The 115,343-nt window shown below is 34.6% G+C and carries 90 protein-coding genes (2 of these 90 cut by a window edge); 47 read left to right on the top strand and 43 right to left on the bottom strand.

Annotated elements, in window-relative coordinates:
• From J7E44_RS05710 to J7E44_RS05700, 3 genes are all read right to left on the bottom strand, one after another.
• A protein-coding gene (locus tag J7E44_RS05710; RefSeq protein WP_214826438.1) for a TerB family tellurite resistance protein crosses the window boundary here: on the bottom strand, nucleotides 1-3 show its start. Its footprint begins 348 nt before the window's first position; the window shows 3 of its 351 coding nt (coding positions 1-3); it begins with the start codon at nucleotides 1-3; the stop codon falls past the left edge of the window.
• 78 nt (nucleotides 4-81) lie between these two features.
• Nucleotides 82-1,191 (bottom strand): BT_3928 family protein, encoded by a 1,110-nt coding sequence (locus J7E44_RS05705; protein WP_214826436.1) that lies wholly within the window; start codon nucleotides 1,189-1,191, stop codon nucleotides 82-84.
• Between the two features lies 1 nt (nucleotide 1,192).
• Nucleotides 1,193-1,759: a DUF1599 domain-containing protein gene (locus J7E44_RS05700; protein ID WP_214826434.1), complete on the bottom strand. Its 567-nt coding sequence runs from the start codon at nucleotides 1,757-1,759 to the stop codon at nucleotides 1,193-1,195.
• Nucleotides 1,760-1,940: 181 nt separating this feature from the next.
• Between J7E44_RS05700 and folP the strand changes: the two genes are divergently transcribed.
• Nucleotides 1,941-2,774, top strand: a complete 834-nt coding sequence (gene folP / locus J7E44_RS05695) for a dihydropteroate synthase (protein ID WP_214826432.1) — start codon at nucleotides 1,941-1,943, stop codon at nucleotides 2,772-2,774.
• Nucleotides 2,775-3,153: 379 nt separating this feature from the next.
• On the opposite strand, the gene J7E44_RS05690 is transcribed toward folP, so the two are convergent.
• The 5 genes from J7E44_RS05690 to alaS form a co-directional block, all read right to left on the bottom strand.
• Nucleotides 3,154-4,623 (bottom strand): M28 family peptidase, encoded by a 1,470-nt coding sequence (locus tag J7E44_RS05690; RefSeq protein WP_214826431.1) that lies wholly within the window; start codon nucleotides 4,621-4,623, stop codon nucleotides 3,154-3,156.
• A gap of 11 nt (nucleotides 4,624-4,634) precedes the next feature.
• A complete protein-coding gene (locus J7E44_RS05685; RefSeq protein ID WP_214826429.1) occupies nucleotides 4,635-4,871 on the bottom strand; it encodes a hypothetical protein in 237 nt (78 codons plus the stop codon).
• Nucleotides 4,872-4,881: 10 nt separating this feature from the next.
• A complete protein-coding gene (locus J7E44_RS05680) occupies nucleotides 4,882-7,296 on the bottom strand; it encodes a hypothetical protein (protein ID WP_214826427.1) in 2,415 nt (804 codons plus the stop codon).
• A gap of 205 nt (nucleotides 7,297-7,501) precedes the next feature.
• A complete protein-coding gene (locus J7E44_RS05675; protein ID WP_214826425.1) occupies nucleotides 7,502-9,955 on the bottom strand; it encodes a DUF5686 family protein in 2,454 nt (817 codons plus the stop codon).
• Nucleotides 9,956-10,086: 131 nt separating this feature from the next.
• On the bottom strand, nucleotides 10,087-12,690 hold the full coding sequence (alaS, locus tag J7E44_RS05670) for an alanine--tRNA ligase (RefSeq protein WP_214826423.1): 2,604 nt from the start codon (nucleotides 12,688-12,690) through the stop codon (nucleotides 10,087-10,089).
• 225 nt (nucleotides 12,691-12,915) lie between these two features.
• On the opposite strand from alaS, the gene J7E44_RS05665 reads away from it, so the two are divergent.
• From J7E44_RS05665 to msrB, 4 genes are all read left to right on the top strand, one after another.
• Nucleotides 12,916-13,470 carry a sigma-70 family RNA polymerase sigma factor gene (locus J7E44_RS05665; RefSeq protein WP_214826422.1) on the top strand — a complete coding sequence of 185 codons (555 nt, stop codon included), beginning with the start codon at nucleotides 12,916-12,918 and terminating at the stop codon, nucleotides 13,468-13,470.
• An 11-nt stretch (nucleotides 13,471-13,481) separates the two neighbouring features.
• Nucleotides 13,482-13,754, top strand: coding sequence for a hypothetical protein (locus tag J7E44_RS05660; RefSeq protein WP_214826421.1), 273 nt, complete (start codon nucleotides 13,482-13,484; stop codon nucleotides 13,752-13,754).
• A gap of 80 nt (nucleotides 13,755-13,834) precedes the next feature.
• Nucleotides 13,835-14,284 carry a DUF417 family protein gene (locus tag J7E44_RS05655; RefSeq protein WP_214826420.1) on the top strand — a complete coding sequence of 150 codons (450 nt, stop codon included), beginning with the start codon at nucleotides 13,835-13,837 and terminating at the stop codon, nucleotides 14,282-14,284.
• Between the two features lie 17 nt (nucleotides 14,285-14,301).
• Nucleotides 14,302-15,387 (top strand): peptide-methionine (R)-S-oxide reductase MsrB, encoded by a 1,086-nt coding sequence (msrB, locus tag J7E44_RS05650; protein ID WP_214826419.1) that lies wholly within the window; start codon nucleotides 14,302-14,304, stop codon nucleotides 15,385-15,387.
• 137 nt (nucleotides 15,388-15,524) lie between these two features.
• On the opposite strand, the gene J7E44_RS05645 is transcribed toward msrB, so the two are convergent.
• The 5 genes from J7E44_RS05645 to J7E44_RS05625 form a co-directional block, all read right to left on the bottom strand.
• Nucleotides 15,525-16,208 (bottom strand): hypothetical protein, encoded by a 684-nt coding sequence (locus J7E44_RS05645; protein WP_214826418.1) that lies wholly within the window; start codon nucleotides 16,206-16,208, stop codon nucleotides 15,525-15,527.
• A complete protein-coding gene (locus J7E44_RS05640; RefSeq protein ID WP_502757488.1) occupies nucleotides 16,205-16,891 on the bottom strand; it encodes a hypothetical protein in 687 nt (228 codons plus the stop codon). Before J7E44_RS05640 ends, J7E44_RS05645 begins: the two co-directional genes overlap by 4 nt.
• Nucleotides 16,892-16,939: 48 nt before the next feature.
• Entirely contained in the window at nucleotides 16,940-17,584 is a 645-nt protein-coding gene (locus tag J7E44_RS05635; protein WP_214826416.1) for a murein L,D-transpeptidase catalytic domain-containing protein, read from the bottom strand.
• Nucleotides 17,585-17,674: 90 nt separating this feature from the next.
• Nucleotides 17,675-18,520 (bottom strand): ABC transporter permease, encoded by an 846-nt coding sequence (locus J7E44_RS05630; RefSeq protein ID WP_214826414.1) that lies wholly within the window; start codon nucleotides 18,518-18,520, stop codon nucleotides 17,675-17,677.
• Nucleotides 18,513-19,424 carry an ABC transporter ATP-binding protein gene (locus tag J7E44_RS05625; protein WP_214826413.1) on the bottom strand — a complete coding sequence of 304 codons (912 nt, stop codon included), beginning with the start codon at nucleotides 19,422-19,424 and terminating at the stop codon, nucleotides 18,513-18,515. The genes J7E44_RS05630 and J7E44_RS05625 overlap by 8 nt, the downstream gene beginning before the upstream one ends.
• 117 nt (nucleotides 19,425-19,541) lie before the next feature.
• Between J7E44_RS05625 and J7E44_RS05620 the strand changes: the two genes are divergently transcribed.
• The 4 genes from J7E44_RS05620 to J7E44_RS05605 all read left to right on the top strand — a co-directional run bounded on the left by J7E44_RS05620 (nucleotide 19,542) and on the right by J7E44_RS05605 (nucleotide 24,087).
• Nucleotides 19,542-20,906 carry an ATP-binding protein gene (locus J7E44_RS05620; protein WP_214826412.1) on the top strand — a complete coding sequence of 455 codons (1,365 nt, stop codon included), beginning with the start codon at nucleotides 19,542-19,544 and terminating at the stop codon, nucleotides 20,904-20,906.
• A 69-nt stretch (nucleotides 20,907-20,975) separates the two neighbouring features.
• The gene (locus tag J7E44_RS05615) at nucleotides 20,976-22,091 is read left to right on the top strand and encodes an NAD(P)/FAD-dependent oxidoreductase (RefSeq protein WP_214826411.1); all 1,116 of its coding nucleotides are present in this window, start codon (nucleotides 20,976-20,978) and stop codon (nucleotides 22,089-22,091) included.
• Between the two features lie 100 nt (nucleotides 22,092-22,191).
• Nucleotides 22,192-23,304 carry a peptide chain release factor 2 gene (gene prfB / locus J7E44_RS05610; protein ID WP_214826410.1) on the top strand — a complete coding sequence of 371 codons (1,113 nt, stop codon included), beginning with the start codon at nucleotides 22,192-22,194 and terminating at the stop codon, nucleotides 23,302-23,304.
• A gap of 87 nt (nucleotides 23,305-23,391) precedes the next feature.
• The gene (locus J7E44_RS05605) at nucleotides 23,392-24,087 is read left to right on the top strand and encodes a DedA family protein (protein WP_214826409.1); all 696 of its coding nucleotides are present in this window, start codon (nucleotides 23,392-23,394) and stop codon (nucleotides 24,085-24,087) included.
• Nucleotides 24,088-24,128: 41 nt separating this feature from the next.
• Here J7E44_RS05605 and J7E44_RS05600 read toward each other — a convergent pair whose 3' ends face one another.
• From J7E44_RS05600 to J7E44_RS05585, 4 genes are read right to left on the bottom strand one after another with little or no spacing between them, the layout of a single operon-like run.
• A complete protein-coding gene (locus tag J7E44_RS05600; protein WP_214826408.1) occupies nucleotides 24,129-24,998 on the bottom strand; it encodes an alpha/beta hydrolase in 870 nt (289 codons plus the stop codon).
• Between the two features lie 56 nt (nucleotides 24,999-25,054).
• Complete coding sequence (locus tag J7E44_RS05595; RefSeq protein ID WP_214826407.1) at nucleotides 25,055-25,483, bottom strand: SRPBCC domain-containing protein; 429 nt, start codon at nucleotides 25,481-25,483, stop codon at nucleotides 25,055-25,057.
• Between the two features lie 59 nt (nucleotides 25,484-25,542).
• On the bottom strand, nucleotides 25,543-26,136 hold the full coding sequence (locus tag J7E44_RS05590) for a Crp/Fnr family transcriptional regulator (RefSeq protein ID WP_251040500.1): 594 nt from the start codon (nucleotides 26,134-26,136) through the stop codon (nucleotides 25,543-25,545).
• Nucleotides 26,133-26,630, bottom strand: coding sequence for a tetratricopeptide repeat protein (locus J7E44_RS05585; protein ID WP_214826406.1), 498 nt, complete (start codon nucleotides 26,628-26,630; stop codon nucleotides 26,133-26,135). Before J7E44_RS05585 ends, J7E44_RS05590 begins: the two co-directional genes overlap by 4 nt.
• A 218-nt stretch (nucleotides 26,631-26,848) precedes the next feature.
• Between J7E44_RS05585 and J7E44_RS05580 the strand changes: the two genes are divergently transcribed.
• On the top strand, nucleotides 26,849-27,730 hold the full coding sequence (locus tag J7E44_RS05580) for a DUF808 domain-containing protein (protein ID WP_214826405.1): 882 nt from the start codon (nucleotides 26,849-26,851) through the stop codon (nucleotides 27,728-27,730).
• 91 nt (nucleotides 27,731-27,821) lie between these two features.
• Nucleotides 27,822-28,730 carry an acyltransferase family protein gene (locus J7E44_RS05575; RefSeq protein ID WP_214826404.1) on the top strand — a complete coding sequence of 303 codons (909 nt, stop codon included), beginning with the start codon at nucleotides 27,822-27,824 and terminating at the stop codon, nucleotides 28,728-28,730.
• Between the two features lie 791 nt (nucleotides 28,731-29,521).
• On the opposite strand, the gene dnaJ is transcribed toward J7E44_RS05575, so the two are convergent.
• The 5 genes from dnaJ to proS form a co-directional block, all read right to left on the bottom strand.
• Nucleotides 29,522-30,640, bottom strand: coding sequence for a molecular chaperone DnaJ (dnaJ, locus tag J7E44_RS05570; RefSeq protein WP_214826403.1), 1,119 nt, complete (start codon nucleotides 30,638-30,640; stop codon nucleotides 29,522-29,524).
• 96 nt (nucleotides 30,641-30,736) lie between these two features.
• Nucleotides 30,737-31,273: a nucleotide exchange factor GrpE gene (locus J7E44_RS05565; protein WP_214826401.1), complete on the bottom strand. Its 537-nt coding sequence runs from the start codon at nucleotides 31,271-31,273 to the stop codon at nucleotides 30,737-30,739.
• 75 nt (nucleotides 31,274-31,348) lie between these two features.
• A complete protein-coding gene (locus J7E44_RS05560) occupies nucleotides 31,349-32,683 on the bottom strand; it encodes an Nramp family divalent metal transporter (RefSeq protein WP_214826399.1) in 1,335 nt (444 codons plus the stop codon).
• Nucleotides 32,684-32,793: 110 nt separating this feature from the next.
• Nucleotides 32,794-34,092 carry an OmpA family protein gene (locus tag J7E44_RS05555; RefSeq protein WP_214826397.1) on the bottom strand — a complete coding sequence of 433 codons (1,299 nt, stop codon included), beginning with the start codon at nucleotides 34,090-34,092 and terminating at the stop codon, nucleotides 32,794-32,796.
• A gap of 117 nt (nucleotides 34,093-34,209) precedes the next feature.
• A complete protein-coding gene (proS, locus tag J7E44_RS05550; RefSeq protein WP_214826394.1) occupies nucleotides 34,210-35,685 on the bottom strand; it encodes a proline--tRNA ligase in 1,476 nt (491 codons plus the stop codon).
• Between the two features lie 177 nt (nucleotides 35,686-35,862).
• Between proS and J7E44_RS05545 the strand changes: the two genes are divergently transcribed.
• Nucleotides 35,863-36,927, top strand: a complete 1,065-nt coding sequence (locus tag J7E44_RS05545; protein WP_251040499.1) for a prolyl-tRNA synthetase — start codon at nucleotides 35,863-35,865, stop codon at nucleotides 36,925-36,927.
• 29 nt (nucleotides 36,928-36,956) lie between these two features.
• The gene (locus J7E44_RS05540) at nucleotides 36,957-38,381 is read left to right on the top strand and encodes an OmpP1/FadL family transporter (RefSeq protein ID WP_214826392.1); all 1,425 of its coding nucleotides are present in this window, start codon (nucleotides 36,957-36,959) and stop codon (nucleotides 38,379-38,381) included.
• An 81-nt stretch (nucleotides 38,382-38,462) separates the two neighbouring features.
• Here J7E44_RS05540 and J7E44_RS05535 read toward each other — a convergent pair whose 3' ends face one another.
• Entirely contained in the window at nucleotides 38,463-39,173 is a 711-nt protein-coding gene (locus J7E44_RS05535) for a ZIP family metal transporter (RefSeq protein ID WP_214826648.1), read from the bottom strand.
• Nucleotides 39,173-39,901, bottom strand: a complete 729-nt coding sequence (locus J7E44_RS05530; protein WP_214826391.1) for an SAM-dependent methyltransferase — start codon at nucleotides 39,899-39,901, stop codon at nucleotides 39,173-39,175. The genes J7E44_RS05535 and J7E44_RS05530 overlap by 1 nt, the downstream gene beginning before the upstream one ends.
• Nucleotides 39,902-40,157: 256 nt before the next feature.
• Between J7E44_RS05530 and J7E44_RS05525 the strand changes: the two genes are divergently transcribed.
• Nucleotides 40,158-41,327: a THUMP domain-containing class I SAM-dependent RNA methyltransferase gene (locus tag J7E44_RS05525; protein ID WP_214826390.1), complete on the top strand. Its 1,170-nt coding sequence runs from the start codon at nucleotides 40,158-40,160 to the stop codon at nucleotides 41,325-41,327.
• A gap of 33 nt (nucleotides 41,328-41,360) precedes the next feature.
• Here J7E44_RS05525 and J7E44_RS05520 read toward each other — a convergent pair whose 3' ends face one another.
• The 3 genes from J7E44_RS05520 to J7E44_RS05510 form a co-directional block, all read right to left on the bottom strand.
• A complete protein-coding gene (locus tag J7E44_RS05520) occupies nucleotides 41,361-42,134 on the bottom strand; it encodes a nuclear transport factor 2 family protein (RefSeq protein WP_214826389.1) in 774 nt (257 codons plus the stop codon).
• Between the two features lie 88 nt (nucleotides 42,135-42,222).
• Nucleotides 42,223-43,062, bottom strand: a complete 840-nt coding sequence (locus J7E44_RS05515) for a helix-turn-helix domain-containing protein (RefSeq protein WP_214826387.1) — start codon at nucleotides 43,060-43,062, stop codon at nucleotides 42,223-42,225.
• 42 nt (nucleotides 43,063-43,104) lie between these two features.
• Nucleotides 43,105-44,115, bottom strand: a complete 1,011-nt coding sequence (locus J7E44_RS05510; protein ID WP_214826385.1) for an SDR family NAD(P)-dependent oxidoreductase — start codon at nucleotides 44,113-44,115, stop codon at nucleotides 43,105-43,107.
• Nucleotides 44,116-44,358: 243 nt separating this feature from the next.
• On the opposite strand from J7E44_RS05510, the gene J7E44_RS05505 reads away from it, so the two are divergent.
• On the top strand, nucleotides 44,359-45,363 hold the full coding sequence (locus J7E44_RS05505; RefSeq protein ID WP_214826383.1) for a glycosyltransferase family 2 protein: 1,005 nt from the start codon (nucleotides 44,359-44,361) through the stop codon (nucleotides 45,361-45,363).
• A gap of 35 nt (nucleotides 45,364-45,398) precedes the next feature.
• On the opposite strand, the gene J7E44_RS05500 is transcribed toward J7E44_RS05505, so the two are convergent.
• Nucleotides 45,399-46,628, bottom strand: coding sequence for an aminotransferase class I/II-fold pyridoxal phosphate-dependent enzyme (locus tag J7E44_RS05500; RefSeq protein ID WP_214826382.1), 1,230 nt, complete (start codon nucleotides 46,626-46,628; stop codon nucleotides 45,399-45,401).
• A gap of 145 nt (nucleotides 46,629-46,773) precedes the next feature.
• On the opposite strand from J7E44_RS05500, the gene J7E44_RS05495 reads away from it, so the two are divergent.
• Entirely contained in the window at nucleotides 46,774-47,232 is a 459-nt protein-coding gene (locus J7E44_RS05495) for an Lrp/AsnC family transcriptional regulator (RefSeq protein ID WP_214826381.1), read from the top strand.
• Here J7E44_RS05495 and J7E44_RS05490 read toward each other — a convergent pair.
• The 3 genes from J7E44_RS05490 to J7E44_RS05480 form a co-directional block, all read right to left on the bottom strand.
• On the bottom strand, nucleotides 47,229-48,251 hold the full coding sequence (locus tag J7E44_RS05490; RefSeq protein WP_214826380.1) for a bestrophin family protein: 1,023 nt from the start codon (nucleotides 48,249-48,251) through the stop codon (nucleotides 47,229-47,231). The genes J7E44_RS05495 and J7E44_RS05490 overlap by 4 nt on opposite strands.
• Nucleotides 48,252-48,479: 228 nt before the next feature.
• On the bottom strand, nucleotides 48,480-50,552 hold the full coding sequence (locus tag J7E44_RS05485) for an alpha-ketoacid dehydrogenase subunit alpha/beta (RefSeq protein WP_214826379.1): 2,073 nt from the start codon (nucleotides 50,550-50,552) through the stop codon (nucleotides 48,480-48,482).
• Nucleotides 50,553-50,627: 75 nt separating this feature from the next.
• Nucleotides 50,628-52,748, bottom strand: a complete 2,121-nt coding sequence (locus tag J7E44_RS05480) for a S8 family peptidase (RefSeq protein WP_214826378.1) — start codon at nucleotides 52,746-52,748, stop codon at nucleotides 50,628-50,630.
• A 337-nt stretch (nucleotides 52,749-53,085) separates the two neighbouring features.
• Between J7E44_RS05480 and dnaE the strand changes: the two genes are divergently transcribed.
• The 4 genes from dnaE (at nucleotide 53,086) to J7E44_RS05460 (ending at nucleotide 64,521) form a co-directional block, all read left to right on the top strand.
• Nucleotides 53,086-57,753, top strand: a complete 4,668-nt coding sequence (gene dnaE / locus J7E44_RS05475; RefSeq protein WP_214826377.1) for a DNA polymerase III subunit alpha — start codon at nucleotides 53,086-53,088, stop codon at nucleotides 57,751-57,753.
• Nucleotides 57,754-58,098: 345 nt separating this feature from the next.
• Complete coding sequence (locus J7E44_RS05470; protein WP_214826375.1) at nucleotides 58,099-60,345, top strand: T9SS type A sorting domain-containing protein; 2,247 nt, start codon at nucleotides 58,099-58,101, stop codon at nucleotides 60,343-60,345.
• A gap of 114 nt (nucleotides 60,346-60,459) precedes the next feature.
• A complete protein-coding gene (locus J7E44_RS05465) occupies nucleotides 60,460-62,424 on the top strand; it encodes a T9SS type A sorting domain-containing protein (protein ID WP_214826374.1) in 1,965 nt (654 codons plus the stop codon).
• A 114-nt stretch (nucleotides 62,425-62,538) separates the two neighbouring features.
• Entirely contained in the window at nucleotides 62,539-64,521 is a 1,983-nt protein-coding gene (locus J7E44_RS05460; RefSeq protein WP_214826373.1) for a T9SS type A sorting domain-containing protein, read from the top strand.
• 62 nt (nucleotides 64,522-64,583) lie between these two features.
• On the opposite strand, the gene J7E44_RS05455 is transcribed toward J7E44_RS05460, so the two are convergent.
• Both J7E44_RS05455 and J7E44_RS05450 read right to left on the bottom strand, forming a co-directional pair.
• Nucleotides 64,584-64,742, bottom strand: a complete 159-nt coding sequence (locus J7E44_RS05455; RefSeq protein WP_214826372.1) for a hypothetical protein — start codon at nucleotides 64,740-64,742, stop codon at nucleotides 64,584-64,586.
• A gap of 43 nt (nucleotides 64,743-64,785) precedes the next feature.
• Complete coding sequence (locus J7E44_RS05450) at nucleotides 64,786-65,613, bottom strand: ion transporter (protein WP_214826371.1); 828 nt, start codon at nucleotides 65,611-65,613, stop codon at nucleotides 64,786-64,788.
• A 61-nt stretch (nucleotides 65,614-65,674) separates the two neighbouring features.
• On the opposite strand from J7E44_RS05450, the gene J7E44_RS05445 reads away from it, so the two are divergent.
• Together J7E44_RS05445 and J7E44_RS05440 are read left to right on the top strand one after the other, a co-directional pair.
• Nucleotides 65,675-66,772, top strand: a complete 1,098-nt coding sequence (locus tag J7E44_RS05445; RefSeq protein ID WP_214826370.1) for a Nif3-like dinuclear metal center hexameric protein — start codon at nucleotides 65,675-65,677, stop codon at nucleotides 66,770-66,772.
• 2 nt (nucleotides 66,773-66,774) lie between these two features.
• Nucleotides 66,775-67,551 (top strand): zinc ribbon domain-containing protein, encoded by a 777-nt coding sequence (locus tag J7E44_RS05440; protein WP_214826367.1) that lies wholly within the window; start codon nucleotides 66,775-66,777, stop codon nucleotides 67,549-67,551.
• A gap of 333 nt (nucleotides 67,552-67,884) precedes the next feature.
• Here J7E44_RS05440 and J7E44_RS05435 read toward each other — a convergent pair whose 3' ends face one another.
• Nucleotides 67,885-69,663, bottom strand: coding sequence for an AMP-dependent synthetase/ligase (locus tag J7E44_RS05435; protein WP_214826364.1), 1,779 nt, complete (start codon nucleotides 69,661-69,663; stop codon nucleotides 67,885-67,887).
• A gap of 145 nt (nucleotides 69,664-69,808) precedes the next feature.
• Here J7E44_RS05435 and J7E44_RS05430 point away from each other — a divergent pair, with 145 nt between their 5' ends.
• On the top strand, nucleotides 69,809-70,948 hold the full coding sequence (locus tag J7E44_RS05430; protein WP_214826363.1) for an acyl-CoA dehydrogenase: 1,140 nt from the start codon (nucleotides 69,809-69,811) through the stop codon (nucleotides 70,946-70,948).
• 24 nt (nucleotides 70,949-70,972) lie between these two features.
• Entirely contained in the window at nucleotides 70,973-71,338 is a 366-nt protein-coding gene (locus tag J7E44_RS05425) for a hypothetical protein (protein WP_214826361.1), read from the top strand.
• 109 nt (nucleotides 71,339-71,447) lie between these two features.
• Here the strand turns inward: J7E44_RS05425 and J7E44_RS05420 are convergent, their stop codons facing one another.
• Both J7E44_RS05420 and J7E44_RS05415 read right to left on the bottom strand, forming a co-directional pair.
• Nucleotides 71,448-72,476 (bottom strand): cupin domain-containing protein, encoded by a 1,029-nt coding sequence (locus J7E44_RS05420; protein ID WP_214826359.1) that lies wholly within the window; start codon nucleotides 72,474-72,476, stop codon nucleotides 71,448-71,450.
• A gap of 126 nt (nucleotides 72,477-72,602) precedes the next feature.
• A complete protein-coding gene (locus J7E44_RS05415; RefSeq protein WP_214826358.1) occupies nucleotides 72,603-73,535 on the bottom strand; it encodes a DUF4349 domain-containing protein in 933 nt (310 codons plus the stop codon).
• 405 nt (nucleotides 73,536-73,940) lie between these two features.
• Between J7E44_RS05415 and J7E44_RS05410 the strand changes: the two genes are divergently transcribed.
• Together J7E44_RS05410 and J7E44_RS05405 are read left to right on the top strand one after the other, a co-directional pair.
• Nucleotides 73,941-74,414 (top strand): hypothetical protein, encoded by a 474-nt coding sequence (locus J7E44_RS05410; protein WP_214826357.1) that lies wholly within the window; start codon nucleotides 73,941-73,943, stop codon nucleotides 74,412-74,414.
• 6 nt (nucleotides 74,415-74,420) lie between these two features.
• Nucleotides 74,421-76,688 (top strand): zinc-dependent metalloprotease, encoded by a 2,268-nt coding sequence (locus J7E44_RS05405; RefSeq protein ID WP_214826356.1) that lies wholly within the window; start codon nucleotides 74,421-74,423, stop codon nucleotides 76,686-76,688.
• A 78-nt stretch (nucleotides 76,689-76,766) separates the two neighbouring features.
• On the opposite strand, the gene J7E44_RS05400 is transcribed toward J7E44_RS05405, so the two are convergent.
• A complete protein-coding gene (locus J7E44_RS05400) occupies nucleotides 76,767-78,359 on the bottom strand; it encodes a peptide chain release factor 3 (RefSeq protein WP_214826355.1) in 1,593 nt (530 codons plus the stop codon).
• Between the two features lie 288 nt (nucleotides 78,360-78,647).
• Here J7E44_RS05400 and J7E44_RS05395 point away from each other — a divergent pair, with 288 nt between their 5' ends.
• The 8 genes from J7E44_RS05395 to J7E44_RS05360 all read left to right on the top strand — a co-directional run bounded on the left by J7E44_RS05395 (nucleotide 78,648) and on the right by J7E44_RS05360 (nucleotide 91,299).
• Entirely contained in the window at nucleotides 78,648-79,478 is an 831-nt protein-coding gene (locus tag J7E44_RS05395; protein WP_214826354.1) for a CPBP family intramembrane glutamic endopeptidase, read from the top strand.
• A gap of 9 nt (nucleotides 79,479-79,487) precedes the next feature.
• Nucleotides 79,488-80,081 carry an RdgB/HAM1 family non-canonical purine NTP pyrophosphatase gene (gene rdgB / locus J7E44_RS05390; protein ID WP_214826351.1) on the top strand — a complete coding sequence of 198 codons (594 nt, stop codon included), beginning with the start codon at nucleotides 79,488-79,490 and terminating at the stop codon, nucleotides 80,079-80,081.
• Nucleotides 80,082-80,146: 65 nt separating this feature from the next.
• The gene (locus J7E44_RS05385) at nucleotides 80,147-81,061 is read left to right on the top strand and encodes a ribonuclease Z (protein ID WP_214826349.1); all 915 of its coding nucleotides are present in this window, start codon (nucleotides 80,147-80,149) and stop codon (nucleotides 81,059-81,061) included.
• Nucleotides 81,062-81,069: 8 nt separating this feature from the next.
• Complete coding sequence (locus J7E44_RS05380; RefSeq protein ID WP_214826347.1) at nucleotides 81,070-81,837, top strand: TIGR02757 family protein; 768 nt, start codon at nucleotides 81,070-81,072, stop codon at nucleotides 81,835-81,837.
• A gap of 11 nt (nucleotides 81,838-81,848) precedes the next feature.
• Nucleotides 81,849-82,400, top strand: coding sequence for a DUF1003 domain-containing protein (locus J7E44_RS05375; RefSeq protein ID WP_214826345.1), 552 nt, complete (start codon nucleotides 81,849-81,851; stop codon nucleotides 82,398-82,400).
• Between the two features lie 243 nt (nucleotides 82,401-82,643).
• Nucleotides 82,644-85,028 (top strand): choice-of-anchor L domain-containing protein, encoded by a 2,385-nt coding sequence (locus tag J7E44_RS05370; protein WP_214826343.1) that lies wholly within the window; start codon nucleotides 82,644-82,646, stop codon nucleotides 85,026-85,028.
• Nucleotides 85,029-85,208: 180 nt separating this feature from the next.
• Nucleotides 85,209-88,814 (top strand): choice-of-anchor L domain-containing protein, encoded by a 3,606-nt coding sequence (locus J7E44_RS05365; RefSeq protein ID WP_214826341.1) that lies wholly within the window; start codon nucleotides 85,209-85,211, stop codon nucleotides 88,812-88,814.
• A gap of 127 nt (nucleotides 88,815-88,941) precedes the next feature.
• Entirely contained in the window at nucleotides 88,942-91,299 is a 2,358-nt protein-coding gene (locus J7E44_RS05360; RefSeq protein WP_214826339.1) for a choice-of-anchor L domain-containing protein, read from the top strand.
• Between the two features lie 76 nt (nucleotides 91,300-91,375).
• Here J7E44_RS05360 and rsmA read toward each other — a convergent pair whose 3' ends face one another.
• Nucleotides 91,376-92,146, bottom strand: coding sequence for a 16S rRNA (adenine(1518)-N(6)/adenine(1519)-N(6))-dimethyltransferase RsmA (gene rsmA, locus J7E44_RS05355; protein ID WP_214826337.1), 771 nt, complete (start codon nucleotides 92,144-92,146; stop codon nucleotides 91,376-91,378).
• 91 nt (nucleotides 92,147-92,237) lie between these two features.
• Between rsmA and J7E44_RS05350 the strand changes: the two genes are divergently transcribed.
• The 6 genes from J7E44_RS05350 to rluF all read left to right on the top strand — a co-directional run bounded on the left by J7E44_RS05350 (nucleotide 92,238) and on the right by rluF (nucleotide 96,391).
• A complete protein-coding gene (locus tag J7E44_RS05350; RefSeq protein WP_214826335.1) occupies nucleotides 92,238-93,137 on the top strand; it encodes a cell division protein FtsX in 900 nt (299 codons plus the stop codon).
• A 4-nt stretch (nucleotides 93,138-93,141) separates the two neighbouring features.
• Nucleotides 93,142-93,438, top strand: coding sequence for a DUF3098 domain-containing protein (locus tag J7E44_RS05345; RefSeq protein ID WP_214826333.1), 297 nt, complete (start codon nucleotides 93,142-93,144; stop codon nucleotides 93,436-93,438).
• 80 nt (nucleotides 93,439-93,518) lie between these two features.
• Complete coding sequence (locus J7E44_RS05340) at nucleotides 93,519-94,337, top strand: undecaprenyl-diphosphate phosphatase (protein ID WP_214826331.1); 819 nt, start codon at nucleotides 93,519-93,521, stop codon at nucleotides 94,335-94,337.
• Between the two features lie 43 nt (nucleotides 94,338-94,380).
• Complete coding sequence (gene truB, locus J7E44_RS05335) at nucleotides 94,381-95,079, top strand: tRNA pseudouridine(55) synthase TruB (protein WP_214826329.1); 699 nt, start codon at nucleotides 94,381-94,383, stop codon at nucleotides 95,077-95,079.
• Nucleotides 95,076-95,669 (top strand): hypothetical protein, encoded by a 594-nt coding sequence (locus J7E44_RS05330; RefSeq protein WP_214826327.1) that lies wholly within the window; start codon nucleotides 95,076-95,078, stop codon nucleotides 95,667-95,669. Before truB ends, J7E44_RS05330 begins: the two co-directional genes overlap by 4 nt.
• A complete protein-coding gene (rluF, locus tag J7E44_RS05325) occupies nucleotides 95,669-96,391 on the top strand; it encodes a 23S rRNA pseudouridine(2604) synthase RluF (RefSeq protein ID WP_214826325.1) in 723 nt (240 codons plus the stop codon). Before J7E44_RS05330 ends, rluF begins: the two co-directional genes overlap by 1 nt.
• 79 nt (nucleotides 96,392-96,470) lie before the next feature.
• Here the strand turns inward: rluF and J7E44_RS05320 are convergent, their stop codons facing one another.
• From J7E44_RS05320 to J7E44_RS05310, 3 genes are all read right to left on the bottom strand, one after another.
• On the bottom strand, nucleotides 96,471-97,760 hold the full coding sequence (locus J7E44_RS05320; protein ID WP_251040497.1) for a ComEA family DNA-binding protein: 1,290 nt from the start codon (nucleotides 97,758-97,760) through the stop codon (nucleotides 96,471-96,473).
• A 225-nt stretch (nucleotides 97,761-97,985) separates the two neighbouring features.
• Nucleotides 97,986-98,399, bottom strand: coding sequence for a copper resistance protein NlpE N-terminal domain-containing protein (locus J7E44_RS05315; RefSeq protein WP_214826323.1), 414 nt, complete (start codon nucleotides 98,397-98,399; stop codon nucleotides 97,986-97,988).
• 209 nt (nucleotides 98,400-98,608) lie between these two features.
• Nucleotides 98,609-98,953 (bottom strand): MerR family transcriptional regulator, encoded by a 345-nt coding sequence (locus J7E44_RS05310; RefSeq protein ID WP_214826320.1) that lies wholly within the window; start codon nucleotides 98,951-98,953, stop codon nucleotides 98,609-98,611.
• Nucleotides 98,954-99,343: 390 nt separating this feature from the next.
• Here J7E44_RS05310 and J7E44_RS05305 point away from each other — a divergent pair, with 390 nt between their 5' ends.
• Both J7E44_RS05305 and J7E44_RS05300 read left to right on the top strand, forming a co-directional pair.
• Nucleotides 99,344-102,016: a reprolysin-like metallopeptidase gene (locus tag J7E44_RS05305; protein ID WP_214826318.1), complete on the top strand. Its 2,673-nt coding sequence runs from the start codon at nucleotides 99,344-99,346 to the stop codon at nucleotides 102,014-102,016.
• A 144-nt stretch (nucleotides 102,017-102,160) separates the two neighbouring features.
• A complete protein-coding gene (locus J7E44_RS05300) occupies nucleotides 102,161-103,042 on the top strand; it encodes an AraC family transcriptional regulator (RefSeq protein ID WP_214826316.1) in 882 nt (293 codons plus the stop codon).
• A 9-nt stretch (nucleotides 103,043-103,051) separates the two neighbouring features.
• Here J7E44_RS05300 and ccoG read toward each other — a convergent pair whose 3' ends face one another.
• Nucleotides 103,052-104,494, bottom strand: a complete 1,443-nt coding sequence (ccoG, locus tag J7E44_RS05295; protein ID WP_214826314.1) for a cytochrome c oxidase accessory protein CcoG — start codon at nucleotides 104,492-104,494, stop codon at nucleotides 103,052-103,054.
• A gap of 297 nt (nucleotides 104,495-104,791) precedes the next feature.
• Here ccoG and J7E44_RS05290 point away from each other — a divergent pair, with 297 nt between their 5' ends.
• Nucleotides 104,792-105,685, top strand: a complete 894-nt coding sequence (locus J7E44_RS05290; RefSeq protein ID WP_214826312.1) for an SMP-30/gluconolactonase/LRE family protein — start codon at nucleotides 104,792-104,794, stop codon at nucleotides 105,683-105,685.
• Between the two features lie 80 nt (nucleotides 105,686-105,765).
• Here the strand turns inward: J7E44_RS05290 and J7E44_RS05285 are convergent, their stop codons facing one another.
• Nucleotides 105,766-107,073: a DEAD/DEAH box helicase gene (locus tag J7E44_RS05285; protein WP_214826310.1), complete on the bottom strand. Its 1,308-nt coding sequence runs from the start codon at nucleotides 107,071-107,073 to the stop codon at nucleotides 105,766-105,768.
• A gap of 717 nt (nucleotides 107,074-107,790) precedes the next feature.
• Between J7E44_RS05285 and rpsA the strand changes: the two genes are divergently transcribed.
• From rpsA to J7E44_RS05265, 4 genes are all read left to right on the top strand, one after another.
• A complete protein-coding gene (gene rpsA / locus J7E44_RS05280) occupies nucleotides 107,791-109,587 on the top strand; it encodes a 30S ribosomal protein S1 (protein ID WP_214826308.1) in 1,797 nt (598 codons plus the stop codon).
• Nucleotides 109,588-109,832: 245 nt separating this feature from the next.
• Nucleotides 109,833-112,478 carry a T9SS-dependent M36 family metallopeptidase gene (locus tag J7E44_RS05275; protein ID WP_251040496.1) on the top strand — a complete coding sequence of 882 codons (2,646 nt, stop codon included), beginning with the start codon at nucleotides 109,833-109,835 and terminating at the stop codon, nucleotides 112,476-112,478.
• A gap of 108 nt (nucleotides 112,479-112,586) precedes the next feature.
• Nucleotides 112,587-115,196, top strand: a complete 2,610-nt coding sequence (locus tag J7E44_RS05270; RefSeq protein WP_214826304.1) for a T9SS-dependent M36 family metallopeptidase — start codon at nucleotides 112,587-112,589, stop codon at nucleotides 115,194-115,196.
• Between the two features lie 126 nt (nucleotides 115,197-115,322).
• Nucleotides 115,323-115,343: the 5' portion of an EamA family transporter gene (locus J7E44_RS05265; RefSeq protein WP_214826303.1), read on the top strand. Its footprint extends 963 nt past the window's final position; 21 of the gene's 984 nt are visible here — the first part of the coding sequence; the start codon lies at nucleotides 115,323-115,325; the stop codon falls past the right edge of the window.

Raw genomic sequence — 115,343 nt, 5'->3', positions numbered from 1 at the left:
CATTTGTTGAGTTAAAGTTTAGTGTTTAAAGTTGAATGTTGGTGATGAACACTTCATGTATTTCATTATTCATCGTATTATTTATTTAATATAATCTTTTGCAGGCTGTTTGTCTACAATTTTTCCGTTTTCTAATATCACTACGAATGGATTACTTCTGGCAATCGTTTTGATGGCTGTTCCATCCATCATTACATTCTTAATCGTTTTGAATGTACTGGGCTCTGTTGAAACACCATAGATTAATGCGCCTTTTTGAGCGTTCACTTTGGCTTCAATTTTTTGAAGTAATTCCGAAGAAACTTCTTTCGGGTGATAAGAGAATACTAAAATTGCTTTAGGAGCTTTAATAATTTCATCCGTAACCTCAAGTCCTGTCGGGTCTTCAATTTTAAATTTAACAATTTCAGATTTATAACCTTCTTTTACAAGAATAGATTCGTTCTTTCCCTCCTCAATTTTCCACGGTGACCCTTCAGCCCAATATTTTGTTTCTTTAATGTAATCATCCTGATTTACCTTTAAAACTTCTCCCGTCTTTTGGTTTTTAAGAGAGTAGAATGTTTTGTATTCAGAAGGGTTTTTATTGATTTTTTCTTTTTCACTCTTGAGATCTGTACCTATTTTATAATCCCGGAAATCGATCGTAGGCTCATGCATAAGTCCTTGTGCCATAATATAGATCATAACAAGAGCGAAAGCGCCTAAAATATAGTATTTATATTTTGCAGGAGATTTTTTTACAGTATTGCTATATTCATCTTTTTTAACGAACTCTTTTCTGTATAAAACAAACAGAATAATAAGTCCTACCAGAAGTACAACATCCTTAACAAAGCTCTGCCAAGGAGTAAATTTTATAGCATCCCCAAAACATCCGCAATCTGTTACTACATTAAAGTAGGCTGAATAGAATGTAAGGAACCCAAAGAATATACAAAGTACAATTAATGCTGATAAAGTGAACTTGAGTTTTAATTTTATTAAAAGCATAAATCCAAGGAAAAGCTCCAGGACGACCACAATGATAGAAAAGAGTAAAGCAAACTTTTCCAGAAAAGGCATATTGAAAACAGAGGGTGAAAAGTATTCTTCCATTTTAAAGGAAAAACCTACCAGATCCACTGCTTTTACAAAACCTGAAAGGATGAAAATAACAGCAATAATAAAACGAAGTACACCTTTGATCATTTTAAATAGTTTTAGGTTCGAAATTGTTTTCTTTTTCAGAGAATTTTATAAGGCAGAAAACAGCATAATTCAACATGTCAAAATAGTTGGCATCCAAGCCTTCAGAAACAATCGTTTTTCCTTGATTGTCTTCAATCTGTTTAGTTCTTAAAACCTTTTGATAAATCAGATCCGTAATTGAAGAAATTCTCATATCTCTCCATGCTTCACCATAGTCATGGTTTTTTCTTTCCATTAATGCCTGAGCCTCAGATGAATATTTATCATAAAGACTTAGAATTTCTTCATTGTTTTCGTTGAAATCATTAGAAAGACCTTTTTCAAGCTGAATAAGTCCGATAATGGAGTAGTTCACGATCGCGATAAATTCATCTTCTTCACTTTCCTCTATCATTTTTTTATCAGTCATCTGCAGGGTACGGATCCTATTGACTTTAATATAAATCTGATCCGTAATTGAACTTGGTCTTAAGACCCTCCATGCTGCACCGTAATCCTGTAGTTTTTTACTGAAAAGATCGCGACACTGACTGATAATTTTCCCGAACTGTACTGAAGTTTTTAACATAAATTCTCTTAATAGCCCAAATATACAAAATTAGGTATTAGGTTGCAGGAATTAGGTTTTAGTTTTTACTTTTGTACAACATAAAATAGTGTGTGATTATTAATGTTTAAAATATGAAATTTTAACAAAATACAATTGATAATCAGACATCATATCAACTATAACGTATCAATTATCATTTATGAACAATCACTCCATCAACTGTAACGGTAAACTTATAGATTTAACGAGCCCTAAGATTATGGGGATTTTAAATCTTACTCCAGATTCTTTTTCTGATGGCGGGAAATTTAATAATGAAAAATCGGCTTTAGAACATGCTGAGAAATTGCTAAAAGATGGTGCAGAATTAATTGATATAGGTCCTCAGTCGACTCGTCCAAATGCAGAGTTTCTTAGTAGTGATGAGGAGATTAAAAGATTAGGAAACCTGATTTCTAAGATCAAAAAAGAATTTCCGGAAGCATTGATCTCACTGGACACATTTTATTCTGAAACCGTAAAATTTGGCTTTAATGAAGGAATTGATTTGATCAACGATATTTCAGGAGGTCAGTTTGATGGGAGGATGTTCGACACCGTGGCAGAAACTCAACTTCCTTATCTATTAATGCACGTAAATCCTTCTTATGAAACAATGCATGACAAAAAGAAATTTGAGGATATTACATTGGAAGTCAATAGATATTTTAGTGAAAAGACAAATGAACTTTTACAAAAAGGGGTAAAAGATATTCTTTTGGATCCAGGTTTTGGTTTTGGGAAAACGGTAGCAGATCAAATGAAAATGCTTGATGAAGTAGAATTTCTTGGATTTGGAAAATTCCCTCTGTTAATTGGTATTTCAAGAAAGTCTTTTATTTATAAACCACTTGGAAAATCTCCTTTGGATATCAATGAAGAAACACAAAAACTACATTTAAAAGTTTTAAGACAGGGAGCCAAAATCCTCAGGGTACATGATGTTGCGGAGGCAAAGAAAACACTGGAGGTGTTCTTGCATGGAAATTACTGATAAAAGATTTGGTTAATCGCAAAGGTGCAAAAGTTTTTTTAAAAGCGCCAGAATTTTAGTGTCGTCATTGCGAGGAGTGAAGCGACGAAGCAATCTCTCACAAATTGAAGCCGTTATTGTAAGGGATTGCTTCGCCTTTAGCTCGCAATGACGAAATCTGAATGATCTATAGTTAAAAATAAAACCACAAAAGTCATAAAAGTTTTTAAACACTTGAGTTATTTTAAGTACCAGAATGATGCATAAGAAGTATACATAATTTTTTTTTAAAATCTTTGATTTTTATGATTGCTTGAATTTTAAAAGGTGTTATAAAAAAAACTTTGCGTTGAAAAAAATCCAGCGCAAAGTTTTCAAGCTCTATTTTCAAGCCAGTATTTTATCTTTCCAGTGTAAAATTTGGGATAAGCTTAGGGCGTTCAGTTTCATTGGCAACTTTCCAAGAAGTTCGGTACATCCATTCCGTCATTTTATATAGTTTTTTGTAATTAATATTTTCCGATTCGTCCTGTGGTGTGTGATACTGATCATGTAAAACACTCGTAAAGAATATAGCCGGAATTCCAACTTTAGCATACGGAAGATGATCACTCCTAAAATAGAAATATTCCGCATGGCTGGGAGAGTCCCAGTCTTTAAGATATCTGAATTTTGTGCTTTCATTATTGGCATCTTCAGCCATTTTTACCAATTCTTCAGAGTTTTTGTGTGGAGCATTTCCGCCTAATAAAGCAGCTTCTTCAAGGCTGTTTCTTCCGATCATATCACCATTTAATACAGCAACAATCTGCTCTTTTGGAACAACAGGATGCGATGCATGCCATCTCGATCCCAGCAAACCTCTTTCTTCGGCACCATGGAAAACAAAAAGAATACTTCTCTTACCAGGTTGTTTTTTATAAGCCCTTGCCATAGCTAATATAGCGACACACGTGCTGGCATTATCATCGGCGCCATTGTAAATGGTGTCGTTTTTTACAGGATGCCTGATTCCATCATGATCCTGATGTCCACTCATTAAAACATATTCATTTTTCAATTTAGGATCTGTTCCTTCAATTTTCCCGATTACATTAACAGAAGGGTATTTATAAGTTTCAGTGATCAGGTTTATGGAGATCTTAGGGTTGTTTTTCACCCAGTTTGCATTTTCTCTTTTGATCCATAAAACAGGAATATTATTAGTGATGGTTTCTCTCAACCCCTCAACTCCGTAGGAACCTCTCGTCATTTGAGGAAGAATTTCTACCCAACTTTTTTCCGAAGTATCATCAGTGATGAAGATAATGGCTTTAGCACCAAGGCTCAGTGCTGTGTTGTAATATTTTGTTCTTACAAATCCGGGATACCTTCTTACAAAAAGGGTCATTTCCTTTTCAATATTTTTATCAGATGCATTTACAGCAAGAACTTTACCCTTAAGATCGAGTTTTGATAAATCTTCAGGTTCTGTATTTCCGGCATATACAATATCAGTATCCAAATTAGCATTTACGGGTTCAGCAACGAGGAAATCTTTCCATAATTTTAAAGTCGTGTTACCTATTTTTACAGTACTTTGAGGAATGACCTGATGTCTGTACATATCAAAATACTGGAAAAAAGTTCCATTGTCACCCGCAGGAGCCATTCCTGCCTCTTTAGCTTTGTCAGCAAGCCACATCGAAACTTTAAGCTCATTTAAAGTTCCTGCCTCACGTCCCCAAAATTGGTCAGCAGCCATTTCGTACATATCTTTTTTAATATCCGACTCTTTAATAGCTGATACCAAAGGTTTTTTGTAATTCTGGCCGTTTGTGAAACTGATGATAAATAAACCCAACAGTGAAAGAAGATAGTTCTTATTCATAACTTTTAATGTTAATTCAGATTGGATAATTTCTCAGAAAACTGCTTCGAAAATTCTTTTCTGTCCTCTTCCAGTTTCTCTTTTTCTGCAGGTAGAATATAGTTAAATAAGACCTTTTCTTCACGGTCGATAAAAATGATTTCTTTTTCTTCTCCATCGATCATTTGTAAGAATATCTCCCACATAGAAACGTCTTTTAATCGTAATAACTCAAAAAAATCGTCTGCTTTTATTTCTATTTTTTTCATGTCTTAATTATTAAAATTCCAATAGCTTTAATTTAAACTGTACCGCAAAATTTTGCTTAAAATTGGAAGTTGTATAATATCCAACTCTATAAAATACTCCTAAATTAAAATAACTCGAAAGGAAGTTATTCCATTCCAAACCTACTTCCTGATACAAATGGTCCAGCTTTTTGAATCTGAAATCATGATATTCAGGATGTTTCATATCTCCGATAGTTCCTCTTAATACAAAGTCGAAACTGGAAACATTTTGTCCGATACTTTTTAAATAAAACGGAAGTTTATGGGTAAAGTAATAGGCAATAAATTTATCGTTGTAATATTTTCCACCTTCCAATGTGGCAAAGCCCAGATATGAAGTAAGGTTAAAATTGATATCTCTGCTCGGAGAGGCAAGACCATTCATGGTGAAATTTTTCCAGATCGGAGCTTCTCCCAAAACCAATCCACCATATAACCTTACGCCAGTTGTTCCTAAAACAGTTTTAAAGTTGTGAACAAAAAGCGCATCAAAACGGGTGTAATTGAAGTCACCACCTAAAACTTTATAACTCTGTTCATAATTAAAATAAAGTTCAGGATATTTCTGATCGATAATAGATTTGCCTTGAGGCGTCATAATATTCGTGGAATTCGGAGAAAACTTTAAGGTAAATAAAGTATTGAAATTTTCAAACGAGGAACCGCTATTTCTGAATTGATAATCGAACATGGCCTGCTCAAAATTTCTTCTCGCGGCAAAAACCAGGGTAAGACCATTGGTGACGTCATTTAAGTAAGATAGGGAAGCTCCTCTAAAATGATAATACCTGTCATTATTAAGGTTGTTCCCGTAATTCATCATTCTCATTTTGAAATTCCAGAGCCTTCTGTAGAATTCGCCAGAGGCTGTTACATCATTGTAGTATTCAATTCTGAAAAATGAGTTTTTTTCCAATGTGGTCTTCATATCAAGACCAATTCCGTATTTCCATTTATCATCCTTGAATCCATAGGCAAAATAATAATCCGGAGAAAAATAAGGATTAAAAGTTTCGTTCAATTTAGCTTTTAAGCCCAGTCTGAAACCTTCATACAAGTTATAATTTACAATTTCGTCCACCGCAAAATCAACAATACCAACTCTAATTTGCCCATTGATAAGTCCTGTTAGTATTTTCGCTTTGTTATCGATATTATAAATTTTCCCCAGGCTGTCTATCGTCGTATAAGTATTTCTTTCCCGTTCTGTTAAAGAATCTGTCCTGTATTGATCCAATGATGTTCCGTCAGAATTTTTTACAGAGAAAGTATAACCTTTAAAATCTTTGGAATTTTCCTCAATAGGAGAGTTGAAGTCGAAATATTTTGAAGTCAGAAAAGCATACGTTCCAAAACTATTTTTAGATTTTTTGAGGGAATCATTATCATCATTTTCTTTACCTTCATCTTTCATCGCCATTTTACTCATTCGAAGTTTTACCTTTTCATGAGCTAAAAACCACTTGTTATTATAGAAGACCCATGTACTCGTAATAATCCCATCGTTTTTATTTTTACTGATATTTTCAATTTTCTTAATACCATATGTTTCGGTATCTACATAAATTGCTCCGTTATACTTTCGCTTTTTATCCGATTTTTTATAATTCACTTCACGAAAACGGATCACAAAATTCTTTCTGCCATCCAATTCGATCGTATCAGTAAGAAAATACCTGTATAAACCTCTGTTTTCCTGTTTGATCTGATTCGGAATGCGGTCCCTGTTACTTTGTTGTAGGGCGATCATTTCATAAATAGGTTGCTTAAGCCCTGAGATCCTGTTATCCAGAATATTGATCTTCTCCCCATATTTTTTTGAATACATAAATTCCTGAGCCCTTTCCCAAAGGAACAGTTTGCTTTTTGAGAATATCTTTCTTGCAGAAATGTTGTTCAATGAATCTTTCTCCCTTTTCTTTTTAAAAAAATTGGTGTCATTAAAAAATTCATTAAACTGAGAAATGCTGTCTTCATCAATATCCAAAGAGACCTTCTCGTAGGATTTGTAAGCATAGGAACTTAGACTTTTCGGAGAATTGTCTTTGAAATATTTATTGACCTTATTAAGGATTTCCAATGCTCTCGGATCACTCTTGTCTTGTAGAATAACGGTTTCAATAGCCGTAGTTTTTGAAGAAGTTTTAAGAAGTGAAACCTGCATACGATCTTCTACCAAAGCAATCTCATTCTGGTAGTGATTTGCCTGAATTTCGACACTCTTGCATTTAGTTTTAAATTCAAAGGTACCCTTTGAGTCTGTTTCTCCCAGAAGCTTATTGTCACAAAATACTTTTGCATTGGAAATAGGGAGTTTGTCTACTTCGTCTATGACCTGGATTTTTGATTGTGAGTAACCAAAAATAAACGTCCAGAAAAATATAATAAATAGAACCCTTTTCATGAAATAAATGTAATCCAAAATTAATGATATTTCTTGTTCCGAAAAAGTTTTGTTATAGTTATTAATATAATTTTCATCTTGATTTACAGGACTGTTTTAGTAGAAATGCAACTAAATAATATTATACAGGTTATAGCAAAATAAAAACTCCCAAAATTTTTGGGAGTTTTTATTATTATCTATAAAATATTGCTATTTAAATATTTTAAAGGATACTTAATTTTATCTTTATGCCAAAGTTGTCTTTAAATTGAGATGTTTGATAATGTCCTAATCTGTAGGATAGTCCTACACCGAAACTTGTGCCCAAAAATCTGTTCCAGATAAATCCAACTTCCTGATAATAATGATCGAGTACCTGAAAATCAAACTGATGGTCACCTCTGTTTTTAAAGTTTCCTATAGCAGATTGATATTCAATTTCTATGTTGGAATACTTTGTACCTAAAGTTTTGAATCGGAATGGCAGATATTGGGAAATTTTAAATGCAACAAATTTATCCGCAAAGAAAGTCCCTGAAGGCATTGTTGTAAATCCTAAATTAGATGGAGTATTAATATTTGAATACCACTTGTCAGAATTTTGATCTTTTTGCCCGGCTATTTCAAAATTCTTCCAGATAGGAGCAGTTCCCGAGGATATTCCCCCGAAAAGTTTAATGTTGGTATATCCTAATTTAGATCTGAACTGGTGAATAATCAACGCGTCTAACCGGTGATAATCCAGATCTCCACCTAAAGCATCAAATCCTTTTTCATAATTTACAAAAAACTGAGGGTAACTTTTTTCATAGGTGTATTTTCCACTGGGAGTCATGATGTTTTTGTCGTTGGGAGCATATTTTAAAGATAATGTTGTACTTACATTGTCAAAGCTATTACCCAGATTTTTATACTGATAGTCGAAAAGAGCCTGTTGTTTTTCTTTATTTACAGCAATTTTCATGCTTAATGAATTTGAAATATCATAAAGAAATGAAGCTCCCCATTTTTGGCTTTTATAAAAAGTTTCGTTATGAAGATCTAAATTGATATCTGAAACTTTCATCATCATATCCCACATATTGTTGCTAAATCTACCCGCTGCAAAGACATCATCTACATAATCAATACGGAAAACAGATGTCCTTTTGTGGGATAATTTCACATCCAGGCCTAATCCATATTTCCAGTGGTGATCTTTAAAACCATATCCGACATATCCATCAGGAGAAAATGTTTTGTTGAATTTTTCGTTGAGTTTTAGACCTGCTCCCAAACGTAAACCCTGGTACTTGTCATAACTCAAAAATTTAGTAAGATCAAAATCAATCATTTTGTAACGCAGATTTCCTCTCATTAACTGTGTTAAAAAACCTAGTTTCTTTTCAAAATCATGCTTTTGAACAAAACTATCGATTTTAGCATAGGTAGCACTTTCTCTTGTAGTAAGACTGTCGGTTCTGTATTTCTGAAGCAAACTTCCATCGGAACTTTTCATTTCAAGAGAGTAGCCTTTGAAGTCGGATGCTTTCTGCGCTTCGTTGATTTCAAAATCAAAAAATCGGTTTTTTACATACAGATAGCTGCCAAATCTCTTTTTGTTATATTTTACCTTTTCTCCTTCTTTTAAACTGTCTTTTTTAGACGTATTAAAGCTTTGGCTGCTCATTTTTAATTTAATGTCTTCATAATCTAAAAACCATTTGTTATTAATCGGTTTCCAGACAGAAACGATGTTTCCTTCGTTCTGTTTTTTATTAACACTTTCAAACTTTTTTAATGCAAAACTTTCCGCATCTACATATATTTTTCCGTTGAATTTTCTTGGATTCTGTTTTTTCTTATCAGTAATTTCTTTGAATTTGATGACATAGGTTTTTCTTCCATCAAGCTGTAAAGTGTCAGAAAGATAAAAATTAAACAATTCCCTGTTTTCCGGTCTCAGTTGTCTCGGGGTTCTGTCTAAGTTCGAAATATTAATTGCCAATGCTTCATAAATTGGATTTTTAAACCCTGACATTCTGTTGTCTATAATATTGGTTTTTTCGCCAAACTTCTTAGAATATTTGTATTCTGTAGCTTTTTCCCAAAGGAACATCTGACTTTCCTGGGATGCATTAAGGAAATCTTCGTTAATCAGCGAATCTTTCTTCTGACCTTCTTTCTGTTTAAAATTCTTATGATCTACCTTGGAAAGAGAATCTTTTCTTATCGCTAAGAAATTTTTAAAGGTTTCGACGGAGTCTCTATCGACATCAATAGAAGATTTACTATATGATTTAAAACTGTAAGAATCTAAAGACTTCGGAGTATTATCTTTAGCTCTCTTATTAACTTCATCCAGTATTTTTAGTGCTCTCGGATCACTTTTATCATTAATAACAACCCTGTCGATATTGTCCATTTTTTCAGACAAAGGCTGAAGTGATATCTCCATCGTTTTTTTTACGTCAACCGTAGCATCTTCAAAATTGCTGGCTAGAATTTCTACTTTTTTACATTTTGTTTTAAAAGATAATAAGCCTTCATGATTGGTTTTTCCAAGGAGATTATCATCACAATAGACCGCCGCATTTTGAATAGGCTTATTATTGGTTTTACCAAATACCTTCAATTGTGTCTGACCGAAAATTAATACCGTAAAAAATAAAAATAATAGAGATGAAAATTTTGCCATTAGCTTTTTATAGATAAGACAACGCGATTGAAAAAAAGTTACAAAATGATGTAAGAAAATAATATTCGGTCAAAAATAAAGCAGCTGTTAAAAAACAGCTGCTTTATTATATTTTGATTTTAATTGTAAAATTAAATATTCAAAGCTTTTTGATAAGCATTTTCTAAACCATCAAGATTTTTCCCACCAGCCGTAGCAAAACCAGGGTTTCCGCCACCTCCGCCTTGGATCTCTTTAGCTAATTCTTTTACGATAGCTCCAGCCTGATAATGAGCAGCCAGGTCATCAGAAACACCTACAGTGATCATCGGTTTATCATCAGCATTGGAAAGAACGATCGTTACAGAAGTTGGGATCTCTTTTTTCAGCTGGAAAACAATATCTTTTACTGAACCCGCATCTAACGAAGTTTTCTTAACCAATAATTGCTTATCTCCTTTCTGTTCATAAGCACTTTTCCAATCACCAATCTCCCCTTTAGCTTTCTCTTTCTTCAATGATTCAACTTCAGATTTCAGAGACGTATTTTCTTCGATTAACTTTTCGATAGATCTTACAACATCTTTCGATTTTAATAATTGAGAAAGTTCTGTAATCTGTTGCTCCAGATTTTTAAAATATTCAGCAGATTTATCTCCAGATATCGCTTCAATTCTCCTGATCCCTGCAGCTGCAGAATTTTCAGAAGTAATCTTGAAATGACCAATTTCACTCGTATTCTTAACGTGAGTTCCACCACATAGTTCCTTTGAACTTCCAAACTGGATCATTCTCACGCTGTCACCATACTTTTCACCAAATAAAGCCATCGCTCCTTTGTCAATCGCTTCCTGGATAGGAATATTTCTAAACTCCTGTAAAGCAATGCTGTCTTTGATCTTTTGATTTACTTTTTCTTCTATTACAGCCAATTCTTCTTCTGTCATCTTGTTGAAATGAGAGAAGTCAAAACGCAAATAATCGGGTCCTACATAAGAGCCTTTTTGTTCTACGTGAGTTCCCAAAACTTCTCTGAGAGCTTCATGCAAAAGGTGAGTAACAGAATGGTTTGCCTGAGAATTTTTTCTCTCTGTAGCATTTACCTTAGCATAAAAAACCGCTCCGGCATCTTTTGGAAGACCGTTGATCAGTGAAATGATCAATCCATTTTCCTTTTTCGTTTCTAATACTTCAAAACTTTCTGTAGCGTTTTCTAAAACACCTTTATCGCCGATTTGTCCACCTCCTTCAGGATAAAAAGGCGAGTTGCTTAAAACAACCTGATAGAATTCGCCATCCTTGTTTTCAACTTTTCGGTATCTTGTTATATAAGTTTCAGCTTCAAGCTCGTCGTATCCAACAAAAGTTTCAGGCTTTTCTTCCAAAACTACCCAATCGTAAACCTTAGAAGCAGAGTCTTTTTTAGAACGTTGCTTTTGTTTTGCCATTTCAGCTTTAAATCCTTCCTCATCAATAGTCAGCCCTTTTTCTTCAGCGATAATTCTTGTTAAATCGTCAGGAAAACCATAAGTGTCGTACAATTCAAAAACCTCAACGGAAGGTAATACCTTTGAATTGTCAGCGATAGTTTGCTGAATCAATCTTTCAACTCTTACCAGACCACTTTCAATGGTTTTTAAGAATGATTCTTCCTCACTTTTAATTACTTCGGTAACCAGATTTCCTTGTTTCTCCAATTCAGGGAAATAAGGTCCCATCTGATCTTTAAGTACCGAAACCAATTCGAAAAGGAAAGGTTCTTTCATTCCTAAAAATCGATAAGAATAAGAAATCGCTCTTCTTAAAATTCTTCTGATCACATATCCAGCACCTCCGTTTGAAGGTAATTGTCCGTCTGCAATAGCAAAAGAAACGGCTCTGATGTGATCTACCACCACACGGATAGCAATATCTTTTTCGTCTTCTAAAATTCCCGTATACTTCTTGCCTGAAAGTTCTTCAACTTTAGCAATAAGCGGAGTGAAAACGTCTGTATCATAGTTGGAAGATTTCCCCTGTAATGCCATACAAAGACGCTCAAATCCCATTCCCGTATCAACATGCTGTTGTGGGAGTTTTTCTAAGCTTTTATCCGCTTTCCTGTTGAATTCCATGAAAACCAGATTCCAGACCTCAACAACCTGCGGGTGGTCATTATTTACTAATTCCAGTCCTGAAACTCTCGCTTTTTCTTCAGGTGTTCTAAGGTCAACATGGATTTCTGAACATGGTCCGCATGGTCCACTTTCACCCATTTCCCAGAAATTATCTTTTTTATTTCCATTGATAATTCTATCTTCAGAAATGTGAGATTTCCAGAAGTCATAAGCATCCTGATCTCTTTCAAGATTTTCAGAAGCATCACCTTCAAAAATAGTTACATATAAATTTTCTTTAGGAATTCCATAAACTCCAGTCAACAATTCCCAGGCAAAAGCAATAGCATCTTTTTTAAAATAATCACCAAAAGACCAGTTTCCTAACATTTCAAACATGGTATGGTGGTAGGTATCTCTACCTACATCATCCAGATCATTGTGTTTCCCTGAAACCCTCAAACATTTTTGAGTATCGGCAATTCTAGGGGCTGTAGGTACTTTATAACCCAGGAAAAAATCCTTGAATTGAGTCATTCCCGAATTAGAGAACATGAGTGTAGGGTCGTCTTTCAACACAATAGGTGCTGAAGGAACGATAAGGTGGTCTTTACTTTTAAAATAATCTAAAAATTTTTGACGTATCTCTTGTGATGTCATAAGTATATGTATTGCTTTGCTTTTTTATGATAAGATGCAAATTTAAGATTTTTGAGTGATTTTCTACCAAATATTTGATAGTGTAGTTTGGGTGTATTAAAAAATAGTTGTGCTTCCGATTTTGTGTCGATCAAAAAGACACGAAGAATCTTTATCCTAATAAAACTTTGTGTCTTTACATTTAACTTATTATCTTCGTTAGTATCTGGAAAGATAAAGATTACTATGACAAAAAATGAAGCGCTGAAAAACTGGGTTGAAAAATACTCAGAATCTCTTTTGAAAAGAGCAATGTATCTGCTTTCAGACAAAGATGATGCGAAGGATGTAGTTCAGGAAGTTTTTCTTTCGGCGTTGTCATCCTATGATTCATTTGAAGGAAAAAGCCAGCCACTTACATGGCTGAATGCGATTCTTCAAAGAAAAGTTGCTGATTTTTATCGCAAGAAATATAAGTCAGAACCTGAAATTAAGCTTGATCATTTTTTCGATGATACCGGTTCGTGGAAAAATAGTGATGTACTGAACGATTGGAATGTTTCAAACAGGGAATCCGAACTTTTGGATGATCAGGACTTTAATAAAACTTTGGAAAATTGTATTGAAGAACTGCCCTCCAGATGGAAGATTCCATTAAAAATGTATTATCTTCAAGAAAAAAAAGCACCGGATGTGAGTCAGGAATTAGATATTTCTACGACTAACTTATGGAAGATTTTACAAAGAAGTAGAATGCAGCTGCGAGAATGTCTGGATTTTAATTGGTTTGCAAAATCATAAAGTATTTAAAAATGTTGAAAAAATTTATTCATTTGATATTCCTTCCATGCAGCACGGCCACATTGCTTATGGAAAAGAGAAACGCCGGATCCATTTCCCAGAAAGAGGATCGGAAGCTTTCTATGCATCTTAGAATTTGTAAATGGTGCAGGGCTTATCAAAAAAAGCTGGAGATCCTTGATGAGATTATGAAAAAAACTTTTGTACAAAAGGAAAATGATAAAATAAATGATTCTGATATTCAAGGATTTAAGAATGATGTGATTAAAAAGATAAATTTTTAATAAAAATTCTGTCAGGATTTTGAAGCTGTTCCGACTATACTTTTGAAAATAATAAAGTATATATTCAAAATCTTAAAAATATGAACGGAACATCACAAGTACTGACCAAGGAACAACCGACGTATAAACTTGGTTATTACATTTCACTTTTCGGAGCAGCGCTTATCCTACTATGGATAGGAATTTTCAAATTCACTCCTACCGAAGCGCAGGGAATAAAAAGCTTAGTCGAAAACCATTTCCTCACCTTTTTCGTATATAAAATAGCAAGTGTACAAACGGTGTCAAATGCTATCGGAGCGATAGAAATTATCATTGCATTATTACTGATATTTAGTGCGAAATTTGTATTTCTAAGACGATATGCAGGAATAGGTATGATCATTACTTTTCTGGTTACCTTAAGTTATTTATTTACAACACCGGGAATATGGAAAGTAGTGGATGGAATACCAATAACGGATTTTTTCATTCTGAAAGACCTAATGTTTTTGGGATTTGGATTGATGATATTTCAAAAAAATAAATAGTGAATAAAAAGATAAAAATGAAAAGTATATTAATATTACTCGGAATTATTCTGGGTATTGCAGTATTTGCAAGAAGTTGTGGAGATTCAAAGAAATCCACAGAAGTAAAAAAAGAAAATGAGACCATTATGGATAGTAAAAATGTAAAAGAAGTTTATTTTGCAGGTGGATGTTTCTGGGGAACAGAGCATTTTTTTCAACAAATTCGTGGAGTTGTAGGAACGGAAGTTGGTTATGCCAACGGAAACAAAACAAATCCTACCTATGAAGAAGTAGTAAGTCATTCTACAGGTTTTGCAGAAACGGTAAAAGTGAAGTATGATCCTGAGCAAGTGGATTTAAAACTATTAATTGACCTATATTTCAAAACCATCGATCCTACAAGTTTAAACCAACAAGGAAACGATAGGGGAGACCAATACAGAACGGGGATTTATTCTACTGATAAGGCTACAGAAGCCATTATAAAAGAAGAGGTGCAAAAGCTAGCTAAGAGTTATAATAAACCCGTTGTAGTAGAAACAATTCCATTGAAAAATTTCTATAAGGCAGAGGATTATCATCAGGATTATTTGGATAAAAACCCAGGGGGATATTGCCATATAGAGCCAGGACTTTTTGAAATGGCTAAAAACGCGAATCCACTTCCAAAAGCTAAATATCAAAAACAGGATAAAAAGGTTTTAAAAGAAAAACTTACTGCTGAACAATACAGCGTAACGCAAGAAAATGCTACTGAAAGACCTTTTCAAAATGAATACGATAAAGAGTTTCGTGAAGGGATTTATGTAGATATTACAACAGGGGAACCGTTGTTTATCTCAACAGATAAATTTGAATCTGGTTGTGGATGGCCAAGTTTTTCCAAACCAATTACTAAAAATGTAATTGATGAGAAAATAGACAAATCTGTAGGAATGACCAGAGTTGAAGTTAGAAGTAAAACAGGGGATGCTCACCTCGGACATGTTTTCACAGATGGGCCTGCAGACAAAGGAGGATTACGTTACTGTATCAACAGTGCTTCATTAAAATTCATTCCCAAAGATGAAATGCAGAAAAAAGGATATGGTGAATATCTTCCTTTACTGGATAAAAAATAATTGACAAAAGGTTGCTGAAAAGCAGCCTTTTTTATTTTTGTGTCATTCGGAACAGAGCATAGTGAGGAATCTTTTTTTAATTTAAAATAGTTGATTTAGATTCCTACGGAATGACACGGTTAGTCGATTACTTTAGCTCAATTTACGTACTTGAAGGGATTCCTGTTGATTTGAAAATTTTCTTTAAAACTTAACATCGACATATGAAGTAAGATTAAAAATCCAAAAATAAGCAGGAAAGTTTGTTTGGGAAGTTTTATTAAGATATCAGTAAACTTATCATAACCTTTCGGTTCTATATATTTTAAGTAAGCTTCCCAATTATTTTCTACTCCTGAATCAATTGGAATTGCGATAACATCACCACATAAAAAGCATTCTTCTTTTTCTGGGTTTATGTAGGTATGAATAGCGAAAAAGTGTCCTGTTTTATTTAGGTCTAAAGCATATTCTTCATTTTTTGTAATATGCATGTCATTAAGTAAAGAAGCGAAATCTCCATATGTATTATGATCGTCCAGAATAAACTCAATTCCTGTTTCTTTTTCATTCCTTTTCTTAAGGTTTTGAATTTCCGATACATACAATTTTGAATTTTCCTTTGCAGTATTTGGAAGTACTCTTATTTTTTTATAATTCCAATTTCTTATCGATTCGAAAGAAGCTCTATTATTTTCATCTCCCGATTTGGCCTTGACAGGAAGGCCAATATCAATAACATTGAGGTTAATTTCTTCAAACTTTTGATTTCCATAATACCAAAACAAAAGCGGAATGAGAGCAGCGCTTATTAATCCGGGAACATAATATATCTTTTTCATATCAATACTTTTCTGTTGATTTGAAAATTTTCTTTAATACTCAACATTGAGATATTTAAAAATAGTAAAAAGCCGAAAATGATATAATATGCATTTTTTGGAAGCTTCGCCATATTGTTAAAGAAAAATTCAATATTTATTTCACGTATGAAATCCAGATTAAAGTTCCAACCTTTCTGATCATTGGGGTCTACACTTATTATATGATCGTTGCATAAATAACATTCTTCTATTGGACTTTTAGTAATAGGCGAGGTGTATGAAACAAAGAGGTGTCCGGTGTCATTGAGATCAAAACCGTAAGTGTCCACCTTTGCAACACTCAAATCATTTAAGAGAGAAACGAAATCGCCATAAGAGTTCTTTTTATTTAATACAAATTCGATTCCGGTTTCTTTTTCATTTCTTTCTTTGAGTTTCTTTATTTCTGAAACATAAAGATTTGAATTCTTTTTAGCTCTATTGGGGGGAACAATTAACTTTTTATAAGTCCAGTTTTTAGGAGGTATGAAACGTCCCATTTCACCACTGTTTTCGTTTCCTATTTTAGATGGTAACCAAACATCTATTACATTGATTACTGTTTTATCAATCCGAGTACTCGCATAGTACCAAAACAAAAGCGGAATAAGAATAGCGCTTATCAATCCGGGAACATAATATATTTTCTTCAAGACTGGCATTTTGATAAAATTAGAGAAAAATTGTCAAAGATTGATTGATGAAATGTTTTAATTATAGATCCACATCAAAACTGGTTTGGAAGAATTTTTCAGTAAAGGATCTATTGCTCTTAGGGCATCATTAGACACCGTTGGACATCCCCATCCCTCAGGAGAGCCATTGGGATATATTTCTTTATTACTCATTTTATTCCAGGAGTGGAAAACGATTGTTCTTTTCAATGCATTATCATTAGTTTCATCTAATCCATGCATTAAGTACTTGATATTAATTCCCCATTCACTGCTTCCTCTTTCTCCGATTCTGTATTTTCCCAATGAAGAAAGATGACTTCCGTCCTCATTGCTAAAAGTCGGATTGTCTTTTGATTCATCCGAACTCCACGAGTTATTTCCACACCCATGACCAACCAAATACTTCTGAGTGACTTTTTTTTGATTAAAATCATACACGAAAAATCTGTTTAAACCAGAATGTAAACTCATGTCTATTAAAATACAAAAGTCTGTATTAAAGTTATTTTTCTTACAGAATAATTGAGCTTCTTGAGCCTTTCTATCTGTTTTTTCATCATCAGCGATAGGTGGTTTTGCTGTATTGATTGCAGGATTTGGAATAATGGGCTCTGTTTTTTTTGAACATGAAATACCTATGGATGTTGCCAGAAGTATACTCAGAATCAGTTTCATCATTGTTGATAAGGGGGAATTTTAATAAGAAAAAGTGATTCAAAAAATGAACCACTTTTAATATTTTAATTTTAAATCTTTTAATTAAAAAAACTACCAGTCTCTCTTTCGTAAGATCCAGTAAGAACCGAAAATAAAGATCCCACTCCAAACGATACAAGCAATTAAGCTTTCTGTAGGATAGGTAAACTCATACTTTAATCCCATCATTTTTGCCATATTTAGCCTCATCATGGGATTAGGAATAAGGTTGGACATACTGTCTAATGGTAAAAGGTGAGTAAAGAAGAAATCGTCTTTCAGGATTTTCATTCTTTCCAGTTCCTGTGTACCGCGAACCTTTAAAAATACTTCGATGGCTGTTAATATTCCCTCTCCGATCCAATACACAAAGAAGCCAAGGAATACAAACATCGATTTTCTCAGTAGTATGGAAAGAAACATCAGGAAGCAGAAAAAAGTAAAGAGTTTAACAAAATAGTTTCCAATAAAGAACATTTCCTTAAAAACCATTTCAGAGCCGGTCACCTTAGAATAACTTTCTCCTAAAAGAAGTGTAATAATAAAGACAATAACGGTTGAAACAATAGTGAAAACACTTATCGTTAAGAGTTTAGAGGCAATAAATTCCTTTCTGCTTAATCCATCAATGGTATTTTGCTTGAACATTCTGTTACTGAATTCCTGAGAGATCGAAAATACAATGATCAGACCCAGGAAGATCTTTAATAATGCTACGATCCATGTGGTAAAATTCCAGATCTCCGGGAAGTTATAAATTCCCTGTTCTTTTAAATTGATGGTCGCTCCAAAAACATCCAGATCTACTAATCCAATAAAAAGGAGTGCCACCAGTATCGCAAAATATAATATCGTAAAAACCTTGAATGGTCTGTAATTCAGGTTTTTGTAGTACTCGAGTTTTAGTAATTTAAGCATTGGTATTGGTGTTTTTTACAAGTTCAAGGAATTGAGTTTCAAGAGATAGTTTTTTCTTAGATAAGTGAGACAAGAAAATACCTTTTTCTGCTAATTTTTGATTTAAATTAGAAGCAGAGATAGAAGCGTCTTCACGAATCTGAGCTTTTATGATATCATTTTCCAGGGTTACAGAAGTAAACCATTGAAGCTCTTCTAAGGCATTTAATAATGCGGTATTGTTGTCAGCTTTCAATTCGAAAAAGCCTTTGTTACTTGTAATTTCATCTACTCTTCCGCTATAAATTGAATTTCCCTCTTTTAAAACAATCACATGACTGCATATTTTTTCAATCTCATCCAGAAGATGGCTTGCAATAATAATGGTAATACCTTGTTTGGCAATACTGGAGATGATATCCCTGATCTGAATGATACCTTCAGGATCGAGTCCGTTGGTAGGTTCATCTAAGATCATGACCTCAGGATTATTTAACATCGCTGAAGCTATAGCCAGACGTTGTTTCATTCCCAGGGAAAAGGTTTTAAAAGTATCTTTTTTTCTTTCGAAAAGATGAACGGTCTTTAAAACTTCATCTATCCTTTCGTAAGGAGCGCCCTTGATTTCGGCAACGATCTTTAAGTTCGTTTCAGCACTCAGATAAGGATAAAAATTAGGCTGTTCGATAATCGCACCTATTTTTTTTAAAGTATCTGAATCAGTGCCTTTTTTTCCAAACCAATACCAGTCGCCACTTGTGGGATTTATGGTTGAAAGCAACATTCCGAATGTAGTGGATTTTCCACTTCCATTGGGGCCCAGAAGGCCATAAACATTACCTCTTTCTACATCAAATGAGATATTGTTTACTACGACTCTCTTGAATTTTTTAGTTAAATTCTTTACTGACAAAACTTTTTCCATGTAATTTGTTTTACATAGTAGTAGTCTTAGTTTTAAACAAAATGTTACAATATTTAGTCAAATTGTCTGATATTTTATGAGATTAAAATATTAAATTTGATCGTACAATTCGTGAATATGAAGTTAATTGAACTTGCCAAAGAATTAAATATTTCCGCAGAAGCGATCAAACAATTTATACAGGATTTTGATCTGGAATTAGGAGTGTGTATGAGTACTAATTTTGAGATCAAACAGGATTTTGAAAAATTTGCCCGGGAAAACATAGATTTTTTAAGACGCTATGAAAAAGATCTGGATAAGAATAAGACACTCGAACAGATTGCTGAAACCATCAACCAACCTAAGGAAAAGATAGAAAAAGCAATACAGGATACCACGCCTAATATTTTTGATAACGGATTATTCCGTTCTTCGATTTCAAGTTATGGAATTGATAATAAATTGGGTGGAAACTATCAGTTTGTATATGATTACTTTGGACAGAAGACGAGTCTTCAGCATCGTGATTTTATAGGCTATCGTGATTTATTTTTTTATATATCTAGTGTTTTAGAACCTTTTTTAAATAAACAACAGATTAAGGACTGGGGGATTAATAAGCCTGCAGGAATTATTCTTTATGGACCTCCGGGAAGCGGTAAGATTTTCTGGGCGAATAAAATTGCCGAAATTATCAGCTATAAGTTTAAGGAAGTTAAAAAACATTATCTGGGAACTTCTTTAATAGATGGGAATAAAACCAACTTCAATGATTTTCTCATGAATATGATGAAAGAAGATAAGGTGCTTCTTTTTATGGATGATTTTGATGATATCATGATGGAAAGGAGTGCGGAAAATAATGTAGCTTCCTGTAATCTGGAAACCCAGGAAATTATTCTCCATTATATAGGAAAGTTCCAAAAAGAAGATATTCTGATGGTAGGATCAGCTAATTCTGTTTCTGAAATTGATGAAGAGATATTGGCTCCGGGGAGATTTGATGTGATGATCCCAGTATTTCCACCCAATGCAGCAGAGCGTTCAGAAATTATTCTGTATGGGATGACAAAAGGATTGGAAAGTGATTCCTTATTGTATAAGATCCTTAAAAATAACAAAGCAGATAAAATCCCTTTCTGGAATGAGAGTGCTTCTAAAATGAAAGCCTTTAGCAATACCATGTTAATGGATTTTACACAGAGTCTGAAAAAAAGAATCAAAAATCTATACCAACGAACAAAGAATGAAAAGCTTATTATTGATCAGACTCTTTTAAGTGGAGCTCTGAGAGATGCAGCTGGTAAACTTACAGAAGAATATTTAGAGCAAGTTGAACGATTTTTAAATGATGCTATTATCAATAATTTCGATGATTTTCAGTACAGAATAAAATCTTTAAGAACCGAACTTGAAACTTATAAAGTAGTGGAAGAACCAACCAGAGAGATCGGTTTTCATCATAATGGGGAAGAAGGAAACGGAAAAGACAAAGGATAGTCATTTTAATCGTCAGTCTTTGGATATGTTTTAATAATTCATTATTTATCAACGATAATTATCCACCATATGATCAATTCTAGCATTTGGGAACTTGAAACTTTTTATAGAAAAAGAGATGTCATCATTATTGGTGCTGGTTTCACCGGATTATGGACAGCTATTTCTATTAAAGAAAAATATCCCGAACGATCTGTTTTGATTCTTGAAAGGAATTCTATTCCTTTGGGAGCTTCGACGAGAAATGCAGGTTTTGCCTGTTTTGGAAGTCTAACGGAGATTATTGCAGATCAGGAAAAGATGGGTTGGAATAAGACCTTGGAATTAGTTAAAATGAGGTTTGAGGGACTTCAGAAAATTCAGACTTATTTTAAGAGTTCAGAAATTGATTTCGAACTGAGTGGGGGATATGAAATATTGAATAATGATCATCCTTTGCAAAAATTGGATGAGGTGAATGAAAATCTTACATGTATTACCGGAATCCCAAATACCTATTCTTTACAACAAAATAAAATACAGGATTTTGGATTAGGGAAATCTAATTTTCTCATTGAGAATCCATGTGAAGGAAGTTTACACTCTGGAAAACTTCTGCATAAGCTACTTGAAAAATGTTATGAACTTAAAGTGGAGTTCCTTTTTGGAACAGAAGTAACAAATGTTGATGAAAATGCTGATGTGATTCTGATTCAATTATCAGATGAATTATCTATTCAGGCTCATCAAATTATATACTGTACCAACGCTTTTAGTTCGAAATTTTTAGAGAATGAAGAAATTATTCCGGCACGTGGTCAGATTTTGCTAACAGAACCTATTGAAAATTTGAAATTAAAAGGAACTTTCCACTGCGATGAAGGGTTTTATTATTTCAGAAACCTGGCAGATAGAATTTTATTGGGTGGGGGGAGAAATCAAGATTTTAAAACTGAAGAAACAACTGATTTTCAAACCACAGAATTCCTACAGATTCACCTTGAAAACTTTTTAAGAGAAGTGATCTTACCCAATCAGGAATTTCGAATAGCTCTTCGCTGGTCTGGGATCATGGCAATGGGTTCCGAAAAAACTCCGATTGTGAAGCAACTTTCAGAAAGGCAATTTTGCGCTGTAAGATTGTCTGGAATGGGGGTGGCACTTGCTCCGAAAATTGGTGAGATTGTAGCAGATATGATTAAATGATATAATAAGATGTAGATATTCTAATTACTCATCTCTTATAACTCATCACCTATAACTATTCCTAAAACTTTTATCCTTATTTTTGCAAAAAGAAAATTTCGTGATTAACAACGACCATATAAAAGATGTTCAGTCGAGAATTGAAGATCTACACAGATACCTTCAGATTGAAAAGAAAAAAATAGAAATTTCCAATGATGATGAGAAAACGGCAGCTCCTGAATTTTGGGATCAACCGAAAGAAGCTGAAGTATTTTTAAGGCAGCTTCGTTCTAAGAAAAGATGGGTGGAAGATTATGAAGAGATCACTACTCAGTTTGAAGATTTACAGGTTTTAATGGAATTTGCAAAAGAAGATCCAGATTCTGAAAAAGAACTGGATGAGGCATTTCCAAAATTAGTAGAGAAAATCGAAGATCTGGAGTTTAAAAATATGCTTTCTAATGAAGGGGATGAACTTTCTGCGGTTATTCAAATCACTGCAGGAGCAGGAGGCACGGAAAGTTGTGACTGGGCTGCCATGTTGATGAGGATGTATACGATGTGGGCAGAGAAGCAAGGTTATAAGATCCGTGAGCTCAATTACCAGGAAGGGGAGGTTGCAGGTGTGAAAACGGTAACCCTGGAAATGGATGGTGAATATGCTTTTGGATATCTTAAGGGGGAAAACGGTGTTCATCGATTGGTAAGAATTTCTCCTTTTGACAGTAATGCAAAAAGACATACAAGTTTCGTGTCTGTATATGTATATCCTTTGGTTGATGATACTATTGAAATCAATATTAATCCCGCAGATATTTCATTTGAAACCATGCGAAGTTCAGGAGCAGGAGGACAGAATGTAAATAAAGTGGAAACAGCTGTTCGTCTTCGTCATGCACCAACAGGAATTATCATTGAAAACTCAGAATCACGTTCACAGCTTCAGAACAAAGAAAAAGCAATGCAGTTGCTTCGTTCCAGATTATATGAAATGGAGCTTGAAGAACGTTTAAAGGCTCGAACCGAGATCGAAGCCAATAAGATGAAGATTGAGTGGGGAAGTCAGATCAGAAATTACGTAATGCATCCTTACAAATTGGTAAAAGATGTACGTTCAGGACATGAAACTTCAGATGTTGATTCGGTGATGAACGGAAATCTTACTCCATTCCTAAAAGCATTTCTAATGGCTGATGGAACGGCAGTTTCCGATGATGACCTCGACCTCTAGGATATAATCTTAGTTTTTTAGTTAAAATCTTATAATTAATTTCCTATTCAGACTTTTTAGACTTATTTTTGTTACTTATCAATATGTATGGAAGATTTCAATAGCTGGAAAGATTTATTAAACCCAGAGTTTTATATAAAAATGGGTGGGTTTTGGCTTATACTGTTTATTATTTTTGCTGAAACGGGACTTTTTGTAGGATTTTTTTTACCGGGTGACTCGTTACTGTTTGTTTCAGGAATTTATGCTGTTGAAATTATCAAAGAGACCTTTGGCTCCACAGGGAGCGATCTGCTTGATACAACTATTCTTGCTACTTCCGTTGCTCTAGCTGCTATTGTCGGTAATGAAGTTGGATATTATTTCGGCGTAAAAGCCGGTCCTGCATTATATAAAAAACAGGATACCTTCTTATTCAAGAAAAAATATCTGTACCAGGCTCATGACTTTTTCGAAAAACATGGTGCTTTGGCTATAATTATGGCGAGATTTCTACCTGTTGTCAGAACTTTTACGCCTATTGTTGCAGGTATTGTAAAGATGGATAAAAAAGAATTTTTGAGAGATAATATTATAGGAGCTGTATTGTGGTCATTTATTTTGATCTTTGCAGGACATTATCTGGATAAGTTATTTCAGGAACAATTTGGAATCAATCTTAAAGAAAAGCTGGAGTTAATAATCATTGTTATTGTTCTTATTACAACACTTCCAATAATTATTAAGTTTTTATTTGGTAAGAAAGTTGATCATTCTAAATACGAAGACAATTCACCTGAATAAGATCAAAGAATTTAAAATTTAAATAACCTGCTTTTGGCGGGTTATTTTTTTATCCATTCCAGAATGTTGGGATAGATAATGCTGTCTCTTTTTCGTTTACTGAAAAATCTGGGTGCATGACCTGTATTTTTCATAAAAACTAATTTATGAGGGATATTTTGGCTCGCTAAAGCTGAGTCTAATGCCAACCCTTGATTTTTATTAACAAGGAAATCTTGGTTTCCCTGAAATAGCAGAGTCGGAACATTGGTAATATTTGCAATTGGGCTCGCTTTTTTAAACTCTTCAGACAGATGATGACGATCGAATTTTATGCCTACCACCTTTTGTACAGTTGGTGAAGAATATTTTGAATAAAATGAATCCAGGTATTCCGGAGAGTAAAAATCGGTTGGGCCACTCAAAGAGATTATTTTTTTTATCTGATCAGGATGCTGATATCCATATAATAAAGTTAAATGACCGCCAGCACTTTCCCCTAACAGAATATAATTGTCCGGTTGTAATTCTGCTTTTCCTGCTAAAGAATTGAATTTATTAATAACAGAACTAATATCTTCCAGCTGCTCTCTGTAAGTGATCTTTTTGGACTTTGATACCAGTCGGTAATTCATATTGATACTTGGAACTTTATTCTTAAAAAGCATTTTCTGAATCTGGATCATGTGCTCTTTTCTTCCATATTTCCATGCACCTCCATGTACAATGAGAACTACGGGAGAATCTTCGGAATATCCGGATGGAAGAAAAATATCCATCTTTTGTCTCTTATGTTCGCCGTATTTTAAGTTGTAAATTTTCTGCTGATTGTTATCCCCCATCCAAACTCTGAACCTTGAATTACAAGAATTTAATAAAAAGCCAATACACCCTAAAACAAAAAAATGATATCTGAGTATGAGCTTTTTCATACCTCAAATGTAAGAAAAATATAGTGATTTTATAGCTGACAGAAACCTGTGTTGTATCAGCTTTTCTCTGCTAATTCTTTTAGCTTCTGATTCATATTGTTGAAACCGATTATAGTATTATCAAGATTAAAAAATGGGACAAGAAAGCCTGAGAATTGTTCTGACTGAATGAACCGGGTTGTACCGTTTTTATTATCAATTAATTCAAACTTATGCTCTCCATCAAATATTCCTTTAAACATTAGCTTTCCCAGCCAACTGAATTCGTTGCTTTCCTTTTTTGATAATATCACAGGCTTGAAAACCATTCCTTTTCCACCTTGTGGTTCAATCTTTACCTGTATTTGATTACCTTCTTCTACAGATCCCTGAATATTGGTAATGAATGGATTCCATACAGGATAGTTTTCAAAATCAATTAATATTTTCCAGATCTTTTCAGGGCTTGCGTGAATGGTAATTTCTGTTTCAATTTTCTTTGACATGTTATAATAATTTATACCACAAAGTTCGGGCAGAATAAAAAAATACCACTTGATAAAAATCAAAGATTTCCGTTTGCTATTTTATTTCTTATGCGACTGAAAGTTTCAGAGGTCATCCCAAGCATTGAAGCGATATATTGTAAAGGAACCTGATTAAATAATTTAGGGTTTTCATTAAAAAAGCATTGGTATCTTTCCTCAGCAGTCATCGATAAATGACCGTAAATTCTTGTTTCTATTGTTGTGAAGCAGTGAACAATAAATGCTTTTTCTAAAATATGCCATTGAGGAACTTTATCCTGTAGTTTTTCGTAATCAGCTTTCTCAATCGTAAACAATTCTGTATCTGTAAGAGCCTGAATGGACCATCGTGCAGGGATATCTGATATAAAGCTCGATAGATCGGTTACAAAATATCCTTTTGTTGAAATCCACTGTGTAATCTCTTTCTTTTCGGTTTCACAAAAGATCCTTAAAAATCCGGATCGGATAAAACTTAGCTTTGTACTTTTCTTTCCAGCTTCCAAGAAAAATTCATTTTTCTTAATAAGTTCCGGTTTAAAAAAAGAGACAATTGTTTTCAGATCATCAGCTTCAATATCTTTAAAATAAGAAGTAAGATTCTGTTCCAGATCAGTGGTGGTCATGTTCATTGATTTATCGTTTCTAAATTTTCAGCATATCTGTACAATGAATTGTTATATCTGGGCAGATGCTGTGATAATGCTTTTAATGCTAAAGATAATGCTTCTTTGTTTTCTCCCGCAGAATAAAGAGAAAGAGCTAAAAAAGAGTCTACAGCATCATTTAACTCATCGGATTCATTTAATTTTTCTTCTCTGAGGATTTGAATGCTTTCGTCAATTTTCCCATTGTTTCGTAAAGTACTGGCCAACTGAATTCTCGCCCTCCTTCTTCGTAAACCCGATAATCCATGATCTAAAGCAGATCTATACAATGGTTCTGCTTCTTTTTCATGTCCTGTAGAGTCAAAAGCACATGCCCGTTCAAAATCAGCAATAGCTTTTGCATCATGTAGAAGGCTCGTATGATCTTTTATCAGTTGAATAAAATCCTTATTGCTTATTTTTCCCAGCTGCAGCCAAATAGATTGCAGCTTACTTTCCCAATTCTCTGTTTCATTCATATGGTTGATTATCTTATAAGAATACAAATATGAGAAGATCAGTGCACTTTAAAAAATTAAAATGATGCAGTAGCTGTAAATTAAAATGGAAGAGTGAACTTTCTATGCATACAAATTATTATTTTGACCTAAAATGTTTATAAATTCATTCTTATTTTTTAAAACCGGAATTAAATATTATTTTTGTTCAACTTAACAAATATTAAAAAAAAAATTAAATGGCGTCTGGTTTTTTTGCAATTTTAGATGATCTTGCTGCCTTGATGGATGATGTAGCTGTTACGAGTAAAATAGCTACTCAGAAGACGGCTGGGATTTTGGGTGATGATTTAGCAGTAAATGCAGAAAAAGCTACAGGTTTCATTTCATCACGTGAGATACCTGTTTTATGGGCAATTACCAAGGGTTCATTTATTAATAAATTAATTATTCTTCCCATCGCATTTTTGCTTAACTGGCTTTATAAACCGGCTATAGAAATTATACTGGTTTTAGGAGGTTTTTATCTGGCATTTGAAGGAGTAGAGAAAATTATTGAATTTTTATTCCATCGCGATAAAAAAGGACATGAAGTAGTGGAAGAGAGCGTAATAGATGAAGATGAAGAGAATTCTGAAAAATCTAAAATAAGATCTGCCATTACAACAGATTTCATTCTTTCTATAGAAATTGTAATTATTGCATTGGGAACTGTTCTTGAAGAGCAGCATCCATTACTAACTCAAATCGTTACGGTGACTCTTGTTTCATTTCTGGCAACAGTAGGAGTTTATGGTATTGTAGCGCTGATCGTAAGAATGGATGATGCAGGTTTTAAACTGATTAAAAAAAGCAAGGATAAAGGTTTGTTTTCCAAGTTGGGCCACTTACTGGTGAAGGCATTGCCTGTAATTATTAAAATTTTAGCGATTGTTGGAACGATAGCTTTGATCTTTGTTTCAGGTGGTATTTTCGCACATAATATTTCTTATTTACATCATTTTCTTCCAACCTGGCCTTCTGCTCTTAAAGAATTGATCTTTGGATTGAGTGGTGGATTGCTTGCTGTCGCATTATTTACGATAGGCAAAAAGATTTATACATCGGCAATACGCAAATAATTGAGGAAAGTTTGCTTCTGAAATTTAAAATACGACGTCAGGATAATTTTACACAAACAACTATAACAATATATCAGGTTCATTGATTATTATGAGAAATTTATCGATTGATATATTAAAAATTATCCTCGCATTCTTTGTCGTTTTTTTACATATGCACCTTCTTAGGGATTCTTATCCTGAATTGAGTTTTGTACTTGTTAATGGAGTTTTCAGAATGGCAGTACCTATTTTTTTGATTATCACAGGATATTATTTTTATTATGTAGATAACACGGATAAACTCAAAAAATGGTTAGTAAGAACCTTTTCTCTTTATGTGATCTGGTCTATAGTATATTTGCCTTTTTGGAAAGAAGAAGATACTTGGATGAACATCCTATTTGGCTACCATCATTTGTGGTATTTAATTGGAACCTTCTTTTCAGGTATTATTTTGTTTTTTATAAGAAAGAAGTCAGTGAGTTTACTGGTCACTCTTATTCTTCTGCTGTCTAGTCTCGGATATGGGATGCAAACTTTAGGTAATCTTCATTACTTTAAAAATGAAACGGATTCAATAATCAATCTGTTTCCATCTTACAGAAATTTTCTCCTGGTCTGTTTCCCTTTTTTGACCATCGGATACCTGATTAATAGACTGAACCTGGACACCAAATACAAGCCTTCGTTAATAACTGTACTAGCTGTAGTGGGACTTGTTGTTTTAGAATCATTTCTCAACTATAAAATGATTAGTCCAAATGAAAATATTGACCTTTTGTTTTCTTTACTGATAGCATGTCCTTTGGTATTTATGTATTGCAAGAATATACCAGTAATGGTAGATACTAAAATTTTAGCAAGTTTATCGACAGCTATTTACCTAGTACATCCATTGCTTATGAAGTGGATTCTAGGTAGATATCTTCCATATGAAATGATCATATTTATAATTCTATTGTTGGTTTCCAGTTTTATTCTGGTCTTCTTAAATAGAAAACTAAAATACCTCTTATAATTAAAACTTAGGGTCTGATTAATTATTGGTGATTTTTAGACCATTTATAAAGGCAAGCTTAATCTTGTTTGCACCTATAAACTCTGAATAATTGAGATTAATATTTTTCTCCAGTTCCAACTGTTGATAGAGATTGAAAATTTTACCTTTATAGGGACAATGATCTATAAAATGATTGAAAAATTTTTCAGCAACCTCTTTTTCTGAGAAACATAGTAAGAAATCTAGAGATAAAAGAGAATGTTCAGACCATTCGTGGAACTTTGTTCCATTTTTTTTAAAAACTCAATAGCTTGATCTTTAGAATTAAAAATATCAAAAATGGGGAAGATGTACTGTTCGATTTGTTCTGCTATTTCATTAGTGTTTTTCTTATAAACACAATCTGCCAGATTCTATTCTTGCCACTTTTTGGATGGCGTTAAATATCCTAATTGCTCCCCGAAAATAAGACCCTGAGAATATTCGTTGTTCGTATGCTCTACTTGCCACTTTTTCAGATTTTTTGAGAATATATGAATGTGAGGAAGAATCTGAATGTAAGAAGAATTATTCTTGGCACTGGATTGAAAATAAATTTCAAAATAAAGATCTTTATCGGGAGAATATTTTCTTATTCTCTGCCCTTTTCAAAGTCCTTGAAACCTTCTAATTTATTAAAAATCTCATTACAGGCTTGTAAGAATGTAGTTCTGGAGTCCATTTATGAATTATTCATATGTTGAATTAGCGGTCAACAAATATAATGAAACAAATAAAAAGAGACCTTTTAACAAGGTCTCAATTATATTTTAGTTGAATAGATCTTTTACTTTATCAAAGAACGTTTTTTCCTTTCCGGATGGTTCTGCAACCATTTCTCCACTTGCCATTTGCTTTTCAAAGAAGTCTTTCTGATCTTTAGTAAGCTTTTGTGGAGTCCATACATTGATGTGTATAAACATATCGCCTTTTCCATAGCTATCAATACTAGGAAGACCTTTTCCTGCCAATCTTAAGATTTTTCCAGACTGAGTACCTGGATCAATCGTAATTTTCACTTTTCCGCCTACGGTTGATACTTCTTTTTTAGTTCCTAAAGAAGCCTCTGCAAAAGAGATGTATAACTCCTGGTGAAGATTATCACCCTCTCTCTTGATTGTTTTATCTACCTCTTCCTCTACAATAACAAGTAAATCTCCCGGAATACCTCCGAAAGGAGCATCGTTACCTTTTCCTCTTACATTAAGCTGAATTCCATCTCTTGCTCCAGCAGGAATGTTGATTGAGATTTCTTCTTCATCTTTTATTAACCCCTGTGCATTGGCTCCTGCAGGTATTTTATCAGCGACTTTTCCGATACCCTGACAAGTTCCACAAGTGGTTTGTGTTTGCATTTGCCCAAACATGGTGTTCATTACTTTTAGCTGAACTCCAGATCCGTTACATGTAGGACATGTTTTCGAAGTGGCACCTTCTGCCATCTTCATCTTTTTAACTTTAAGAGTCTTTTGGGTTCCATTTACCATTTCTTCAAGATTCAGCTTGATTCTGATTCTTAAATTAGAACCTTTCACCTGCTGACGCCCGCCGCCGCCAAAACCACCGCCACCGAAGTGACCACCAAAAATATCTCCAAACTGACTGAAAATATCTTCCATGTTCATTCCGCCTCCGAATCCGCCACCTCCGAATCCGCCGTTACCACCAACACCGGCATGACCAAACTGGTCGTATCTTGCACGCTTTTGGTCGTCGCTTAATATTTCGTAAGCTTCAGCAGCTTCTTTGAATTTTTCCTCAGCTTCAGTATCACCCGGATTTTTATCAGGGTGAAATTTGATAGCCATTTTACGGTATGCTTTCTTTATTTCGTCGGCTGAAGCAGATTTGCTTATTTCAAGAACCTCGTAATAATCTCTTTTTGACATGACAATTGTATAATTGATTAGATAAATGACAATAGATATTCAGAGTGTATAAGTGAAATAGATCAATTATCACTCACCATTTATCACTTATTAATATTAGTTTCCTGTTACTACTTTAGCAAAACGAATTACTTTATCACCTAAAGTATAACCTGTTTCGATAACGTCTACGATTTTACCTTTTAGATCATCAGATGGAGCAGGAATTTGAGTAATTGCTTCGTGAAGATCTACATTAAAAGAATCTCCGGCTCTTACCTCCATTGTTTTCAATCCTTTTTCGGTTAATTTATTCTTGAATTTCTGATAAATAAGTTCAACACCTTGTAAGTCTGTAGGATTTCCATTTTTGGCGATTTCTTTTAAAGCTCTTTCAAAGTCATCCAGTACTCCAAGCATAGAAACCATCATGTCCTGATTAGCATATTGGAAGAACTCCATTTTTTCTTTAGAAGTTCTCTTTTTATAATTTTCAAATTCAGCATAAAGACGAATATAACGGTCTTTTTCCTCTGCCAAAAGTTCTTCTGCGGTTGGAGTATTTGTCACATTTTCTTCAGAAATATTTTCATTCTGAATGTTGTCTTCTTGTTGCTTATTGATGTTTTCTTCGTTGATATCCTGATTTTCCATATTCAATAACTATTTTACAGAGATGTTTGTCAAAGATTCTGCCAAATAGTAAATATGGACATTAAGGCAGAAAAATTATTCTCCAGAAAATGTCTGATACAGTAAGTAAAGATTTAAAATAATAATGATGATTGAAATAAACCATACACAAACTTTCATCATTGGTTTATTTACGAATTGTCCCATTTTAGCTTTGTCATTCGTGAACATAACCAGCGGGACCACAGCAAAGCTGAGCTGCATGGATAAGATGACCTGACTTAATACCAACAGATCTGTTGTTCCTTTTTCACCATACAAAATGGCGACGATTAAAGCGGGAATCACAGCAATAAGTCTTGTTATTAATCTTCGTAACCAAGGTTTTAATCTGATATTTAAGAAACCCTCCATGACGATTTGTCCTGCCAGAGTACCTGTTAATGTTGAATTTTGACCGGAAGCCAGTAATGCTATTGCAAAAGCTATACTTGCCATAGAAGCTCCCAAAATTGGGGTTAACATTTTGTAGGCATCATGAATATCTGCAACATGTTTATTTCCTGTTATGTGAAAGGTCGCGGCGGCTAAAATAAGAATAGCAGCATTAATAAAAAAAGCAAGCATTAAAGAGACTGTACTATCCAGAGTAGCAAATTTTATAGCCTCTTTTTTTCCTTCATTATCTCTTGTATAATCTCTTGTCTGTACAATACTGCTATGCAGATAAAGATTATGAGGCATAACGGTGGCTCCTAAGATTCCGATTGCTATATAAAGCATGGCCGGATTCTGAATAATTTCTTTTTGCGGAACCAGCCCTCCTAAAATTTCATTAATGGCAGGTTTGGAAATTATAATTTCATAGATAAAACAGGCTAAAATAATAAAGATCAGTCCACCAACGATACTTTCTATCCATCTGAATCCTTTAGCCTGTAAGAGAAGGATAATAAGTACATCTACGGTTGTGATAACAATTCCCCAGGTTAACGGGATGTGAAAAAGGAGATTAAGAGCAATTGCAGAACCGATAACCTCGGCGAGATCACAGGCCGCAATTGCAATTTCACAGAGTATCCACAAAATGAAATTGGTAGTAGGATTGAAGTGGTCCCTACAAGCCTGAGCTAGATCCCTTTCTGTGGCAACTCCCAATTTTACAGATAAATGCTGCAAAACCATAGCAAAAATATTAGAAATAAGGATTACTGATAGTAGGGTATAGCCAAATTGAGCTCCACCGGCAATGTCAGTAGCCCAATTCCCAGGATCCATATATCCTACGGCAATCATTAAACCAGGTCCTGCAAATGCAAGATATTTTCTCCAGAAAGAGCCGTTTTTCGGAACCTTAATTGATGAATAAACTTCTGGTAATGAGTGGAGTGTTTTATCTTTTCGCCAAGGGGCTTTTGTATTTAAGTTCATAAATGTTAGAAATGACTAACAAATTTAATTAAATAAATGAAAATAGAAAATTTATAAACAAAAAATCCCGAAAAAAACTTTCGGGATTCATTTTAATGTATGGTTAAAGATTATTTTGCAAACCTTATAGACATTTTTCTGTCTGCTGCTCTTTCAGCATCAGAAGCTTTTGCATCTACTGTAGCAAATTTACTTCCATATCCTTCAGCACCTAAAACCTGTGTTCCAAGGTTTTGTTTTCCAAGCCAATCTTTAATGAAGTTAGCTCTTGCTGTAGAAAGTTTAACATTAGAAGCTTCATTACCTGTTTTATCAGTATAACCTCCGATTTTGATCTTTGCATCAGGATAAGCTTTTAAGATAGCAGCTAAATTATCAAGTTGTCCTTGAGAACCTGCTTCCAGCTCCGTAGAACTTCCCATTTTGAAGTTTACATGGTCAAAATCATACCAGGTGTTTTTCAATGCAGCGTCATCAGCAGCGTTTTTATAACCGTCAGATTTTAAGAAAGCAATCATTTTATCTTCCATTCCGCCTTTATAACCTTTAAGAGCAGTACCGTTCAAGTCGATGTTCTCATCAGTTTTTGTAGTCGCAGGTGTCGTTGCAGCTGTATCTGTAGGAGATACTGCTGTTGCCGTATCAGAATGTGTTCCTGTAGAATCTGCTCCCATTGTTGTGGTAGTAGTTTGTTTTTTCTCACACTGCTTCCATAAGAAATATCCTGCAGCAATTAACAATAAAAGCGGAAGTAACCATTTCCAGATTGATCCACCACCATCATTTCTTTCCGGAGTTGTTCCTGTAGGAGTTGTACTTCTCGTTACTTCTATTTTAGGCTCGTCTTGTACAGGCGTTTTTATAGCGTCATTGTCATTATCAAATTTGTATCCTTTAGCCCAATCACCAATGTTTAGTGAAGCTAAAGAAAGTCCAGCCGGTAATAAACTTGAAATAATACCTTTCTGATCATTCAATAAACCAGAAATTCCTGATTTATCTAAATTATTATCAGCCGCGTATTTTCCTACTGTTCCTACTGTTGCTCCTGTTACCAAGTTCAGTAAAGAGCTTGAAGAATTATTGCTAATTCCTGCAAAAGAAGCAATAGAATTAACCAAGCCGCCAAGTTTGTCACCAAAGAGAGAAGACAATAAACCTGTGATTACAGAATTGTTAGAAGAACCACCCAATAAATTACTTAAAATTCCACTGGATGAAGCACCGCTAATTGCATCTAAAACCCCAGGGTTATCAGCGTTATTAGCTAATCCACCAACAACGGCAGGCAATAGCCCTCCGATTGCTTTTGAAATACCAGACTCACTTTCTCCAAACTGCGAAGCAGCTTGAGAAACTAATGCGGGACCCAATTGTCCTTTAATTAAATCAATAACGTTTAAAGACATAATAAATTATTTTTTAGATTAATGTTGACATAAAATTAAACAAAAATCTGTCCAAATGTCAATTTTTTTAAATATTTATTTGAATTTCAACGCTTTTTTTGCAAATGATTTAAATTATTAGTATGCTTTAGCGAACAGTACCCGTCTTTTTGATGGCTTTCCAGAAATCAACGAAACGCCTTCTTCTATATCGTCATCTTGAGGAATACATCTGATAGTAGCCTTCGTTTCTTCCTTTATTTGTTCTTCTTCTTCCTCTGTTCCATCCCAATGCGCATAGATAAATCCACCTTTTTCTTCAAGAACCTTTTTAAACTCTTCATAAGAATCTACTTTAGTTAAATTATTCTCTCTGAAACTAAGAGCTTTAGTATAAAGATCCTTCTGAATGGTTTTTAATAAATCGTCAATATAAGAATCTAATCCTTCAATAGAATGAGCTTCTTTGGTAAGATTGTCTCTTCTTGCTATTTCAACGGATTTGTTTTCTAAATCTTTTGGACCAATTGCAATTCTGATAGGAACACCTTTTAATTCGTATTCAGCAAATTTCCAACCTGGTTTATTTTGAGTATCATTATCAAATTTAACGGAAATACCCTTTGCCTTCAGTTTAGCCTGGATATCCAAAGCCACTTCACTGATCTGTTCTAATTGCTCTTCTCCTTTAAAGATAGGAACAATAACAACCTGAATAGGCGCTAAAGTAGGAGGTAATACCAATCCGAAATCATCAGAGTGAGTCATGATAAGAGCTCCCATCAAACGGGTAGATGTTCCCCAAGATGTTGCCCATGCATGTTCTATTTTTCCTTCTTTATTCGTGAATTTTACGTCAAATGCTTTTGCAAAATTTTGACCTAAAAAGTGGGAAGTACCTGCCTGAAGAGCTTTTCCATCTTGCATTAATGCCTCAATACAATATGTCTCATCAGCTCCTGCAAATCTCTCAGATGGTGTTTTTAATCCCTGAACTACAGGCATAGCCATAAAGTTCTCTGCAAAATCTGCATATACTTTATTCATTTTTTCTGCTTCCTCTACTGCTTCGTCTTTTGTAGCGTGAGCAGTGTGCCCTTCCTGCCACAAGAATTCAGAGGTTCTCAAAAATAAACGGGTTCTCATTTCCCATCGTACAACATTTGCCCATTGGTTGATCAGTAATGGTAAATCTCTGTAAGATTGAATCCAGCTTTTATAGGTGTTCCAAATAATCGCTTCTGAAGTTGGGCGAACAATAAGTTCTTCCTCTAACTTAGCATCAGGATCTACAATCAGCTTATGAGGATTATCAGGGTCAGTTTTTAACCTGTAGTGAGTAACAACGGCACATTCTTTTGCAAAACCTTCTGCATTTTTCTCTTCAGCTTCAAATAAGCTTTTGGGTATAAATAGAGGGAAATAAGCATTAACGTGACCTGTTTCTTTGAATTTTCTATCCATTTCATCACGCATTTTTTCCCAGATTGCATATCCATATGGTTTAATAACCATACTTCCACGTACCCCTGAGTTTTCAGCCAAATCTGCTTTCACAACTAACTCGTTATACCACTTGCTGTAATCTTCGCTTCTTGAGGTTAATTTTGCCATTATTTTTTTTAAATTTTTTTAACTTTTTAACATTATTGTTATCTAAAAATAAAAATCTATTTTTGATAGATTTTTAAGCCGATGTTTGGTACATTTTTGGTACACATTGCAAATATAATTTAATTTAAAAATTTTTACGTTATCATGAAAAAAAATATACATAAAAATTTATTTGGTATGCTAAAATCCAAAGGCGTTTTAGCAATATCAAGTGGATTACTACTGATGTCTTGTGGTGCTCAAATGGGTGGGTACAGCGAGACCGATGGGGTTTATTATGATCCCAATAAAGACACACTTCCAGAAGGAGTAATCATTAATGGCGGAAATAGAGTAGGAGAAGATTATGACTACTACCAGGATTCAAACGTTATCCAAAATGCAGAAACGAATTCTAAAGATCAGGATAACAGGTACAGCACTTGGGGTGGAGATTCATGGAACACCAATGCAACAGACTCTGACTGGGGTGCTTTTGCAGGAGCTCAAACCAATTACTATGACAACTCTTGGGGTTCACCTTGGGGTTGGTATGGTGGTTATAGCCCATACTGGGGCTGGAACAGAGGTTTCGGTATGTCCTTTGGCTGGGGAGGCTCATGGGGTTGGGGAGGCTCATGGGGATGGGGCGGTTATCCTTATTGGGGATATGGCGGATTCTATGACCCTTTCTGGGGTGGCGGCTATTATGGCGGTTACTACGGAAACCCTTATTGGGGTTGGGGTGGCGGATACTGGGGTAGTGGATACTACAACAGACCTGCTTATAGAAGAAGTGGCGCCAATGGAAGACTTGGATATGGACTTACTAACGGATATAACGGAAGTAATGGATCAGCATATAGAAATAATATAGCTAATTCAGCTTTTAGAAATAACAGCTCAGGATTTAGAAACAATAATTCAGGGTTCAGAAATAATACGAATGGTAACAGTGGCGGATTCAGAAATAATAATTCAGGATTTAGAAGCGGAAATACGAATGGTAACAATGGCGGATTTAGAAATAATAACTCAGGTTTCCGTAATCCAAATATGAATACTCAGAATAATCCTAGACCAAATTATAATAACCAACCTAGAAATGATAGTGGCTTTAGATCCAATGATAACGGATTTAGATCCGGAGGATTTAATTCCGGTTCAAGCGGAGGTGGATTTAGAGGTGGATCTTCTGGCGGCGGAGGCGGATTTAGATCTGGCGGCGGCGGAGGCGGCGGTTTCAGATCTGGTGGTAGGTAATTTCAACTTAATAAACTATTCAAAAAATAATGTTAAAAAAATCGTTAGTAGTAATGAGTATTGCTGTAGCCTATTTTGCACAGGCGCAGGATATCTCTACGATCAGAAATTCAATTGATGTTTATTCTAATACTCCAATGATTGGTTCATCAAAGTTCAATGCGATGGCTGGTTCCAACGGAGCTTTAGGAGGTGATGCTACTTCATTGATGACCAACCCAGCGGGATTAGGTGTTGCTATTGCAGGTGACGTTTCAGCAACTTTGTTTCTTAGTAATAATAAGAATACAAGTTCTCTGAATGGATCTTCAATAAATTATAAGATAGATAAATTTACCCTTGGTAATGCTGGTGGTGTGGCAACAATCCCATTGATGACTGAATCAGCGTGGAAATTTATTAATATCGGAGCCAATATCTCTACGCAATCTATTGAAGATTATGTTGAGAGCCCCGGGAATGGGAATATTATAATTCCTAAGAATCTGGTCGATTCTAATGGAAATGCAGTTATTGGAAATATGTCTTACCAAGGACATGCTTATAACAGATATGGAAATCAGACCAAATTCAATCTTGGTGTTGGTGCCAACTATAACAATTCATTGTATGTAGGAGCGAGTATCAATATGCATTATGCTGAGATAGATCAATATGACAGTGCGCTATTTGGTCTTAATTTAGATAATTCCGTAAATTCATTTGATAAACAGTATAGTCCTTTTTCTGAAAAATCGAGTGGTTTTTCAGCGACAGTAGGGGTTATAGGAAAACTAAGCAACCAGTTTAGATTGGGAGCAGCAATTGAAACACCAACATGGTGGAATATTGATAGAGTTTTCCGTGAATATTCTGATGGAAATGATGGAATTTACTATGACAACTATGTTGAAGACAGAAATTTCAGATCACCAATGAAAGCAACAGTGAGTGGAGCTTTTGTTCCAAATAAAAACTTTGCGATCAACGTAGACTATACTTTAGGTTTAACGAAACCTAAATATGAAGTACAAGGTGCTGCAGAAAGAGAGCTAAATTCTTTCTTTAATGATAACTATAAAAATCTATCAGAGGTAAAAGTTGGAGCAGAATACAGAATCAAAGCATTTAGACTGAGAGGTGGATATTCATATGCCTCAAGTCCTTTTGATGCGATCACAATTAATTCTTATTCCAATGCCGGAGTTGCAGGAGATAATAATTATAGTAATTTGATCTTAGGTGAGAGAAATACTATCGGAGCAGGTATAGGATATGATTTTGGCAACATTTATGTAGATGCGGCTTACCAAAATGTAAGTTCTAAATACAATAATCCTTTCTTAAGAGGCAGTGCAGATAATGGAACAGGATACTACTCAGGAGACTTCGATGTTAGTACACCAACATCTGTGGTTTCTAATGTAAAAAATACCAGAAGTAACTTCTTTCTAACAGTCGGCTGGAAATTCTAATTTCCGGATTGTGTAGTGAGTGATTAAATTGAGGCTCCGAATTTTTAATTCGGAGCTTATTTTTTACATATAAATTCTCAATTAATGAGTATGAGAATGGGAGAGATGCATGATAAGGGCTAAAGAAACACCCACAATCACCAAGCCTATTTTTGTCCAGTCAATATTGTGATTTTTGTTACTCTCAAAAATAATCACTGACGAAATATGTAGAAATATACCACCTACAATAGCCAGAAAATAAGGCTGTAGATCAGGATTGAAATAATTACCTAATAACATTCCCAGGGGTGAAGCAAGAGCGAATAGTGCTATAATCAGGTATGTAGGATATAATGACTTGCTCTGACCTTCTTTTCTGTTAAATAAAAAGGCACCTAAAATAAAAGAAATAGGGATATTGTGAAAAACAATACCTAAAAGATAGGGTGATAAAACAACCTTTTCATTAGCTAAAGGAATTCCTTCTATAAAAGCATGAACAAATAACCCAACCATTAATGCTACAGGAAGTATATTATGCTCACTATGATGATGAAAATGACCATGTTCGAAGCCTTTAGTTAAAGCTTCAAGGACCATTTGTAATAAAACTCCTAGGATAACGAAAATACCAATACTACTGCTTTTTTCGGAAGTATAAACTTGTGGAAATACCTCATTCAGACAAATGGTAATCAGAAACCCGGCACTTAAAATCAAAAGATTTTTTGCCAGTTTTTCTTTTTTACCAAAATGCTTTCCAAGGAATACCCCAGCAATTACACTTAAAATCAGTAAGAAAACTATGATCATGCTTTTTTCTTAAATAAATTGATACAACGTGGTGAAACTTCTTTATTAAAATCATTAAGCTGATAATCGCCCCATATTTTTATTCTCTCAAATCCACATTCCGAAGCATAAGAATTGATAGCATCCAACGTATGCAATTTTACTTTTTCAAAGAAATGATATGGCTTTCCATCAGCCTCAAAGCGGATGTCTTTAATGATATGTCTGCCCTCAATTTTCTTGAGAATTTTAAAATCAATGTCTCCCCGATTGATTAAAGATTCCGGAACTATTTTATTCCTTACATATTGCTCATTTAAATAATCTAAAACGAAATAACCTCCGGGTTTTAAAATAGAATATACGGATTGAAATACCTTTTTATCATCATTCTCCTGATCAAAATATCCGAAACTTGTAAATAAATTGAAAACGGCATCCATAGGATCAGCATCAATAGGGTTTCTCATGTCGTGAACGTCAAAAAGAAGGGTTTGATTTTCAAATTGTTTATCGAATTCTATACTTTGTCGGGATAGGTCAAGTCCCAAAACATCATATCCTAATTTATTAAGAAAAACAGAATGCCTTCCTTTTCCACAAGCTAAGTCAATAATTTTAGCAGAAGGTGGCAGCTGAAGACTCTCTGTGAGCTTCGTTATAAAGTTTTCTGCTTCTGTATAGTCCCTGTTACTATAGAGCAAATGATAATAAGGGGTATCAAACCAAGATTCAAACCATTCCATAATGCAAAAATAACTAAATTTGCAGTCTAAAAAACAATTAAGTCCTTTTATTAAAGTAAATGTTTAATTTTAAAGGAGTTATAAATTGAAACGAAATAATAGAGAAAAACGATCTTGTCCACTTGCTCATTTGAGGTGCCAAAGATTATCGGTTCTTTAATGAAAAAGAGAGAGAGACAGTGCATTTACTTTAATACTAAATGATAAAATCTTGAGCTCCAGCTATGATGGTTGGTAATCAGGTTGATAATAATATATGGATACAGAAAATATAAAAATTCAGATAAAAACTTTCTTCGGATTGGAGCAGATCTTAGCTGAAGAAATTAAAAAATTAGGCGGGAGAAATGTTGAGGTTAAAAACCGTGCAGTAAACTGTGAAGGAGATTTAGGGTTCCTTTATAAGATCAATTATTCAGCAAGAACGGCATTAAAAATCTTAGTACCTGTTTTGGAATTTAAAGCTTTTAATCAACACCAGTTCTATGATAAGCTTTTTAAAATAGAATGGGAGCAGTTTATGGATGTAGATCAATCATTTGCAATTGATTCAACGGTAAATTCTGAAACATTTAAGCATTCACAGTTTGTCACCCTGAAGATGAAAGATGCTATTGTGGATTACTTTCAGGAAAAATTTAAAAAACGTCCCAATATAGAAACGAAAAGCCCGGATATTAAATTTCACCTGCATATTGACAGAGAATTGGTTACCATTTCTCTGGATTCTTCTGGTGATCCTTTATTCAAAAGAGGATATAGAAAAGAACAGGGTGAAGCACCTATCAATGAGGTATTGGCCAGTGGAATGCTTCAACTTGCAGGTTGGGATGGGAAAGGAAATTTCCTTGATCCGATGTGTGGTTCCGGAACCCTTTTGATTGAAGCTGCAATGATTGCTTTAGATCTTCCTGCACAGATCTTCCGAAGAAGATTTGCATTCCAAAACTGGAGTAACTACGATGCTGATTTATTTACAAAGATCAGAGAGTTCAGAGTAAACAGAGTAAGGGAATTTCATGGAAAAATTGTAGGGTACGATATTGATGGTAGAATGTTAAATGCTGCCGCTGTAAATATTGAAGCCGCTGAAATGGAAGATGTTATTGAGGTTAAAAGACAAGATTTTTTCGAATCTAAGAAAGAGCTTTTCCCTTTACTAATGGTTTTCAATCCGCCTTATGATGAAAGGATCTCGATTAATGATGATGATTTCTATAAGAAGATAGGAGATACCTTTAAGACCCATTATCCAAATACTTTAGCATGGCTGATTTCTTCGGATCTTGAGGCTGTGAAGAAAATAGGTCTTCGCCCATCCAGAAAAATCAAGCTATACAATGGAAAATTGGAAACGAGATTTTTACAGTATGAGATGTATGAAGGAACTAAAAAAGTACATAAACTGGAAAATAATAATGATTAAAAAAAGCCTTCCAAATTTTGGAAGGCTTTTTAATTATTCAATTTTCTTATCTTCTTCTAGAAGGTTTCCATTCTCGTAAACGTTCATTTTTATAACCTTATTTTTTTCCTTTATAAATTCGAAAATAAGGTCTCTTTCTTTAGCGAAAAATTTGTTTGGGGTTTCGGGATAAAGTACAAGTGTTTTACCTCCGGCAACCAGATTTAAAACGGAATTTTGAGTTTCGATAGAAATAACACCGTTTTTAGCACTGTTGTATTTTCCGTTATATATTTTTAAAATCTCGGAACTTAATTTCACTTCTTTTCTTTCATTTAGATAAGGAGCGGGACCATGGTTATAGCTTAAGACCCGTGACATTTTCCAAGCTCCATTTTCCAATATCCACAGATCAGTAAATTTTGCTAAACCATCGCGAAATTCTTTTTTACCAGTTTCATTGATATAGAAATAATGGTCACCAGAAATAATCAAGCCGTAAAGTTTATCATCTTTTTTCATTGGAAAAGTCTGAACCGTTTTATCAATAGCCTCCCTTCTTAATCGGAAGTCTTTATTACCACATAGATTTCTTTGAAAAGTGATCTCTAAATTAGAAGCCCCTTTCGTTATACCGCCTTTATCGTGATAAAATTCTACATCATTGGGAATGAAACGCATCATTTCGCTAACATTACATTTGTTGTAAGCTGTCCAGAATAAACTGTCACTTTTTATTGCTTCTTTTATGAGGGCTTCATTGTTTTGAGCAGATAAAATTTGGAATGGTGAAATTAAGATGAACAGCGTGAAGATATAGTTTTTCATTATTTAAGATTGAATATTCTGATTACGAATATGAGGATTTTTTTTGAACTAAAATTTCTATTTTTGTTGAAATTCACTTGATTTAAAATTAATCTGTGTCTTGGAATATTTTTGAAGTTGTAGAGGTTGTTCTTGATGGCGCATAACCATATTGCTTTTTAAAAGCATAAGAGAAATGTGATAAATCTTCGAAACCGACTTCCATAAAAACATCCGTTGGTTTTTTATTCTTTTCAGCAAGGTGATAATGAGCCAATTCTAAGCGTTTATGGGTAAGCCAACGTTGAGGAGTGGTTTTAAAGGTCTTTCTGAAATCCCGATTGAAGGTTGATAAGCTTCTACCCGTGAGATATCCGAATCTTTCAAGTGGCATGTTGAACATGTAATTTTTCTCCATAAAGTCAACCAGATTAATCTTTCCAGGTTCCTCAAAATTGGCTAACACGGTGTCAATATCTGGATTGATTTCCCTTAGGATACTAATCGATTCCATGATTTTTAATGACGCAATATTTTCCGGAAAAGGCTGTGTCATCTCAAAATAAGGAATAAGAGAAGCCAGGCAGCTTTCTAATAAGGGATGATTGCTGAAACTGAAAATTTGAGGTTCTTTTCTGATAATAGATTGTTCTGTATCAATTGATGAGTAGAACTGTTTTAAGCGTTCTGTAGTGAGATGCATGACCACAGCTTTATGAGGACGTCCATCTTTTGGATAGTTAATAATCGTAGCTAATTGATTTCTTGGAATAAGAAAGATATCTCCTGATGTAAAGTGATAAGAGCGATCAGCCTGGATAATTTTTGTTTCACCAGATATAAACCATACTAGCATATGAAACTCAAAAACGGTTTCTGTTTTGAAGAGCTTATCTTCATAAGAAGAAAGTTTGATATCCGGTGTAATATACTTAATATGAAAATCCATAGATTTTAGTTTTCACTAACAAAATTATTCATAAAAAAAATATTAATCAACATTAAACTGAATTCCAATCATTTCTTCGCTGAGTTCCCACAATCGTTTTGCATTTTCTTGATCCAGAGAATAGTATTGAACTCCTCTAATTGTTGAAGGTTCATCAAATCTGTGTTCAATCTGTCCATGGTCTATTTCTGCAATATCACAATTTTCACAGTATACACCGCCAATGTTATCTAGTAAGGGACTTGTCGCACACCAAATGGTAGTAGCCGCTCCCTGTGGAATGGTTTTTAATTTGGCTTCAACTTCAGGTTTTATATTTCCATCAGCATCATGAGTTCCCATTTGTTTATAAAGTTCAATAGGCTCTTCTCTGCCCAAATCAGTTCCATAAACAGATCCAGGATGTAAAGAATAGGCTCTTACATTATAGGCTTTACCTCTTGAATCCAGCTCTACAGCAAAAAGATTACTTGCCGTTTTTGATTGTCCATATCCCAGTAATGTTTGGTATTCGCGGTTTTCAAAGTTTGGATCTTCAAAATTAAAAGGTGACATTTGGTGTCCATAAGATGAGACATTAATTACTCTTGCCCCATTAGCCTTTTTAAGTGCTGGCCATAATTTTGCTGTAAGATGAAATTGTCCTAAATAGTTTGTAGCTAGTTGTGACTCTATTCCACGGCTGTCTCTGCGTAATGGAACCCACATAATTCCTGCATTATTGATCAACAGATCGAGCTTTCTCCCTGAAGAAATGAATTTCTCTGCAAATGCATCAATAGAATTGGGATCTATTAAGTCCAATAATTCTATTTCAATATTTTGTATTCCAGCTAAGTTTTTTGTAGCTTTTTCAATGTCTCTCGCTGGAACGATTACCCTGGCACCAGCCAAAACCAATATCTTTGTTGTTTCTAAACCAATACCGGCATAGCCACCTGTAATAATAACTGTTTTTTCGGAAAGATCAATTCCTTTAATCACATCCTCACTGGTAGATTTTGCATTGAAGCCTGAATAGATTGGATTCTGTAGATTTTTGTTTTGTATCATTTTTTTATCTTTAATTGTTGATACAAATTTAGATCAGGCACATGATCTTTGTTTTGTTTAAACTGTCAATTTACTTTGTTTAAAATTTCATATCTAAGAATTTAAAAAATTAAAAGACCCCGTTATATTAAGAATACGGTTATAATTAAAGGTTATTTTGCCTTAAAGTGTTAATTTCGGTGAATACCTGTTAAACTGTTTGTAAATTCTTTTATGAATGGTTAATTTTGACAAATTTTCAACTTGAAACCTACAATTTCCATCGTTATCGCCATATTCAATCGAAAAGATGAACTTTTTGAATTGTTAAACTCCTTGACTCAGCAAACTGATAGAGCGTTTGAAATTATTGTTGTCGATGATGGCTCTTTAATAGATCTCAAGCCAACCATAAGGAATTTCGAAGAAATGTTATTGATCAAATATTTCAGAAAAGACAACTCTGGACCTGGTTTGTCGAGAAATTTTGGCGCAAAAAGAGCAGAAAATGAGTGGCTGGTTTTTGTTGATAGTGATGTTATTGTTGAAAAGGAATATATAGAAAATATTAAGAAAGATATCCTGGAGATTCCTTGTGATGCATTTGGTGGTGCTGACAAAGCGCATAAAGGGTTTAATCTAATGCAAAAAGCTATTTCATATTCTATGACCTCTGTTTTTACAACAGGTGGTATTCGTGGAAATAAAAAAGCCGTTTCCAAGTTCCAGCCTCGCAGTTTCAATATGGGAGTGAAAAAAGAGGTGTTTGATAAAGTAGGTGGTTTCTCTGAAATGAGAATAGGAGAGGATCCGGATCTTTCAATGACACTTTGGGAAAATGGTTTTACAACAGCTTTCTTTGATAATATTGCAGTGTATCATAAACGTAGAGTAGATTTTGGAAAATTTTCCAAGCAGGTATTTCAGTTTGGTTGCGCAAGACCCATTCTTAATCAGAGACATCCTAATTACGTGAAAATTTCATTTGCTTTTCCAAGTCTATTTTTATTAGGTTATATTTTTGGATTTATCGAATATTTTTTACTCGGAAGAGGAATTATTCTTGCCTTTTATGGTTTATATACTTTTTTGGTTTTCTTCCATGCATTATTGGTTACAAAAAATATAAGTATTGCAGGAATGGCAGTAATTTCTACTTATGTTCAGATGTTTTCATATGGATATGGATTTTTAAAATCCTGGATTCTATTGAATATTTTCAGAATGAAACCGGAAGACGCATTTCCAAAACATTATCATAAAAAATAAATGCTGTTGAAATTCAACAGCACTTATTACGATAATTAGTATATGGATGTGTTTTCATGGTGGTGTAGAACGCCTGTTTTTAGCATACATTCTTTCATTTTTTGATATGTTCTTTCAATATCATGATCCAGGCCAATTGAGAATCTGATTAATCCATCAGAGATTCCCATTGCAGTACGTTCTTCTTCAGGAATTTCAGAAGAAGTCGAACTACCTGAGCATGAGAATAATGTTTTGTAAAACCCTAAACTAACTGCTAAATAACCAAGATTTTCCTGTTGCATGAGTTCCATCAATTCGTTTGCTTTATCAGTAGTTCCAGCATCTAAAGTCATCAGTCCTCCAAATCCGTATTCTTCATACATCATGCTTTTCATCAGTTCATGGTTTTTATGAGAAGGTAATCCAGGATAAGAAACTTTTAATCCATCCTTTTCGAATCTTTCAGCCAGATATTGGGCATTATAACTATGCTGCTTCATTCGGATATGAAGCGTCCTCAGATTTTTTAAAATACTTGCCGAACGGAAACTGTCCATTGTGGGACCGAGAAGCATACACGCACCGTTATTTACGTTTTTCGTGTCATTAATGAATTCCTGTGTTCCACAATAAACACCACCTACGGTATCACTGCTTCCGTTGATAAATTTAGTTAAACTGTGAATCACTATATCAGCACCAAGTAAAGTTGGAGAAATTGAAAGCGGGGAAAAAGTGTTATCAACGATCAGTTTTAGGTTGTGTTTTTTACAGATTTCGGAAAGTTTTCTCAAATCTGCAACCTCAAGAAGCGGATTGCTTACACTTTCACAATAGATAACTTTAGTGTTTGGCTGTATAGAATTTTCAATAGATTCAAAATTATTGATATCTAAGAAGGTAGTTTCGATATTAAAAGGAGGAAGAAAATTTTTGAGAAATGCATAAGTCCCACCATATATAGTTCTGCTGGAAATAATATGATCACCACTTTTACATATCTGTAAAAGAACAGAAGTAATAGCTCCCATACCGGAAGCAGTAACATTAGCAGCTTCGGTATTTTCCAATTTAGCTAAAGCTTGTGCAAGGTAGAGATTCATCGGAGAAGAATGTCTTGAATATAAATAGCATCCTTCTGCATTCCCTTCGAAAGTATCGAACATCGTTTTAGCGGAAAGAAACGTATATGTAGAACTGTCAGAAATTGAAGGATTTACTCCACCAAATTCCCCAAAGTACTGCAAATCCTGTATCTCATTTGCTGCATTAAAATCTTTCATATTTTTTGTTTTTAAATTTGAACTATTTTAAGTTTTATTACAATGAAATATTTAAATATTAGAATATAAATCTATTATTTATTATTATATTAGAAAATATGTTTGTTATATTTGAATAATATAAACTTTTTCCAAAAAAAAATCTATGAGCTTTGATGAAATTGATAGAAAACTGTTGCTGTTTTTACAGGAAGATTCCAAGCAAACGACCAAAGAGCTGTCCTATAAACTAGGTTTATCAGTTACTGCAGTGTATGAGCGTATTCGAAAACTTGAAAATACAGGTGTTATTTCCAAATATGTAGCATTACTTGATAAGCATAAAATTGAGCGCGATTTTATGGTATTATGCCATGTAAAACTTATTCAGCATAAAAAAGAATATGTTTTACAATTTGAAAAAGAGGTAATGGACTTGCAGGAAGTTACAGAATGCTTTCACGTAAGTGGTGACTACGATTATATTCTTAAAATTTGTGTACAGGATATGGCGGATTACCGCAACTTTATGTTGACAAAACTGACCACTTTACAGCACATAGCAAGTACACACAGCTCCTTTATGATTTCTGAAGTGAAAAATACAACAGCCGTTATTCTTTAGACTAAAACTCCTTGTTTTGATAAGATAGGATCTGGAAGATCTTCTTCACCCATCATTTGTAGTAGATCGATTTCTATTGTTCGGCAAATGGAAAGCATTGGAATATCAAACATCAGTCCGGCAAAAGGGTTTTCAGAATAGTCTCCCACTAATTCCATAACAATATAAAGCCATCCGACAACAACACAGAAAGGGATACAGGTCCATAGTCCCCAAACACCTAATCTTGCAAATTCATTTACTAAACCCAATGGAAGGAGTATAATAAAAATAACAATAAGGATAAATCCCGTATTTGCAAATTGTCTTGGTGATGGAAATTTTTTTATTCTCTCCGCTCTCCCTTGATGTTCATAAAATTCATTAAGGCAGGTCTGAAGCTGCATCTGGTTAAAATCCGAAATGTAATTGTTATTCTTTAAATCATTGATTTCTTTTGCCTGTTTTGAAATGAGGTAGGTTGCAAAATTTTTATACTCTGATTGTAAATTGAATTCTTCTTCAGACAGGTATTTCCTTTGAAAAAGTAAAGTTCTGCCATAATCAGGAAATCCTGCTTTTATAAGCCTGTGACGTTTTTGATTAACGGCTCCGAAATGTCTGGTCAGGCTAATGTGTTCCCATTCTGTAGGAACTAACAACTGTTCACGGAAAGTGTAAAGCCATGCAATATGGCGGTACACTATTTCCTTTCTTTTTATATTCAAACGGTCTGAGTCTCCATTTTCAGTAGTAAAAGCATACATCATAGAACTAAATGATCGGCTGGAATTCACAATGCTTCCCCATATTTTTCTGGCTTCCCAAAGCCTATCATAAGCCTGATTGTTTTTGAAACCAACAAAGAAAGCTACCGCAGTTCCTACTAAAGCTACCGGAATCCATGGAATGACCATCCATTCCCAGTCAAAAAAATAAAAAAGCGCTACCACTAAGGTACACCAGCATGTAAGCCATATCAAATGGGCACCTGCCAAATGTAAAACTTGTTTATAATTAAAATACTTTGTTGTGATCATAAAAGGGATGTGTTTTTACTGAGGGTGTCTGGAGCAAAATAAATACCAAGTTGCATAAGGTATTGACTTATTTATTGATGTTAAAATAGAATTAAATGGTATTTATTAAATATTTTTCTGTTTTAATGCTTCATAATTAAATAATATGCATAAATATATATTAAAATTATTAAAAAAATGCATAAAAAAACCTCTAAATATTTAGAGGTTATATATTGTAGATAAAATTTAATGTTGTAACATTTCTTCAATTTTCTTCGCTAACTTTTCGGCGTTTGGAAGCATTTCTTTTTCCAAGATAAGATTAATAGGCACTGCTGGGGTGTTTAAAGATCCCATTGTTTCTACAGGGGCATCAAGATATTTGAAGCAATTTTTAGAAATACGATGTGCAAAAGCTTCTGCAAATGAATTGTTGATCTGCTCTTCAGTAAGAACAATACACTTTCCATGGGCTTTTACTCTTTCAAAAACAAGCTCTTCATCGAGAGGAATTATTGTTCTCAGATCGATTACTTCAATTCTTCCGTTAAAGTTTTTAGCAGCTTCTTTAGCCCAATAAACTCCCATTCCATAGGTTACAACTAATAACGTTCTGCCTTTAGATATTTCGTCTTTCTCAGCTTCAATAATTACTTTTCCTTTTCCAAATGGTAAGATATAGTCTTCTGCAGGTTCTATCGTTTTTGCATCTTCAGTTCCCGGAACTTTACTCCAGTATAAACCTTTATGCTCCAACATGATTACTGGATTCGGATCATAATAAGCTGCTTTTAATAAACCTTTAAAATCAGCTGCATTACTTGGATAGGCTATTTTAATTCCTTTAATATTGGCTAATATACTTTCAACACTTCCACTGTGGTAAGGTCCACCACCGCCATAAGCTCCAATCGGAACACGAATGATGTTGCTTACAGGAAATTTTCCGTTACTTAAATAATTAGATTTTGAAATTTCTGTAATCAATTGGTTGATTCCAGGATAAATATAATCTGCAAACTGAACTTCAACAATTGGTTTTAAACCAACCGCACTCATTCCAACTGTGGAACCTATAATATATGCTTCCTGAATAGCCGTGTTAAAAACTCTTTTACTTCCGAATTTTTTTCCTAATGTCACCGTCTCACGGAAAACACCACCAATTCTTTCTCCAACATCCTGCCCATAAAGTAATGCTTCGGGGTGTTTCCACATCAATTCCTGGATAGCATGAATAGCAGCATCTACCATTACGATTTTTTCTCCTCCCGCAGGCTCACGTATTCCCACTTCTTCCACGATTGGTGTTGGAGCAAAGATATGCTGCATTACCGTTTCAGGTTTCGGATCTTCTGCTTTTTGAGCTCTTTCAAAAGCTTCTTCAGCTTCTAACCTTGTTTTCTTGGTAATTTGTTTTAATAATTCTTCATCAGCTCCAGTTTCCAGCAATTGTTTTCTAAGGATTTCTCCCGGATCTTTTGCTCTGTGTTTTTCTAGATCTTCATCATCTCTATAAAATTCTCTTCTAACTCCTGAAGTATGATGTCCGATAAGTACCGTTTTTGCACAAACCACTAATGGTTTTCTTTCAGTTCTTACAAAGTCTACGGCTTTCTTCATTACCTCGAAACTTTCTGCAAAGTCAGTCCCATCCACTCTCATTCTGCTTAAACCTGTAAATCCTGCAACAAAATCATAGGCATCACACGTTCTTGCCTCTTCTTTGGTTACTGAAATTCCCCATTCATTATCCTGTACCAGAAATATGATAGGAAGTTGATGTAAAGCAGCAAACTGTAAGGCTTCACTTACTTCACCTTCTGTTACTGAATTGTCTCCCAGACTGCATACCACAACAGGGTTGTTTTCAAAATTTTGTAAATTAAAATCCTGAATATATTTTATTCCCTGCGCTACTCCTGTCGTTGGAATGGTCTGCATTCCCGTAGCGGAGCTTTGATGAATAATTCTAGGCATTTTTTCATCTCTACTCGAAGGGTGTGAGTAATAAGATCTACCTCCGGAAAAAGGATCATCAGCTTTCGCTAATAGCTGTAGCATTAGCTGGTAAGGTTCAAAACCAATACCAAGTAGAATACTTTCATCTCTGTAATAAGGAGATACCCAGTCTTCTTTTTTTAACTGATAAGCTGTCGCTAACTGGATTGCTTCATGACCTCTTGAAGTACTATGAACATATTTACAAACATTTCTGTTTTCTTCGTAGATGTCTGCCATCGCTTTGGCAAGCATCATATGGGTATAAGCTTTAAGTAAAATATCCTGAGAAACTTTCTCGTGAAGTGTATTTTCCATAGGAAGCAAATATACATAAAAATTCAAAATACTAACAATCGTTAGTATTTTGTAATTGTCTATTTATTTCATGTGTTATTCTTTAATAACTTTCTTGGAAATACTTTCCTTTCCGGTTTTTATCTCAATGATGTAAATACCTTTCACATAGATTGATAGATCTATATTGGTTTCTATATTGTTAATTTTACCATTCTGTAACCTCTTCCCTGATAAATCATAAACAGTAAAAGTTGAGCCTTTAGATGCTTTTATTACCTTAACAATATCCTTTGTAATTGTAGGGGCTATTACTATTTTGTCCTGGAATTTTCTTTCATCTTTTGTTACTAAGAATTGATTATTGCTATATCCGGTTGCAATAATGCTATAATTTTGAGGAGCGCTTTGATTGGTATCATTAATTAAATTTCCCTTATTTGAAATTTCAATTCTATAAGTTCTTCCTGCAACAGGAGTGTCAATTACTACCTGTTCCACATTATCTACTGTATTATCAGCTTTGGTAGCTGGTGCCATTGGGGAATTGGCATCGAGCCTCCAGGGATAATAAACAGTGTTGGTAGCTGTATCAATAATTCTAAGATCGAGATCGTTTATTAATCTCGATGTTCTGTTGTTATAATAAGCGGCCGCATTAGTGGTGGTGGGGAGATTTGTGAAAGCCGGATCAATCCAGGAAATGGTAACTTTTAGAGGTTCATTACCTGAAGCTACAACATTTCTTTTGTTGACAACTCCACTATTTAGAGTTTCAATATCAAATAGAACACTATTATTCGCTTTCCCAACCAATAGTTCTGCTCCTTTTTTTGAATTGATATATCCCCAGCCATACCATGGGTCAGGACCAATGTTTCCAGCTTCGGATGCAGCATGAATCATCAGTGTTTTTGCAGACGCTGCATTGAGTTCAGTGTTGAATAATTGCTTATTGATTTGAGTCCAAAGCCCAATAATTCCTGTTACGATTGGAGCTGCATAAGAAGTTCCACTACCAATGGTTGTAGAATTACTACCTATTGTATCCTCATTTGTTGAAGCGCTGGCAACACTTGTTCCAGTGGTTGTGATATCTGGTTTTATAGCGCCGTCGTCTCTAGGACCAGCACTGCTATAACTAGATTTTAGAACATCTGTTGCGGTTGCATATCTTCCTCCATTTGTTGTGATAATGTTGGTGGCCCCTACTGCAATAATGTTTTTAGCCAAAGACCCGGCATTGACGCAGTCATAACCTAATGCGCAATTATTTTGAGGTAAAATATCTGTTGCAGCGAATGGTATTTGATTGTTTGACGAATCGGTATAATATTTAGGCATTGTAGTTCCTGTAGGGCCCATTCCGTAATAATTACCGGTAGACTTTACAATAATATAAGAAGGGTTATTGTAAACGATTTGGTCATAATTTCGGTCATTAGACAAATAAGTTCCCTGTAAGTCAGAAGAAACTCCTGAATTATATTCGCCTTTCCAGAGCCATGAAGAGGTCCCGTTAATCGTTGTTCTGCTCCATCCAAAATTGGTGCCATATGAATGATTGGATATCTTAGGCTCTGCAATTATGATTTTTTGATAAATGGTACTGGTTGTTGTATTGCCGGGTAGAGTTGTTGTGGTAAAAGTGTAATTGTCAAAAGTAGCATTTTGAGCAATTCCTCTAAAATTAACATCACGGGTAGTTCCATTTGTAAAGGTAAAGGTGTAAGGGTAATTTTTTGCACCAATAAATCCCGTTACTGCAGTAGAATGTGAACTGTAATTCAAGTTGCTGTTTTCTTTATTAGTGACTCTGCCGGTTGAATTGTTAAACAGGAAATGATCAGCATAGGCTCGACCACCATCAAAAACTGTGTATTTAATATTTTCTCCATTAAAAGAACCTGTTAGTCCAATTACGGTTCCACCTTGCAGATGATCAGAATTAGAATTCAGGATTTGATCCACATCTTCGGATTCATAAAAATAGGGTTTGCCAGCAGGAGTGAACCCTGCTAAATTCATTCTTAGCTCTTCAATCTCTTTTTGATATTCAATTGTTTTATTGGTTTTGTATTGATTGGAAATATAAAAATCAAATTCTTCATTGTTTGTTCGGTTTTGTTGTTCAAATTCTTTTTTTAAAGTTTCATTGTTTTGGGCACTCAATAGAAAAAATAAAAATGTGTTTGCAAAAATTAAAGTTTTTCTCATATCAAAAATGTTTTCTTTATACATGTATAAAATTATACATAAAAATCCTTAATTTTAATAAATGGGATATTATTAATTAATTGTTTATCAGTCGTTTAAAATGTATTGTGTGATAGTTTTTATTTGAAAGTGAATTAATAAGATTGAGAGTTTTACTTGAAAAAAATATTGACTCTTTTGGTTATTAGTTCTTTGGGTATTTAAAATTTTATTTTATTATAAATTAACTGTAGATGATTTAAATTATAATTATTGACTATTAATAAAAACTAATTAAAGACAAAAAAAATTGGAGTAACTTTACATTCTCTTTTTTAATTAAAAAGCTAGAAAATACATGTATTTAGTTTTTGACACAGAAACCACAGGGTTACCAAAGAATTTCAATGCTCCACTTTCAGATTCAGATAACTGGCCAAGAATGGTACAGATCGCATGGCAATTGCATGATAATGATGGAACATTAATTGAAAATCAGGATTATATCATTAAACCTGAAGGTTATGATATTCCCTTTAATGCAGCCCGGATCCACGGGATTACTACAAAGATAGCAAATGAAGAAGGTAGGGATCTTGAGGAAATTCTTATGGAGTTTTCTAAGGTTCTGGAAAAAGTAAGGGTAGTTTCGGGACACAATGTAGAGTTTGATTACAATATAGTAGGTGCGGAATTTTTCAGAAAAAATATAAATGACCATCTTCAGGAGAAGCCGAAGGCTGATACCATGATCCTTGGGACCAATTTTTGTCAGCTTGGAGGAGGAAGAGGAGGGAGGTTTAAACCTCCGAAATTGGAAGAGCTTTATGAAAAATTATATGGAAATAAATTTGATGAAGCTCACAATGCTGCTGCCGACGTAAATGCTACAGCTCAGGTTTTCTTTGAAATGATGAGGATAGGAATTGTTCCTGCGGAGGTTTTGAAAATTTCTGAAGATCAGCTTTCCTATTTTAAATCATTATATCCAAATCCTATTAAGCCTTTCGGAATTGTAATCAGAAGGCAGGTTGCAGATTTTCATAATAAGAAAAAACAAACCGATTTTGGAAGTATTGATGAAATTGACCTTGGAAAATATTTCAACTTTGATAATCATAGTGTTTTCTCTACATTATCAGCAACATCCAGTATTTCAGATCTGATCAAAAAGGCGACCGATGATAATTTCCCAGCCGTAGGAATGGTGGATCTTGGAAATATGATGGGAGCCTTTAAATTTGTTTCAGCTGTAGAATCCACGAATTCAGATCGATCAAAAAAGCATAAAGAATATCTTGCTAAAAAGCAGGAAGCCGAAGAACAGGGAGAAGCCTTTAATGAAGAGGAACCTGTTTCAGAACCTTTGATCCCGGTTGTAGGTTGTGAATTTTATATCTCTGATCGATACGAACAAAAGCAGTTTACGAAAGATGATCCAGATAGAAGAACGCAAGTTGTGTTGCTTGCTAAAGATTTTAATGGGTATAAAAATTTAGCGAAACTTTCCAGTATTGGTTTTCTAAAAGGATTTTATTTTGGGGTTCCAAGGATAAGCCGCGAATTGATAGCTGAATATAAAGAGGGTTTAATTGCTCTTACTTCCGGTATTCTAGGAGATGTTCCAAATGCTATTTTAAATACAGGGGAGCAAAAAGGAGAAGAGCTTTTTAAATGGTGGAAAGATACTTTTGAAGATGATTTTTATGTTCAGGTTCAAAATCACAACCTTCCTGAGGAAGAGCATTTAAATGAAGTCTTATTATATTTTGCAGATAAATATAATGTGAAAATTTTAGCGCAAAATGAAACTTTCTATACTAATAATGATGATTCTAATATTCAGGATATTGTAAGTTGTATCAAAGATGGGGAGAAGCTGTCAACGCCTGTTGGAAAGGGTTTCGGGAAAAGAAGGGGTCTTGCTACTGGTGAATATTATATAAAGAATAGTGATGAAATAAAGGAAACATTTCTAGCTTATCCGGATGCTTTTGAAGCGTATGAAGAGTTTTTCGCGAAATTCAGCCCCTACACTTTAAAAAGAGATGTACTACTTCCGAAGTTTGATATCCCACAAGAGTTTATACATGCTGAAGATGAGATAGATGGAGGAAAGCGTGGTGAGATGGCTTATTTAACGCATCTTACTTATGAAGGAGCAAGAAAGAGATATGGTGAGGATGGGATTACAGCAGATGTGAAAGAGCGTCTTGATTTTGAATTGGATGTAATTGCCAATACAGGATATCCGGGATATTTCCTTATTGTACAGGATTTTTGTAACGAAGCACGGAATATGGGAGTTTGGGTAGGTCCTGGAAGGGGATCTGCGGCAGGATCTGCTGTTGCTTATACAATCGGAATTACCAATGTAGACCCCATTAAGTATGATCTCCTTTTTGAGAGATTTCTGAATCCTGAAAGGGTTTCGATGCCCGATATTGATATTGACTTTGATGATGAAGGAAGGGACAGGGTTATTAAATGGGTAATTGAGAAGTATGGTCAGAGTCAGGTCGCCCAGATTATTACCTATTCAGTTCTTGGAGGTAAATCGGCTATTAAAGATGCCGGTAGAGTATTGGATGTTTCAATTCCAGAAACCAATAATATTGCAAAGCTAATTCCTTCAACACCAGGAATGAATATCGCTAAAGCTTTAGCAAAATATGATAAATTAAAGCCTGAAGAACAAATGCTCGTTGATGAGATGAGATATATTCTTGACAGCCCTGAAGATTCTCGTTTCGATGTTCTTGCGAGTGCAAAAAAAATGGAAGGCTGTATCAGGAACACTGGGATTCATGCTTGTGGTGTTATCATTACGCCGGAAGATGTAAGTAACCTGGTTCCGGTAACGATTGCTGCAAAAGATGCTGATATCTTAGTTTCACAGTTTGATAACTCGGTTGCAGAGAGCGCAGGATTGTTAAAAATGGACTTCCTGGGTCTTCGTACTTTAACGATTATTAAGGATGCTGTAAAATTGGTTAAAGAGCGACATAATGTAGATATTGATCCGGATACCATTCCTTTGGATGATGCTAAGACCTATCAGTTATTTAAAGAAGGTAGAACGATCGGTATTTTCCAGTACGAAAGTGCCGGAATGCAAAAGTATATGCGCGAATTAAAGCCTACTGTTTTTGCCGATCTTATTGCAATGAACGCTTTATACCGTCCGGGTCCTATTAAATATATACCTAACTTTATTAATAGAAAGCATGGTATTGAAGAGATTGTTTATGATTTACCGGAGACTGAAGAATATTTAAAAGAAACATACGGAATTACCGTGTATCAGGAGCAGGTAATGCTTCTGTCTCAGAAATTGGCGAACTTTACCAAGGGTGAAGCAGATACACTGAGAAAAGCAATGGGTAAAAAGCAAATCGATGTACTTAATAAAATGTATCCCAAGTTCATTGAAGGCGGAAAGATCAATAACCTTGATGAGGACAGGCTGAATAAAATCTGGAATGACTGGAAAGCTTTTGCAGAATATGCCTTTAACAAATCTCACTCGACCTGTTATGCTCTAATTGCTTATCATACTGCTTATTTAAAGGCGAATTATCCGGCGGAGTATATGGCGAGTGTGATGAGTAATAACATTAATAACACGGATTCAATTACGCTGTTTATGGAAGACTGTAAGAGTATTGGGGTTGATGTTTTGGGTCCTGACGTTAATGAATCTCAGTATAAATTTTCAGTAAATGAAAAAGGTCAGATCCGTTTTGGTTTAGGAGCGATTAAAGGGATCGGAGAGGGACCAAGTGAAGGAATTACAAAGGAAAGAGAAAACGGGAGGTTTAAAAATATATACGATTTCTTTGAAAGAATATTGCCATCTCAAATGAACAAAAGAGTTGCAGAAAGTTTAGTATTGGCAGGTGCTTTTGATGAATTGAGCTCTTTTCACAGAGGTCAGTATTTTGATATAGATATGGCTGGAAGGACAAATCTTGAAAGATTAATAAGATATGGACAAAGCTTTCAGGAAGGAAAAAATGAAATGGAAAATTCTCTTTTTGCTGATTTTGCCGAAGAAGTTCAGATCGAGCAACCGAAATTGGCACCTTGCCCGGAATGGCCTAATATGCACAAGTTAAATAAGGAGAAAGAAATTATAGGATTCTATCTTTCGGCACATCCTTTAGATGAATTTAAATATCAGTTCCAGTTTATACAGGGGCAGCTTTCTAAAAAAGCGGTATTGGAAAAAGATGAAGGCGAAAAATTAGTCGTAGATGAAGTTCCTATTCTTGAGGTAGATACACCAGATGAAATAGTAGATGTTGCAGAAATTATTTCTGATGAATTACTGACTGGAGAAGAAGAATTAATTGAGGAAGTCGTTAAAAAAGCTGAACCAAAAGGTAATTTTGGATTTTTAAATCTCGATGAGGTGGATGCTTTTAAAGAGCAGGCCTTTGCTAATAAACCTGAAGAATTATTTGAAGAAAAGAAAAAAGACTGGAAAACTTTACAAAAGGAGAGAGAGAATGGTGGTGCCGGAAAAGAATATACAGTTGCCGGTTTGATCACAGAATATAGAGTTCAGGATGGTTTTAGGAGTGGTGAAAAAGTAGCTTTCGTTACTTTGGAAGATTACTCGGGATCTTATTCTTTTAGGTTAGGGGATAGGGATTATATGAAATTGAAAGAAAAACTGGAAGTCCAACGCTTTGTTATCTTTAAAATAAAATTTGCTCAGGTAAAAGACGGAAGGGTTTTTGTAAATGTAAATGATGTTATTGAGCTTCAGGAGGCTTTTGAAAGATTTGCAAAAAGTATCTCTTTGGTAATGGATGTAATGGATTTCAGGCCGGAAGATTTGGAGTTTTTCAGAAACGTTCTTGATAAAAATAGGGGTGATCAGAAGTTTAAATTTTACATTAAGGATATGGATGATGATTCACAGATTGAAGTACAGTCGATGAAACATTCTGTTGACCTCAATGGAGACCTTATCAAGGAAATTCAATTACTCAATAAATATGAATTTTATTTGAACTAATTTATTAGAATTATATAATATAAAAAAGTGGCTTTTGGTCACTTTTTTTGTTTGCAGTAAAAATATTAAAAAAAATATTTCTAAAAATAAATTCTGCATTTTTGATGTTTTGTAGAAAAAAATTATGTGCAATAAGGGATGGGTTTTGTTTTTAAATGAATGATTATCAATTGTTTGAAATTAATTCCACAATTATTGATTTTTTAAGTAAAATCAAATGTTTGTTTAGTTTTGTTTAATAAAATTGGTTAAAAAACTTATTAATTGATAATGATTTTAATTAATAGTTAAATTTAATTGAAATATTTCATACTTTTATCGTCCAATTTAATTTTTTTACTACATATGAAAAAACTTCTACTATCGTGTATGTTAGCTCTCGGTATCGGGGCATCAGCACAAATTTTAGTCAATGAAAGCTTTGAGGGGTCAAGCTTACCTTCGGGATGGACAAGCAGTACGACCGGAACAGGGTCAACTAGTTCACCCAGTGGATATGGAACAAGCGCGGGAACGCCTTGTGCTGGTAGTAAAGCGGTATATAAAAATATTTACGGGACAACTTATACAGGTTGGAATGTAACATATACTTCTACTGCTTCTAATGCAACAGCTCTTACTTATTCTTTTAAATACCTTGCAACAGGTTATGGAAGCACAGGTCCAATCAGCGGAAGCGTTGCTGCAGATTATTCTGTGGATGGCGGTACGAATTGGGTTGATTTGCTTAGTACTGTAACATTAGACAGTCCAAATGGCACTCCAATACCTTGTACTGCCGTTTCAGGAATAATCCCTGCGGGAACAATTCCAACCGGAGCCAGTTTTAAGCTGAGACTTAAAAGCACAAGTACGGCTACCGGAGATTTTTATATGGGTTTTGATGATGTTCAATTGTCACAAACTGTAACAAGTGCTCCTGTATGTACTACAATTTCTGCTCCTGCAAATGCTGCGACGGGAATTTCTATAACGCCTACTATAACTTGGGCAGTAGCTGGGGGTGCAACAAGCTACACCCTGAATGTAGGAACTACTGCTGGAGGAACTGATATCATCAACGGACTTGATGTAGGAAGTGTTACTTCATACACGATGCCTTCTGCAACACCTTTGGCTTATTCTACCCAGTATTATGTAACCATAATACCTAAGAATAGTATAGGGTCTGCAACGGGTTGTACTGGAAATTCATTTACGACGATAACAATGCCTTGTCCAAGTGTTAGCTCGCCTCCTGGTACTGCAACCGGAGTTTCAACCATACCTACTTTTGCTTGGAGTTCTGTTACTGGAGCTACCGGGTATAAAATTACACTGGGAACTACATCTGGAGGTACGGATATTTTAAACAATACAGATTTAGGTAATGTTACTTCGTATACAATGCTTACCTCTTTAAATCCATCAACGGTATATTATTATACAATTACTTCTTATAATGCAGTTACAAATTCAGGAACTTGTACTGAAAGATCATTTACGACTACTTCAGTTGCTCCGCCAATTAATGATAACTGTGGAAATGCAACTGTATTAACTGTGAATGCTGATTTAGCATGTGGCGTTGTTACGGCAGGTAAGACATTGGGGGCTTCTCTATCTATGGCGGCAACACCTTGTAACGGAAATCCTGATGATGATGTTTGGTTTAGCTTCGTTGCTAGTGGTCCTGTACATGTTGTTAAACTTTCTGATGTTGTTTCAACAGGTACAACGTCAACCACAGATATGTATTTCCAGGTATTAAGTGGTGTGTGTGGTTCTCAGACAAGTGTTTTATGTTCTGATCCTAATTCAGCTACTGTAAGTGGTTTAACGGCAGGTGAGACTTATTATGTGAGAGTGTATACTTATTCAGGATCTGGATATAATGCTAGTTTCAATATCTGTGTTGGAACACCTCCGCCACCGCCATCAAATGATAACTGTGCTAATCCTATACCTTTAACAGTAGGAGGTACATTTGATACTAATTTTATTACAACTACAAACGTTGGTGCAACAGCAGATGGTACAGCTCAATCTTGCCAAACAAGTGCAACAAACAATGTATGGTACTCTGTAGTGGTTCCGGCTTCTGGAACATTGAAGATTGAAACCAATTCAGTTGCAGGCTCTACCTTTAGTGATTCAGTTATAAATGTATTTAGCGGTACATGTGGTTCATTAACAAATGTTTCTTGTGATGATGATTCTTCAGCAGATGGTAACTTCTCGTTTGTTTCATTAACTGGTCAAACTCCAGGAGCAACATTGTTGGTAAGTGTTTGGAGATATTCTTCAGGTACAGGAACTGATGGGGAGTTTAAGATTTCTGCTTATGATGCTTCTTTATTAGGAACTAATGAGGTTTCTAATAATAAGAATAATCTTAAAGTTTATCCGAACCCATTTGCTGATGTATTGAATATTTCTGATGTATCTAAAGTGAAATCTATTTCAGTTTCAGATGTTGCAGGAAGATTGGTGAAAACAGTCATTAATCCAAGTTCAACCCTTCAGTTAGGAGAGTTAAAATCAGGAATGTATCTGGTAACACTTGAAATGAAAGATGGTTCTAAACAAACGATTAAAACAATCAAAAAATAAAATTCGATTTAATTTATAAATAATGATGGCAGCTAAAATATTAGCTGCCATTTTTGTATTGTATTTGTTATTTTATTAGTAAATTAGTTCCTTAAACACTATATACTTGAATTTATGACAAAATTTTTACTTTCATGCTTTTTCTTTGTAAGCATGGCCTTAAGCGCCCAGATTGATTTGGGTACAGGAAGTACTGATGTTGGAGTTGCTCCAATAAGTACCTATTACGGATACTCTTATGTACAACAGATTTACCCTAAACAGGAAATCAACGCAAATGCTGCCGGAAATATCACCGGTCTTAAATTTTATCTGGACCCAACGATGTCTTTGGCAAACTCATCAGATTGGGTAGTGTATTTGGGACATACTACAAAGACGAATTTTATTTCTGATACAGATTGGATTCCTGTTGCTCAGCTCACACAGGTTTATGCGGGAACGATTACCAATGCAAACGGAGTGGTAGAAATTACTTTTGCGACACCATTTCCGTATAATAATGTAGATAATTTAGTGATAGCTGCCGAAGAGAACTCTGCAGGTTATGATGATAATGATAATGATGAGGCGATGTATGTATATCCTTCAGCCCCTAATTCTCTACTTTTTTATAAAAATGATAGTACTAATCCAGATCCGACTACTCCTCCGGCAGGAAATTTAGAAGGATATAAGTCGGTGATAACTATTACCGGATTAACGATGAGTGCAATTCCAGCTTGTCCATTGATTACTTATCCAATGAACAACGCGACATTTGTTCCACTATCGCCAACAATTACCTGGAATGCCACTTCGGGAGCCACTAGCTATAAAGTGTCAATAGGTACAACACCAGGAGGAACTGATGTAGTTAATCAACAATCTGTAACAACCAACAGCTTTGCTCCGCCCACTGCATTAACTCCTAATACAATGTATTATTTACGAGTGGTGTCTGTAGCAGCTGCCGGTGAATCATCAGGCTGTTCTGAAATTGCGTTTACATCTGCACCACCATTACCTACAAATGATGACTGTGCAGCAGCAATTACTTTAACGGTAAACCCTGATCTAAATTGTGGTACTGTAACCTCTGGTTATACATTAGGAGCCACCGACTCAGGATTAATTCCTGATCCGTGTTATGGTGAACCGGATGATGATGTTTGGTTTAAATTTGTAGCGACCGGTACAACTCATAAAATTTCTCTTTTGAATGTGGCCTCAATTGGAACAGTTGATGATACTGATACTTATTTTCAGGTATTTAGCGGAGTATGTGGTACTTTATCAAGTATTTTATGTTCAGATGCGACTTCTTCTGTAGTTTCAGGACTTACTGCAGGTGAGACTTATTACGTAAGAGTATATAGTTATTCTGATGCAGGAAGTAATCAAAGTTTTGATATCTGTGTTGGAAGTATTCCACCACCACCAGTGAACGATGAATGTTCCGGAGCGTTAGTTGCTTCTACTTTCCCTTATACCTATGTACAAGCTGATGGAGGTGGTGCTACGAATAACGGCGGTTTTGTTAATGCTTGTTCTAATACAATGAATGATGGAACATGGTTTACATTTGTAGGCGATGGAGGAGTTTTTGATATTACAGTTACCATGCCGGCAAATAGTGATTTTGATTCACAAATAGGTGTCTATAGTGGTACTTGTGGAAGCCTATCATGTGAGGACACCGTTGATGATACGGGTTCAGGAGAATCAGAGACCATATCAATACCTACACTGTCAGGAAATACTTATTATGTAAATATTGGTAATTTCAGTGGATTTACAGATAATCTTGAGGGTGCATTTACGATCACTATTAGTAAAAATAATTTAGGAACTTCTGAGGTATCAGGAAATAAAAATGGTCTGAAAGTTTATCCAAATCCATTTAATGATGTCTTAAATATATCGGATATTGCTAAAGTTAAAACAATAACAATTTCTGATTTTTCAGGAAGATTGGTGAAAACTATTGATAATCCTGGTTCTGTACTTCATCTGAATGATATTAAATCTGGAATGTATTTAGTAACAATGACCATGAAAGATGGTACTAAACAGACAGTTAAAGTAATCAAAAAATAAAATAAAAAATTAACTTGTAAATAATGATGGCAGCTAAGTTTTTAGCTGTCATTTTTTTTATTTATATGCTGTTTTATTGGTAAATTAGTGTCTAAATAACAAAAACTTTAATTCATGAAAAAAATTTTACTCTCATGCTTATTGATGATAAGCATGGCTTTAAACGCCCAGATCAATTTGGGTATGGGAAGTATTGATGTTGGAGCAGCTCCAATAAGTACCTATTACGGGTACTCTTATGTACAGCAGATTTTTTCAAAACAGGAAATTAATGCTGATGCAGCTGGGAATATTACCGGGCTTTCATTCTATCTGGATCCTACGAAACCTATTGTAAATTCGTTAGATTGGGTAGTATATTTAGGCCATACAACAAAATCGAGTTTTGTTTCTGATTCGGATTGGTTACCAGTTTCGCAACTTACACAGGTGTATGCGGGAACTGTAACAAATATTAATGGAGTGGTAACAGTAACTTTTCCTACTCCGTTTCCTTATAATAATATTGATAATTTAGTTGTAGCTGTTGATGAAAATTCTCAGGACTATGATGATAATAGCGATGAGGTGATGAATGTATATCCTTCAGCACCTAATTCAACTCTTTATTTTAGAAATGATGGGACTAATCCGAATCCTTCTTTCCCTCCTATAGGAAATTTAGCTTCATATAAATCGGTGATTACCATTAATGGATTAACAAAAAAACCAATTCCGGCTTGTCCTTTAATTGTTTATCCAACGAATAATACAGTTTTTGTTCCATTATTACCGACCATTATCTGGAATGCCGTTGCCGGAGCTACAGGGTATAAAGTGTCCATAGGAACAACACCAGGAGGAACTGATATTGTTAATCAGCAGTCTGTAACAAGTGGTAGCTTTGCTCTGCCTACTTTACTAAGTCCTGATACCATGTATTATTTACGAGTAGTTTCTGTAGCAGCTGCCGGTGAATCATCAGGCTGTTCTGAAATTACATTTAAATCTGCACCACCATTACCGATAAATGATAATTGTATAGGAGCGAAGACCCTAACAGTGAATTCTGATCTGGATTGTGGTGTTGTAACCTCCGGTTATACATTAGGAGCCACACCTTCAGGATTAACTGCAGCTCCATGTTACGGTGATCCTGATGATGATGTTTGGTTTAAATTTGTAGCGACAAAGACAAGTCATAAAATTTCCCTTTTGAATGTGACCTCTATTGGTACATTTGACGATGATGATATCTATTTTCAGGTTCTTAGCGGAACGTGTGGTGTCTTGTCCAGTGTTCTGTGTTCAGATGCTACTTCATCTATAGTTTCCGGACTTACAATAGGCCAGACTTATTATGTAAGAGTATACAGTTATTATGATACGGGTAGTAATCAAAGTTTTGATATCTGTGTTGGAAGTATTCCACCACCACCGGTAAACGATGAATGTTCCGGAGCGTTAGTTGCTTCTGCTTTTCCTTATAATTATGTGCAGTCTGATGGGGGAGGAGCTACTAATAATGCTGGATTTATTACTGCATGTGATAACGGAATGAACGATGGAACATGGTTTACATTTGTAGGTGATGGGGACATATTTAATATTGCTGTTAGTATGCCGCCAGGTAGTGATTTTGATCCTCAGGTAGACGTTTACAGTGGTACTTGTGGTAATTTATCATGTGAAGGTACTGTGGACAGTATGGCTTCGGGAGAATCAGAATATATATCGGTAGCAACAGTACCGGGAACTACTTATTATATTAATGTGGGGCATTATAGCCAATTTACAGATGAATTGGAAGGCACATTCACTATTGATATAAGCAAAGGAACTTCTCAGTCTGACAAAAATGCTTTGGGAGCTTCTAAGGTTATACCAGTTACAAAAGGTAATGGAGTTTATCCAAATCCATTTACTGATGTTTTAAATATTTCAGATAGTGAAAATGTTAAGTCAGTTATGGTTTCTGACTTTGCTGGAAGAGTAGTGAAGACTATAGATAACCCCGATTCTGTAATTCATTTGAACGGTATTCAATCAGGATTGTATTTGGTGACAATGACTATGAAAAACGGTTCTAAACAAACAGTAAAAGTGATCAAAAAATAATTTTGATTCACGTATAAATAAAAAAGGTGGCCAGTGGCCACCTTTTTTATTTATAGATTTCATTATTTAGCAGGGACAGGCTGTATATCTCCTGTACTCATATGTTCGAAAATGGTCGGAAAAAACATCACTAATATAAAATAAATGATGATCATTAAAGCAACTAAGGCGAAAAGGATAATTACTAAACTGTTTGGCTTATTTTTCTTTTGTGGTTCCATGATATTGTGATATTGGGTTAATAGATTAGTTTGATAATTAATATTAAGCTAATTTCTTGCCACATTGTTTGCAATACCTTGCATCATCATCAATATCTTCATTTCCACACCGATCACAGATCATTTCAAGATTTTGTCTTTTATTTCGCATTTCTGCTGTCACGATTCCCGTAGGAACAGCAATAATAGAATAACCAGCGAGCATCAGTATAACTGCAAAAAATTTTCCCATTGGCGTAATAGGAGATACATCACCATAGCCAACTGTGGTTACGGTAACAACAGCCCAATAGATAGATTGTGGGATCGTTTCAAAGCCTTGTCTTCCACCTTCTACCATAAACATCAGAGAGCCTACGATTACTGAGAAAATAATTAAGAATAAGAGAAAGATATAAATTTTTCTTGAACTGTTTTTGAGTGCCCGTACGATGAGATAACCGTCATTCATAAAATCCAGTAAATTGAAAATTCTGAAAACCCTCAACATTCTCAGCATTCTGAATATCAGGAAATACTTTGTGATTGGAAAGAAAAAACTTAGGTAAAAAGGAACCAGAGCCAGGAAATCTATAATGCCAAAGAAACTGAAAATGTAATTTTTTTTATTCTTGACAACTGTAATTCGCATCAGGTATTCAACAGAGAAAAACAAGGATATGATCCATTCCAGGATGATAAAAGTAATATGAAATCTTTTATCTAATTGTGGGACACTTTCCATCATGATAATAAGGGTGCTCCCAAGAATTAATGCTAATAGGACAATGTCAAAGAGTTTTCCCAGTTTTGTGTCGGATCGGTAAATAATACGGTACAGAAATCTTTTCCATAGGGTATCTTCAGGAACAAGATTGTGTTCTCTTTCCATAATAGGAGTTTTTTTAAATTTAAGAAATTATCCTTATTTTCGTAGCAAACATACATAATAAATGACAATTCGTGAAGTAATTTCAGAAATAGAAAAACGCATTCCAATACAGCAGGCAGAAGATTTTGACAATGTAGGTTTGTTATGTGGGTTTCCTGACCGTGAGGTAAATGGAATTCTGGTTTGCCATGATGCTCTGGAGGACGTCATAGGTGAAGCTATTGAAAAGAATTTGAACCTTATTGTTTGTTTTCATCCTATTATTTTTTCAGGATTAAAATCTTTAACCGGAAAAAACTATGTGGAAAGGGTTGTTTTAAAGGCAATTGAAAATAAGATTGCCATCTATGCAATTCATACCGCTTTTGACAATGATTTCTTTGGTGTAAACGCAGGAATATGTAATCAATTAGGATTAAAGGATCTAAAGATTCTTCAGCCTAAAAAGAATAGTTTGAAACAACTTACAGTTTTTGTCCCGAAAGATCATTCTGAGCAGATGAAAGAATCTCTTTTTTCTGCAGGGGCCGGAAATATTGGATTTTATGACGAATGCAGTTTCAGTATTAAAGGTAATGGTACTTTCAGACCCATCGCAGGATCAAATCCTTATTCAGGACAGCATGATGTACGGGAGAATGCAGATGAAAATATGATTTCGGTCATTTTTGAAAGCTATAAGCAAAATCAGATTATTTCGGCTATGAAATCTTCACACCCCTATGAAGAAGTTGCCTATCAGATTTATAGTTTGGATAATGAAAATCAATATTCAGGATTAGGGATGTATGGAGAATTTGAAGAAGAAATGGATCAGAAAGATTTTTTACAATTTGTAAAAGAGAAATTTAACCTTGAAGTGATAAGACATTCCGGGTTCAATGATAAGAAAGTCAAAAGAGTAGGCGTTTTAGGAGGTTCCGGAGCGAGTGGGATAAAATCTGCCTTATCTAAAAAATGCGATGCATACCTCACTGGAGACGTTAAATATCATGACTTTTTTCTGGCAGAATCAAAAATGTTGGTTTGTGATATAGGTCATTATGAATCAGAACAATGGGTTGTGCAACAATTATTTGAAATTTTGTCACAAAAATTTAGTACATTTGCAATCTCAAAATCCAACGAAAAAACAAACCCAGTAAATTATTTCCTTTAGATATGGCAAAAACCAACGATATTTCAGTTGAAGAGAAATTAAGAGCTTTATACGATTTACAAATCATAGATTCAAGATTGGATGAAATCCGAAATACAAGAGGAGAATTGCCAATTGAGGTTGAAGATCTTGAAATCGAAATTGAAGGGCTTGAAAAAAGAGCTGAAAAATTTCATGCAGAAATTAAAGATCAGGACGATCAGATCAAAACAAAGCATGAAGTAATTAACCATGCTAAAACTTTAATTGATAAATACAAGTCTCAACAAGATAACGTAAGAAACAATAAAGAGTTTGAAGCTTTAGGTAAGGAGATTGAATTTCAAGATCTTGAAATCCAGCTTGCTGAGAAAAGAATTAAAGAATTTGGTGTTAAAATCACTCATAAAAATGAGACGGTAGACGAACTAAATTTAAAAATCAACGATTTGAAGAACCACTTAAAATTCAAGAAAGAAGAATTGGAAGGTTTGGTTTCTGAAACTCAGAAAGAAGAAGATTATTTGATAGAACAATCTAAAGAATATGCAGGTAAAATTGACGAGAGATTACTAGCTTCTTATAACAGAATCAGAACAAACTCTATAAATGGTTTAGCAGTTGTAGGATTAGAAAGAGGTGCTCCAAAAGGATCATTCTTTACAATTCCACCACAAAAGCAAATGGAGATTGCTCAAAGAAAGAAAATTATTATTGATGAACATTCAGGAAAAATCTTAGTGGATGATGAATTGGTAATGGAAGAAAACGAAAGAATGAAATCTGTAATTAAGTTTTAATTACCGTTTTTTTAAATATAAAAGCTGTTTCAGAAATGAGACAGCTTTTTTTATTTATAGTTTCTTTATATTCTTTTTAAACCACAAAAGCCACAAAAAGTTTTAAACACTTCAGTCATCATGAAAGTCCTCGAATATTGCATATAAAGAACATATAAGTATCTTAAACCTTTGATCTTAGTAGATCAGGATAGTCAGGATGATTAGTGTCATATTCTACGGATAAAAATAGTCATTCCATTTGTCAGAAAACGAAATTCAAATTGACTCTGGTCTAAACCTGAATATATAAGATACAAAAAAACCGCTTCAATAAAGAAGCGGCTGATATTTTTATTCATGATGCTCATACATCTTATTGTATAAGTCTATAAACTTCTCTTTAATTGCTTTTCTTTTTAATTTTAAAGTAGGAGTCAGGAGTCCGGCATCAATACTCCAGACTTCTGGAGTTAGCTCGATTTTTTTAATTTTTTCCCAATTTCCGAGATGTTCATTAATACCATCGATCTCTTTTTCTATTCTTTCTTTTAACTCTGGACTTTTAGCGATCTCCTGTGGAGTAGAACCTAAGTTTATGTTATTTCGCATTGCCCAGCTTTTGGCAAATTCAAAGTCAGGCTGAATAAGTGCACAAGGCATTTTTTCACCATCACCAACCACCATAATTTGTTCAATGAACTTGGAAGCTTTTGCCTGGTTTTCGATAATTTGTGGTGCGATATACTTACCTCCGGATGTTTTAAACATTTCTTTCTTACGATCAGTGATTTGTAAGAAGCCATCAGCATCAATATTTCCGATATCTCCGGTTTTGAAATACCCATCATCCGTGAAAACTTCTTTTGTCATTTCTTCATTTTTAAAATAACCTTTAAAAATAGAAGGACCTTTTACTGTTATTTCACCGTCTTCCTGAATTTTTACATGTAAGTTATCTAAAGGCAAACCAACAGTTCCGATTTTCATTTTGTCGAAGCTGTTTACAGAAATTACCGGAGAGGTTTCCGTTAATCCATATCCTTCCAGAATTGGAATTCCGGCATTTTGAAACATCAGATTTAATCTTGTAGATAGTGCTGCAGAACCTGAAACAAGAGTTACGATTTCACCACCCAATCCTTCTCTCCATTTTGAGAATACCAGTTTATCAGCAATGATCTCGAAAAGTCCTGATGGTTTTGAAACCTCTTTCTTTTTAGAAATAAGGTTTAAAGCCCAAAAGAATATTTTTGTTTTTAATCCACCGGCAGAAGATCCTGTACTATAGATTTTATCATATACTTTCTCCACTAATCTTGGGACAACACTCATATAGTGAGGCTTAACTTCTTTTACATTCTCACCCATTTTATCAATGCTCTCGGCAAAATAAACTGAAAAGCCATTGTATTGGAACAGGTAGAAAAGCATTCTTTCAAAAATATGACAGATCGGTAGAAAGCTTAAGATCCTGGTATCCTTATAATCAAGGCCTTTTTTCTTAGGGATTCTAGGAACTGATCCCAGAACATTAGAAACAATATTATGATGCGTAAGCATTACTCCTTTAGGCCTTCCTGTGGTTCCTGATGTATAAATAATCGTTGCCAGATCCTCGGAATTGATTGCGTTAGAAAGCTCTTCTACTTCAATTTGTGTAGAATCATCTTCACCCAGATCCAAAATTTCGCGCCAATTGGCAGCACCACTTATGGTGTCAAAAGTGAAAACTCCCTGCAAAGATGGTATATTGTGTTTCACTTTCATTACTTTAGTAAGCAATTCTTTATCGGAAACAAAGCAGTATTTTATTTCAGCATTACCAAAAATGAATTCATAGTCTTCATGAGATATGCTTGGATAGACAGGCACAGAAACCACTCCGATCTGAGAAAGTCCCAAATCCATGATAGCCCATTCTGTACGCGTATTAGTTGTAATAAGAGCAATTTTGTCCCCGGGTTTAATTCCAAGTTTTAAAAGCCCTCTGGATATTTTATTTCCTTGATTGATAAATTCTTGCGTAGATGTTTTTTTCCATTCACCCTGATGCTTTGTCACAAACATATCCGTTTTAGGAAATTTATCCAAAGCATGATGAGGTATATCGAATAATCTTTTGATCGTCATAATTTTTTATGTAATTTTTAAAGAAATTTAAATATAAGCATTTTTGTGAAAACAGCATAAATCTACTCGCAATTTTCGGATATCAAATATTTTTTCAGGTTTGCTTAAAAAGTGTAAATTTACGACCATCTAATTATTAATTTTTATGGACTTTAATTTATCGGAAGAACAGCTGATGATTCAGCAGGCAGCAAGAGATTTTGCACAAAACGAACTATTACCAGGGGTTATTGAAAGAGATCGCGATCAAAAATTCCCAACTGAACAAGTGAAGATGATGGGTGAAATGGGACTTTTAGGAATGATGGTAGATCCTAAATATGGTGGAGCAGGTATGGATAGCGTTTCTTACGTTTTGGCTATGGAGGAGATTGCAAAAGTGGATGCCTCTGCAGCAGTTGTAATGTCTGTAAACAATTCATTAGTTTGTGCTGGTCTTGAAAAGTTTGCTTCTGAAGAACAAAAACAAAAATATCTTACACCTTTAGCGAGTGGGAAGGTAATCGGTGCATTTGCTTTATCTGAGCCTGAGGCAGGATCTGATGCAACTTCGCAAAAAACAACTGCAGAAGATAAAGGGGACTATTATCTTTTAAATGGAATTAAAAACTGGATCACAAATGGAGGAACTGCTTCTTACTACGTTGTAATTGCTCAGACTGATCCTGAGAAAAAGCATAAAGGAATCAATGCATTTATCGTAGAAAGAGGTTGGGAAGGTTTTGAGATCGGACCAAAAGAAGATAAATTAGGAATCAGAGGGAGTGATACACACTCTTTAATGTTCAATAATGTAAAAGTGCCTAAAGAAAACAGAATTGGAGAAGATGGTTTTGGTTTCAATTTTGCAATGGCTGTATTGAATGGAGGTAGAATAGGAATTGCTTCTCAAGCTTTAGGAATTGCTGCAGGAGCTTATGAATTGGCGCTTAAATATGCTAAGACAAGAAAGGCTTTTAAAACTGAAATTATCAATCATCAGGCTATTGCTTTTAAATTAGCAGATATGGCGACGCAGATTACTGCTGCAAGAATGCTTTGTTTCAAGGCTGCAACAGAGAAAGATGCTGGAAAAGATATTTCTGAAAGTGGGGCTATGGCAAAATTATACGCTTCTCAGGTAGCTATGGACACTTCTATTGAAGCGGTACAAATCCATGGTGGATATGGATACGTGAAAGAATACCACGTTGAAAGATTTATGCGTGATGCTAAGATCACTCAGATTTATGAAGGAACTTCTGAAATCCAGAAAATCGTGATTTCCAGAAGTATTTCAAAATAAAAACATAAACAAACACAACTACTTATGAAAAAAACTTGGTGGATCACTCTGGGAATCGTTTTACTTCTAATAGGAGTATTCGTATGGTATAAGTTTTTCTTCGTTTTTGGCGAAGGAGTAAAGTCAGGTTATCTGAACTATGCTATTAAAAAAGGCTATGTATTTAAAACCTATGAAGGTAAATTGATTCAGGAAGGTTTTGGAAGAGGAAAGACTGGAAGTATCACAAGCTATGAGTTTGAATTTTCTGTGAATGATCCCGAAGTTTTTAAACAATTGGAAACAAACAGTGGTAAAACCTTTGATCTTCATTACAAAGAATACAAAGGCACATTACCTTGGAGAGGAAACACAAAATATGTGGTAGATAAAGTAGTAAATATGAAATAGTAAAAGGCTCTCAATTTGAGAGCCTTTTACATTCACGCACCACAAAATATTAAGATATAATATTATTTTTTTTTCTTTTTAATGCAGTAGCTAAAAAGCAGATTAAAGTTTATTTGATGATCAGTTGACCTGATTTTGGAAATTGATCGATGATATCATCGCCCACACCAAAATTACCTTTTAAAATATCTCTCGGATTTCCACCAATCCAGCTGCTTAAATCAATAGCTTCGTATAAACCATTATTAAAACCAAGCAATACAATAAGTTTTTCAGTACCTACATTTTTGATATAATGCCCGGCTCCCATTGGAACATAGCCAACATCACCTTTTTCAAATTTGTCTTTCACAAATTGTCCTTCTGCCAGAAAAACACCCATTTCCGCTTTTCCTTGAATGTAATATTGCCATTCGTCAGCATTTGGATGCCAATGCATTTCACGCAGTCCACCGGGTTCAATTTCAAATATACTTCCGGTAATGGTTTTAGCAATGTGAAATTCCTTCTGGGTAACAACTCTCTGGATGCCTCCACCTGGTATAACAATGGGCTGTTGTGATCCTAGTGGATATCGGTGCTTTGAAACTAGACTTACTTCATTTCTTGGAGAAGCCAGACCAGAATAAATATCAGGAAGCTCACACTGGGCAAAATAGGCTTCACCCTGATAAAGCTGTTTTACTTTTTCCTGAGTTATTCCTAAATTTTGTGCGGCAATTTCTACCGGAACACTAGAAATAAAATCTGTAATACTGAAGGTATGATCCTCAGAAAAATCTCCATTATCAAATATGAGTATAAAATGACAGCTTTCACTGCTGATACATTGTAAAACATGGCCAAAACCTCTTGGGAAGTACCAAACATCACCGGGATTGAAAATGTCTGTAGAAACCTCTCCCTTGGGATCAATTACTGTCGTACGCATTTGACCTTTCAAAACATATCCCCATTCTGCAGCGTTGGCATGCCAATGAAGTTCGCGAATGGCTCCCGGCTCTAAATGCATACTTACCCCGGCAAGATTTTCTGAAGCTTTAAATTCTTTTACCGAAACACCTCTTGTAATACCACCCGGTCCAAGTCGTGGTTCTTTTTTTTCGAGCTCATATTTGAAGTTAGGAAGATGGTTCATTGGTGTTAATCTTTAAGTTTTAATTTGGTATTATAAAGTTAACGAAGAATATTTTCCTTAAGTACCTGCAGATGATTAAAATATTATTAAAAATAAAAAATCCATCAGCGATGATGGATTAGAATATTAGTTAGACTGGTTATTAGGGGTGTTTTTATTTTTCTTTTTGTAGAAATAATATCCGACTCCTATAATTAAAAATAAAGGCCAAAAGGGAAGCATAAACAAAAAGATACCTGTTATTACACTCCAGCCAGAAGAGATCGCATCAAAAGATTCATCTCCGAAAGTTTTAGGCTTATCGATTCCTGCATAACCTTCAGCAGTTCCATAAAGTGTAATTTCTAAATCAGACATTGTATTTTCAACATAATTCTGTCCGGATATTTCAGTTCCCTTATTTTCAATAACACCAATCCTGCTTATATCATCCATTAGATAGTCAAGCTTCTGAATAGGAACCTTTACTTTTAGATAGGCAATTTTTTTATCATTGTTATTTAGAGAAATATTTTCACTTTGTATAAAACCATCATATTTTTTCACTTCCTGAGTTACGATGTCTTTTGCGGTTTCAGTATTTTCAACATTTAATTCTAGTGTTCCGGTCTTTACCATTTTGTTTTTAGGAGGATTCAATTCATCATTTTCTTTCTTTGTTTTATCCTTATAAATCACTTTAGTTTCTTTAATGATCTTTGGAGAAGGGACATTGATCACAATTTTTTCAGAGCCTTTTTTAGTTGAGTCCTTTTTTTCTATTTTAGATTCTAATTTAGTAGAAGCTATTTTATTAGATAAGGAATCTACACTTTTTGAGGTCGCTTCAATTTTTTCTTTGATCACATTTTTTGTGTCATCAAATTCTTTGATTTTTACATTGGCCGAATCAAAAACGGCTTCCGCTGTATTGGTTATATCACTGATCTTATCAGATGTGGCTGTAACGGTACTATCGGCAGATTGTACTGCTCCTTCAAGCTGAGATTTTGTTGCTTCACTTTTTTTACACATGATGAAAGTGCTGGATACTGCAACTAGTAAGATGAACTTTTTCATAAGATTAATTTTTTTGATGAAGTAAAATTAGCAGGGCTATCAAAGTTGTTCTTGTAAATGAGGCGTATTGTTTTGGTAAATCTGTAAATATTTAATATCTAGTGGATTAAAATGATTTACAATTTTTTTACAAGAATTTTTACAGGTGTATTTGATTTCTTGGAAGAATTAAAGGAATGATTGTAATTAAGATTTTACAGAATAATTGTGTGAGGGATAATTAAAAAATATCACCATATCAATTGGTAATCAAAAATAGTGGAGATCGTATGAAAGTGAATTGTTCAGACAAATCTGGATTTTTTTAATGAAGAGAATGCCTATTGTCTCGTGGTGAATGTTTAATTAGTTGATTTTTAAAAGGTTTTAAGTTTTTTATGTAAGAATATTTTTCTATTTTTGACTATGAATATATTAGTAAAATTTTCAATTATTTCTATTTTTTTGTTTTTGTTGGTGTTTTCCTGCGCCAATTATAAAAGGAATATAACTCCAGGTAAGAATGCTGAAAAAGTAGAATTTACTGAAATAAGAAGGTTGAATGCTGAAATTAATTTAAAAGAATATACTCTGATAAATTCAACAAAGGGGATTAAAGAACTATACAGACAATTAGATAATTCCAAATTTTCAAGATCAGCACCTATACCAGTATTAGAAGAATCGGGTGCATACTTTTTAGTCTTAAAGCCTCAGTTAAAGAATAAAAAATACGGAGATATTGAAATTGAAAAATTGGAAATGAATAATTCTATTCTATTAGTTAATTATAAAGAGATTGAAAACAGGGAATATGCAGAAGAAAAACAATCAAATCCTATTGTAATACTTAAGGTATTCAATAAACCAACTGAAATAAAGCTAAATTTAATTAAATAAATGTATATGAAAAAAAGATTACTAATTCTTGCAGGTTTTCTCGTAATATCATCTATGGGATTTGCACAGCAAAATCAATGGACAAAGCTTTCGAAGCAAAGTATCAAAGAAACAAAGGAATCATCTGTTAGAGTATCTGACTATGAATTGTTAAGACTGAATACAAATGAACTTAAACAACAACTATCGAATGCGCCCGACAGAAATAAAACGCCTTTGGCAAAGGGTGTTTTAATAAAATTTCCTAATGACCAGGGAGCATTTGACACTTATGAAATATTGGAAGCATCAACAATGCATCCTGATCTTCAATCAAGATATTCTGATATCAAATCATACACAGGACATAGAGTAGGCGATCCAGCTACTAAAATAAAATTCTCATTAGATCCTTATTTTGGTTTAAATGCGGTAATCAGGGGCTCTAAAGGAATGTATTATATAGATTCATACTCACCTGATAATAAGGTTTACAGATTGTATGACAGGAAAAATGCTCAATCAGCCAGTAAATTTGAGTGTCTTTTTAAAGATGATAATTCATTGAAACAAATTGGTTCCGGATTGGAAGGAAAAACAGTTGTTGATGGATTATTGCGTAAATACAGGCTTGCGATTTCTACCACGATAGAGTATACAGCTTATATTGCCCTGCAGGCCGGGGTAAGTACGGGGACTGATGCTCAGAAAAAAGCTGCTGTTTTAGCTGCTGTTAATTTAGTTGTAGCGCGCCTTAATGAAGTTTTTGAAAATGATATTTCTGTAACATTGCAGTTAATTGCTAATACAGATGTTTTGTTTTTTACCAGTGTAGATACTTACGACCCGCTTGATGCTTATCAAATGATTGACGAGAATGTAGTGGTAACAAATAATGCTATTGGAGCGGCAAATTATGATATAGGTCATGTCTTTTTTCAAGCAAACCAAGGAAACGATAATGGCTTAGCTTATACACCTGCCGTTTGTAGCAATACAGTGAAAGCAGGAGGTGTTACTGGATCTGCTGTTCCTGTAGGTGATCCTTTTGTTATCGATTTTGTAGCACATGAAATGGGACATCAGTTTGGGGCAAATCATACACAGAATAACGCATGTAACAGAAACGATGCAACTTCGATTGAACCTGGAAGCGCAAGTTCAATTATGGGATATGCAGGAATCTGTCCTCCTAATGTTCAGAATAACAGTGATGCTTATTTCCATGCGGTTAGCATTCGTGAAATGTATACAACGATCACTTCTCCTTCAAGAAACTGTAGCGTGAATACAGCAACAGGTAATAATGAACCCACTGCAAATGCAGGACCTGATAAAACGATACCAAAACAAACTCCATTCATGCTAACAGGGGTTGGAAATGATCCGGATGGTGATGCTATCACTTATAACTGGGAACAAATTGATTTTGGAGCGGCTCAAATGCCTCCAAGACCGGCAAATGCAGTAGGACCGATGTTCAGATCTTTATGGGCTACCACTTCACCATCAAGATATTTTCCGAGATTATCTACAATTATAGAAGGTTATAATCCAACAATAATTACAGCAAGTAATTACAGAGCCTGGGAAAAATTATCTTCTGTTGCCAGAACATTGAATTTTTCATTATTGGTAAGAGATAATAATCCGGCTGGCGGACAAACAGGTCGCGATGATATTCAATTAACAGTATCAGATGCGGCAGGACCTTTTGTTGTTACTTCTCAAAATCTTCCGGGAGCAGTTTGGAATACAGGCGAGTCTAAAACGATAACCTGGGATGTTGCCAATACAAATGCAGCTCCTGTAAACACTGCAAATGTAAGTATTCTACTTTCGACAGATGGTGGACTTACATTCCCTCACGTATTGGTTGCAAGTACCCCGAATAATGGATCTTATACCTTCAATGTTCCTGGTGGATTAGGTACAGCAAGTAATGCAAGATTAATGATCAAGGCAATTGATAATGTCTTTTTAAACGTAAATACAACAAACTTTACCATCAATTCGACATTAGGAGTAAGTGACTCAGAAAAATCGGAAGCCGGATTTGCTATTTATCCAAATCCTTCTAAAGGTATTTTTACTATCGAAACTAATGCGAAAAAAGGAATATCTTATACTGTTTTTGCTATGGATGGAAAATTAGTAAGTCCGAAAAAAGATATTAATAAAACAGGTAAAATCTCCGAACGCGTTAATTTATCTGAACTTCCCACTGGAGTTTATATCATTCAGGTAGATAAAGACGACCAAAGAATTTCTAAGAAATTAATTATTAATAAATAATCAATATCTGTTTAATCCATAAAAAAAACCGTTCAGTGTAACACTGAACGGTTTTTTTTATTTTTAAGATATATGATCTTACTGGTTAAATTCACTGATGAAATGTAATTTTACATTCGGGAATTTTTCCTGTGTCATATGTATTGTAAAGGAAGAATCTGCCAGAAATACCAGTTGATTGTATTTATCTCGGGCTAAGAATCTCTGTTTTAGTCTTGCAAATTCTTTGAATTCCTCAGATTTCTCATCAGCCTCTATCCAACACGCCTTGTGCATAGAAAGTGGTTCGTAAGTACATTTTGCCCCATATTCATGTTCCAGACGATACTGGATAACCTCATATTGAAGTGCACCCACAGTTCCGATAATTTTTCTGTTGTTCATTTCAAGGGTAAATAACTGGGCAACACCTTCATCCATCAGCTGATCAATACCTTTAGCAAGTTGTTTCGCTTTAAGTGGATCATTGTTGTTGATATATCGGAAATGTTCCGGAGAGAAACTAGGAACTCCTTTAAAGCTCAATTTTTCACCACCTGTTAACGTATCACCGATTCTGAAACTTCCTGTATCATGTAAACCAACAATATCACCAGGAAAACTTTCATCTACAACTTCTTTTTTATCTGCAAAAAAAGCATTTGGAGAAGAAAACTTCATCTTTTTGCCCTCCCTTACCAATAGGTAATTTTCATTTCTTTTAAAGGTTCCAGAAACAATTTTAACGAATGCCAATCGGTCTCTGTGTTTAGGATCCATATTCGCATGAATCTTGAAAACAAATCCAGTGAAAGTATTTTCTTCGGGTTTTACGATACGGGTATCACTTTCTTTTGGTTGGGGCATTGGTGCAATTTCAATAAATGCATCCAATAATTCACGAACTCCAAAATTATTTAATGCAGAACCAAAGAAAACGGGCTGCAAATCTCCTTTCATGTAATCCTCACGGCTAAATTCGGGATAAACAGACTGTACCAGTTCAAGTTCATCACGTAAAGACTTAGCTGCTTTCTCTCCAATCAATTCATCGATTGCCGGATCATTGATATTATCAAACTTAACGGTGTCACCAACTCTTTGTTTCTTCTCTTCCAGGAATAATTGGATATTATTTTCCCAGATATTATAAATACCCTGAAAATCACTTCCCATTCCGATAGGTAAAGAAAGAGGAACTACACTTAATCCTAATTTTTGTTCAACTTCATCCAGTAAATCAAAAGCATCTTTACCTTCACGGTCAAGCTTATTAATGAAAACCAGCATGGGGATGTTTCTCATTCTACAAACCTGAACTAATTTTTCAGTTTGCTCCTCAACCCCTTTTGCAACGTCTATTACGACGATTACGGAATCTACGGCTGTTAATGTTCTATAGGTATCTTCTGCGAAATCCTTGTGACCAGGAGTGTCCAGAATATTAATTTTGTGTCCTTTATATTCAAAAGCTAATACGGAAGTGGCTACAGAGATCCCTCTCTGTCTTTCAATTTCCATAAAGTCGGAGGTTGCTCCTTTTTTTATTTTATTGGATTTTACAGCACCTGCTTCCTGAATTGCACCCCCGAAAAGCAGAAGTTTTTCTGTAAGAGTAGTTTTTCCGGCATCCGGGTGAGAAATAATTCCAAATGTTTTTCTTTTTTGTATTTCTTTGATTAAGTCTGACATAGTGTATTTTGAAGTTGCAAAAATCGTGATTTTTTATGAGGATTCAAATAAATTAATAAACAAAAAGAAAACACGGTATCTACTTTTTAGATTGGAGGTATCAATATTTGAACAGGTGTCAGCTTGAAAAGTAAAGAAATAGATTTTATAAGAACTTTTTTATTTGCCTATTATAAAACCTGTAAAGGCTTTTTCCGACAAGTAGATGAATGAAGAATTTTCTTTTTTAGTTGTTTGGGGCTTTTAAAAAAATTACCTTTGTTTATTAAATTTTTACAAAGAAAAAACATGGAAAGCAGCAAATATCCACAGTTTACTTTTACATGGATCGGAGGCGTTGTTTTATTAGGCGGGTTGTTTGTAGGAACAATGTTCGTCTCCTTTTTTAATATTTTTTGGATGTTTGTTTTTAAAGAAAACCTGCAATTCAAAGATTGGTTTTTTATGCTTTCAAATGCTGCAGGATTCTTGACGGCAATTGCTTTTTTTGATTTTTTTATCGTCAGGCCAACCACAAAAAGAAAACTTAATTTTAATTTTTCTCCTACCAATTTTTATACCTATTTCCTGATTTTCCCTTTGATGATAGGCATGATGTTTATTTCAGAATTTATAACTGCTCAGATTCCTACTACAGGTCCTTTCTTTGGTAAGTATTATGAGTTTTTCAGTGAACTGATGAATCAACTGACGGATGATCCTGTTGTAATGATCATCACAGCCGTGATTATGGCCCCGATTTTTGAGGAGATTATTTTTAGAGGGATTATTCAAAAAGGATTAATTAATAAAGGAGTAAAACCATGGAAAGCAATTGTATATGCTTCCATTATTTTTGGATTGGTGCATGGTAATCCCTGGCAGTTAGTAGGTGCCGTTTTATTGGGATGTGTTTTAGGGCTTGTTTATTTTAAAACTAAATCTTTGTTATTACCAATGCTTCTGCATGGGTTCAATAATTTATGCTCATCATTATTGATCACCTATACGAAAAATGAAAGTTTTTCAGAAGCTCTTAAAGTTTCTGAATGGATATTACTGGCAGTAGGAATTGTACTTTTCTCTTTATTCTATTATCTTTTTAGGAAAAAGTATAAAGTACATTATTCGGAAATTTAATTTAAAAAAATGAAAAAGGATATGGAATTATTAGTTGCAACACACAATCAACATAAAAAAGAAGAGATCCAGCAAATATTAGGAGCTGATTATCTTGTTAAGAGTCTCACGGATTATGATATTCACGAAGAGATCGTAGAGGATGGAGATTCTTTTAATGCTAATGCTTTAATAAAAGCAAAATACTGCTTCGAGAAAACCGGGATTCCAAGTTTAGGCGATGATAGCGGATTGGTTGTTGAAGCGTTGGATGGCAGGCCGGGTATTTTTTCAGCCCGTTATGCCGGGGATCATGACTTCGGTAAAAATATTGAAAAGGTATTAAGTGAGATGGAAGGTGTTGAAAACCGGAAAGCCTACTTTATTACTGTTTTATGCTATTATGATGAACAGGGAGCTCAGTATTTTGAAGGCAGAGCTTATGGAAATTTATTAACAGAGAATAAAGGTTTTAAAGGTTTTGGATATGATCCGATTTTTGTGCCACAAGGGTATGACAGAACATTTGCAGAAATGAACCCGGAAGATAAAAATGAAATTAGCCACCGTAAGCAGGCTTTAGATCTGTTTTTGAACAATTTAAAAGTTGTAGATGGACAGTAATAATAATTTAGGATGTAAGTATATCCAAAATTTCTGTTGTACATTTGTTATAATAAACTATTGATTTGAGTACTTATTTAACGATATTAGGTTTTAACTCAGCGATTCCTACAATTAATACTTCTCCGACAGCGCAATTGTTAGAAATGGAAGAACGACATTTTCTTATTGATTGTGGAGAAGGAACCCAGGTACAGCTAAGAAAAGCAAAAGCAAGATTTTCGAAAATTAATCATATTTTTATTTCCCACCTTCATGGGGATCACTGCTTTGGACTTCCCGGCCTTATTGCATCCTTTCGGTTATTGGGACGTGATACTCCTTTACATGTATATGGTCCGAAAGGAATTAAGAAGATGCTAGAGACTATTTTTACAATCACTGAAACGCATCGGGGATTTGAGATTGTTTATCATGAGCTGGATAAAGATTATTCTGAAAAAATTTATGAGGACAATAGGGTAGAAGTTTATACTATTCCTTTAGACCACAGGATTTATTGTAATGGCTATCTTTTTAAAGAAAAACCAAAAGACAGACATATCAATATGAAGGAGATTGCCAAATATGACGAGATTGAGGTTTGTGATTATCATCATATTAAAGCAGGAAAAGATTTTGTACTTAGTGATGGATATGTTCTGAAAAATGAGATCTTAACCGTTGATCCTATACCGTCAGTTTCCTATGCCTTCTGTAGTGATACCCGGTATCTTGAAAGTGTTATTCCTATTATTAAAAATGTAACGGTTTTGTATCATGAATCAACATTCTTACATGATCTAAAAGAAATGGCAGATTATACAGGACATGCGACAGCTTTGGAAGCCGCTACAATAGCGCAAAAAGCAGAAGTGGGGAAATTAATTTTGGGACATTTTTCCAATAGATATGGAGACCTTACCGTATTTACTGATGAAGCCAGAAATGTTTTTCCTAATACTTTTTTACCAAAAGCACTGGAAAGTGTGAAAATCTAAGTGGAGTTATGAAATTTGATGAATTAAAAGATTTTTTAAATGAGAAATCTGATCAATATAATAATTATGATTTTATTGAATATGATCCCATACAGATTCCGCATCGTTTTTCTTTAAAACAGGATATCGAAATTGCCGGTTTTTTATCAGCAACAATATCATGGGGAAATAGAAAAGCCATTATTAAATCTGCTGAAAAGATGTTAGATATTATGGGAAATTCTCCTTACGATTTTGTAATGAATTTTTCAGAAAAAGATCTGCATTCAATTCAGGATAAAAGTATCCACAGAACTTTTAATGGTGGGGATTTTACTTATTTCATTAAGCAGTTCAATAAAATCTATAAGGAGAATGAAAGTTTAGAAAGCTTATTTAAGATTGAAGATGCTGAAACTAATTTTTTACACGCTATTGAGAGATTCAGGGTTTCTTTTTTAGAAACCGGAAAGCATAGAAGTCACAAACATGTAAGTTCACCCTATAAAAATTCATCTTCAAAAAGAATTATCATGTTCTTGCGCTGGATGGTAAGAAAAGACAAACGCAGTGTCGATTTTGGAATTTGGAAGAATATAGATCAGAAACATTTATCTATTCCATTAGATGTTCATACAGGGAATATTTCCAGAAAATTGGGGTTAATTACAAGAACTCAGAATGATTGGAAAACGGTAGAAGAGTTAGATAAGGTGATAAGGCAATTTGACGATAAAGACCCGGCAAAATATGATTTTGCTTTGTTTGGATTAGGAGTTAGTAAAGAATTTTTATAAAATTAAAAGTGATGAAAACGCAGACCGAAAAAACAGAAATTCTGGAAAAGATTGCTACTGGTATTACCTGGTGGATTGGTTCTATCCCGTCACTCATTGTTCATACCCTATTTTTTATAATTTCATTTCTCCTCCCGTTACTACATATTGTAGAGTTCGATAAAATGCTTTTGATTCTAACCACAGTGGTATCTCTGGAGGCAATTTATCTTGCTATATTTATTCAGATGTCTGTTAATAGAAGTCACGAAAAAATTGAAGATATTCAGGAAGATATAGAAGACATTCAGGAAGATATCGAAGAGATTAGCGAAGACATTGAAGAGATCAGTGAGGATATAGAGGAAATCAGTGAAGATATAGAAGAGATTAATGAAGATATTGAAGATATTCAGGAAGATATAGAAGAGATTAATGAAGATGAAGATGATGAGGATCATAATGAAAGGGCAAAAAAAGTGATATTAAAAAGCAGCGTGAACTCGAATAAAAATGAGATCAAAGCTTTAAAAGATCAAATTCTCCTTCTTCAAAATGAAATAAATAATTTAAAGAAAGAATGATAAATGAAATTGATCAAAAATCACTTTTTTAGTTCAATAAGGATTTCTTAATCATTTTTTAATATAGCTTTTTTTCTAATTTTAAGCTAAATATTAAATTTTTTATTGCTAAAAACTGCCCAACTAATTGTTTAATTATGGTGAAATATTAAAATAGTATTTATTTTATCTAATACTGTTTTGATTCATAAAAAACGAACATCATATCTTTATTTTTATTATTTTTGGACAAACAATACCAAAATGTTAAATTATAGATTGAAAAACTACTTTTTCTTTTTAATATTACTATTAGCTCCCCTATTTTTATTTTCTCAGAATACGAAGAAAATGCCTCAGCGGAAAGTGAAAAAGGAGAAGTTTACGGCAGCAAGTATGAAAACTGGAGCATTTATTGATGTAAATGTAGCTTCCTATGCTCCTTCTGCTTTTACTCCGGCACAGCTTGTTAAAGACATCCTTATTAATGGAGGGACGAATTGCTCAACACCTAATGTAACGAATGTAACAGTTAGCCCTAATCATGATGTTGGGAATAATGACAGATTTTGGGGGTACTTTCATAAAGGAACAACCAGTTTCCCTTTTACAGATGGAATCGTTTTAACGACAGGATATGCAAGAGAGGCGGGAAATACCTTATATACCGGAGGAAGTTTGTCTGGGACAATTTCATCACAAGGTGATCCTGACCTTGCTGCGGCTACTGGTACTAGCCAAGGTAGTCAGCGTGATGCAGTTGCTTTAGAGTTCGATTTTGTTCCTAATTCTAATCAGGTTAAATTTAATTATTTGTTTGCATCTGAAGAATATTCCGGAGGGTATCCATGTAATTACTCAGATGCCTTTGCATTGCTTATAAAACCTGTAGCCGGAGGACCTTATGTCAACGTAGCGATTCTTCCTGGAACGGCAGGTGCAGTAAGTGTTACCAATATACGTCCCGCAAATGAAGATAACGGAGATCCTTTAACTTGTGGGGCTCTTAATGAAGCATATTTTGCAGGATATAATACAGCTAATATAGAGACGAATTATAATGGAAGAACAATTCCTTTAACAGCGATTGCAGATGTTACTCCCGGTGTTGCTTATCATTTTAAAATGGTTTTATCAGATTATAATGATCAGAGTTTAGATTCAGCTGTTTTTTTGGAAGGAGGATCTTTCGATATAGGAATAAAAATTGTAGATGGAACGGGTGCTATTTTACCAGATACCATCCATATGTGTGATAATACACCACAGATATTAAAAGCGCAAGTAAGCGCTGTACCGGGAATGACTTTCCAGTGGTTTAAAGATGGGGCTCCTATTCCGGGAGCTACAAATGTCCAGTATATTGCAACACAGCCTGGTGTATATGAAGTAAAAGTTTCTGTACCTGGAAATCAATGTCCGGGATCAGCAACAATAACAATTATAGGGGGAACGACACCAACAGCACATGATGCTATATTGAAGATTTGTACGACTCCAAATGCACTTAATTTTGATCTAAATACAGCAACCCCATTAATTAGCACAACGACAGGTGCTGTATTTCATTTCTATGTAAATCAGGCAGATGCTGTTGCTCAGAATAATAGCTTTATCACTAATTTATCTAGTTATGATGGTACAGATGGTCAGATTTTATACGTAGTGGTTTCCAATGGAGCATTTTGTAGCAAAATGATTAAGCTAACCCTTAAAAAAGAAGCTACTCCGATCGCTCAGGTCGTTTCTTCAAAAATGAAAATCTGTTCAGGTGAATCTGCTATACTTACAGCTTCCGGTGGTGTTACCTATTTATGGAGTGATGCGTCAACGACTGGTGCAGTAAGAACCGTAAGCCCTACTCAAACAACAACGTACACAGTATATGCTATCGGAGCACAAGGATGTAAATCATTGCTGCCTGCTACTGTAACGGTAGAAGTGGTTCCAGCTATTGTTTCTTCTCTTAAGGGGGGAATGATTTGTACTGGTGACCAAATTACCTTAGATGCAGGATCAGGACCTAATTATACTTATTCCTGGAATACAGGTGCAACTACTCAAACCATTACTGCAGCTACACCGGGTACCTATACCGTAACGATCGACAATGGTGTTTGTTCTAAGATATTTACTACAGAAGTAATTCAGGCTATTCCTCCAGTTGTGATTAAGGTAGATTACAATGCTAGTGGAACTATGGTTATTACTGCTAGTAATCCAAGTAACGGACCACTGGAGTATTCTGTTGATAACGGATTAACATGGCAGCCTTCTAATGTATTCAATAATGTTCCTAAAAATAAAGTTATAGCAATCAGGGTTCGAGTGAAAAATACAAGTTGCGTAGGGTACCTGGAATATTTTACTTTTATAATGAAAAATGTAATTACACCTAATGGAGATAATGTAAATGATATTATTGACTTTAGAGGAATTAACGAGTATAAAGATTTTACAGCAAGTATATTCGACCGTTATGGACGTGAGGTTTATAAAGCTGAAAAAGTAAGACCTTATTGGGATGGTTATTTCCAGGGCAAACGTTTACCTTCATCATCATATTGGTATCAGGTAACTTTTGAAGATCCTGCAAGTAAAGAAAAAGCGGTAAAAACTGGTTGGATATTATTGAAGAACTTTGAATAATTTGAATAATGTATTAATCATACTTATAAAAAGACTAACGATACGTTAGTCTTTTTTTGTTTTTTAATTAAATTTAAATGGATAGTTTAATATAAATAAGTTTATATTATTAATAATACAATTTGCTTTGATATGAATTTCAATCAAAAAAAATAGTATTTTTGTTGAAAACAATATAAAATGTTAAATAGGAGGACAGGAAGTTTATTTTTGGCTTTATTTTTAGTTCTTGTAGGTACTCTGGTTTTCTCTCAAAGCAGAGGGAAGGTTGTTCCATCGAAACCACCTAGAGCTGAAAGTATGAAAGCCGGAGTATTTATTGATGTAAATGCGCCCGGATATCCAGAATCGAACTATAACATTACTCAATTGGTTAAGGATGTCTTGATAACAGGAGGTTCTACATGTACCACAGCAAATGTAAGTAATGTTTCCGTATCTCCTAATTTAGCAATAAGTGATCAGAATAGAAGTTGGGGTTATTTTAATAAGGCAACTACCAACTTTCCTTTTGCAAAAGGAATTGTCCTTGTAACGGGATTTGCAAGAAAGGCCGGGAATAATTTTCAGGGTACTTTAAGTGATGGCTTACCATCAGGTGGAGATAGCGATTTAGCAAATGCCATTGGTGTCAATAATTCTAATTTAAAAGATGCAACTTTTATAGAGTTTGATTTTGTTCCAAGCTCTACAGAGGTTTCATTTAGATATATATTTGCCTCTAAAGAATATAATAGTCAGAACCAATTTGCATGTAGTATTTCAGATGGTTTTGCCTTATTATTAAAGAAAGTAGGTGATCCAAATTATACCAATCTGGCAGTGCTTCCTAATGGCGCCGGACCTGTAAGTGTTACAAATATACATCCATTAATTCCTCCTAGCAGCACTTTTCCAGGTTGCGGTCCTGTCAATCAGCAATATTTTGCAGGAATGAATAACCCACAAATTGAAACCAATTTCGATGGACGAACTGTTCCATTAATTGCAAAAGGAACTGTGATTCCTGGCCAGACTTATCATTTTAAAATGGTTTTAGCGGATTTCCAGGATGTTAATTTTGATTCTGCAGTTTTTTTAGAAGCCGGATCTTTTGATATAGGAGTTCAGATTTTGGGACCTGCAGGGGTAGCACTTCCACCATCTATTAATGTTTGTGATAATACACCACAAGTACTTACTGCTTCAGTTCAGAATTCAACCGCTTCTTATCAGTGGTTTTTAAATAATGCTCCTATTCCCGGAGCAACAAGTGCTACTTATACAGCAACACAACCAGGAGTTTACACTCTTCATGTTCTGCTTGCTGGAAATACGTGCCCCGGAATAGCTACTGTTACTATTGTTGGTGGAACTTCTCCTACAGTTCAGAATTCAACATTAACAGCTTGTTATGCTCAAGGAAACGCAATTTTTAATTTGCCGGCTGCGCAAGCATCGATCAGTGGAACACCAGGAGCTACTTTTTCTTATTATGCAAGTTTAGCTGATGCTAACGCCGGAAATGCTAATACTATTGCTACACCGACTGCGTATTCTAGCCCCGGAGGACAAACAGTATATGTTTTGGTGAAAAGTGGTTTTTGTTCAAAAGTAGCCCAGCTGCAATTGATCAAAGCACCACAGATGACAGGGACTATAGCACCGCCAACAGCCTTAACATGCGCTAACTCACAAATAACACTGAATGCTTCAACATCAGTATATCCACCTGGATCTACATTCAACTGGACTACGACTGGTGGAAATATAGTTTCCGGAGGGAATACATTAACTCCTGTAGTAAACACTGCAGGAACTTATACACTAACAATTTCTAATACCTATCAGCCAGGAAATATAACCTGTACGGCTACTGCTAATGTTACCGTGGTAGGAGACAGTGCACCACCTACAACAACGGTGGTAGCGACAAAAGTATTGATCTGTGCTGGAGAAACAGTTACATTAACAGCTTCTGGAGGTGCTACTTATAATTGGGTTGGACTACCTGGAACGGGAAATACACAAACCGTTACACCTGCAGCTACCACAACTTATACGGTAACAGCAGTAGGAGCAAATGGCTGTGTTTCTCAAACTGCAGCAACAATAACAATTGAAGTTTCCCAACCTATTACGGTTCAAAATGCCACATTATTAAAATGTTATCAGGCTGGTAATATAATCTATGATCTGACCTCTGCTCAACCACAAATAACTAGTGTGGCAACAGCTACATTTGCTTATTATGTACTTTTGGCAGATGCCAATGCTGGAAATGGAAATACAATTGCAACGCCTGCCACTTATTCAAGTCCAGGAAATCAGACTGTATATGTTTTAGTGAGAAACGGTGGTTGTAGCTATGTTGTTACACTGCAATTGCTAAAAACAGCAGAAACTACTCTAACAATTGCAGCACCACAAAGTATTACTTGTACAACGCCACAATTAACATTAAACGCTTCAGCTTCAATAATTCCTGCTGGTTCTTCAATATTATGGACCACTACCGGAGGTACTATCGTTTCGGGAGCTAATACGTTAACTCCTGTTGTGAATGCTGGTGGAGTTTATACTCTAACAGTACAAAATACCACACAGCCAGGAAATTTAAGCTGTACCTATACAGCAAATGTTACCGTAATAGAAGATAAAACACCTCCCGTTGCCACGGTAATCTCTTCTCATGCACAAATTTGTTTAGGAGAATCAGTTACTTTAACTGCAAGTGGAGGAGTAACTTATAATTGGGTTGGATTAACGGGTAACGGTAGTACGCAGGTTGTCTCTCCAGCACTAACAACTACTTATACTGTTTTCGCAGTAGGAGCAAATGGATGTATTTCAACAAATCCAGCAACTGTTACGGTTGTAGTGGGGCCTCCTGTAGCAACAGTTTCTGCTTCAAAACTAAAAATATGTGTTGGTGAATCAGTCACTTTAACTGCTTCCGGAGGTATTACATACAATTGGGTAGGATTAACGGGTAATGGAAATACACAAGTTGTTTCCCCAACTGTTACCACCACCTATTCGGTGTATGCATTGGGAGGAAACGGATGTACTTCTGTTAATCCGGCTAAAGTAACCATTGAAGTAGTTCCTGCTATTACTTCTACTTTAGAAGATGTGTATGTGTGTGTAGGTGAAACTGGAGTTTTAGATGCCGGAAGCGGTCCTAATTACACTTATATCTGGAGTAATGGCGCAACAACCCAAACTATTTCAACAAATGTCACCGGGACTTATACAGTGACAATTAGTAACGGAACCTGTACGAAAGCTTTTACAGCTCAATTATTGAATCCTAATTTGCCTCAGTTTACCAATATTGTTTTTGAAAATCATGTTCTTACGCTAAGTGCAACGAATCCTACAGGGGGTATTTTAGAATATTCTATCGATGGAGGAGTTACCTGGCAAAATTCCAATATATTTTATAATGTTTTAAATAACAACAATTATAATTTAGTGGTAAGAGTAAAAGATGCCAAATGTAGTACAACTTTAAGTTATTACACTTTTGTAATCAATAATGCAATTACTCCTAATTCTGATGGGTTAAATGATACCATTGATTTCTCTGGAATAAGTAGTTATAATAATTTTGCAGCTTCTATTTTTAATAGATATGGACAGGAACTCTTTAAAGCTACAAAGCTTGAACCTGTCTGGAGAGGAAATGTAAAAGGACTTAATCTACCTACTGCTACCTATTGGTATAGAGTGCAATGGGAGAATCCTGCAAGCAAAAAGTTAGAATTACGAACAGGTTGGATATTATTGAAAAATAGGAATTAATATTCAAAAATATGCGATAAAAGTAAAGTCTTCCATAAACGGAAGACTTTACTTTTTTAACATAATAATGTTAAATATGTATGTGGTATGTTTAAAAAAAAATTAAATTTGTTGAAACAAAAATATTATGAAGAGATATCTCCTATTGTTTTCTTTTTTTTTAATCTCATTGAATTTTTATCATTCACAAACTACACCAGCCAGAAAGCCCCAAGTAAAAAAACTTTCGGCTTCGGCAGCCAAAGCAGGTACTCTTATTGATGTAAATGCTCCTGGGTATAATGAGTCGAATTTTACAATGGATCAATTAGTGAGGGATGTGTTAATATCATCAGGAACTAATTCATGTGTTACACCGAGTGTGACAAATGTTGTAGTAACTCCTAATTTACCAGCTAGCGACGTGGATAGGGCTTGGGGATATTTTCATAGATCCACAAGTAGCTTTCCTTTTAAAGATGGAATTGTATTAGTCACAGGAAAGGCTAATCGTACAGGGAATACACCGGACACAGGGCTTAGTGATGTGGTCGGGACGGGTAGTGATCCAGATCTAGTAGCAGCAACAAATCCAAGTAAACCACTATTTGATGCCGTAATCTTGGAATTTGATTTCGTTCCTACGTCATCTCAGGTTAAATTTAATTATTTAATGGCTTCTGAAGAATATACCGGTAGCTATCCATGTGGATTCGCGGATTCATTTGCTTTACTAATCAGACCATCTACGGGTGGACCTTACACTAACATGGCAGTATTGCCTAGTGGAGGAGGTCCCGTAAGTATTACAAATATTCACCCCGAAATTACAGGTTTTGGAGGATGTCCTGCTATAAACGAAACATTTTTTGCAGGTTATAATCCGCCCATTAGTGATACAAACATTAATGGGAGAACAATTCCCCTTACTGCAACAGCAACCGTAGTTGCTGGTCAGCAATATCATTTTAAGATGGTAATTGCAGATGCTGGAGATACTTCTTTTGACTCGGCGGTATTCTTAGAAGGAGGATCTTTTAATATTGGTGTAGATTTGTTAGATCCTTCGGGAGCTACTTTACCATCGGATATTAATGTTTGTGACAACGTGCCACAAGTGATCACAGCGTCTGTGAGTGATCCTAATTTATTATATCAATGGTTTTTTAACGGAACACCTGTTACAGGTGCAACTACTAACACGATCACGGCTATTCAACCTGGAACATATACTATTGAAGTAAGTGTCCCGGGGAATCCATGCCCGGGTAAGGCATCTATCCAAATTCATGGTGGAACAACTCCTAATGCAAATGATGCTACATTATTACTCTGTACTACTCCTGATATTACAACATTTGATCTGGTTGCTGCAATGCCAACAATGAGTACAACACCAAATGCGGTATTTCATTTTTATGAAAATCAGGCTGATGCTATAGCTCAAAACGACAATTATATTACTACTCCATTGAGCTATAATGGAAATGATGGTCAGATACTTTATGTAGTCGTTTCTAATGGGGGCTTCTGCAGTAGAATGGTTGAACTTAAACTATTTAAAGAAGCTTCTCCTACTGCGCATGTTGTTTCTACAAAATTAAAAATATGTCCAGGTGATTCTGTAAATCTTACTGCGACTGGTGGGGTAACCTATCAATGGAGTAATTTTACAGGTACTGGTAACACTCAAACGGTAACTTTATACAATACAACAACATTTACAGTATATGCAGTCGGTGCAAAAGGATGTAAATCTTTGCAACCTGCAACAGTTACTGTAGAGGTAGTACCTGAAATTGTTTCTCCTTTAAAGGATGTTGAAATGTGTATTGGGGACAGAGTGACATTAGATGCAGGAGCCGGTCCTAATTATAAATACTTATGGAGTACAGGTGCAACTACACAGACTATTTTTGTAGATCAATTAGGAATCTATTCTGTAACGATCGATAACGGATACTGTACAAAGGTGTTTACGTCTAAAGTAATGGCAGCTACATTACCTTTTATTACAGGATTAGATTATAATAATAGCAATACATTAACAATTACTGCTGTAAATCCATCAATTAACAATAATCCTGGAGTACTGGAGTATTCTGCTGATGGTGGAGTTTCATGGCAGACCTCTAATGTATTTCCTGGTTTAATAGATAATACAACGTATAATCTACAGGTAAGAATACAAGGAACACATTGTGTAGGAACCCTTGACTTCTTTACATTAAAGATATCGAATGTTATTACTCCTAATCAGGATGGAATCAATGATGTTCTTGATCTTAAATCGCTCGGTGATTTTGATAATTTCACAGGATCTATTTATGATAGATATGGTGTTGAAATGTTCAGGTTCACCAAACAGAATCCAGTCTGGGATGGAACAGTAGGAGGTAAGAGATTATCGACTGCTACATATTGGTACAAGTTCAACTTCCAATATCCTAAATCAAAAGCTCAGATGAACTGGTCGGGTTGGATCATGCTTAAAAACAGAGAATAAATAGATTATCAGTCATATAATTCATAAAAAAGCCTTTCAGATTTTGAAAGGCTTTTTATATTCTTATCTTTTTCAGTTATAGATTCTCTTTCCATTGCTTGGTGAAAGCTATAAAATCATGAATACTAAGTTCTTCAGCTCTTTTGTCTAAAAATTCATGAGTTTTTAATACTTCAGGAATATTCAGTATTTTAAGTGAATTAGATAATTTCTTTCTCCTTTGGTTGAATCCCGCTTTTACGATCTGCTTAAAAAGAACTTCGTTACCAGCTAATCCTTCCTTGGGATTTCGGGTCAATTTGATAACTCCGGATTTCACTTTTGGAGGTGGGTTAAAAACATTTTCATGAACCGTGAACAGATAAGAGACATCGTAATAGGCCTGAATAAGTACCGATAAAATTCCATAATCTTTTGTTCTGGGAACCGCTGCAGTCCTTTCAGCAACTTCCTTTTGGAACATCCCTACCATTTCTGGTACCAGTTCGTAATGATCTATTATTTTAAATAAAATCTGTGAAGATATATTATAAGGGAAATTTCCAATAATAGCAATTTGCTCATTGTTTATAGAGGCGAAATCCTGTTTTAGAAAGTCTCCTACAAAGTTTTTCTCTGTAATTTTAGAATAGTGCTTTTTGAGATATTCTATAGATTCATTATCTATTTCTGCCAGATAAATATATTGATCTTTTTCTAAAAGATATTTTGTGAGGACTCCCATTCCTGGTCCCACTTCCATGATATTATTGTAATTTTCAAAGCTTAGGCCCTCTACAATTTTTCTCGCGATATTTTCATCTGTCAAAAAGTGTTGACCAAGATGTTTTTTTGCTTTTACACTCAAAGTTTTTTATGATTTCGTTAACAATGATTTTCTCCTTTTCGTCCCAAATTTCGGAAGATTTTTTCTATTTTAGCCAAAAAATTTAATATTAATGGCGAAATCTGTAGATGAATTTAATAAGAAAAGACTTAGGTCTAGCAATATTACAGTAGTAATAAGTATTGCCTTAGTGTTATTTTTATTAGGGTTAATGGGATTGATCTTAATTAATGCCCAGAAATATTCTGACTATATCAAGGAGCAATTAGTTGTGAATGCGTACTTTGACGAAAATTATGATGCTAAAGATTCTGTAAAGATTGCAAAACTCGAAGAAGAAACTTTTAAAAAAGTACAGACCTTAGCTCCTGTAAAGAGAGCAACTTATATTTCAAGAGAGATGGCAGCCAAAGAGGCGAAAGCGAGTATGGGAATAGATAGTGATGCACTATTTGAAGACAATATCTTCCCCTCATCTATCGAAGTAGCCTTAAAACCTGAATATGTAGATCCTGCTAAAATTGATGCGGCAATAAAAACACTAAAATCTGTTCCGGGTATTATAGATGTGAAAAATAACAGTACCTTGATGGTCGATGTTTACAATAATTTGAACCGGATTTTAAAATGGATCTTAGGGTTTTCGATCTTATTCCTTGTTTTAGCGGTCGTTTTAATTAACAACTCAATTCGTCTGAAGATATTTTCGAAAAGATTCATTATTAAAACAATGCAGCTTGTAGGAGCAAAAAGAAGATTTATCCTCAAACCTTTTATTATTGAAGCCCTGATTTTAGGATGTATAGGATCTGTTATTGGCCTTCTTGCATTATTTGGGGTATGGTATTACTTTACGAGTCAGATCGGGTCCGCTTTTGTACAGGATAATAATCAATATTTCTGGTTGGTTCTACTTGTATTCGGAGTGGGAATTTTTATTACCGTTTTAAGTACTATTGTGGCTACTTGGAGATTCTTAAGAACAAACGTTGACGACTTATATTACTCTTAAAAAAATGAGCAAAAAAACAAATAAATTTTCCGCAGCAGAATTTGGTACTGATACCAAAGCTCCACAGGAAAACACTTTTTACTTCGGGCAACAAAACTTTAAATGGATGTTAATAGGATTAGCATTTATTGTAGTTGGTTTTCTGTTGATGATGGGTGCAGATGCTAACACTGTCGATGGGAAATATGATCCTAATTCCTGGAATGATGGTATTTTCTCTATTCGAAGAATCAGAATAGCTCCATTGTTCGTAGTCATAGGTTTCGCTATCGAAGTATATGCGATTTTAAAAAGAAAATAATTTTTTATTAAAGATTAAGAAGTTGAGAAGTTTAGATTTTTCTGAATTTCAAAATCTCTTAATCTTTTAATTTTATAGATATGGATTTATTCAAAGCAATTATTATTGCCATTATAGAAGGTCTTACGGAGTATCTTCCAATTTCTTCTACTGCACACATGGGCTTTACAGCCAATTTAATGGGTTTGAAAGAGGATGAATTTTTAAAGATGTTTCAGGTCTCTATTCAGTTTGGTGCTATTTTATCTGTTGTAGTTGCTTACTGGAAAAAATTCTTTGATTTTAATAATATTAAATTTTACTATAAACTGGCATTTGCTGTAGTACCAGCTTTAGTTTTAGGATATCTTTTTGATGATAAAATAGAAGCTATTCTTGGTAATCAGATTGCCATTTCGTCTGTCCTTGTTTTAGGTGGAGTTGTGCTTTTATTTGCTGATACATGGTTTAAAAATCCGGTTATTGATGACGAAAAAGGGATAACAATAAAAAAAGCTGTAACAATAGGTTTTTGGCAGTGTCTGGCAATGATGCCTGGAACCAGTAGGAGTGCTGCTTCCATCATTGGAGGAATGACACAGGGATTAACCCGAAAAGCAGCGGCTGAATTTTCTTTTTTCTTAGCTGTTCCTACCATGTTAGCTGTTACTGTATATTCTGTTTTTGTTAAAACATGGGGAAAAGAAACCCCTCATCCTCAAAAAGGATATGAGATGATTTTATCATCACAGGATCATCTTACTATTTTCATAGTTGGGAACGTGGTAGCATTTATTGTAGCATTAATTGCTATAAAGGCATTTATCGGAGTACTCAATAAGTATGGTTTCAAACCTTGGGGATGGTATCGTATCTTTGTTGGAGTAGCTTTGCTTATTTATTTTTACTTTTTTAAATAAAACTTATTCCTTTATTGATTTATTTATCATTCATCACTAATTTATGACTGCTGAAAACGTATTAGAAGGCCATATATTTTTACTTGATAAACCATTGGATTGGACTTCTTTTCAAGCGGTAAATAAAATGAAATATAAACTCAAAAGTGAGTTTAACCTTCCCAAAAAATTTAAAATAGGACATGCCGGGACCTTAGATCCAAGGGCAACCGGTTTGCTTATCGTATGTACTGGGAAATTTACAAAGAGGATTCCTGAAATACAGGATGCTCCTAAAGAATATTGGACAGAGATCAAAATAGGAGTTCAAACAGAATCTTATGACACCGAAAAACCTGAAATCCTTCACCAGGATATTTCAAATATTTCTGAAGAGCAGATAAAAGAGGCTTTACAAAAATTTATTGGTGAGATCGATCAGAAGCCTCCTGTTTTCTCAGCAATAAAAATTGATGGTAAAAGAGCTTATAATCTGGCCAGGGCAGGTGAGGAAGTAGAAATGAAGTCCAGAAAGACAACCGTTTTTTATATTGAGAATATTGAAATCAATCTTCCTTTAGTAAGTTTTACGGTAGGCTGTTCAAAAGGAACTTATATCAGAAGCCTGGCACACGATATTGGACAGGAGTTGAACGTAGGTGCTTATCTAACGCAGCTGAGGAGAACAAAAATAGGGGAGTATAAAATTGAAGATGCTACTGATCAGTTTTTAGAAAACGATTATAAATTTGAAACTATATGAAAAAAGCTCTCTCTTTGTTTATAAGCTTGTTTTCAATATCTCTAGCATATTCCCAAAATACAGAAGGTAAAAAACCAAAAATGGATTTTTATATTAATCCCTCTCTTAATCTAGGTTATAATCTGGGAAATAGTATCAAGGATAATCAGAATTCAGATTCTCCTTATTATCAGCAAAATATAGCTCCTTATGTGCCAAACAAAATTACTTACGGAATGACCGTAGTTGGAGGATACAATTTTCTTCCTAATTTTGCACTGGGAACTGGACTAAAGTATAGTTTTATTGATAGTAATTTTCATTTATTGTATTGGGTTATTCAGCCTAAATTTATTTTTGCCCCGGGAGATGAACCTTTTTTTATAGATGTTAATTATGCAAAACAAATCAATAATTCTGTGGTTTCAAACGCCGAAATGTGGGGACTGAAACTGGGGAAACAGATCTCATATTCAAAAAGATTAAGCCAGGAAGGAGGAATTGTTCTTGAAAATCATAAATTTGATCAATCAAGTGCCTTTTTTATCGGTTTGAGTTATGGCATAACAATTTTCAGCAATAAAAATTATACTGGTTACGGAGAAGATTAATGGAAAAAACACGTATTAATAAATATTTATCAGAAGTTGGTTTCTGCTCGAGAAGAGCAGCAGATAAGTTATTGGAAGAGGGTAGGATAAAGATCAACGGGAAAATCCCAGAATTAGGAACAAAAGTTTCCGATGAAGATGTAGTAGAAGTTGATGGTAAGCCTATCAGAGAGTCTGAAGAAAAGCCTGTTTATATTGCTTTTAACAAACCTGTGGGTATTGTTTGTACAACTGATGCCAAAAGAGAAAAAAATAATATTGTCGATTATATAAATCACCCCAAAAGAATTTTTCCTATTGGGAGATTAGATAAACCCAGTGAGGGTTTAATCCTATTAACTAATGATGGTGATATTGTAAATAAGATTTTAAGAGCAAGAAATAACCACGAAAAAGAATACCTTGTTAGAGTTGATAAGCCTGTTAATCCAAGATTTTTGGATAAAATGAGGAATGGTGTTCCGATCCTAGATACAGTAACGAAAAAATGTGAAGTAGAGAAAGTGGATGATATGACTTTCAGGATTATTCTTACTCAGGGTCTCAACAGACAGATCCGTAGAATGTGCGAATACCTTGGCTATGAAGTAAAAAAGCTTAAAAGAATTCGTATTATGAATATTAAATTAGATCTTCCAATGGGTAAGTGGAGAGATTTGACCGATGAAGAATTAGCAGAGCTGAATATGCTTCTTGAAGATTCCAGTAAAACCTTTGACTAGTTTTTTAATCTTATAAACTACTAAACCTCTAAAAAATAATCCGGAACTGTAAACTTATATCTCGTACCGGGAATTTTACCTATTTCATGTACAATTTCATCCTTGCCTCATACTCGGGTTTTAGTTTAAGCAACTTCCATATTTTTTTATCATCTGGATCACTTATCCGATAGTAGATGATCTTATCTGCTGAATACTTAAAATAAGGGTGGTTCTTTAACCATTCCTCAGGAGCATCAACCAATGTGTATTTTGTGATAATAGAGGACTCTAATTTGCAGGTTGATGTTAATTTTTGAACCAGGTTAATATCGATATTGTAGGTATCTAGAATTTGTTGTTTATTAATAAAACCGCCTAATTTTTTTCTAAAACCGATAATAGATCCAGCACTTTTTTCATCCAGACCAAATTCCAGAAGCTGCTTAAAGGTAATTAAATTCAGATCTATGGTTGCAAAGTCAGTTTTCTGCTGCGTAATTTCAGCTTTCCTTTCTATATTTTGTGATACATTTATCTTAATATAGGGGCGTAATTCCTCAAACTTTTCTGGGGAAATGACAAAACACTTTTTAATATCATCTAGGTTTGTAAAATTCCCTTTTAAATTTTTGTCTCGATAATTAACAATTGTTCGGGCTTGATTCTGTGAAAATCCTAAAGATTGCCAACCATCAATATTTAAAGTATTGGGATCAAAAGAATGAAGCTTTATTAAAGGCTTAGACTCTTTGTTGCTTACGGAGTTTTTATAGTTGTCAGGAGTCTTTTCCGGTAATATTAAATATGGAGATAGTTGCTGATAATTTTCATCAGTAATGATAAAGCAATCTTTGAACTTTTCCTTACTGACAAAACTACCCCCTAAATAAGCTTTGTATTTTAAAATTGCTTGTGCCTGTTTCTCACTAAAGCCTATTTCTTCCCATTGTCTTTCTGATAAGTGATCGGGATTGAATTTTCCGGATACTGAGATCGATTTTCTTTCTGAATATTGAGAATGAAAAGTTTTCCCCTTGTTTTTGCTTTCGGGAAGTAAAATATAGGAACTAATCTCTGCAAATTTTTCTTCTGAAATGGCATAGCATTTCTTTAATTGCTCCTTAGAGGTGAATTTCCCACCTACAATTTTTTTGTAATTTAATATGGTTGATATTTGCTTTGATGAAAAACCTAAGCTTTGCCATTGCTTCTCATCAAAATCGTTAGGATTAAATTCGGCTAATAATATCTGAGATGCCTCTTCCGAAACAAATTGTACATCAGGAAAATTTTCTTTTTCTCTACTTGTGTATTGTTGAAAGGCGAGCAAAATTAAGAGCAAGATACCTAAAAATGCAACCTTCTGGTAATAGCCTCTTTTCATCATAAAGTAAACTTATTAATAAACCAGAACTAACCAAAATAGAATATGGTTAATTTGATTAACAGTAGGTAATCAATTGTTTTTGTCGTTTTTTTGAATGAAAAATAAGTCAGAATTGTATTTAAACCTAATTATTTTAATGTTGCTTGTAAACACTTCTTATCATAGTAGACAAAAAAATCCTCAAAATTACTTTGAGGACTCTATTTAATTGATAATCGAGTGTACTTATTGGCGCACTAAATTATATTCTGTTCCTTTGGTTTCTTTAGTCCATGCGCTACCACTATGCATTTGAATTGTTTTATCATTAATGACTGAAAATGTGGTTACTCGGTCTGCAATATTTAAGTAGATCAGAATTATCTTATTCAAATTTTTATCATATTTCCAGGTTCCCGTACTCGACATTGGATCAGTGCTGCCAGGAAGTGTTTCAGCCAATGTAAAAGTATTATCGTTCTTAAAAATAATTTCAACATTTTGTTTAGAGTCCCCCAAAGGGATTGTTCCACTGTAAGTTCCGATAAAAAAGGTTGAAGTTTTTGAAGTTGAAGCATCTTCTTTTGATTTTTTCATTGTACTACAAGAAGTAAATCCAATTAATGACAGACAAAGTGCTGCTACAAATATTTTTTTCATAATATGTTTTTTAAAGATGTCTTCTTATTTGCTAAAATAGTGCCAAAAATAAGCGGGAATAGTGGAGCATACCTAAGTAAGAATGCTTAGATATAAGAAAGGGAAATCTTAATTAACCTGATCTGTAAATGTTGAAACAGATTGTAGTTATATTGCGTGAATTTAACTAAAGAGTTATAGATTAAGAAAGATACAATGTTGGATCGTCTTTATTCGCTGTCTTTTTCTACCAAAGATTCTTTTAGCTTTAGTAATTCTGCCTTTACAAATTCTAAGCGATCTATTATAGTAACTGTTTCAGAAATTTTGCTGTTTGTAGTAAGTGCGATCTTTGCACCATCTAAAGTGTAGCCTTTTTCTTTAACCAGATGATAGATAATCTGTAAGTTCTTAATGTCTTCAGGAGTAAAGTATCGGTTGCCCTTTTTGTTTTTTTTAGGTTTGATGATAGGGAATTCCTGCTCCCAATAACGTATTAATGAAGTGTTTACATCAAATGCTTTGGCAACTTCTCCTATAGAATAATATAGCTTGTCTGGTAAATTTATCTTCATTTTACGAATCCTAAACATCAAAGATAATTTTTTTTAAAATTTGTTACAAATATAGGCTCCAAATTATGCTGTTTATCGTCTCTTTTTTTATTCAGTTAGTTTATGTAACTGAATAACTAGGGATTTTAATCTTTTTTAATCTATTTAACGAAAATGCAAAATTGACGTAAAGTGCCTTGTTTGTTTTGATTTTTGATAAATAATTCCCTTTTGGATTAATAAAATGACAATTTAAGTGATTCTGAATTTTGTTTATTCTAAATTTTTATAGTAATTTAGAAAGCATATAATTCATAACAAGAGGCAGTTATGAAATTTTTTGTAGGATGAAGAGACCATTTAATGTAGAAGATAAAAAGAGAAGAAAATTATCATTAAAATTATATTAATATGAAGCGTATTTTATTAATTTTTTTACTGCTAACTCCTTTTTTAGGATTTTCGCAGTGGTCCAGAACTGAGTTAAGGACCCAAAGAGTCAAGAAATCTCAGGAGAAACTAAAATTTTCTTCTCTGTATGTATTGGATGCTAATCAATTAAAAGAAAGCTTAGCACAAGCTCCTTCACGTTCTTTGAACAGTAAGGGAATTATTATTTCAATTCCTGGTGTAAGTGGTAAAATTGAAAAATTTCAGGTTTGGGAATTTTCTAATATGGCTCCCGAATTACAGGCAAAACATCCTGACATACGATCCTATGTCGGAAGCAGTGTTGATGATCCAAGCGCGTATTTAAGATTTAGTTTATCTCCAGTAGGTTTCTCGGCAATGGTTATCCGGTCTGGAGTTTCAGAATTTATAGAGCCTTTTACTGAAGATAGAACAGTATATGCTGTTTTTGATTCAAAATCAAGATCAAATCAGGATTCTGAGCCATTTCAATGTTCTACCATAGATGATGTGGATAAAAGTGCAGTTCTGAAAAATACAAATTCAGTCACAAATAAATTAGCTGGTTTTAATACATTCAGAATGGCATTGTCCTGTACGGGAGAATATGCTCAATATCATCTGACGGTAGCCGGAACCCCTGCGACCGCTACGGATGCCCAAAAGAAAGCGGTGATCCTTGCCGCAATGAATGCTTCTATGACGCGATTAAATGGAGTTTTTGAAAAAGATCTATCCTTACATTTTAATTTGATCGCCAACAATGAAGCAATCATTTTTCTTGATCCTGCAGCTGATCCCTATACTGGTGGAGGCCCTAGTCAAGGGCAAGCAGGAATAGCTGGAGTAATTCCTTCAACAGATTATGATATGGGACATTTGATAGATAAGCAAGATGCCAATGGTGCTGCCGGATTAGGGGTTATATGTAGTAATGGTCAAAAAGCAAGAGGATGGACTGCCCACAATTTCCCGGAGGGAGATAAATTTGACATCGATTATGTTGCTCATGAAATGGGACATCAATTGGGAGCCGGACATACCTACACTTCACATAGCGGCCAGGCTGATCAGACTGTGGAGCCGGCAAGTGGAAATACTATAATGGCATACACAGGGATTATAGGAGGGAATCTGGATGTTCAGTTTAATTCCAACGATTATTATCATATTAATAGTGTCAATCAGATTAAGAATAAAATTAATGCTGTAACGTGTGGAACGAATGTGGCATTTACCAATCCTGCGCCTACGATTACGCTTGGAGCTGGCTATACGATTCCAAAATCGACTCCTTTTGTTCTAAGAGGAACAACAACAGATCCCAATACGGCTTCCTATACCTATACGGTTGAGCAAACAGATCAGGCTGCAACTGCACAGATCGGGACTAATTCATATGCATACCCAACAAAACCGACAGGTCCTACCTTCAGATCTCTGGCACCCACAAATATTCCGGCAAGATATTTTCCTGACTTTAATAAAGTGTTGGCAGGTGTATTAACTACAAGATGGGAATCTGTATCCAGTGTGGCAAGAGCACTTAATTTTAATATGTCTGTTAGAAATAATAGCCCTTTGCAACCTCAGATTGGACAAAGCTCGACAGTAGTAACAGTTGATGCTGTCTCTGGACCTTTTCAGGTTACAGCTCCAACATTTGGACAATCCGCAAGTTCCGGTAGCACTACTACTGTAACATGGGATGTGGCGGGTACCACTTTAGCTCCTGTAAGTACTGCTAATGTTAATATTAAATTATCTATAGATGGGGGGCTTACTTTCACAAATCTTATAACAAATACACCTAATGACGGAAGTGAACAGGTAACAATTCCTGCAGGTTCTACTTCTTCTAATGCATTTATATTAATTGAAGCAGCCAATAATATTTATTATGCGGTAAGCCCAAGTTTTGTTATCGATTATTCTGTAACAGGAGAGACGTGCGCCACTTATGCTTATACAGGAAGTCCAGTGAATATTACTGATGGTCCTGGTGGATTAAATATTTCTTCACCTAAAATAACGATTCCTCTAATGGTAAATAATCCTGGAATTATTACTAAAATTAAAGTAACACCATCTATTACACATACCAATGTGAGACATTTAGCAATTGGTATTGAAAGTCCTGAAGGGTCTTCAGCGCTTATCTGGAATCGTGCCTGTAATGGAAGTTCTGGAATCACAGCCTCTTTTACTGATATTGGAAATGCTGTTACTTGTGCTTCTCCTGTTCAGGGTGAAACAAAATCTTATGAATCTCTGGGAATTTTCAAAGGACATAAAGCACAGGGTGAATGGAAGTTATTTGCGTCGGACAATAACTTAGGTTCAGCTGGAAGTGTTACAGCATGGTCACTTGAAGTTTGTACCCGACAAACACAAACATTGGGTGTTAAAGATGTTTCTTCTGCCTTAGGAGATGATATCAAAATATACCCTAACCCAAATAATGGTAACTTCTTTATAAAGTCGAGAAACCTACCTGGAGAATTGAAAGTAAATCTGTTCGATTCTAGTGGTAGATTAATTTATTCTTCTGGAGCATACCAAAGCAATGGAGATAATACCAAAGAGTTTAATGTAAATGCACCTAAGGGAGTTTATATTATCAATGTAAATTCATCAAAAGGAGATTACAATCAAAAATTAATTATAAAATAATATCTCAAAGTATATTTAAATAAGGGGTCGGCTTATGCTGACCCTTTTTGTTGAAAAGACTAATATTGCTTTAATTCATTTTATCTTTAAACGTTGCTAGGATTAAATAAACTCTTTCTTTATTTTTGAATTAAATTAAAAAGTTTGGATTCCATATCAGTACTTCATATTGATCTTTTTCAACCCGGAAAGAATCCGTCAGATTTTTATTTCAATACGATGAAAGATCATCTGGTTTCCAGCCATAAACACATAGAGAAGCCGCACCGTCACGATTTTTATGTTACTGTTCTTTTCACAAAGGGAAAGGGGACGCATGAGATCGATTTTCAGAAATATGATGTTTCTGAAGGGAGTCTTTTCTTTCTATCACCGGGACAGGTGCACAGTTGGGAGCTTTCAGATGATACAGATGGATACATCTTTTTTTTCTCCCAGGAATTTTATGATATGCATTATGTCAATCAGCATCTCAGAAATTTTCCCTTTTTCAATTCTGTTGTTTTTTCCAGAAAACTTCAGCTTGAAACAGCGGATCTAAAGAAAGCGGTTATGGTATGTAAGGAAATTGAAAATGAATATCATTCCCAGAACCTGATGAAGGAAGAGCTGATGCTCTCTCTTATTACTAAAATGTATATCAATTCAGCAAGACAGTTTTCTAAAGATTATAATACCCTGAATTCATCGGCCAGCGTTTCTTATTTTAAGCATTATCAGGATTTCGAAAATTTACTCGAAAAATACTTTACTATCCAGAAATCAATTTCTCATTATGCTTCCCTAATGGATATCTCGCCAAAACATTTGAACAGAATTACACAGACAATAGTTCAAAAAACAGCTACTGAAGTGATTACGGAAAGAGTGATGCTTGAAGCCAAGCGGATGCTGATGTATCTTAATGAGAGCCTTGTTGAGATTGCTTTTAGATTAGGCTATGAGGAATATTCATATTTTGTAAGAGTATTCCGGAAAAGCTCCGGAATAACTCCCACACAATTCATAAAAAAATATAAATCTTAGTTTCTGACTTTATAACAAAAGCTTAAATGGGCCTTCAAAAGTGGTTTCAAAAGAATCCAGTATTTCTCCTTTCTCATCATAAACTGCAATGATCATATTTTGTTTTGAAAATTTGATCTCTTCCTCAGGGAATGTGATATTGATATTTCCTTTCAGAATTTGATCTTCTTTTAAAACAATTCGATCCGAACCAAAGAAGTTGATCTCTCCATTTCTGGGACTTATCACTTTAATAGTTAATGTTTTTTTCTGATTGGTTTTATTCAGGAAAGTATAGATAAATGTATTTGTTATTTTGCCGTCTTTAATGAAAAAGGTAGATCCGGCAGGTTTAATAAACTTTGCTTCCATAGATCCGCGGTCATACATTAAAAACCCAAGGAACCCAATCAATAATGCCAAAAATACTGTTGTTACTTTCATCCTTGAGGTAAAAGTAAATTTCGATTGGTTCTCAATTTCAGCTTCAGTGGCGTAGCGAACCAATCCTTTCGGAAGGCCAACTTTTTCCATCACCTCGTCGCAAGCATCAATACAGGCAGTACAGTTGATGCATTCCAGCTGTTGACCATTTCTAATGTCAATCCCTGTAGGGCATACGACTACACACTGCTGGCAGTCAATACAGTCTCCTTTTCCTTCTGCTTTTCGATCTTCGCCATTTCTCCACTTGGATCGATTTTCTCCTCTCTTAAAATCATAATACACATTAATTGTTTGCTTATCGATCAGGACTCCCTGCAGTCTTCCGTAAGGACATACCAATGTACAGACCTGCTCCCTAAGCCACGCGAATGTAAAATAGAAAACTGCAGTGAAAGAAAGCATGACAATGAATTTTAATGAATGTTCAGCAGGTCCTTCACTCATAATCTTAAAAACCTGCTTATATCCAACAATGTACATGAACATAAAATGACTGATAATTAAGGAAATCAATATAAACACTGACCATTTCAGTCCTTTTTTTCTGATCTTCTCAGCATCCCATTCCTGGCGGTCGAGTTTCATCTGCTTATTACGGTCACCTTCAATCCAGTATTCTATCTTTCTGAAAATCATTTCCATGAAAAGGGTTTGAGGACAAAGCCATCCGCAGAATATACGTCCGAAAACTACCGTAAAAAGCATAACAAAAATAACTGAAGTCACCGCACCTAAAGCTAAAATGAAAAAATCCTGCAGATAAAAAGGCTGACCAACAATAAAAAACTTTCTGTCTATAACATTAATGAGAAGGAAAGGATTACTGTTTATGGTGACAAACGGTAAACCAAAAAATAAAGATAGCAGAAGGTAACTTGTATAGTTTCTGTAATTAGTATATTTCCCTTTTGGTTTTCGAGGAAACACCCACTTTCTTTTTCCGGTATCATCCATTGTTCCGACCGAATTTCTAAAAGCTTCATTTTCTAAAACGGGATCTTTTATGGGATTGGTTTCTATGCTCATTATTTTAATTTAAATGATCAACTTTAATAATTTCTTATTATGATGGTATTTCAAACAAAAAATATCTGTTGATTTTCCTATTGCAAAGCTCTTAATTAAAAGGGTTTATTACTAATAATATATACTTACAAAATAGGATAATTCGGACATTTTATTTTTTTTGTATTGATTAGAAGATGCATTTTTAGTTTATATTGAAATGGGATACTTTATGATTATTATTGTATCAAATTGAGATAATATTTCTTGAATTTTATTGTTTCATGTCGTACATTGTGGGCATTAAATGAAAAAGAAATGAAGAATGTCTTTAAGATGAGCTGGATTGGTTTGGTTTTAGTACTACTTAATTGTAAATCAGTAAACGGTAGTAATATGTTTTATCACGATATTAAGCCTGAGAGGGTTTCAGATAAATTTAGTTTTACTGAAGGTCCTTCTTCAGATAAAGAAGGGAATGTATATTTTACAGACCAGCCAAATGATAAAATTTATTATTGGGATTGGAAAAGTAAGGAGATCAAAGAGTTTTTAAGTAAAACGGGAAGGGCAAATGGAACTCATTTTGATAAAGATGATAATCTAATTACCTGCTCTGATGATCAGGGGGAAATCTGGAAAATATCGAAGGATAAAAAGGTTCAGGTCTTGTTAAAGGGTTTTGAAGGGAAAAGACTCAACGGTCCCAATGATGTTTGGGGAGATTCTTTTGGAGGAATGTACTTCACAGATCCTTTGTATAAAAGAGATTACTGGGTGAACTTCAAACAGGAGATCTCTCATAAAAGTCTTTATTACAGAACTAAAGAAGGAGTGGTTAATAAGATAGATACTTTTACGCAACCCAATGGAATTGCGGGAAGTGAAAAATATAAAAAATTATATGTTTCAGATATAGATGCTGGAAAGACCTATGTTTATGATATTTTAGAAGCGGGGAAACTTTCAGAAAAGAAATTGTTTTGTGAAATGGGCTCAGATGGAATGACACTTGACAAGCATGGAAATCTTTATTTAACAGGTAAAGGTGTAACCGTATTCAATCGTGACGGTAAAAAGATCTATCATATTCCAATAGAAGAAGAATGGACTTCCAATGTCACATTTGGAGGGCAGCATAATGAAGTTCTGTTTATTACTGCTTCAAAGTCAGTTTATACTTTACCTACAAGAGTAAAAGGAACAAAATAATTGTTTTCTCTTAAGATGTCATTGCGGAAAGCTATGAAGCGATCTCGGTTCGCAATGACATTTTAAGGGTTTTATGCACATTAATAAGCCACCTCCATTTTTATTTTTTTGCCCTTCAGTTTCTCGTTGGCCAGTTTTTTTAATAAAGCATTGACCATTTTCCTTGAAACAGCAACGTAAGAAGTGGTATCTTTTACTTCGATCAGGCCAATATCTTCTTTTTGTAATTCACCTTTTTTGATCAGGTAACCTACAATATCCACTTTGTTTACCTTATCTTTCTTTCCAGCACTGATGTAGATGGTTTGAAAAGGTGTTTTTTCAGGAACTTTGTCGTATCCGGAAACACTTTCTTCAGGGGTATCGCTTTTAATGAAGGGGAACTTTTCTTCCGCAGTCATAATCAAATAAGCGAAACCTTTAGCATTCATTCTGGCAGTACGCCCATTTCTATGGATGAAAGCATCTTCTTGTGAAGGAAGCTGATAATGAACAATAGATTCTACTTCAGGAACATCCAATCCACGGGAAGCCAAATCTGTAGTGATCAGGATCCTTGCAGAGTCATTTCTGAACTTTAACAAAGCGCGTTCTCTTTCATCCTGTTCCATTCCGCCATGAAATGTCTCTCTGTCAATTCCTTTTTCATATAAAAGATCTGAAATACGGTCTACGGCTTCACGGTGGTTACAGAAGATCAACGTTCTTTTGTTTCCTATCTTACAGATCAGATTAAAAAGAGTATCCAGTTTTTCCTCAGAAATAGTCATTACTTTTCTTAATTGAATATCAGGTTTTACTTCAGCTAATTTTAAAAAATCAATAACTTTTTCATTTTTTAAACCAGTAAAATCAGGAATTTGATCCATTGCTGTGGCTGAAGTTAAAATACGCTGGGAAAGGGCTACTTGTGAATTAATAATATATTCCATGTCATCATGAAAGCCTAATTCCAATGCTTTATCAAATTCGTCCAGAACCAATGTCTGGATCGTTTTAGCAGTGAAATTTTTATTTCTAAGGTGGTAGGCAACCCTCCCTGGAGTTCCTATTAACACGGCTGGAGCTTCAATTAGATTATTTACTTCAATTTTTTTATCGTGACCTCCATAGCAGACAGAAACTTTAAAATCAGTTCCCATCGCCTTGAAAACCTGTTCGATCTGTAAAGCTAATTCTCGTGCTGGAACTAAAATCAATGCCTGAATTCCTGAAGCCTCTTTTTTAAGATTACGAAGAACAGGGAACAAAAAGGCTAAAGTCTTTCCTGATCCGGTAGGAGACAGTAGGACAACATCAGTATTGTTTTCAGTAGTTTTATAAGTAGATTTCTGCATCTGATTCATATCCTGAATCTGCAGCTTTTGATAAATTGATTCTAATTCCATTTTGCAAAGATAGTGATTTTAGGCGGTTGGGATTCGAGTTTCGGGTTTTGAGTTTCGGGATTAGGAACTACGCTGTGAATGAATGTTATTGTCATTGGCTACGTCTAATCTTCGATTTCTGAACGGATTGAAGAATCTGTTTTTATTAGTATGCCTCATCAATTATCAATTACCATCTGTATTTTTTCTGGAGCTGTTTCCCGCTTTTCGCTACAATCTTTTTTTTTCAAAAAAGGATTTCTACTACAATCGGGGCTAGGTTCACTCCTGTCATTGCGAGGAGCGCAGCGACGAAGCAATCTCATTAAAACTTCATACAGCAGACGGAGTTACTGGAACCAAGACAAGGACCCTAGCCCCGATAGAAACGGTTACCCCGCAGTAAGCCTTGGGAAAGATCAGGCGCGAGGAGTATGAGTGGATAGCGGGAAGCAGCTTCTAAAAAGGAAGAAGTTAGAAGATGGATGTTGTATCTGACTTTCCAATCTTTTAATTTTTAAATTCCTGAATCTTTTAATGTTGACTATCAGTTATTTATGGATGTAATTTCTGTGCTTGGAAATGTTGGTTATATAAAATAAACTTCGTATATTTGCAGCCACTTTTTGTGGTCAAGGTTTGAAAAGGTAAAATATTAAAAATTAATTACTTCCGTATTTTTTAAATCCACATTTATTCAAACCATTAAAAAAGAAGGAATACAAATTTTATTAGAAAATGTCAAAAGAGACAAATTCAGCAGAGGTTTTATTAAACCAAAACGTAGCACCAGAACAATTTGATTGGGATTCTTTCGAATCAGGTCTTGATGCAGATGCGAGAAAAGAAAAAAGTGATTTAGAAGAAATCTACAACGGATCTCTAAACAGCCTAAACGATAACGACGTTTTAGTGGGTAGAGTTGTAAGATTAACTGATAAAGAAGCTATCGTAGACATCAACTTCAAATCTGAAGGTGTTATTTCTCTTAACGAATTCCGTTACAACCAAGGCCTACAAGTAGGTGATGAGGTAGAAGTAATGGTTGACAGAAGAGAAGACAAAACTGGACAATTACAATTATCTCACAGAAAAGCTAGAACGCTTAAAGCTTGGGATAGAGTAAACGAACTTCACGAAACTGGAGAAATCGTTAACGGTTTTGTGAAATCAAGAACTAAAGGAGGTATGATCGTTGACGTACACGGAATCGAAGCATTCTTACCAGGTTCTCAAATTGATGTTAAGCCAATTAAAGACTACGATCAGTTCGTAGGTAAAACTATGGAGTTCAAAGTTGTGAAAATCAACCCTGAGTTCAAAAACGTAGTAGTATCTCACAAAGCATTGATCGAAGCAGATATCGAAGGTCAGAAAAAAGAAATCATCGCTCAGCTTGAAAAAGGTCAGGTTCTTGAAGGTACTGTTAAGAATATTACTTCTTATGGTGTATTCATTGACTTAGGTGGTGTAGATGGATTAATTCACATTACAGATCTTTCTTGGTCTAGAGTGAACCACCCATCTGAAATCTTAGAAGATGGACAAACTGTAAAAGTTGTTATCCTTGATTTTGATGATGAGAAAACAAGAATCCAATTAGGTATGAAGCAATTAGAAGCTCATCCTTGGGATGCTCTTTCTGCTGATATGAAAGTTGGTGATAAAGTAAAAGGAAAAGTAGTAGTTCTTGCTGACTATGGTGCATTCGTAGAAATCGCTCCAGGTGTAGAAGGATTAATTCACGTTTCTGAAATGTCTTGGTCTACTCACTTAAGATCTGCAGGTGATTTCGTGAAAGTAGGTGATGAAGTTGAAGCTGAAGTACTTACTTTAGATAGAGAAGACAGAAAAATCTCTTTAGGTATGAAACAATTATCTAAAGATCCTTGGGAAAATATCGAAGCTAAGTATCCGGTAGGATCTCAGCATGTAGGAACTGTAAGAAACTTCACTAACTTTGGTGTATTCGTAGAGCTAGAAGAAGGTATCGACGGTTTAATCTACATTTCTGATCTTTCTTGGACTAAGAAAATCAAGCATCCATCTGAATTCTGCGCTGTAGGAGACAAATTAGATGTTATTGTATTAGAATTAGATATCCAAGCTAGAAGATTATCTTTAGGTCACAAACAATTGACTGAAAACCCTTGGGATAAATTCGAAACTAAATATGCTGAAGGAACTGTACACGCTGGTAAAGCTGTAGAAGTACACGATAAAGGTGCTTCTGTACAATTCGAAGATGCTGAGGTTGAAGCATTCTGTCCTTCAAGATTATTAGAGAAAGAAGATGGATCTAAAATCAAAAAAGGTGAAGACGCTCAATTCAAAGTGATCGAATTCAACAAAGAATTCAAGAGAGTAGTAGTATCTCATACAGGGATCTTCAGAGACGAAGAAAAGAAAAATGTAAAAGAATCTAGCAATAGATCTAATACATCTTCTTCATCATCTTCTAACGAAGAAAGATCAACACTTGGAGATATTGATGCATTAGCAGAATTGAAAAGAAAAATGGAAGAAGGTAAATAATCTTTAACCATTATGAATAATGAAGCCACTCGAAAGAGTGGCTTTTTTTATTTGCTGATATTTTGTTTTCAATAGATGTAGCTTATCGTTTTATATAATTTAATTATAAAAAACAAATAATGTAAATGATTAAAACACTGATGGATAAAAGAAGAATAAATATATAATTATTTTTGTGTAATAAAATTAAACAAAATGATTTTTGATTAGCAAATATTTGTAAATTAGCGGCTTTATTAATGTATATGAAAAAGATAACTCTACCTATTTTATTTGCTGTATTCGCAGTATTTCAATCTTCCAGTTTATTTTCTCAGGATAATGAAAGACTTATCAAAGATTATATTTCACAAAATAAGATCAGAGAATATAAAAAGTCAGATTTAACGAACTTCAGTATTGATGTTAAAGATCATTCTGAAAGTATGAATGCGGATGTTATTAAGATACAACAAGTATTTAATGATATTCCGGTATATGGATCTCTTGGATCTGTATTGTTGAAGAACGGGCAAATTATTCTTTTTAATGATAACTTTGAAAAAGATTATCAAAGAGCAGATTCTTCTTCACCTCAAATTTCTAAAGAAAAAGCCTTTGCATTTGCAGCTAAAGGAACAAGTATCGAGGACGCCAGTAAAATAAAGCTTTTAAACTTTTCTGATGCCGATACGAAAGATATGCTATTTGCAAAATCAAGATTAGTATATGCTAAAAAAGATCAGGAACTTATACTCTGTTATGAATTTGTATTTCCTGAAAAGAAATCAGCAAATTATTGGAATGTATTAATAAATGCATCTACAGGAGAAATTGTAGAAAAGAACAACTTAAATGTAAGCTGTAATTTTACAGATCATCCGTACGAACATTCGCATGAAAATAATTCAATAGTATTTCCTTTAGCTAATGATAGCTATAAACAGGTTAATGCAAATCTTTTCCTTTCTCCGGATAATGCGTCTTATAACATATTTCCATTTCCTATAGAGGCACCAACATTTGGTGCAAGATCTGTGGTTTCAAATCCATGGATTTTAGCTTCTTCGCCAGAAGGATGGCATTCGGATGGTACTACCCATTATACAACTACCAGAGGTAATAACGTTTTTGCGTATCAGGATCTAAATGATGATGATGATTCTTCTGTTGGAGTAACAGTAGATGGTGGTGCAAGCAGAAATTTCAATTTTCCGTATGACCCAAATGCACATGCATTAAATAATAAGGATGCTGCAATCACCAATTTGTTTTATGCAAATAACATGGTCCATGATGTATTTTATAAATTTGGTCTTAAGGAGAATACAAGAAATTTTCAAAAAAATAATTTTGGATTAGGTGGGGTAGCAAACGATTTTGTAAATGCTGAAGCTCAGGATGGAGCAGCAACACCTGTTACACCTACGGTTTCTAACTATAATAATGCAAATTTTGCAACACCACCAGATGGAAGTAGTGGAAGAATGCAGATGTATTTATGGATTAATAATGCTCAAAAACTATTTTATACTGCTCCTGCTTCTGCTGTTACAAGAACACCTGCTTCTTTTATTGCCCAATTTGGACAACAAATAACTGGGGTGCCTGTAACAGGGACGGTAAAATTATCACCTGTTTTAGATGCCTGTACAGCTCTTCCTGCCGGATCTTTGACTGGATTCATAGGTTTAGCTGAAAGAGGAACCTGTGATTTCAATGTTAAAGTTGAAAACATGCAAAATGCAGGTGCGACTGGAGCTATTATCTATAATGCGGTGAGCTCCGCAGCACCAGGTAATATGGGAGGAGCTAATCCTAATGTTTTTATTCTTTCTGAATTAATTGATAATGCAGAAGGTGAATATATTAAATCTCAATTAGCAAATAATACACCTGTGAATGTTTCAATGAGTTACAATGTGAAACAGGATGGAAGCTTTGATAATGGAGTGATGATCCATGAATATGGACATGGAATCTCCAATCGATTGACTGGAGATGGATATAGCTGCTTAAATGCGATGCCATTTACTGGAAATTTAACGTATTCTAAAGAACAGATGGGTGAGGGCTGGTCGGATTTCTTTGCTTTAATGTTAACAAATAAGCCAGGAGATAACGCATCTGTAGCCAGAGGTATTGGTACATATGTTTCTGGACAGGCTATTACTGGAGCCGGTATCAGGCCAGCAAAATACTCTCCTGATTTCTTAATCAATGATTTCACCTATGGTGATACCAACGGGATGGAATTTAATAACGGTTCTGCTATTGTTCCTGATGTACATTCAATAGGATTTGTATGGGCAACAATGCTTTGGGATCTTAATTGGCAGTATGTTGCTAAATATGGATATTCTTCTGATGTAACTGCGAATACAACTAACGGAAGTTCAAGAGTATTACAGCTTATTACCGATGCATTAAAAATTCAGGCATGTGATCCAACGTTTATCGATGGAAGAAATGCTATACTAGCGGCAGAACAAGCAACTACAGGAGGAGAAGATAAATGTATGATCTGGAAAGTTTTTGCAAAAAGAGGTCTTGGAGTTAATGCAAGTGCAGGAGTTAAGACCAATATCAATGACCAGGTTCAGGATTTTACTACGCCCCCAGAATGTCCTTTATTAGCGACTGATGAGGTGAAATCTGTGAAAAACAACACAATTTCTATTTATCCGAATCCTGCTAAGAATGAATTCTATATCAATTTCCCAAGCAAAACAATGGGTAAATTCAGTGTTGAGATTTATGATATGTCAGGAAAATTAATTTCTTCTGAAGATAAAATTTCTCCGGATGCCAAAAAAGCAATTTCAACAGATAAAATGATCAACGGAACTTATATGGTAAAAGTAAAAGGCTTAGGCTTTGATGCAGTATCTAAAGTAATCGTTAAAAAATAACTATTATAGTTAATGATAAATAAATGAAAATAAAGTAATCGCCTAGTAAAGCGGTTACTTTATTTATTTTAATAATCATAAATAGAATCTAAATTTTATTAAGTATACATGAAAAAAATAAGACTACCTCTTATGGTCGCTGCATTTGCAGTTATTCCATCATTACAGTTATTTTCGCAAGAGAATACACAACTTATCAAAGATTATATTTCTCAAAATAAGATCAGGGAGTATAAAAAATCTGATCTTACCAATTTTATTATTGATAATACAGATACTTCAAGATCATTAAATGGGGATGTTGTTAAGTTTCAACAAACTTACAATGGAATTCCTGTATATAGTTCTGTAGGAACAGCACTTATCAAGGATAATAAGATTGTTTATTATACTGATAATTTTGTAAAAAACTACACTCAGTCTTCTTCCAGCTCTGCTCAAATCACAAAGTCTGCTGCTCTTGAAAAAATAGCTGGTGAACTTGGAAATCCTGAGATCTCTTCATTTTCTATTCAAGGTTTTTTTGAGAAAAGCCCAAATAATGTAAAGACAGCAAAACAACGATTGGTATATGCCAATGATGTAAATGGAGATTTACGTTTGGCTTATGAATATATTGTAAGAGAACCGAAATCCTCAAATTACTGGAATATTTTAATAGATGCTCATAACGGGGGTATTATTGAAAAGAATAATTTAACATTATCTTGTAATTTTAAACCCGATTCTTACGCCTCCGATGCATTAGATATTAATAGTATTAATCAATGGGTTGGTCCTGAGAATAATACTCAGCAAAATTTTGTTTTAGTGGCTGATCCTGCCAGTTATAATATATTTGCAACACCACTGGAAGCTCCTACCTTCGGACCAAGATCAGTGGTATCCAATCCTTGGATTTTAACTTCTTCACCAGAAGGATGGCATTCGGATGGTACAACACATTATACCAACACCAGAGGTAATAATGTGTATGCATATGAAGATACTGCTCACACAAATACACCAGGATTTTCTCCTGATGGAGGAGCATCAAGAAATTTCAACTTCCCATTTAATTTAAATGGTACTCCAGCTAATAATCAAAGTGCAGCTATTACTAATTTATTCTACATTAGTAACAGAGTGCATGACGTCTTCTATAAATTTGGATTTACAGAATCTGCAAAAAATTTCCAACAAAATAATTTTGGACTAGGTGGATTGGATGATGATTCTGTTTTTGCAGAAGCTCAAGATGGTGGAGGTACCAATAATGCCAATTTTTCAAGCCCGCCGGATAATTATAATCCAGTGATGCAGATGTATCTTTGGTCAGCCACCAACAGACTTTTCTTTTATAATGCTCCAGGGACTGCAGTGCCTCGTCAACCAGCTGTGGGAGTTGCTCAATATGGTTCTGTATTAAATGCTGCCGGAGTTACTGGAAATGTACAATTATCATCTGTATTGGATGGATGTACTGCATTACCAGCAGGTTCGCTTACAGGGAAAATAGGTTTAGTTGAGCGTGGAACCTGTTCTTTTGTAGTTAAAACGAAGAATTTGCAAACTGCAGGAGCAACAGCTGCTATTATTTATAATGGAGCAGCAAATGGAGATATTATAGGAAATATGTCCGGAACTGATGCTACTGTTACTATTCCATCAGTATTAATTACAAATACAGAGGGAGAATACATTAAGAGCCAGCTTTCTGCTCCGGCAACTGTAAATGTAACTTTGAAAAATGATCCGGTAACAACTGTAATTCCAGATGGTAGCTTTGATAATGGAATTGTAACCCATGAATATGGTCACGGAATTTCTAACCGATTAACGGGTACCGGATATGGATGCTTGAGTTCTTCGGCAGATAAAGAACAGATGGGAGAAGGTTGGTCCGATTTCTTTGCTTTAATGTTAACAAATAAACCAGGAGATAATGCCTTAGTACCAAGAGGAATGGCAACATATGCTGCAGGAGAACCTACAAACGGAGAAGGGATACGTCCTGCAAAATATTCTCCTGATTTCTCCATCAATGACTTTACATATGGAGATACTAACGGTATGGAATATACTAATCAAAATGGGATTATTGTTCCTGATGTACATTCGATAGGATTTGTATGGGCAACAATGCTTTGGGATCTTCACTGGCAATATGTTGCTAAATATGGTTACTCGTCAGATGTTACAGCAAATGCTACCAACGGTAGTTCCAGAGTATTACAGTTAGTTACCAATGCTCTAAAACTTCAGGCATGTAATCCAACGTTTATCGATGGAAGAAATGCAATATTGGCGGCGGAACAAGCTACTACAGCAGGAGAAGATAAATGTATGATCTGGAGAGTCTTTGCAAAAAGAGGTCTTGGAGTAGGTGCACAAGCGGGATCTATGACTAATATCAATGATCAGGTGGAAAGCTTTATTGTTCCTGACGAATGTCCTTTACTGGCGACTGATGAGGTGAAATCTGTAAAAAACAACACGATTTCTATCTATCCTAATCCTGCTAAAAATGAATTCTATATCAATTTCCCAAGCAAAACAATGGGTAAATTCAGTGTTGAGATTTATGATATGTCAGGGAAATTAATTTCTTCTGAGGATAAAATTTCTCCGGAAGCTAAGAAAGCAATTTCAACCGACAGAATGATCAATGGAACTTATATGGTAAAAGTAAAAGGCCTTGGCTTTGATGCTGTTTCTAAAGTGATCGTTAAAAAATAGACTATTTTATTATTTTTTTTATATCACCCCAGGCTTGCTTGGGGTGATTTTATTTATCTATATGAGCTATTACCTTAAGGTGAATTAAATTATTATATTGTAACTTTGCCGGCTGTTAAAAAGATTATGAAGAAGAAAAATTTATTG

The organism is Chryseobacterium sp. ISL-6 (assembly GCF_018613715.1).
Taxonomy (GTDB): Bacteria; Bacteroidota; Bacteroidia; order Flavobacteriales; family Weeksellaceae; genus Chryseobacterium; species Chryseobacterium paludis.
Note: the sequence above shows the minus strand (reverse complement) of the source record. Positions and strands in the feature narration are given on the sequence as shown.

What these genes read in the sequence shown, in the direction of transcription:
- J7E44_RS05450 (WP_214826371.1), bottom strand. Translation starts at nt 65,613, where the DNA reads ATGGAAAGAGAACACAATCTTGTTCCTGAAGATACCCTATGGAAAAGA.
- J7E44_RS05565 (WP_214826401.1), bottom strand. Translation starts at nt 31,273, where the DNA reads ATGGAAAATCAGGATATCAACGAAGAAAACATCAATAAGCAACAAGAA.
- J7E44_RS05655 (WP_214826420.1), top strand. Translation starts at nt 13,835, where the DNA reads ATGAACGGAACATCACAAGTACTGACCAAGGAACAACCGACGTATAAA.
- J7E44_RS05460 (WP_214826373.1), top strand. Translation starts at nt 62,539, where the DNA reads ATGAAAAAAATTTTACTCTCATGCTTATTGATGATAAGCATGGCTTTA.
- J7E44_RS05605 (WP_214826409.1), top strand. Translation starts at nt 23,392, where the DNA reads ATGGAAGATTTCAATAGCTGGAAAGATTTATTAAACCCAGAGTTTTAT.
- J7E44_RS05525 (WP_214826390.1), top strand. Translation starts at nt 40,158, where the DNA reads ATGGATACAGAAAATATAAAAATTCAGATAAAAACTTTCTTCGGATTG.
- J7E44_RS05290 (WP_214826312.1), top strand. Translation starts at nt 104,792, where the DNA reads ATGAAGAATGTCTTTAAGATGAGCTGGATTGGTTTGGTTTTAGTACTA.
- J7E44_RS05425 (WP_214826361.1), top strand. Translation starts at nt 70,973, where the DNA reads ATGAAAAAAACTTGGTGGATCACTCTGGGAATCGTTTTACTTCTAATA.
- J7E44_RS05410 (WP_214826357.1), top strand. Translation starts at nt 73,941, where the DNA reads ATGAATATATTAGTAAAATTTTCAATTATTTCTATTTTTTTGTTTTTG.
- J7E44_RS05530 (WP_214826391.1), bottom strand. Translation starts at nt 39,901, where the DNA reads ATGGAATGGTTTGAATCTTGGTTTGATACCCCTTATTATCATTTGCTC.
- ccoG (WP_214826314.1), bottom strand. Translation starts at nt 104,494, where the DNA reads ATGAGCATAGAAACCAATCCCATAAAAGATCCCGTTTTAGAAAATGAA.
- J7E44_RS05480 (WP_214826378.1), bottom strand. Translation starts at nt 52,748, where the DNA reads ATGAGAAAAACTTTAATTTTTGCAAACACATTTTTATTTTTTCTATTG.
- J7E44_RS05690 (WP_214826431.1), bottom strand. Translation starts at nt 4,623, where the DNA reads ATGAATAAGAACTATCTTCTTTCACTGTTGGGTTTATTTATCATCAGT.
- J7E44_RS05405 (WP_214826356.1), top strand. Translation starts at nt 74,421, where the DNA reads ATGAAAAAAAGATTACTAATTCTTGCAGGTTTTCTCGTAATATCATCT.
- msrB (WP_214826419.1), top strand. Translation starts at nt 14,302, where the DNA reads ATGAAAAGTATATTAATATTACTCGGAATTATTCTGGGTATTGCAGTA.
- J7E44_RS05665 (WP_214826422.1), top strand. Translation starts at nt 12,916, where the DNA reads ATGACAAAAAATGAAGCGCTGAAAAACTGGGTTGAAAAATACTCAGAA.
- J7E44_RS05590 (WP_251040500.1), bottom strand. Translation starts at nt 26,136, where the DNA reads ATGAACATGACCACCACTGATCTGGAACAGAATCTTACTTCTTATTTT.
- J7E44_RS05700 (WP_214826434.1), bottom strand. Translation starts at nt 1,759, where the DNA reads ATGTTAAAAACTTCAGTACAGTTCGGGAAAATTATCAGTCAGTGTCGC.
- J7E44_RS05560 (WP_214826399.1), bottom strand. Translation starts at nt 32,683, where the DNA reads ATGAACTTAAATACAAAAGCCCCTTGGCGAAAAGATAAAACACTCCAC.
- J7E44_RS05285 (WP_214826310.1), bottom strand. Translation starts at nt 107,073, where the DNA reads ATGGAATTAGAATCAATTTATCAAAAGCTGCAGATTCAGGATATGAAT.
- J7E44_RS05625 (WP_214826413.1), bottom strand. Translation starts at nt 19,424, where the DNA reads ATGGAAAAAGTTTTGTCAGTAAAGAATTTAACTAAAAAATTCAAGAGA.
- J7E44_RS05685 (WP_214826429.1), bottom strand. Translation starts at nt 4,871, where the DNA reads ATGAAAAAAATAGAAATAAAAGCAGACGATTTTTTTGAGTTATTACGA.
- J7E44_RS05430 (WP_214826363.1), top strand. Translation starts at nt 69,809, where the DNA reads ATGGACTTTAATTTATCGGAAGAACAGCTGATGATTCAGCAGGCAGCA.
- J7E44_RS05620 (WP_214826412.1), top strand. Translation starts at nt 19,542, where the DNA reads ATGAAGTTAATTGAACTTGCCAAAGAATTAAATATTTCCGCAGAAGCG.
- J7E44_RS05400 (WP_214826355.1), bottom strand. Translation starts at nt 78,359, where the DNA reads ATGTCAGACTTAATCAAAGAAATACAAAAAAGAAAAACATTTGGAATT.
- J7E44_RS05540 (WP_214826392.1), top strand. Translation starts at nt 36,957, where the DNA reads ATGTTAAAAAAATCGTTAGTAGTAATGAGTATTGCTGTAGCCTATTTT.
- J7E44_RS05305 (WP_214826318.1), top strand. Translation starts at nt 99,344, where the DNA reads ATGAAGCGTATTTTATTAATTTTTTTACTGCTAACTCCTTTTTTAGGA.
- J7E44_RS05360 (WP_214826339.1), top strand. Translation starts at nt 88,942, where the DNA reads ATGAAGAGATATCTCCTATTGTTTTCTTTTTTTTTAATCTCATTGAAT.
- J7E44_RS05515 (WP_214826387.1), bottom strand. Translation starts at nt 43,062, where the DNA reads ATGGATTTTCATATTAAGTATATTACACCGGATATCAAACTTTCTTCT.
- J7E44_RS05445 (WP_214826370.1), top strand. Translation starts at nt 65,675, where the DNA reads ATGACAATTCGTGAAGTAATTTCAGAAATAGAAAAACGCATTCCAATA.
- J7E44_RS05555 (WP_214826397.1), bottom strand. Translation starts at nt 34,092, where the DNA reads ATGTCTTTAAACGTTATTGATTTAATTAAAGGACAATTGGGTCCCGCA.
- dnaE (WP_214826377.1), top strand. Translation starts at nt 53,086, where the DNA reads ATGTATTTAGTTTTTGACACAGAAACCACAGGGTTACCAAAGAATTTC.
- J7E44_RS05395 (WP_214826354.1), top strand. Translation starts at nt 78,648, where the DNA reads ATGGAAAGCAGCAAATATCCACAGTTTACTTTTACATGGATCGGAGGC.
- J7E44_RS05660 (WP_214826421.1), top strand. Translation starts at nt 13,482, where the DNA reads ATGTTGAAAAAATTTATTCATTTGATATTCCTTCCATGCAGCACGGCC.
- J7E44_RS05545 (WP_251040499.1), top strand. Translation starts at nt 35,863, where the DNA reads ATGCTAAAATCCAAAGGCGTTTTAGCAATATCAAGTGGATTACTACTG.
- J7E44_RS05345 (WP_214826333.1), top strand. Translation starts at nt 93,142, where the DNA reads ATGAGCAAAAAAACAAATAAATTTTCCGCAGCAGAATTTGGTACTGAT.
- J7E44_RS05470 (WP_214826375.1), top strand. Translation starts at nt 58,099, where the DNA reads ATGAAAAAACTTCTACTATCGTGTATGTTAGCTCTCGGTATCGGGGCA.
- J7E44_RS05380 (WP_214826347.1), top strand. Translation starts at nt 81,070, where the DNA reads ATGAAATTTGATGAATTAAAAGATTTTTTAAATGAGAAATCTGATCAA.
- alaS (WP_214826423.1), bottom strand. Translation starts at nt 12,690, where the DNA reads ATGACATCACAAGAGATACGTCAAAAATTTTTAGATTATTTTAAAAGT.
- truB (WP_214826329.1), top strand. Translation starts at nt 94,381, where the DNA reads ATGACTGCTGAAAACGTATTAGAAGGCCATATATTTTTACTTGATAAA.
- J7E44_RS05315 (WP_214826323.1), bottom strand. Translation starts at nt 98,399, where the DNA reads ATGAAAAAAATATTTGTAGCAGCACTTTGTCTGTCATTAATTGGATTT.
- J7E44_RS05455 (WP_214826372.1), bottom strand. Translation starts at nt 64,742, where the DNA reads ATGGAACCACAAAAGAAAAATAAGCCAAACAGTTTAGTAATTATCCTT.
- J7E44_RS05675 (WP_214826425.1), bottom strand. Translation starts at nt 9,955, where the DNA reads ATGGCAAAATTTTCATCTCTATTATTTTTATTTTTTACGGTATTAATT.
- J7E44_RS05275 (WP_251040496.1), top strand. Translation starts at nt 109,833, where the DNA reads ATGAAAAAGATAACTCTACCTATTTTATTTGCTGTATTCGCAGTATTT.
- J7E44_RS05580 (WP_214826405.1), top strand. Translation starts at nt 26,849, where the DNA reads ATGGCGTCTGGTTTTTTTGCAATTTTAGATGATCTTGCTGCCTTGATG.
- rdgB (WP_214826351.1), top strand. Translation starts at nt 79,488, where the DNA reads ATGAAAAAGGATATGGAATTATTAGTTGCAACACACAATCAACATAAA.
- J7E44_RS05320 (WP_251040497.1), bottom strand. Translation starts at nt 97,760, where the DNA reads ATGATGAAAAGAGGCTATTACCAGAAGGTTGCATTTTTAGGTATCTTG.
- J7E44_RS05415 (WP_214826358.1), bottom strand. Translation starts at nt 73,535, where the DNA reads ATGAAAAAGTTCATCTTACTAGTTGCAGTATCCAGCACTTTCATCATG.
- J7E44_RS05520 (WP_214826389.1), bottom strand. Translation starts at nt 42,134, where the DNA reads ATGAAAAACTATATCTTCACGCTGTTCATCTTAATTTCACCATTCCAA.
- J7E44_RS05630 (WP_214826414.1), bottom strand. Translation starts at nt 18,520, where the DNA reads ATGCTTAAATTACTAAAACTCGAGTACTACAAAAACCTGAATTACAGA.
- J7E44_RS05370 (WP_214826343.1), top strand. Translation starts at nt 82,644, where the DNA reads ATGTTAAATTATAGATTGAAAAACTACTTTTTCTTTTTAATATTACTA.
- J7E44_RS05375 (WP_214826345.1), top strand. Translation starts at nt 81,849, where the DNA reads ATGAAAACGCAGACCGAAAAAACAGAAATTCTGGAAAAGATTGCTACT.
- J7E44_RS05340 (WP_214826331.1), top strand. Translation starts at nt 93,519, where the DNA reads ATGGATTTATTCAAAGCAATTATTATTGCCATTATAGAAGGTCTTACG.
- dnaJ (WP_214826403.1), bottom strand. Translation starts at nt 30,640, where the DNA reads ATGTCAAAAAGAGATTATTACGAGGTTCTTGAAATAAGCAAATCTGCT.
- J7E44_RS05575 (WP_214826404.1), top strand. Translation starts at nt 27,822, where the DNA reads ATGAGAAATTTATCGATTGATATATTAAAAATTATCCTCGCATTCTTT.
- J7E44_RS05495 (WP_214826381.1), top strand. Translation starts at nt 46,774, where the DNA reads ATGAGCTTTGATGAAATTGATAGAAAACTGTTGCTGTTTTTACAGGAA.
- J7E44_RS05600 (WP_214826408.1), bottom strand. Translation starts at nt 24,998, where the DNA reads ATGAAAAAGCTCATACTCAGATATCATTTTTTTGTTTTAGGGTGTATT.
- J7E44_RS05705 (WP_214826436.1), bottom strand. Translation starts at nt 1,191, where the DNA reads ATGATCAAAGGTGTACTTCGTTTTATTATTGCTGTTATTTTCATCCTT.
- J7E44_RS05350 (WP_214826335.1), top strand. Translation starts at nt 92,238, where the DNA reads ATGGCGAAATCTGTAGATGAATTTAATAAGAAAAGACTTAGGTCTAGC.
- rluF (WP_214826325.1), top strand. Translation starts at nt 95,669, where the DNA reads ATGGAAAAAACACGTATTAATAAATATTTATCAGAAGTTGGTTTCTGC.
- J7E44_RS05420 (WP_214826359.1), bottom strand. Translation starts at nt 72,476, where the DNA reads ATGAACCATCTTCCTAACTTCAAATATGAGCTCGAAAAAAAAGAACCA.
- J7E44_RS05310 (WP_214826320.1), bottom strand. Translation starts at nt 98,953, where the DNA reads ATGAAGATAAATTTACCAGACAAGCTATATTATTCTATAGGAGAAGTT.
- J7E44_RS05490 (WP_214826380.1), bottom strand. Translation starts at nt 48,251, where the DNA reads ATGATCACAACAAAGTATTTTAATTATAAACAAGTTTTACATTTGGCA.
- J7E44_RS05440 (WP_214826367.1), top strand. Translation starts at nt 66,775, where the DNA reads ATGGCAAAAACCAACGATATTTCAGTTGAAGAGAAATTAAGAGCTTTA.
- J7E44_RS05510 (WP_214826385.1), bottom strand. Translation starts at nt 44,115, where the DNA reads ATGATACAAAACAAAAATCTACAGAATCCAATCTATTCAGGCTTCAAT.
- J7E44_RS05270 (WP_214826304.1), top strand. Translation starts at nt 112,587, where the DNA reads ATGAAAAAAATAAGACTACCTCTTATGGTCGCTGCATTTGCAGTTATT.
- folP (WP_214826432.1), top strand. Translation starts at nt 1,941, where the DNA reads ATGAACAATCACTCCATCAACTGTAACGGTAAACTTATAGATTTAACG.
- J7E44_RS05435 (WP_214826364.1), bottom strand. Translation starts at nt 69,663, where the DNA reads ATGACGATCAAAAGATTATTCGATATACCTCATCATGCTTTGGATAAA.
- J7E44_RS05465 (WP_214826374.1), top strand. Translation starts at nt 60,460, where the DNA reads ATGACAAAATTTTTACTTTCATGCTTTTTCTTTGTAAGCATGGCCTTA.
- J7E44_RS05365 (WP_214826341.1), top strand. Translation starts at nt 85,209, where the DNA reads ATGTTAAATAGGAGGACAGGAAGTTTATTTTTGGCTTTATTTTTAGTT.
- J7E44_RS05330 (WP_214826327.1), top strand. Translation starts at nt 95,076, where the DNA reads ATGAAAAAAGCTCTCTCTTTGTTTATAAGCTTGTTTTCAATATCTCTA.
- J7E44_RS05680 (WP_214826427.1), bottom strand. Translation starts at nt 7,296, where the DNA reads ATGAAAAGGGTTCTATTTATTATATTTTTCTGGACGTTTATTTTTGGT.
- proS (WP_214826394.1), bottom strand. Translation starts at nt 35,685, where the DNA reads ATGGCAAAATTAACCTCAAGAAGCGAAGATTACAGCAAGTGGTATAAC.
- J7E44_RS05595 (WP_214826407.1), bottom strand. Translation starts at nt 25,483, where the DNA reads ATGTCAAAGAAAATTGAAACAGAAATTACCATTCACGCAAGCCCTGAA.
- J7E44_RS05500 (WP_214826382.1), bottom strand. Translation starts at nt 46,628, where the DNA reads ATGAAAGATTTTAATGCAGCAAATGAGATACAGGATTTGCAGTACTTT.
- J7E44_RS05640 (WP_502757488.1), bottom strand. Translation starts at nt 16,891, where the DNA reads ATGCCAGTCTTGAAGAAAATATATTATGTTCCCGGATTGATAAGCGCT.
- J7E44_RS05645 (WP_214826418.1), bottom strand. Translation starts at nt 16,208, where the DNA reads ATGAAAAAGATATATTATGTTCCCGGATTAATAAGCGCTGCTCTCATT.
- rpsA (WP_214826308.1), top strand. Translation starts at nt 107,791, where the DNA reads ATGTCAAAAGAGACAAATTCAGCAGAGGTTTTATTAAACCAAAACGTA.
- J7E44_RS05485 (WP_214826379.1), bottom strand. Translation starts at nt 50,552, where the DNA reads ATGGAAAATACACTTCACGAGAAAGTTTCTCAGGATATTTTACTTAAA.
- J7E44_RS05615 (WP_214826411.1), top strand. Translation starts at nt 20,976, where the DNA reads ATGATCAATTCTAGCATTTGGGAACTTGAAACTTTTTATAGAAAAAGA.
- J7E44_RS05585 (WP_214826406.1), bottom strand. Translation starts at nt 26,630, where the DNA reads ATGAATGAAACAGAGAATTGGGAAAGTAAGCTGCAATCTATTTGGCTG.
- J7E44_RS05635 (WP_214826416.1), bottom strand. Translation starts at nt 17,584, where the DNA reads ATGATGAAACTGATTCTGAGTATACTTCTGGCAACATCCATAGGTATT.